Here is a 115,343-nt window from a genome sequence, read left to right on the forward strand (position 1 = left end):
TCAGGGATTAGGACACTGTCGCGATGTCGTCGGGAAGAGACTTTCGCTTGTGTGGTGGTAGCCACGCTGGACTTGAACCAGCAACCTGCCATTCTGCAAATGACCGCTCTGCCAATTGAGCTAGTGTCGCGTTGACTGAGGATGTGCTCTTCCGTGCGGTTCCAAGCCTTTTGGGCCCAGAATGCCGCACACCCTCGACCTTTCGGATGTCGGTCCTACTCGATCTCTCCTGTCTCGGCGAAGCTGCCACGCCCCGCCTCCACAGTCATGGAACACGCCCTCGACTGAACCATCTCGGACTGACATTCCTTCCCTCACCGCAACATTCGTCGCTACTGACCACACCTGGCAGGTGTCGGGTCACCGATTGGCTCTCCCGGCTCTCACCGTCAGATCGCTTCGACGTTGCCTCCACCCTGGGGTGACGGTTCCGGCTCGGAGTGCATGGGGTACCGGAACTCCTCCCGGCGACGGATGTCACCCCGCCTTTCACCGGATCACTCCGGCTTATGCGCCATGCCGCATTCGTATGTCGATGTAGTTGTCAAACGTCCTGCACCGCTTCGGTTGTCGTCGGTCGTCGAGCAGTGCGAGTAGCGACTCTAAGCGGTCCCGCTACGACGCACAACAGATTTTTTGCCGGGTCCGAGGACACCGACGCTGAGCGGTACGCCTCAGTCCCGATCGGCGTCGCCCGAAAGATCGTCAAGACGCAGCTCATCGAGACGCTGCTGCGCGCGAGATCGCGCGTCGGATGCCGACTCCAGAGCGGTCGCGGCCTCGTCACGCCGTGACTGCGCCGTCTCCGCCGCTCGCTGGGCGAAGCGCTGCTCCTGTTCGGCACGAGCGAGTTCCGCGCGCATCCGTGCGACTCGGTCCTCGAGATCGGCAGCGGTGCGCTCGGCATCGTCGACGCTGCGTTGCGTGCTATCGAGTTCGACGGTCGCCGAGCGAACTTCGGCGCTGTATCGATCGAGAAGTGCTCTGGCAGCGTCGATCTCCGATTCGCGGGCAGCCGTCGAATTCTCGTCGTCTCCGGCGTCGGAGGAGCCCTCTGCTGTCACGCGTTCGACGGGCGGCGCCGAATCTGCCAGTGCCACCAGCCCGGCCGGACCGAAGCCGCTGTACTCCATCGCGGTGACCAGCCGACCGCGACGCAACAATTCGGCCACCTGTTCGTCGCCGATCGCCGCGCGCAGTGTCTGAACAGCCTCTCGCTCGACCGTCGCGGTCATGCCCGTACCGATCTCAGTGGCGAACGACCGTAGGTGATCGAGTGCAGTCTGCACGACCTCGCGGCGTCGTATCGACAGTTCACGCAGCAGTTCGGCCGACGAGCGACGCTGCGCCTCACGGAGTTCGTCGGCAACGGTGAACAGCGGGTCGAGGTCGGTGGGCGAACGGCGAATCCACTGGTTGAGCAGCCACGCGACTTGTGTCGGCTTGCGTGCACGTGAGATGTCGACGGCGAGCTCGGGACTGCCGGCCGCTCGTGCCGAACGCATCAATTCACGCCTTCGAGAGACGAATTCGCTTGGCGCGCAGCCATACAGCTCATCGAGAGCGTCGTCGAGATTCACGAGCGAATCCTCAGACACCGAACTCGATGATCGCTCGCTCGCCGAACTTCCGAAAGCCCATGCGCTGCAACAGCGGCGACGAGGTAGCGGTCTCGGCATGCACGAGCCCGAGCGAGGCTCCCCGACGTCGCGCATCGTGAAGTCGAGCGACGATCAACGCCCGATACACGCCGCGACCCCGATGAGCGGGAAGGACGGCGCCACCCCACATTCGAGCGACCTCACCCTCGAGCGTGTAGCCACCCGCACCGGCCGGTTCCAGGCTGCCGTGCGAATCGACGCCGGCCACGAACAGCCCGGGCGGCGTGGCGTCCCGCGCAGCAGCGTCGTCGAGAATGGGCGGCGGAAAACCCCACGCGTCGAGGGAGATTCGGGCGAACTCGGCGATTCCGGCATCGTCGTCGACGCGGCGCGCAACGACTCCGTCGGGTGTCGGTATCCGGTCGACGATCTCTGCCGCTGTCTTGAGCGCGACGATGTCGCGAACGGCGATCGTCGTGGCATCACGTCGCTCTAGTTCGGCGTCATCGATACCCCCGAACAGTCCCGGCGCACGCGTGAAGCGCACACGCCGGGCGTCGAGTCGCCTCGCGTGGGCGGCGGCCTCATCGAGCACGACGATCGGATCACGTTGCGTCCCGTGGTAGTTCAGCAACGTGGCGGTTCCGTCGAGCACATAGAACTCGTAGCCGTCGATGTCGAGATGGCGCGAGCCGACCGGATGCCAAGAAGACGTCCACCGTATAGATTCAGCGCGCACGCGCTCCGGTGTCCACATCACCAGACAAGCGTGCCACAGCGGAGACGTGCCGATCACGGCGTCTCAGTTTGAGAGAAATCCTGAATCATTCCAGAATGCGTTGCATACTGACGAGGTGTCCCCCACGCCGGAGTACGCAGACCAACTGCGTGCAGCCGAACTTCGAGTGACCCGTCCGCGGGTCGCGGTGCTGCAGGCCGTCAATACGCACGCGCACGCCGACACGGAGACCATTTTTCTCGCCACACGCACGATGTTGCCCGACGTCTCACGCCAGGCGGTCTACGACGTACTCGGTGCGCTGACCGACGCCGGACTCGTCCGACGCATCCAGCCCTCCGGCCTCGTCGCCCGCTACGAGGCGCGAGTCGGCGACAACCATCACCACACCGTGTGCCGTTCGTGCGGCGCAATCGGCGACGTCGATTGCGCTGCAGGAACAACGCCGTGCCTCACGGCATCCGACGACAACGGCTTTGTGCTCGACGAGGCCGAGGTCATCTATTGGGGCGTATGCCCCGACTGCAACACAACGTCCACACCGGGGTCACATTCGTGATCACAGCCCGAATCACCACTTACCGGAAGGAAGACAGTGTCTGAAGAGAAGTCAGCCCCCGAAGCTCCCCCCATCGGCGAGGCACAGACCGAACCTGCCGAATCAGGTTGTCCGATGCACATCCGCCCACCGGTCGAAGGCGGCGGCAATCAGCAATGGTGGCCGGACAAGCTGAATCTGCGTGTGCTCGCGCACAATCCGCAGGTCATTCGTCCCCGCGAACCCGACTTCGACTACGACGCCGCGCTCGCCGACCTCGACGTCGAGGCGCTCGTCGGTGACCTCAAAGACGTCATGAAGGACTCGAAGTCGTGGTGGCCCGCCGACTTCGGTCACTACGGCCCCTTCTTCATCCGGATGTCATGGCACGCCGCGGGCACCTACCGCGTCGAGGACGGCCGTGGCGGAGCCGGAACCGGAATGCAGCGTTTCGCTCCTCTGAACAGCTGGCCCGACAACGTGAGCCTCGACAAGGCACGACGACTCCTGTGGCCGGTGAAGAAGAAGTACGGCAAGGCACTGTCGTGGGCCGATCTCCTGGTCCTGGCCGGAAACGTCGCGATCGAGGACATGGGTCTGCCGACCAAGGGATTCGCCTTCGGGCGTCCCGACGAGTGGGAAGCGGACGAGGTCTACTGGGGTGCCGAGTCGGTGTGGTTGGGCACCAACCTGCGCTACCAGGGCGGCAAGCGCGAGCTCGAAGAGCCGCTGGGCGCAACCACCATGGGTCTCATCTACGTGAATCCCGAAGGCCCGGAGGGTGTTCCGGACTACCTCGCGGCCGCAGCCGATATTCGCGAGACGTTCGGCCGCATGGCCATGAACGACGTCGAGACCGCAGCCCTGATCGTCGGCGGTCACACCTTCGGCAAGACGCACGGCAACGGCGACGCCGAACTCCTCGGCCCCGAACCCGAAGCCTCACCGATCGAGCAGATGGGTCTCGGTTGGAAGAATCCCCAGGGCACCGGGGTCGGCAACGACACGGTCACCAGTGGCCTCGAGGTGACATGGACCCACACGCCGACCAAGTGGGACAACAGCTTCCTCGAGATCCTGTACGGCAATGAGTGGGAACTCTTCAAGAGCCCCGCGGGCGCCAACCAGTGGCGACCGAAGGACGGCGGCTGGGCCAATTCGGTGCCCGTGGCCCAGGGCGACGGCAAGACCCACCCGTCGATGCTGACCACCGACCTGACGATGCGATTCGACCCGATCTACGGGGAGATCACCCGGCGTTGGCTCGACCATCCAGAAGAACTCGCCGACGAGTTCGCGAAAGCGTGGTTCAAGCTCCTCCACCGCGACATGGGACCTGCCATTCGCTACCGCGGCCCGCTCGTGCCGTCGGAAACCTACATCTGGCAGGACAACGTCCCCGCTGCCGAGGGACCGCTGCTCTCCGACGCCGACGCCGACAGCCTGAAGTCCGCGATCCTCGAGACCGGTCTCACCGTGCCACAGCTCGTGTCCACGGCGTGGAAGGCGGCGTCGACGTTCCGTGGCAGCGACTACCGCGGCGGCGCGAACGGCGGACGGCTGCGCTTGCAGCCACAGCTCGGCTGGGAATCCAGTGAGCCCGACGAGCTCGCACAGGTCATCAGCAAACTCGAACTCGTCGCCGAGCAGTTCAACTCCGAGCCCGGCACCAAGGTGTCGTTCGCCGATCTCGTGGTGCTCGGCGGAGCAGCGGCGATCGAGAAGGCGGCGAAGGATGCCGGCGTCACGGTGACGGTCCCGTTCACCCCAGGCCGCACCGACGCGACGCAGGAGCAGACCGACCAGGAGTCGTTCGCCTACCTCGAGCCCCGCTACGACGGGTTCCGAAATTACGAGGGCAAGGGCAACGAGCTGCCCGCGGAGTACAACCTCGTCGACAAGGCCAACCTCCTGACCCTGTCGCCGCCGGAGATGACGGTGCTCGTCGGTGGTCTGCGCGTACTCGGCGCCAACCACAAGAGCTCCTCGCTCGGAGTGCTGACGACCAAGCCGGGCACGTTGACGAACGACTTCTTCGTCAACATCACCGACATGGACGTCGAATGGTCGGCATCGCCGGCAGACGACGGCACCTACGTCGCGGTCGATCGTGAGTCGGGCGAGCAGAAGTGGACGGGTTCGCGGGTCGATCTGGCCTTCGGTTCGAACTCCGATCTGCGTGCGCTCGCCGAGGTCTACGCCGAGGATGACTCGAAGCAGAAATTCGTCGACGACTTCGTCGCCGCGTGGGCCAAGGTCATGGAACTCGACCGCTACGACCTGCACTGATTCGACCTATCACCACCGATGCACCTCGTGGACACAATCCACGGGGTGCATCGGTGTGTGTGGCAGCCCACGTAGTCTTACGCCAGTGCCCGACACGTCGAGTCACTCCCCCGTACTCGCGCGTAGCGCAACGATTCGACACAATCGTCCGAGGCCGCACGTTTGCAGTCACTGTGCGGTCCGCCCGGGCATGACGCAAATGTGGCCCATATCGCGGAGCCTCGTGCTCCGCACCCAGTGAAGTTTCGTGCTTCGCACGGCGAGCGGGGGCGCTGCCGACGAGCAGTTCCAGAAGAGAAGGGAGTCGGTGATGTTCACGCGCATTGCCATCGTGAACCGAGGTGAGGCCGCGATGCGGCTCATCCACGCCGTCCGCGGATTGTCTGCCGAGACCGGTCAGCCCATCGAAGTCGTCGCCCTGCACACCGACGTCGACCGCAACGCCACATTCGTCCGCGAAGCCGACATCGCGTACAACCTGGGAGCGGCAGCCGACCGCCCCTACCTGAACCTCAAGGTCCTCGAGCACGCCTTGCTCGAGACCGGCGCCGACGCCGCATGGGTCGGCTGGGGATTCGTCGCAGAGGATCCACTCTTCGCCGAACTGTGCGACCGCATCGGCGTCACCTTCATCGGCCCGTCCGCCGAGGCGATGCGCAAACTCGGCGACAAGATCGGCGCAAAGCTGATCGCCGAAGAAGTCGGAGTTCCGGTCGCCCCGTGGAGCCGCGGGTCCGTGGACACCATCGACGACGCGCTTGAGGCAGCAGCGTCGATCGGGTACCCGCTGATGCTCAAGGCGACCGCTGGCGGTGGAGGCCGCGGTATCCGCGTCATCACCAGCGACGACGAACTCCGCGACGCCTTCGACCGCACCCGCGACGAAGCCGCCCGCGCCTTCGGCAGCGGCGTCGTCTTCCTCGAACGACTCGTGACCGGAGCCCGCCACGTCGAGGTCCAGGTCATCGCCGACGGCCAGGGCACCGCGTGGGCGCTCGGCGTCCGCGACTGCTCGGTGCAGCGCCGCAATCAGAAGATCATCGAAGAGTCGGCATCGCCGGTTCTCGCACCAGAGCAGGTCGCCGATCTCAAGGCATCCGCTGAGCGTCTCGCCGTCGCTGTCGGATACCGGGGCGCCGCAACCGTCGAATTCCTGTACCACCCAGGCGAGCAGCTCTTCGCCTTCCTCGAAGTCAATACCCGCCTGCAGGTCGAGCACCCGATCACCGAGTGCACGACGGGAATCGATCTGGTCCGCGCACAACTTCACGTCGCGTCGGGCGGCCGACTCGAAGGCGAGCCTCCGGCCGAGCGCGGCCACGCGATCGAGGCGCGCCTCAATGCCGAGGACCCCGACCGTGATTTCGCGCCGGCCCCCGGCCGCATCTCACGACTCGAACTCCCCGCAGGGCCCGGCATCCGCGTCGACACCGGCGTCAGTGAGGGCGATACGATCCCCGCCGACTTCGACTCGATGATCGCCAAGATCATCGCCTACGGCGCCAACCGCAACGAGGCCCTCGGCCGTCTGCGCCGCGCGATGAGCGAGACGCGCGTCGTCATCGAGGGTGGTGCGACCAACAAGAGTTTCGTCCTCGAGCTACTCGGGCAGCCCGCGGTCATCGACGGAAGCGCCGACACCGGCTGGATCGACCGTGTCCGCGCCGAGAACGGACTCGTCGTCAACCGCCACTCGGCGATCGCGCTGATCGCCGCCGCGATCGACAGCTACGAGGAGGAAGAAGCCGTCGAGCGTCAGCGCCTGCTGTCGACGGCGTCGGGCGGACGCCCACAGGTGCAGCACGAGAGCGGTCGCCCGCTCGACTTGAAACTGCGCGGCGTCGGATACCGGGTACGTGTCGCCCGGATCGGCGCGAGCCGCTTCCGTGTGTCGATCGAATCGGGTACCGACACCTACACCGCGGACGTCGACATCGAGCGCTTCGACGAGCACACGGCACAGATGGTGCTCAACGGGGTCCGCTACCGCCTCGTCACGGACACGCACGGGCCGACTCACCTCATCGACGTCGACGGCGTCGCCCACCGCGTCAGCCGCGACGAGGGCGGCGTTGTGCGCTCCCCTGCTCCTGCACTCGTCGTCGCCACTCCGTTGGCCGTCGGCGACGAGGTCGAGGCCGGCGCACCTGTGCTCGTTCTCGAGAGCATGAAGATGGAGACCGTGCTGCGCGCACCCGTGCGCTCGCGTCTCAAGGAGTGCACCGTGTCGGTCGGCTCCCAGGTCGAGACCGGCGCGACGTTGATGCGCCTCGAACCGATCGTCGACGCCGAGGACGACGCCGATGCCGCCCAAGAGCCCGCCGAGAGCGTCGAACTCGAGCTACCCGCGGCTCTCGACAACGTCGACCCGGACGTCAGGACCACTCGCACCCAGGAAGATCTGCGCAGTCAGCTCCTCGGCTACGACGTCGACCCGCACGACCGATCGCGACTCCTCGACGACTACCTCAGCGTGCGGCGTGAAGTCCGTGCTTCTGGTCGACGCCCCATCGGGGATGAACTCGAACTGCTCACGGTCTTCGCCGATCTCGCCGAACTGAGCCAGAAGCGTCCGCCGTTGGGCCTGAATCCTGGGTTCGAGCATGTGCACAGCTCACGCGAAAACTTCCACACCTATCTGCAGAGCCTCGACGTGGAGCGTGACGGTCTCCCCGAAGCGTTCCACGACCAGCTACGGCTGGCGCTGCGCCACTACGGGGTCACCGAACTCGACCGCTCACCGGAACTCGAAGCCGCGGTCTTCCGCATCTTCCTGACGCTGCAGAATCCTGGTGCATCGGTCACCGTCATCACCACGCTGTTGCGTGAGTGGCTCAACGAGCCGACGCCGCGCGACGAGTTGCGCGAGGACATCGGTTTCGCGCTGGATCGGATCGTGGCCGCGACACAGGTGCGCTTCCCCGCGATTGCCGACCTCGCACGCGGTGTGATCTACGCCTGGTACGGCCAGGCGATGCTCCTGCGCGACCGTGCACGCGTCTACACGAACGTGCGCAAGCACCTCAAGTACCTCGACGAGAACCCCGATGCCGCCGACCGCAGTGAGCGCATCGCCGACATGGTGCGAAGCACCGAGCCTCTGGTTCGCCTTCTGGGACAACGCATTCAGCGCAGCGGCACCGACAACACCGTCATGCTCGAAGTACTCACCCGCCGTTACTACGGCAACAAGGGTGTCGACGTCATCACCACGCAGACCGCACGCGGCACAACGTTCGTCGTCGCCGCACGCGACGGCGCCAGCGTCGTCTCGGCAGCGGTGCCGTTCGACGAATTGGCTTCTGCGGCAAGCGGACTCATCGAGTTGGCGCGTACCAGTGCGTCGATCGCAGCCGACATCTACGTCAGCTGGGAAGACCAGCCGGACGACTTCGACACCATGGCCGCGGCGTTGCACGAGATCGTCGCGGCGGCACCGATGCCCGGCCAGGTGCAACGCGTCACGTTCACCGTCGCCGGACGCGGCACCGCTGTGATGCATCACCACTTCACGTTCCGGCCGTCGGCAACCGGCATGGTCGAGGAACGACTGATCCGTGGTCTGCATCCCTACATCGCGCAGCGGATGCGTATGGAGCGGCTCCGCAAGTTCGACCTGACCAGGCTGCCCTCGGCAGACGACGAGGAGATCTACCTGTTCCGCGCCGTCGCGAAGGAAAACCCAGCCGACGACAGGCTGGTCGCCTTCGCGCAGGTACGCGACCTGAGTTCGCTGCGCGAAAACGACGGTCGATTGCTGTCGCTGCCCACGGCCGAGACTGTGCTTGCCTCCTGCGCCGACTCGATTCGTCGCGCCAAGCGTGGCCAGAAGCGTGCGGTCAACACCAACCGAATCGTCATGTACGTGTGGCCACCTGTCGACGCTTCCGCGGACGATCTGGCCACGATCGCCGACCACATCCGCGGTACGACCGCCGACGTCGGGCTCGAAGAAGTGCAGCTGATCGCCCGACGCCGCGACCGCGACACCGGCGAACTGCGCAAGGTCTCCATTCGCTTCTCCGTCAACGCGACAGGTGGATTCGACGTCTCGGTGGGAGAACCATCTGCCGAGCCGATCGAGCCCGTCGACGAATACCGTCAAAAGGTCCTCAGCGCCGCTCGACGCAACACGGTCTACCCGTACGAGTTGACCGGCCTGCTCGGCGACTTCCGGGAGTACGACCTCGACGCCGAGCAGCGACTCGTACCGGTAGCGCGCCCCAAGGGACGCAACACCGCGGCGATCGTCGCGGGCGTCGTGACGACGCCGACCGAGAAGTATCCGCAGGGCATCACCCGCGTCGTGTTGCTCGGCGACCCGACGAAATCGCTTGGTGCACTGTCGGAACCCGAGTGTGCGCGGGTGATCGCGGCGCTCGACCTCGCCGAGGAGATGAAGGTCCCGCTCGAGTGGTACGCCCTCTCATCCGGCGCGCGCATCTCGATGGATTCGGGTACCGAGAACATGGACTGGGTGGCGCGCGCACTGAAGCGGGTCGTCGAGTTCACCCAGGATGGCGGTGAGATCAACATCGTCGTCGCAGGCATCAACGTCGGAGCCCAGCCGTACTGGAACGCAGAGGCGACCATGCTGATGCACACCAAGGGCATCCTCGTGATGACCCCGGAGTCGGCCATGGTGCTGACCGGTAAGCAGTCGCTGGACTTCTCGGGCGGTGTCTCCGCGGAAGACAACTTCGGCATCGGCGGCTACGACCGGGTCATGGGTCCCAACGGCCAGGCTCAGTACTGGGCCCCGAACCTCGGGGCCGCACGCGACGTGCTGATGGCGCACTACGACCACACCTACGTGATGCCCGGTGAACTGACTCCTCGACGCCTCATCACGACCGACCCGGTCGACCGCGACGTCTCCGACTACCCGCACGTTCTTGCGGGCAGCGACTTCACCACCGTCGGACAGATCTTCTCCAAGGAGATGAATCCCGACCGCAAGAAGCCGTTCGACATCCGGACGGTCATCCGCGCCGTCGCCGACCAGGATCACCAGGTCCTTGAACGGTGGGCCGGAATGGCCGACGCCGAGACCGCCGTGGTTTCCGACGTGCATCTCGGCGGTATCCCGGTGTGCCTGCTCGGGATCGAATCACGCGAGGTATCGCGCCGTGGCTACACCCCGACCGACGGGCCGGACACCTACACGGCGGGGACGTTGTTCCCACAGTCGTCGAAAAAGGCTGCGCGAGCAATCAATTCGGCGAGCGGCAATCGTCCGCTCGTGGTGCTCGCCAACCTGTCCGGATTCGACGGTTCGCCGGAGTCGATGCGCAAACTTCAGCTCGAGTACGGAGCTGAGATCGGACGCGCGATCGTCAACTTCCGCGGCCCGATCGTCTTCTGCGTCATCTCGCGGTATCACGGCGGAGCGTTCGTCGTGTTCTCCAAGGCGCTGAATCCGAACATGACGGTGTTGGCGATCGACGGCTCATTCGCCTCCGTGCTCGGTGGTGCCCCCGCCGCGGCCGTGGTGTTCGCGGGCGACGTCAACAAGAGGGTCGACGCCGACCCGCGTGTGCGCGACATCGAGGCACGGTTGGCGGAGGCTTCCGGCTCGGACCGTTCGGCGCTGAGCGCAGAGCTGGCCGATGTGCGTCAGTCCGTGCGGGCCGAGACGATCAATGCTGTCGCCGCCGAGTTCGACGCCGTGCACAGCATCCGACGCGCTGTCGAGGTCGGTTCTGTGGACGCCGTCATCGACGCCGCCGAACTGCGTCCGCGGATCATCGCCGCGATCGAGGCGAATTCGACATGGTCGCACCGTCGTCATGAGGCCGCCGAGCCCCAGCAGGTCGGCACTGAGCAGGTCGGCACGAGTTCGGAGTCATAGCACCGACTCGGGATACATCGATAACCGACGGCGCGGGGCCGGGATCAGAGAAACACTCTCCGATCCCGGCCCCGCGCTCTGTTTCGCCGCGCCCGCGCGCTAGGCGATCTCGTCGGCTCCGGCACGCACGACGAAGCGTCGAACGCGGTCGCGTAGATTGTCGATCCTGTTGAGCCGCACAGCTTCCCGATCCTGACCGGCCATCGCCGAGGACGGCAGCCGGTGGACGTTGCGGGAACACTCGAAGTGCGAGCAGATCAGTGTGCCGATCGTGTCGCCGCGGCGACCGGCTTTGCCCACGCGCCGCGCCGTGAACAGCAGGACCTCGTTCGGGATCGAGACGTCTTCACACAGAGCGCACAACACACGTGTGCGTGGCGGCACCACGCCCGCCCGCAGGCGCAGGCCGACGAGACCGGCCGCGGAATCGGAGTCGGATACATCGGAAGCTTCAGATACATCGGAAGCGTCAGAGACGCTGGAGAGATCGACGACCAGGTAGCCGATGGTCGGCGTCTTGGGATCACGCCAACCGAGGTATTCGACCCGATCCCAGTCGAGCGTGTCGAACTCGGCGGGTAGATGGAGTTCCTTACGTTCCCGTACCGAGGCATTGACGAGGGAAGCGCGCAGTTGTTTTTCGGAGAGTTGTCGCATGGTGAATTCACCTGTTTCGTGAGTGGCGTGCCGCCCTTGGAAACCTGAGAACCTTGGAAACCTGAGAACCTCGGAATCTTGGAAACCGCGGAGTCTTGGAACCGTGGAGCGTCGGTGACGGCACGAAGTAAAGAGGACAGCCGGATTGGCGTATGAACGATCACGCCCTCACCGATCACGGCGAGCGCGCGGTCAGCGCAGACGGCTATCTGTTGTCGGCGTGCACGCCGACAACCTCCTCACGCCGCACGAGGCGGACAGATGGTGCAGACACGCACTCGAGTCTGCCGTCGACCGCGTCTCGTCGTCAACGCGGTAAGCGAATCGAACGGTCATCGCTCGCCCGGCGGCAGCCTCTGGTTGTGGCTATGCTGGCGGTTTCCCGACGCGCCGGCGCGACCTCACGGTGGCTCCGACCCGCGACGCCGGGGCCATCCGCGGAAGGAGCGCACCGTGTCAACCGACTCCGGCGCACACGCCAGACCGACTTCCGGGCAACGTCTGCCCGGTCACATCAGATTGACGTCACACAGCGGCGGAGTCGACGCGCCGTCGATCACCTGGGGCGCACCGACCGCGGCAGCGCGTGGCCCCGTCATCGCGACCACCACGACGCGTGGACACCGCAACGTCGTCGGCACTCATTCGGGCTCGTACAGCGTGTATCGGGCATTGGCGGTGGCAAGCGGGGCACTCTCGCGCGAGCACCGCGCCGACCTCACCAACACCTCGCCCACCGACGTGGTTGGTCCCTACCCGCAGTGGAGCGACCCCGAAGCCATCGTCAGCATCGACCCCTGGGGCGCGACGATCGCCGACTCGTTTCCCGATCAGCTTGCCGCCGGATACGACGTCCGGCCGACCATCGCCATCACCAAGGCTCACGTCATCCTCCCCGAGATCGCCGACGCGATCGCGAAGGGACGCTTGGTACCCGACAACGAGACGTTGCTCCCCAACGGTGCCGCACTTGTGACGAAGGCCGCAGTCGAACCGGTGTGGTACCTGCCCGGCGTCGCCAAGCGATTCGGTTGTAGTGAAACGGAATTGCGTCGTGTTCTGTTCGAGGAAACCGGTGGCATGTACCCCGAGTTGGTCACGCGTTCCGACCTCGACGTGTTCCTTCCGCCCATCGGCGGCCAGACCGTGTACATCTTCGGCAACCCACGCGATCTCGCCGACCCGACCGTCGAACTCACCGCACGCGTGCACGACGAATGCAATGGGTCGGATGTGTTCGGCTCCGACATCTGCACCTGCCGCCCCTACCTCACCCATGCGATCGAGGAGTGCATCCTCGGAGCACAGAACGGCGGCGTCGGTCTGGTTGCGTACTCGCGCAAGGAAGGTCGGGCGTTGGGCGAGGTGACGAAGTTCCTCGTCTACAACGCGCGCAAGCGACAGGTGGGCGGCGACACCGCCGACCAGTACTTCGCACGCACGGAATGCGTTGCGGGAGTGCAGGACATGCGCTTCCAGGAGCTGATGCCCGACGTCTTGCACTGGTTCGGCATCACCAAGATCGACCGGCTCGTCTCGATGAGCAATATGAAGTACGACGCGATCACCGGGTCCGGGATCGCCGTCGGAGAACGTGTCGACCTCCCCGACTACTTGATTCCCGACGACGCGCGCGTGGAGATCGACGCGAAGACCGCCGCCGGCTACTTCACGAGTGGCGTGATCCCGGACGCCGACGAACTGCGTAAGGCGAAAGGTCGGGGTCTGACCACATGAGGGCGACGGACACGGTCGTCGATCCCCTCGCGACCCTGCACAGCACCGACACCATCCGCGACCGAGCGACAACACTTCTCACCCGCGCACGCGAGGGCCATTCGCACTGGTTCACCGTCGACGACGATGCCATCGGGACGACTGTCGGCCTCGTCGCCGATGTCACACGCGCCCGCTACCCCGACCTCGACGTTCCGTTCCACAGCCGATGGCGCCACTTCGAGGCCGCGGGAGTCGACAGGGTCGCCGGGCTGGCGCAGCGGATGAGCGCTTTGACTGTGGCTGAACGGATCAGCACGCGCATCGACCTCGCCGTCGTGAGCGTGTTGCTCGACGCGGGCGCGGGTCCGCACTGGCACTTCGACGAGCCCGGCACCGGCATCCGCCTCACGCGGTCGGAGGGACTCGGCGTCGCGAGTTTCCACGCGTTCACCAATGGTGTGTTCTCCGGCACCGACGAGGATCCACTGCGCGTCGACGCGGCAGGTCTGCGTGCGCTGACCGCTGACCGGCTCGCGCAGGCGTTCCAGGTGAGCGCCGACAATCCGCTCGTCGGCGTCGAGGGACGCCTCGGGCTGCTCCACGAACTCGCCGACGTGCTGGAGGCGACGCCGAGCGTCTTCGGCGAGGACGGCCGCCCCGGCGGACTGGGGACTGTGCTGACAAGCGACTCCGATGGTGTCCGCGCAGCAGGCATTCTCGAACTACTGCTCACGTACTTCGCGCCGATCTGGCCCTCTGCCAATCGAATCGACGATCGCCCACTCGGAGACTGCTGGCGGCACAGCGACGTCGGCGGCGACGGCGTCACCGCCGGATGGATGCCGTTCCACAAGCTGTCGCAGTGGCTTTCGTACTCGTTGCTCGAACCGTTCGGTGACGAGGGAATCAACGTCACGGGACTCGGGTATCTGACCGCGCTGCCCGAATACCGCAACGGGGGTCTGCTTCTCGACACCGGCGTCCTCGTCCCGATTCCGGCCGACTGGTCGACTCGCGAATGGCGGGTCGACGACGAGTTCATCGTCGAGTGGCGCGCGCTGACCGTGGCGCTGCTCGATGAACTGGCGCCACTCGTCTGCACCGAACTCGGACTCGACCCTGCCACCACTCCCCTCGCGTGCATTCTCGAAGGCGGGACCTGGGCTGCGGGCCGTGAGGCCGCCGCACAACGGCGACAAGGACTTCCACCCCTGACCATCATCAGCGACGGCACGGTCTTCTGACCGTCCGAAGAACGAGAAGAGCACACATGGGCGGCACGGTTCACGTCATCGATCACCCGCTGGTCGAGCACAAACTCACCTTGATGCGTCAGAAAGAGACCTCTACCAACGATTTTCGACGCCTCCTCGACGAGATCTCGACTCTGATGGCCTACGACGTCCTCGCCGACATCCCGATGCACGAGATCAAGGTCGAGACGCCGATGGAGGTGACGACCGGCCGGGTGATCGACGGCAAGAAGCTCGTCTTCGCCTCGATCCTGCGGGCAGGGACGTCGATCGCGGACGGCATGTTGAGCGTGGTGCCCGGCGCACGTATCGGTCACATCGGGCTGTATCGAGATCCGAAGACGCACATCGCCGTCGAGTACTACTTCAAGATGCCCAAGGAACTCGCCGAACGCGACGTCGTCATCGTCGACCCCCTCCTCGCGACAGGCCACTCGGCGGTCGCGGCGGTCGACCGGCTGAAGGAGTATCAGCCGCGCTCGATCCGATTCGTGTGCCTCCTCACCTGTCCAGAGGGACTCGCCGCGCTCCACGACGCACACCCCGACGTCCCCGTGTACACGGCTGCCGTCGACCGTGAGCTCAACGACGACGGCTACATCCTTCCCGGGCTCGGCGACGCCGGCGACCGGATCTTCGGAACCCAGTAGGCACAACCCACCCGCCGTAGGGTGCCCGCCGGGCGGCGCACTGCGTTGGGGAGAATAACCGCATGCAGGCTTCCGCGATAGGTGCGTCGCTCGAGCGCCACCAGGTCGCTGTGTACCTGTGCGCGTTCGCCCTCGGTGGCCTAGTTGGGCTGGCGTTGCCGGAGACCAGCGGTGCCGCAGAGTATTTGGTGACGCCGGCGCTGGCGGCGCTGTTGTTCCTCACGTTTCTTCAGGTACCGGTGTCGGGATTGGCTACGGCGTGGCGGGACTGGCGCTTTCTTCTCGCGCTCGTCGCCGTGAACTTCGTGGCCGTCCCCGCGGTGGTCGCGCTGTTGACTCTGGTCATGCCCGACTCCGATCCCGTTCGCCTCGGGATGCTGATCGTGTTGCTCTGTCCGTGTGTCGACTACGTCATCGTGTTCAGCGGACTCGCGGGAGCGCGCAGCGACCGACTGCTGGCAGCGACCCCGCTGCTGCTGATCGCCCAATTCCTGTTGTTACCGGCCTATCTCGCGATTCTCGGCGGCGGCGCCTCCCTCGGCGCAATCGACCCGGCACCGTTCGTGTCAGCGTTCATGTTCCTGATCGTCATTCCGCTGCTGTGCGCCTGGGGCGTTCAGTTGTGGACACGCAACAGTCCGACACGCGAATCGCTGGTCCGTCGACTCGATGTGGCCATGGTCCCGATGATGGCGTTAGTTCTGGCGCTCGTCGCCGCGTCGCAGGTGGCGCGCCTGGGTTCAGACTTCTCGACGGTGGCAGGCGCGCTGTGGATCTACGTCGTGTTCCTCATGGTGACGCCGTTGATCGGATGGGCGGTGGGACGACTCCTCGGCCTCGACACCGGATCGACGCGCGCCGTCGCATTCTCCGGCGCGACACGAAACTCGTTGGTGGTCTTACCCCTTGCCCTGTCGCTGAACGAGGGGGCCGACCTCGCGGCCACAGCGGTGGTGGCGCAAACGGCCGTCGAACTGGTCGGGATGGTGGTGTTCGTGCAACTCATCCCGCGGATGATCCGCGACCGCTGACCCGCCCCCGCTACTTGTGCGGCACGTCGGCGGAAAGCCCGCCGTCCATGACGAACTCGGCGCCCGTCGCATACGACGACTCGTCACTCGCGAGAAAGACCACAAAGGTCGACACCTCGCTCGAATCCGCTGCACGGCCGAGAGGCACCTTGACCATGTCCTCGGGCAGACCCTCCGTCATCGGCGTCCTGATGAGGCCGGGGTGAATCGAGTTGACCCGCACGTTGTGTGGCGCGAGTTCGAGAGCGGCCGACTTCGCCAGGCCACGAACACCCCACTTCGACGCGACGTAACCGTGCGCCCACGGACTTCCACGGAGCCCCTCCACGGACGACACGTTGATGATCGACCCGCCGCCGGCAGCGATCATCGGATCCGCCACCGACTGGATTCCGAGGAAGGTGCCCGTCAGGTTGACATCGATGATCTGCTTCCACTTGTCGAGGCGAAACTTCTGGACCGTCGACCCGTTGACGATGCCCGCGTTGTTCACCAGAACGTTGACCTTGCCGAAGTCGTCGACCGCCGCGGCGACCGCCGCCTGCCAGTCCTCCGGTGACGTGACGTCGAGGTGCACGTAGCGTGCCGAGTCTCCGATCGCGGCGGCGAGCGCTTTGCCCTCGTCGTCGAGAATGTCGCCGATCACGACCTTCCCGCCCTCTGCGACGAGTGCCCTCGCGTGCTCCGCGCCCATGCCGCGGGCACCGCCGGTAATGATCGCAACCTTGCCGTCAACACGTCCCATGGCGACACACGGTACCTGCTCGGAGGCCAAATGAGAACACGTTCTACCCATCTGCGTCGTTCCGTGTTCTACTCATATGGACATCAGTCCGGACAGATGTTCACCCCTGCCTGGCTTTCACCACTGACAGAGGTTCACACAGCGAGGAGGCATTGGCACATGACGATCAGGGTGGCTCTCGTCGGCACCGGAAACGCGGGCAGACTCGCGCTGACCCAACTCATCGACGACGACCGGTTCGATCTCGTCGGCGTCTGCGTGAACAACCCGGACAAGGTAGGCGTCGACGCCGGAATCCTGGCCGGAGGTGACAGCGCCACCGGCGTCGTGGCTGTCGGCGATCTGCGGTCGATCATCGAAGGTTCACCGGACGTCGTCGTCTACTGCGCCATGGGCGACACGCGCCCGATCGAAGCGTTCAACGACATTCTCGCGATCGTCTCGGCGGGCATCGACGTCGTCGGCTCGGCGCCCGGTGGACTGCAGTATCCCTGGGGCGTCATGCCGGACAGAGCGATCGCCAAACTCGAGGAAGCCGCCCGCGACAACGACGCGAGCGTGTTCATCACCGGCGTCGATCCCGGATTCGCCAACGACCTCATCCCGTTCGTCTTCGCAGGTACCTGTCAGCGGATCGAGCAGGTCCGGTGCATGGAGATCGCCGACTACGCGACCTACGACGGCGCCGAGGTCATGTTCGACGTGATGGGTTTCGGCAAGCCGCTCGACGAGACGCCCATGCTTTTCCTCCCCGGAATCCTCGGGCTCGCGTGGGGCACGACGATGCAGATCCTCGCCGCCGGACTCGGCATCACCATCGACGAGGTCGTCGAGCACCACGAAAGTGAGCCCGCACCAGAGGAATTCGAGATCGCGGCGGGGGTGGTGGAGAAAGGTACCCGAGCCGCAGTGCGTTTCGAGATCATCGGGATGTCCGCTGGACGCGAAGCCGTCGTGATCGAACACGTCACGCGGCTACGCGACGATCTGCGACCCGACTGGGCGCGGCCGTCACAACCGGGCGGGTGCTATCGCGTCGAGATCGTCGGCGAACCGTCGTACCGCGTCGACATCATGCCGACGAGCGCGAAGGGCGACCACAACCACGCCGCGATCGTGGCCGCCATGGGACGGATCGTGAACGCGATCCCGGCCGTCCACGACGCCCCCGCAGGTATCCGCACAACACTCGATCTCCCACTGGTGACCGGTAACGGCGTGTTCGCCACAGGCGCCCCGACCGGCGAGGATGGCCTCCGGTAAGTTGACCCCCATGAGCGAGCAGACCGTCAGTGACCGTGAATGGAAGGCCTTCGAGGTCGATGTGGCCGACCAGGTCGCCGAAGTCCGTCTCACCGGCCCCGGCAAGGGCAATGCGATGGGACCCGACTTCTGGCGCGAACTTCCCGACATCATCGAAGGGCTCGATGCCGACGATGAGGTTCGCGCAATCATCATCACCGGGTCGGGAAAGAACTTTTCCTACGGACTCGACATTCCCGCGATGTCAGGATCACTTGGCCCGGTTTTGGCCGACAACGCAAAAGCCAAGCCGCGCATGGACTTTCATGACACGATCATCTACATGCAGCGTGCGATCAACGCCGTTGCCGACTCTCGCACTCCGGTCATCGCGTCGATCAGCGGTTGGTGCATCGGCGGTGGTGTCGACCTGATCACCGCGGCAGACATCCGCTATGCGAGTGCCGATGCCAAGTTCAGCGTCCGCGAGGTGCGCGTCGGCATGGTCGCCGACATGGGCAGCCTCGCCCGACTCCCCGCGATCATCGGCGACGGCCACATGCGTGAGCTGGCTCTGACCGGCAAGGATATCGACGCGCAGCGGGCCGCCGCGATCGGCCTGATCAACGAGGTCACAGAAACCCCCGAAGAGTCTCTCGCTCTCGCACGCACGACGGCCGCGCAGATCGCCGCTAATCCTCCGCTCGTCGTCAAGGGCGTCAAAGCCGTTCTCGATCACACGCGTTCAGCGGCGGTTGCCGACAACCTCCGCTACGTTGCCGTGTGGAATGCGGCGTTCCTGCCCAGTAACGACCTCACCGAGGCGGTCGCGTCGATCTTCGAGAAGCGCGACCCGAACTTCACCGGCTCCTGACGTCGCACCTCACCGGTCACTGACTCGTGGTCCGGTCTTCTCGTTCGTCGGTGACGAGCGAGAAGACCGGAATCTTTCTGTCCGTGCGCTTTTCATACAGATCGAAGTTCGGCCAAGTCGCACGCAGCACCTGCCAGGCCTGTGCGCGCTCGTCGCCGTCGAGCTCGCGCACCGTCGCCTCCGATGTCAGACCCGCGTGACGCACCTTGACCGTGTCCGTCGCGCGCAGGTTGAAGACCCACTGCGGCATATCGGGCCCGCCGAAATACGAACCCGCGATCAACCAGCCCGCATCGGTGGGGGCCGCGAGCAGCGCGGTGGCGCGCTCGACACCGCTACGGCGTCCGCGCACGATCAGCGTGATGTGCGGAAGGCCCGCGATATCGAGTAAGCCGTAGCGCTGACGCGTGAGCACCGCAATCGCCTTGTCGCACTTCACGATCTGCGGAAGATACTTCGGCATCCATGGGATGGAACCGACCTTGATCGCCAGCGGAGTCAACAGGCCCATGTGGTCAGTGTTCCATGCGACCATTTCGCGGCCCGATTCCGCCACACCGAATGCCTCCTACGCACCGTGCCAACGTCGCACCGTGTCAAGGCGGATGTGCACAGCTGTGGAAGCGGCTCTGATCGTCTCGTCCGATCGGGACGACGATGACACGCATGAACCACGACAACGCTTCTGACCGCATCTCCGACGCACCCGACAGTGAGCCCATTCCCGACATCAAGACCGCGAAGCTGCCGTTCGACAGCACCGAGGCGCTGCGCCAGCGGTGGCGTGCCCTCATGGGACCGCTCGGCTTCAGCGAACCCTGTCTCTGGATCGCCTTCATCGACGATGCTCGCCTGGCCCCCGGGGCTCTGCCGCGCATGACATTGCCGACCGTGCCCGACGCGCATCTGATCGACACCCTGGTCACCCAGCTCCGCACGGTGACCGATGACGGGCATCTGTCGCTGGCGTTCCTGCTCACACGACCTGGCAGGGACGGGATCACCGCGCGCGATCTCGGATGGTGCCGTCTCCTCGTGAGTGCCGCGCAACGCTTCGGCGTGCCCATTCTTCCGATCCACCGAGCCAACGACGTTGCACTCCTGACCATCCCGATCCCCGTCGAACGCGCGGCATGAGCGGGTAGTTTCGGACCGGGAGGTGCCATGACAACCGGACCGGACACACGTCGAGTCAGCATCGACGGAGGGCAGAGCGGCTCACGCGTCCGCGTCGCCATCGACGGTACGACGACGGACCGCGACGACGGGCCGATCTTCACGTCGCGACCGGTCGTCGAGCAAGTCGCCGAGATCGCACGGCGAGCGCTCGCCGACGCGCCGGTTCGAGCGACGACCCTCACCGCGGGAGTGTCCGGCCTGACGCCCGATCAGTCACGTCCCGAGCGACTGCTGGCGCTGACCGCCGATCTCGGCGTCGATTCGGTGTTCCTGGTTCATGATTCGGTGTCTGCGTATCTCGGCGCCAACGGATTCGACCATGGAGTCGTCACCGCAGTCGGGACCGGGGTGGTGACGTTGGGCGTCGGAGACCTCGGTACGGCGCGGATCGACGGGTGGGGTCACCTTCTCGGTGACGCGGGCAGCGCCTACTGGATCGGGCGCGCCGGACTCGACGCGGCGCTGCGTTCGTTCGACAGACGAAGCGGTCCCACCTCGCTGGAACGCGCGGCGGTCGACGAGTTCGGTGAGCTACCTGAGCTGTACATGCGACTGCAGGGTGCGCCGGACCATGTCGCGTCGATCGCGGGATTTGCCCGGATCGTCGGGCGGGAAGCCGACAGCGGCGACGGAATCGCCGTGGGCATTCTTCGCGACGCAGCCACAGAGCTGGCCACGTCGGTGATCGCGGCGCTACGCCGCACCGGATGGCACGAGGGCGATGCATCTCGCGTGAGCTGGATGGGGGCGGTCCTCACCCGCAACGACATGCTGCGAGAGCATCTGCGCGACGAGATCAGCACGCGCGCACAGGGAGCCGTCGTCCAGGCGCCGCTGGGCACGTCGCTCGACGGCGTCGAAAGAGTCGCCGATACGCCGCCGGGGCACCCACTCGACATCGAGATCTACCGAGCAGGCTGATGGCTGGGCGCGACGTTCCCATCGCGCCCAGCCATCAGGTGGTCGCCTGCACCTCGTCAGCGAGACGCGGTGAAGGTGGGCTGGGCAGCCGCGAGGTCGACAGAGCCACTGAGGTAGTCGCTGTCGGTGTAGCTTCCCGGGCCGGACGAGGTCGACATGTACGTAGCGGGCCACTCCACACTGCCGTATACCTTCACGCTTGTGGGAGTCTCGTAATCCGGGCTGAGCCTCAGTTCATTGATGTCGGTCGGCTTGGTCCAGCGGACACTGCCCGGGACGACCGACTGGTACAGCGACTGCGAACATCCCGGCTTGTCCTTCGACGCGTCGGCCTGCGTGGAACCCGCGCAGTTCGTGAAGTACGTGTCGAGGGCGGTCGCCACGGCCTTGGTGCCCTGATCGCTCAACTCGACTTTGAGGGAGTTGTACGACGCGTATGTCGGCCCCAGCGGGAAGTCGCCGGAGTTATCGGCCTTGACCGAGAAGTTTGGGTTGGCCGAACCCCACTCGACCGGCCCCGGGAACACGTAGACCTTGCTGTCCTTGCTGACGTCGACACCGAACGCGGTCAGTTGCGGCACGCGGGTGTCATCGACGTCGATCGGGATGGTCCCATTGTCGACGGTCCACTTGCCGTCGGACTTCTTGAGCATGAAATCGATGTCGGCGTTGCGATCTCCGAATTTGTACGTGGCTTTCACCGTGGCCATCGACGACAACGACGTCGACGGTTCGCGCACGTTGATGTCCGAGATCTTGGCGGTCGCCTGTTGCTTTTTCAGCACCTCGTCGGTGAGCAGTTTTTCCGACGGCGGAGTTCTGACGACGCTCAGCGCCTTCTTGGCGTCGCCGCTGGAGAGACCTTCGAGATAGGTCTGGACCGCGGCCTTCGGCGAACCGCCGGGACCCGAGTCGCCGGTGAACACGACGATCAGCGTCACCACGAGGGCAACGATCAGGACCAGGGCGCCGCCGCCGATGCCCAGAAGCAGAAAGAGCCGCTTGTTCTTCTGCTTCGGACGTTGCGGCGGCACTCCGCCGCCGCCCATCGCCGGCTGCGCACCCCACCCCGCACCGGGTTGCTGACCATATCCCTGAGGTTGGCCGGCCTGACCGTACTGGGGCTGACCGTATTGAGGCGGCTGGCCCGGGTTCGCGTCGTAACCCTGGTGCGGCTGACCGACATTCGCCGCCGGTTCGGCGGTGCCGGCCGGCGCCGACTGCCACTGCTCGTACCCGCTCTTGCCATACGCCGGCTGGCCGGTGTCGGCCTGGCCATACGTCGACTGGCCATAGTGCGACTCGCCATACGCCGACTGTCCGTACACCGGTTGCGCGGGACTCTGCTGCCCGTATGGCGCGTACCCGCCCGCCGACTTGCCGTCACTCGAGGTCGCATCACTCGCGCCGGGAGCACCCTGGGGCGTCGCTTTCTGGGGCGTCGGTTTCTGGGGCGTCGCGCCCTGGGGCGTCGAATCGCCCGGCTGAAACGGATCGTGCGGATAACTCACGGCGGCATCTCCCCCTGTCGTCGCCGACGCGGCCAGCCTCTGTGGCTCGTTGCACTCGCTGTCGGACTCGTCGGAATCGGACCAACCTTAAACGAACGTGAACGACCTATGGCAGTCGGGTCAGACGGGTGAATGAACGTCAGTCGCTACCACCTGCAGGGGCTACGGAGGCGGTGAGCGTTCCCGTCAGCAGGCGTGCGAAATCGGCGGGGTCGTCGAGCTCCCCGCCCTCGGCGATCAACGCCATCCCGTAGATGAGCTTGGCGGTAGGGGTCAGCCGCGAATGGTCGGTGTCGGCCTTGAATGCCGCGTTGAGACCGACGACCAGCGGATGATCGGCGTTGAGTTCGAGGGCACGCTTGGTCTTGGGCAGTTCCTGACCCGAGGCACGATAGAGGCGTTCGAGTTGCGGCGACATCGAGTAGGTGTCTCCGACGAGACACGCGGCCGACTCGGTGAGACGGTGCGAGAGTCGGGCTTCACTGATGTCGGCGTCAAGCGCCTCACCGAGCCAGGTGAGCAGTTCCTCGAACTCGGCATTGCGCGCATCGGTCGACTCGTCGGAAGTGCTTGCGTCACCGTCGAGTTCGTCGAGATCGACTTCGCCCTTGGCGATCGACCGGAACGGCTTTCCGTCGAATTCGACGCCGCTCGATACCCACATCTCGTCGACGGGGTCGTGCAGGAAGAGCACCTCGATGCCCTTGGCCCGGAACGCCTCCATGTGCGGCGAGTTCTCGATCTGCTGACGGGATTCGCCGGTGAGGTAGTAGATCGACTTCTGCGCGTCGGACATCCGACCGACGTAATCGGCCAGCGATGTCAATTCGTCTGCGGCATGGCTGGTTTCGAATGCCGATGCCTTGAGAAGCGCATCACGATTGTCGGCGTCGTTGACCAGACCTTCTTTGAAGACGCGGCCGAAGTTGTCCCAGAACGTCCGGTAGTCGTCGGGACGGGCGGCGCGCATCTCGTCGACGGTCGAGATCACCTTCTTGGTGAGTCGACGACGGATTGCTCTGATCTGTCGATCCTGCTGGAGGATCTCGCGGGACACGTTGAGCGAGAGGTCCGCAGCGTCGACAACGCCCTTGACGAAGCGGAGATACTCGGGCATCAGCTCGTCGCAGTCGTCCATGATGAACACTCGTTTGACGTACAACTGCACTCCGCCGGTGCGTTCACGCATGAACAGATCGAACGGCGCCTGCGACGGGATAAACAGCAGCGCTTGATATTCGAACGTTCCCTCGGCCTTGAGGGTGATGATCTCGAGCGGATCGTCCCAGGCGTGCGCGACGTGGCGGTAGAACTCCTTGTACTCCTCGTCGGAGACCTCGTCGCGCGAACGCGACCACAGCGCCTTCATCGAATTGATGGTTTCGGTTTCCGTGGTGGTCGTGGTGACCGGTTCGTCGCCGTCGTTCTCCGCGGGAGTGGTGGTCGTCTTCTCGACGTCCATCCGGATCGGCCACGCGATGAAATCGGAGTAACGCTTGACGAGTGCGCGAAGCTTCGTCTGGTCGGTGTAGTCGTAGAGGTGGTTCTCGGTGTCGGCCGGCTTGAGCGTCAGCGTCACCGACGTTCCCTGCGGTGCGTCGTCGACATCTGTGATGGTGTAGGTGCCGTCACCCGTTGACTCCCAACGGGTTCCGGTCTGCTCGCCTGCCTTGCGGGTGACGAGGGTGACCTTGTCGGCGACCATGAACGTCGAATAGAAGCCGATGCCGAACTGTCCGATCAGCTCTTCGGTTGCCGCGGAATCCGACGCCTGCGCGAGCTTGGCACGCAATTCAGCGGTGCCCGAGCGCGCGAGGGTGCCGATCAGTTCGACGACCTCGTCGCGTGACATTCCGATGCCGTTGTCGCGAATGGTGAGGGTGCGCTCGGCGCTGTCGTTCGAGCTCGGCTCGAGCGTGATGTGCAGATCGGAGGTGTCGACGTCGAGGTCCTTGTCGACGAGCGACTCCAGTCTGAGCTTGTCGAGCGCGTCGGATGCGTTCGAGATCAGCTCCCGAAGAAAGCTGTCCTTGTCGGAGTACACGGAGTGCACCATCAGGTCCAGTAGCTGACGGGTCTCTGCCTGGAATTCGCGGGTTTCCGACTGGGTGCTCATCATGTGCCTCCGGATCAGTACGACTGGGCGCGTTGTCTGCCGATTCGATGCCATCGCGACCTCACGGGGTGCGACGTGCGCGACGTAAGAATTTTACCGACGCCGCGCGCAGTACCCTGAGGAGGGTCGGAGCACGGCGAACCTCACCGCGTTCGGACACAATCGACCCCAGTACCAACGACCGCAGCACCACCGAGCCTTGGAAAGCGAAGGATGTCGACGCCGCGCATCATGCTCGTTCACGCACACCCCGACGACGAGTCGCTGTGGACCGGCGGCCTGATCGCCCGCGCGATCGCCGCAGGTGGCGAGGTCTCCGTGGTGATGTGCACGTGGATGTCGGGCACTCCACGGCATCGCGAGTTGCTCGACGCACTCGGCGAACTAGGCGTTCACGACGAACCGATACTGCTCGACTACGCCGACCTGAAGGTGCCGGAATCCGCGCCCGGGCATCAACGGTTGACCGATGCGTCGTTCGACAGCGAGGTCGCCGAGTTGGCCGGCCACATCCGCCGTCTACAACCCGACGTTCTCGTCACCTATGACGCGTATGGGATCTACGGACACCCCGACCACATCAGGGCACACAGAATCACCTGTGCTGCCGCCGATGCTGCCGCCACCCCAACCATGTACCGCGATGGCTTACCGGCCTGGCAGGTACGTTCGCTGTACTTCGCGACCATCGCCGACTGGATGGTCGCCGAACTGGCGGACACGCTCTTTCCGCTACTGCAGCCCGGTGACTTTCCCGGCGCGCCCACACATACTCTCGGGCTTCAACTCGATGTATCCGAGTGGATCGAACACAAGGTTCGCGCGATCGAGTCCCACAAGACAGAACTGGCACGACGATCCACCGTCTCTGCGCTGATGAGTCTGCCGCGCGCGCAACGTGATCTGGCCCTCGGCACCGAGTGCTTCCTGCGGCGCGACCTCACCGCAGACGGCTGCGACATCTGAACCGGGCCGAGGACATCCGAATCAGGCCAGGTCCCGGACCGACGACCGCAACCCACTTGCCCGATGAACACGGCGAGTAACGGCCTCGGCCAACACTTCTCGCGTTCCGACGATCCGCACACGAGTACGTGCCCTCGTGATCGCGGTGTAGAGGAGTTCACGGGTCAGCAGCTCTGAGCCCGACGGCGGCAGCACGATGGTAACACCTCCGAACTGGCTTCCCTGACTGCGGTGAATCGTCATCGCGTACGCGGGTGCGACGTCTGGCAGTTGCACCGGGGCGATCAGGCGCTCCTGCGCGCCGCGGCGGAACGCGACCTGCACCCGGTCGGGATCGGTCTCGTCACCGGTACGGACAACCACTCCGCAGTCGCCGTTGAACGTCCCGGTCTGTCGGTCGTTCGACGTCACGAGCAGCGGCTCACCCACTGACCACACCATCGTGTCGAGCTCGATCCGCGGAAGGCCCGGCGACTCCGACAGCCAGTCGGCAACGCGTCGTTGCCAACCGCGAACGCCCCAGAGCCCCTCACGATGCGCGCACAGAACCCGGTGCGAGTCGAGCGCGGCCAACGCGGCGTCGACGTGTCCGGTGTGCGCCGCGCGGTGCAGCGCCCTGCCCCAGGCGACGATGTCGTCGCGTACGGAGTCGAGGTTGTCGGGGGCGACGAGCTGTACGTCGGCGATCTCAGGCGAGGTGACCAGGTCGACGACGGCATCCGCGTCGCCACGATTGACCGCATCGGCCACGCGGGAGATCTCACCGCCGAATCGAAACCCGCGACGCAGCGTGACGACTCCGTCACTCAGACGTGCCGATTCGTCGGCATCCAATTCGATCGACGAGTCGAGCGGCATCGTCGGGTACGCCGACGGGGTTGGGGGGCCGGGCGCACGCTCGACGAGGTCGGCAAGGACTGCACCCGCTTCCACCGAGGCCAGCTGGTGGGGATCGCCCACGAGAATCAGCCGAGCGTCTGAGCGGACGGCGTCGAGCAGTCTGCTCATCGCGGTCATCGACAGCATCGACGTCTCGTCGACGACGATCACGTCGTGCGGCAGCTTGTTGGCCCGTCCGTAGCGGGGCGTCGAGCCCGGGCGCCAGCCGAGGAGGCTGTGCACGGTCACCGCCCGCACCGAGGTGGGCAACGTCCCGTCAAGGTCGACCGACGCCTGCAACTGGGCTGCCGCTCGACCGGTCGGCGCGCACATGCCGATGCGCAGGCCACCTCCGGCGACGTTGTCGAGAACAGCGAGGTTGTCGAGAACGGCAAGAATCCGCGCGACCGTGTACGTCTTTCCCGTGCCCGGCCCACCGGCGAGAATCGACGTCCAGTGCGAGGCGGCAACCTCAGCCGCGAGGCGCTGTCGCGGCTCTGCGGTGCTGTCGGCGAACACCTGCTCGACCTGCGCCCGCACCGCGGCCGCATCGACATCGGGCGCACTGGTCGCGCGGTTGGCGAGCGTCTCACGGATCGACTGTTCCTGGCGGAAGTACTTCTGGAGATAGATCAACGGACCGTCGTCTGAATCCATCAGCACGACGGGCTGCAGTGTGGACCCGCGGGCGCCGACGATCAGCGGAGAATCGCGCAGTTCGGCGAGCATCTCGGCGGCACTCGGAAGCGCGAGCGATCCCACGCCCGGGAGATCGTCGACGGAGGCAAGCGCGAAACACGTCGACCCGAGACGCACCGAGCGCACGGCGAATGCGGTGGCAACCTGAGCCGCGACCGACACCGGCTCGCCGCACATGCGGACCACGCGCGAGGTGATGTGCAGATCCGATGCCACGAAAAGGCCCGCGGCGTTCGCTTCGGCAAGGATGCCGTTGGCGTCGCGGACTCGCCGCGCATCGTTCACCGCCAGTGACTGAGGGGTCTCGGTGGTCATCGGTCGTCGCCCCCTTCGATTCCTGCGAGCAGGTCTGACAACGCGGTGACCAACCCGGTGGGGATGTCCCACTCGTAGACCCCACAACCCGGCGGGGTATCGGCGCCAACCATCCCCCGCACGAAGTGATACTGCACCGGACCGAGGTGCTCGCCGGGTGTGTACCCGGGTAGTCGCCAACGTAGATACCGGTGCAACGCAACGGAATAGAGCAGAGCCTGCAGCGGATAGTGTGCACCGATCATCTCCGCGGCCATCGCATCGGCGGTGAAGTCGTCCGCGTTCAGCTCGCCCGGACGCAACCGATTGGTCTTGTAGTCGACGACGACGTACCGGCCGTCGGATGTACGTAGCACCGAGTCGATACTTCCGGTGAGATAGCCGCGCAGCGCGCGCGGCGGTATCTCGGCGAGCAACTCGGCGTAGGCACGAAGCCGATCATCTTCGGGCAGATGGTGATTCATCAAAGCCGCGACGTCGGACAGGACTGCCGCGGCGGCCGAGGTTGACACCGCGTTGCCGAGTGGGAACTCGAAGTCCAATTCGGCCAGTCGATCTCGCGGCTTGATCGACCACAGGGTGGCCTCGAGCGACCCCAGCGGAGTCGTCAGCACGGCACGTAGCGCGGCGGCGAGGTCGGCGACGTCGACGTCGAGCGCATGCCTGGACGCCGACGTCATGCACAGTTCACGAACGTGGTCGTCGATGTCGGGCGCCGCGGTGTCGACGTACTCGAGCACCTCGTGGACGAGGGTTCCGAAGGCCGCTCCGAACGGCATTCCGTTCATCAGCGACGGCGTCCCGTCGGGGAGCTCCGAAACCTGTCCGGCTGCCGGAACCGTTGCCGCGTAAGGATCGTCGGGGTCGACGGGGTCGGCGGGCTCGTCGGTGATCAACTCACCGTCGGCAGCGGAGCCGACGTCGGGTTCGCTACCGGTCGTCAGGGTCGGATGCCGGTGCGCGGCACCGGCGATCAGCGCTGAGTACGAGGTGCGACGCCACTGCTGGTCGATCGTGCGGGTGAACCGCGCGACGTCGAGTTCGTCATGGCGATCCGCGTGGTCGGGAGGTGTCCACACCGGTGCCTGCGAGCCGTCGGCGTGCTCGACACTGATCGAGACCGGCGGGTCGGCCGCAAGCGCACGCAGCGTCGACACGCACGTGTGGTCGTCCGGCACGTTCACCGAGGTCGGCACCGTCCCGTCGCTGGCGCCACCCCCCGCCTGGTGCCGTCCGAACAACAATCGGTGCAGTGGGCCCTTCGACGTATTGAAGGACGGCGCCCAGTGCACGACCACCTGAGATGCGGCGCGCGTCAATGCAACATAGAGCAGGCGCAGGTCCTCCCCCGCTTCTTCGTCGTTACGACGGGCGATCCGCTCGCCCCAGCCGCGGGTGCCCTCGCCACCGACGTCGAGATGACGACGACCGGCGTCGTCGTGGTAGCGAAAGGTTTTCGGCTTCGAGACCCGCGCGGCGTCCCACCCGAACGGTACGTACACAATCGGGAACTGCAGTCCCTTGCTCGCGTGCACGGTCATGATCTGCACGACGTGCGTGTCGCGGTCGAGACGTCGGGTCTGATCTTCATGGCGCCGCCACTGTGACTCATCGGCGATGCGATCGGCGAGCCACTCCACGACGCCTGCCAAACCGCACTCCGTCTCTACGACGTGCTTGTTCACCAGTGACGCCACCTGCAGCAGGTCGGTCAGTGCGCGTTCGCCGTCGTCGATGCCGAGCACGCGCGCAGCGACGTTCTCGGCCGCGAGGAGACGTTGGGACAGCGCGGCGAATCCGCCGTCGGCGAAGACTCGACCGAGTTCGGCGAACGTCGACGATAGCTCCGCCAGCCGTGTGTCCGACGCTGCCGCGAGTTCGCTTGCCTCCCAACCGATCAGGGGCGTCAGGGCGGCCAGCCGGACCCGGTCGGCACGCGCGGGTTGCTCTATCGCTCGGATCACCCACAGCCAGTGCAGCGCGCCGATCGTACGGAAAACACTTGTCCCGGTGCCCACGACCGATGCGACGCCGAGCTCAGCAAGCGCTCGCTGCAGCGGCTCGATCGTGCCGTTGGTGCGAACCAGAATCGCGATGTCGCCCGGTGTGACAGCGCGTGGTCCGTCGCCGGTGTCGAGCAGTGTGTCGGAGGCGAGTAACCGCGCGATGTCGTTCGCGACGTCGGCAGTGATCGCGGCCCGGACATCGGCGACCGACGGGTACCCACTCTTTCCACGGACGGTGAAATCACTTCGCGACAGGGCACGTACCCGCAGCGCCGGTGCACCCGAGAGTCGACTCCCCGACCGCGCGGCCCGAACGGGATGCACCGTGATCGATCGATCGCCGAGGCTGGCGCCGCCGTAGATCCGATCCAGCGCGGTCACGAGGTCGGCGTCGGAACGGTGGTTCGTGTCGAGCGCACGGAGCGAATCGGCGACGTCGACAGCCGTCAGATAGCTGCGGACCTCCGCGCCGCGGAACGCATAGATCGACTGTTTCGGATCACCGACGAGGACCAATTGTCGATGGCCGTGGAAGCACCGCCGCAGGATCTCCCACTGGAACGGGTCGGTGTCCTGGAACTCGTCGACGAGAATCAGCGTGAACGACTCCCTGATTCGCTTGCACGCCGCCTCACCGAACTCCGGGTCGGTGACGACGCGGTAGAGGATCATCTGAAGATCGTCGTAGGTTCGCAGGCGCGCGAGACGCTTTCGACGCTCGACACGGTTTCGCACGCGCTCGCAGAAACGCACCCGCTGGGTTGCGGCCGACGGTCGGGCGTCTGCTGCGTCGTCGGGTTGCGGAGCCAGCGGAACCCCTGCGCTGCGGACGGCTTCACGGGCGATCGCCATCGCCTCCCCGACGGAGAAGGGTGGGCGGTCGGAATCACCCGCGTACGACGACAGGTACAGATCGAGCGCCGTTTGTTCGACGATGTCGTCGGTGTCTTCGACGACGTCGTAGATCAATTCGCGTTCGCCGAGGAAGCCGAGCGCTTCGAGCATCCGGTTACAGAACGTGTGTGTCGTCGCGATCGTCGACGCGTCGAAATCGGAGAGCGCCTGCATGAGTCGCCCACGGCGCGTGGCGATCTCGTCGGGGCCTCCGGTCAGCACGGCACGCAGAACAGGGTCGTCGTCGCCGTCACGATCAGAGTGCACGCGGGACGGGTCGAGCGCGACGACGAGTTCGGCGAGGCGAGCACGCATACGCTCGCGCAGCTCGGCGGTCGCCGATCGACTGAACGTGACCAGCAGCAGTTTGTCGATCGGGAGACCGTCGGCGATCTGTCGGGCCGCGACGCCGACGATCGCGTACGTCTTGCCCGTACCCGCGCTCGCCTCGAGGACGGTCGTGCCCCCTGGCAGGGGTGCCACGACGTCGAAAGGCTGCGGCGCAGCGACATCCAATGGCTGCTGCGCAGCGGCGTTTGCCGGTTGCGGGCTTTCCGTGTCGGGGGCTGTGTGCGCGCCGGTCATGACATCGTCTCGTGGTCGAGGAGCGGATTCCAGAGCGCGCGGGCAAGCCTGGTGAACAGAGGCGCGTCGGGCTCTCCCGGCACGTCGACGTCCGCCCATCGGGAGTCGTCGGAGGTCGACATCCGCAGGATCTCGTCGAATGCGACCGACGACGTGACGTCGGCCCCGAACACGAAGCGCAGGTAGGTGTCGGTGCCCGCGCCGAACATCCCGTCGAAGCTGCGTCGTGCGATCTCCACCGCCGCGTCGGACCGCACACCCGCACGCACCTTGCTTGCGTACTCCTCAGCAGGTTCGAGTGGTAGCGGAAGCGGCGAGCGTAACCCGAGATCGCGCAGACGCACGAGATCGTTGAGCACGCCGCGTGCGTCGTCGGGGGCAGTCAGCATGGACTGTGCAACCGCCCCCGCCCCACCGCGACCGACGACGAGCGCCGACGGTGGTGGCGCGTCGGTGGCCGACGCCGCGAGAAGCAGCAACCCCAACCACGCGGTCATGCGTTGCTTGGCCCGCACACGCGAGTACGTCGCGGTGACGATCGTCGTACCGAACGGCGAGTTCTCGACGATGTCGGCGATGCTGCCGTGGACACGACGACCGTCGGGCAACGCGACGACGACGTCGCGGGTGACCGGCGGCTGCGTGCGTACCGAAGCGGCAGCGTCGTACACACGCGAGACGGTCTCGGAGATCTCGGCCAGTTCGCGGCGCCCGAATTCGTACGGGGGCAGATTGCCACGCCGCAACTCGGCGGCCTGACAGGTGACGAGGTCGTCGCCGGCGAGCATGTGTCGAAGGAATCGGTCGCCGACGCCCCACCTGTCGAGGGCGTCGAGTTCCACGTCGAGTTCGTCGGAGTGTGCCCGATCGTCGTCTGGCATACGCGCGCCGAGTCGCTGGCGCACGAAGCCCTCGATCGGGTTCGTGAGGAACGCGACGAGGTCGCGCAGTTCGATGTCGGCGGATTCCGCTGCGCCGACTTCGACATCGGACAGTCGCGTGGACGGCACCGCATCGGCGTCGAGAGCCCGTGCGCCCGCCAGCAATTCGGCGTCGAAGCTGAACGGCGCGGGTATCGAGCACAGTGCGCCGGGCGTGAAGTTGAGCCGATCGAATCCGTGCAGAGTGTGGCTGATGACAACGTCGGACGGATCGTCGAGTCCTCGCAGGGTGGCGACACTCTCGGCGAGTTCGCTGACGACCACCGCCGGCGGGATGCGGCTTCCGCTCACCGGGTCGGCCCCGTTGTAGAACACGAGGAGCGAATCACGTGCGGCACCGATCGCATCCAGGAATAGCTGACGATCCTCGTCGCGCGGATTTCGTTCTCCGACAAGCGGATCACGGCCGAGGACGTCGTCGCCGTCGGTGCGCTGGGCACGTGGGAAGGTATCGGCGTCGACCCCGAGGAGCACGATCACCCGGTGAGGGACCGAACGCATCGGCACCATGGTGCAGACGGTCAGTTCGCCGGTCCGGAAGTTGGCGCGCGTCGGCCGTCCCGCGACCACCCCGGCCATGAGGTCACGGACGTCGGCCAACAGCAATTCCTGCGAATCCGAGTCATCGGCGTCGAGCGCATCCGTGATCACCCGAACCGCCTGTGCCCGTTGCCATTCTTCGCCGGGAGCGGACAGGGTGAGCTGGTCGACGACGTCGATCAGTGTCTGCAGCCACGTGGCACGGGAGGAGCGCCCGCCCATGCGGTCGAAGAGGTCTGACAGCCGGTCGACGAACTCGGTAAACGTGCCAACCAGGTCGATCTCGGTGCTTTCCACACCTGCCAGCGGGAGCGCTGTTCCCAACCACTCGCCGTCGGCCTCCTCGGCGACCGCTCCGAGGGCGATGCGATCAACACCGCTGGCAAAGGTGCCCTGTCGAAACCCGGACAGACCGAATCGGGCGCGTTCATTCTCTCCGAGACCCCAGCGAATGTTGCTGTGCGCCAACCACTCCCGAATCATGTCGAGATCGTCGTCGTCGATCGCGAATCGCGAACGAACCGGCGAACGACTCAACAGGTCGACGACGTCGCCTGCCGCTGCTCGGGTCGCGGCGAGTTCGACGATCGAGGCGACGACGTCGAGGACGGGGTTCATCTGGCGCGGACCGCGGTCGGCAAGGCGCACCCTGAGTTCGAATGCCGGGTGGTTGAGTCCGGATTGACCGAATGCACCACGGATCAGTGGTGCGAACGACTCGACGTCGGGACACATGATGAGGACGTCGCGCGGTTCGAGAGTCGGATCGTCGACGAACAAGTGCAGCAGCCTGTCGCGCATGACCTCGACCTGTCGCTCGGGACCGTGGCACGCGTGTATCTCCAGCGACGAGTCGGCCGACGCTGTGGCCGGGCGCACCGTGTCGTCGCGTAGGTCGGCCTGAAGGCGCGGCAGCAGACGTGCCGGATGGTCGCCCGCCTCGACTTGCGGCTCGTGATGGATATCCCTGTCGACGATCGGAGCTATGCGTTGCTGGAGTTCCTGCACATCGCGCGACAGCCCGGCGAGCAGCGGATGATCGATCGCGGGGATCGGCCGGTCGGCGCGGCGCGGCACCTGATCGACGGTCTCCGATGCCACAGCGCCTGTCTGTTTATTGGCGCCCGTCTGTGTAGTGGCGCGCGCCACCGATGACCAGAGTGCAGGCGAGGGGTGCGGGAGGAAGAGGTGCACATCGCGGTGCGGCGCGAGCGCCGACAGTACTTGTCGGAATGATTCGGTGACACGAGTCGTACCGAAGACACTCAGGCGTTCGGGAAGGTCCACCGAATCCGGATCGGTGCGCACGCGTGCGCACACGTCGTCGAGGAGAAGCGCGGGATGGTCGACGCCGATCCGCGCGTGCACCGCCCGCCAGAAACGTGCTTGCCACACCATGTCCGATGCGAGTTCGGTACCGGTTCCGTCGGTGTCGTGGCCGGTGGCCCATTCGACCAGCATCGCTGGACGCTGGCGCCCGTATCGATCGAAGAGGTCGGCGAGATGACGGGCGGTGGCAAAGCGTCGGCCGACCCGCAGGTCGTTGTCGGCGCCCGTCGCGGCGCGACCCGAGCCGCCCGTCGCGGCGCGACCCGAACCGATATGTCGCGCAATGATGTCGAGTGCCGGGTCGTCGATGTTCTCGTCGAGAACGGCGAGGACCTGCCACACCATTCGCCCTGGCTCCCATGGATCGTGACGGCCGTACGGTCCCGCATGCGACCGCGGTGTTGTACGCACGGCATCCACCACGGCCTCGCTCAGTGCCGCAGGTGACGAGAAGTCGATGTTCGCGGCGATCCCGTCGGTACCGCCGGCGCCTGCGCCCAGTGTGGTCGCGAGGTGTTGGGTCAGCCATCGTTCGACGCCGCGCGCAGGCACTGAGATGACCTCGGTTGCCATCGGATCGGCAAGCGGAACCCGCAGTACGTCGGCGAGTGCGTCGGCGAGGGTATCGCTGCGCTCTGCGCGGTGAAGGGTCAACACGGGTGATTCCGACCGCGGTCAGTTCGTGTGCATCGGCTGCGGCTCGATGCGATGCGATTCGAGAATGGCGCGGGCATCGTCGGAGAGGGGTCGCGGGCGAGAAGTGCTCGGGTCGATGGCGACGAGCGTGGTCTCGGCAACGGCGCACACGAGACCGGACGGATCGGTCAGGACGGCTGACATCGTGTACGACGTCCGCCCGATTCGCGAGACGCCGGTGGTGATGGTGACAGGGTCGAACGAGTACTCGAGCACTGCGCGGAACTCGATGATCTGACGCGCGACCAGTATCGGTAGCACGACCGATACCCCCTCGAACCACTCTGCGAACGTGCGCACACGACTTTCTTCGAGCAGCCGAGCGAACTGCACGTTGTTGACATGTTTGTTGACATCCATGTCGCCCCAGCGCAACTGTAGGGAGACCGTGGTTGCACCCGACGGCGACACCGTGCCGGGGCTGGCGTCGGCGGCTGGTTCGCTACCGACGATCGGAATAGTGGTATCTGACACGCTCCGCAGCCTATCCGGCGGAACCGACATCGGCGGCGGGGAGTCTTCGACAGGCGCCGCGTCGGAGACGCGCACGACACACCGCGTCGGAGACGCCCCTGGCACACCGCGTCGGAGACGCGCGCGACACACCGCGATGATCTGACCCGGCTCGGCCTGATACTACGTAGACTCCCTGACCGGGGAGAGACTTGCAGGGGGCCACGAACCGCCCGGCACGCTCGGTTTTCTTGGGGGATGTGTGAACGTTGAGACTCGCCGTCTACGGCTGCGACCGGTCGACTCGACCGACGTCGATGCGCTCGTGTTTCTCGACTCCGATCCCGAGGTCATGCGATTTGTCTCAGACGGGCGCCCGACGCCGCGTGCCGAGATCTCCGACTGGGTCATTCCCCGCGCCCGAGCGGAACTGAGCACCGGTCGGGGTGGGATGTGGATCGCCATCGACCAGCGCTATCAGGCATTTCTCGGCTGGGTGCTCCTGCGGGCGCCGCGTCACAGTCAGCGCTCGGAGATGGAGCTGAGCTATCGGCTGCGCCGCGACACGTGGGGCCGTGGCCTCGCCACCGAGGCTGCCCGCGCCGTCGTCGGACTCGCATTCGACGAGTTGCATACCGAGCGTGTCTTCGCGAGCACCACTCTGCGCAATTCCTCGTCGCGACGTGTGATGGAAAAGCTCGGTATGCGGGTGTCGGGCGTACGCGCGGGCGGCGACCACCTCGGCAGGCGGTACGAGCATGCTCACGGGAATCGCGACAACCTCGGAGAACTCGAGTACGAGCTGCTCAGACACCATTGGGAAGCGCTGGTCATGGGCGCCGACGCACGTCGACACCAGGTGATGAACCTTCCAGCGTGACGTCGGGGTGACGTGCCACATCAGACATACGTGACGCCGTCCGCAGCACGGCCGCGCGAGCAGTTCGGCGTCAACCCAAGGCTCACCGCGACCTACGACTGATCATTGACTACCGTTGAGATGTACGCGCGCCCTGCGCGTCGTTCCTGCAATGCGCGAAGGAGATGTTCTCGATCATGAGCAGCCCCGCTCCGACAGCCCCCGCTCGTCCCCGTGTCGTCATCATCGGCTCGGGATTCGGCGGATTGTTCGCCGCGCAGCGACTCCGCAAGGCCGACGTCGACGTCACGTTGGTTGCCAAGACCACGCACCATCTGTTCCAGCCCATGCTCTATCAGGTTGCGACCGGAATCGTCGCCGAGGGTGAAATCGCTCCGGCAACCCGCGTCGTACTGCGGAAGCAGAACAACACCGCCGTCATCATGGGTGACGTCTTCGAGATCGATCTGAAGAACAAGGTCGTCAAGTCGCGTCTGCTCGAGAGAGTGACCGAGACACCCTTCGACAAACTGATCATCGCTGCAGGCGCCGATCAGTCCTACTTCGGCAACGACCAGTTCGCCGAGTTCGCCCCCGGCATGAAGACGATCGACGACGCGCTCGAACTGCGAGGTCGGATTCTCGGTGCATTCGAGCAGGCAGAACTGTCCGACGATCCGGCCGAGCGCGACAAGCTGCTCACGTTCGTCGTCGTGGGAGCCGGACCGACGGGTGTCGAACTCGCAGGGCAGATCGCCGAGATGAGCGACAAGACCCTCAAGGGCGCATTCCGCAACATCGATCCCACCCAGGCGAGAGTGATCCTGCTCGACGCCGCGCCCGCTGTCCTTCCGCCGATGGGTCCGAAGCTCGGCTCCAAGGCCGCCAAGCGCCTCGAGAAGCTCGGCGTCGAGATCCAGCTCAACGCAATGGTCGTCGACGTCGACTACGACGGTCTCGTGGTGAAGGAGAAGGACGGCACGACCCGTCGAATCGAGTCGCAGTGCAAGGTGTGGTCGGCCGGTGTTCAGGCCAGCCCACTCGGCAAGCAACTCGCAGAGCAGTCGGGCGTCGAACTCGATCGCGCGGGCCGCGTCAAGGTGCTCGCCGACCTGTCGATCCCCGGCTACCCCGACGTCTTCGTCGTCGGCGACATGATGTCCGTCGAGGGTGTGCCGGGGATGGCGCAGGGCGCGATCCAGGGTGGTCGGTACGCGGCCGATTGCATCAAGAACGAGCTCAAGGGTCAGACCCCGCAACAGCGCAAGCCGTTCTCGTACCACGACAAGGGTTCGATGGCGACGGTCTCGCGCTTCTCCGCGGTGATGTCGGTTCCGATTCCGGGTACCGACAAGCGGTTCGAGACCGAAGGCTACTTCGCATGGGTCGGCTGGTTGGCGCTGCACCTGGTCTATCTGGTCGGCTTCCGTAACCGCCTCAACACGCTGATCAACTGGTTCTTCGCGTTCAGCACCCGCGGTCGCACCCAGCTCGCGGTGACCGAGCAGCAGGTCTACGCCCGCACCGCCATCGGGCATCTCTCCGAACTCGAGAACAAGCCCATCTACGAGGTCGAGGGCGAATCGGTCGGGGCCGACGCGAAGAAATCGGAGGCCGACGCCGAGGTCGCGAAGAAAACCGATACCAAGGCGAGCTGACCGCCTGCTCGACTTATAGTTCAGGTCACGGCGCCATCGTCGCGAGTTCCATCTCGTCGACGAGGCGCCGTGTCTGTGTGACGTTCTCTCCGAGTGCGGTAGCGAGCGATCCGCCCGACGCCAAGCTCAGGCGGGCGGCGAAAGCCTCTCCGTCGACCTGATCATCGCGCGTATCCGGGTAACGGAAGACGCTGCTGGCCGCGCGAAGGCCGGTCCGATGGGCGGTGGAGCCGACACCTAGCGCGACCCGGTGTCGCAGCGCGGGGGCGTCACCGACATCGACGTGCAGTCCGCCCTCCCAGCGCCCGGCGGCGTCCTTGTCGCCGAATTCCGCGGAACGCCCGATCTGCACATCCTCGGCGAGGGTGAGGATCGCGTCATCGGCCATTCCGACCACGATCTCCGACCGATGATCAGCACCGGCCGCGACGACGGTCGGCTCTGGATGCAGGTGTAACCGGGCACCTGGCCCGAGTTCGATGTGCCACGACATCGTCGAATCGACACGCCGCGTCGACGGCAGCGCGATGGTCGCGGCAACACTGCCGAGGTCGAGGTGGGCGCCCGCTTCGACGATGACGCGCACCTCGATGTCGTCACCGCCGAGCGGAGTTGCCGCCGTTCCGATGAGATGCGCTGCCTGCGAACCCGTTTGGCGCACGGCCAGTCCACCGGATGCCCGGTGTCGGAAGCGCCGACCGGGCTCGACGACGATCTCGACTCTGGTACGCATTACCCCGTCGCCACGGGGGCCGCGAGTTGCGTGCGAACCCACGCCAACACATCGGTGGCCGCCGGGTCGTCGGTCAACGAGATCATCGCGGTCGGTCGGTCGTCGCGAACCTTGGCGGCGTCGCGACGCATGACGTCGAGATCGGCATTGACCCGCTCGGCGAGGTCGGTCTTATTGATCACCAGCAGATCCGAGAAAGTGACGCCCGGTCCGCCCTTGCGGGGGACCTTGTCGCCACCGGCGACGTCGATCACGAAGATCTGCACGTCGATCAGACCGGTCGAGAAGGTTGCGGTGAGATTGTCGCCACCGGATTCGACGAGAATCAGATCGAGCGGTGGATTCGCTGCGACCAGGTCGTCGATCGCGTCGAGATTCGCCGTGATGTCGTCGCGGATCGCGGTGTGCGGACAACCACCCGTCTGCACAGCGGTGATGCGCTCGTCGGGCAGAACCGCGTTGCGCCGCAAGAAGTCTGCGTCCTCGGTGGTGTAGATGTCGTTGGTCAGGACCGCGACGGAGAGTTCCTCACGAAGCTGACGGCACAACGCGGCAACCAGAGCCGTCTTGCCCGAGCCGACCGGCCCGCCGACACCGATCCGCAACGCCTCGCCCGGCTCGCGGTGACGTCGCGGACGATCGTGATCGTGGCTGTGCGGCTCTCCGTCGATGAGATGCGGTGGCATGGTGATCCTTTCGGTGACTGTGGACGGTGCGGGTTGGACTACGTGAGTTGAGGGATTTGAAAGACAACGTCAGGACATGAAGAGTGGCATCGGTTGTCGCTCATGGCGTTCGGCGAACACGTCGAGAACCGGATCGGACAGATCGGCGAGACCCACCGCCGCCGACGCCGCGACACGTTCACACTCGGGACCGAGGTCGGCGATCATGAGCGCCACGTCGGCGGGGTCGAGTGCGAGGAGTCGCTGGCCCGCGGTCGCCGAACCGCTCATCGTCGTGTACACGAGCACGAGGGCGGTGTGAAATCCCGACAAGGCACTTGCCGCACCCACCGCGCCACTGATGACCGGCAGATGCGTCGTCGGCGTGTGCGAGGACCAATCCCGTTCCGGCCACATGCGTTTGGCCAATCGGAGCATTCCTCGGCCCTGAGCAATCGACGCTTTGCGTGCGGCCGCCGACGGCGTGCGTGCGTCCGTTTCCAGCAGCGCACGCTCGACGTCGAGGCCGCCGTCGGCGACGGCCGCCGCGATGGACGCAGCAACCAGACCGCTCGTGGTGACACGGCGATGGAGGAAGGACGCGAGATCGCTGACCCCACGGATAAAGCCGTCGGCGATGGCCTGTTCGACGCCGCCCGAATGCACGTGCCCGCCGACGGGCAGCCGAGAATCTGCCAGCGACAACATCATTGCCAGCGGCGCGCCCGCGTAGCGCGATGGTTGGTCAGGTGGGGTCATGGTGTGGTTTTCGAGATCGGAGCGGGAGCATGAACAACTCAGAACAGGAAATAGCGTTGTGCCATGGGCAGTTCGGTGACGGGCGGCGCGTCCCACACCTCGCCGTCGACGGTGACTGTGAACGTGTCCGGATCGACGGTGATCTCCGGCCGCGCGTCGTTGTTGGTCATGTCGGCTTTTCCGATTCCGCGCGTGTCGGTGACCGGAACGAGTTTGCGTCGCACACCGATTCGCTCGGCGAGGTCGGGATCGCAGCCCGGTGCGACGAAACTGATCGACGTCGCGGCAGCCAACGGTGCGCTCGCCCCGAACATCGGACGCGGTAGTACCGGCTGCGGCGTGGGGATGGACGCGTTCGCGTCGCCCATCTGTGCCCACGCGATCGCGCCACCCTTGATGACGAGATCCGGTCGGACACCGAAGAATGCGGGATCCCAGAGCACGAGGTCGGCGAGCTTACCCGTCTCCACCGACCCGATCTCGGAATCGAATCCGTGCGCGACGGCCGGGCAGATCGTGTACTTGGCGATGTAGCGCTGCGCGCGATTGTTGTCGGCTGCGCCGTCGCCCGGCAGTGATCCGCGTTTGCGTTTCATCACATGCGCGGTCTGCCAGGTACGCAACACCACCTCACCGATGCGACCCATCGCCTGCGAATCCGAACCGATCATCGAGATCGCACCCAAATCGTGGAGCAGGTCCTCCGCGGCGATCGTCGACGGTCGGATACGACTCTCGGCGAACGCGAGATCCTCGGGCACCGTCGGATTGAGGTGGTGGCAGACCATCAACATGTCGAGGTGCTCGTCGAGTGTGTTGACGGTGTGCGGGCGCGTCGGATTCGTCGAACTCGGAAGCACATTCGGAACCGATGCGACAGTGATGATGTCGGGTGCGTGCCCGCCTCCGGCGCCTTCGGTGTGATACGCGTGAATGCTGCGTCCGGCGATCGCACCGAGCGTCGACTCGACGAAGCCCGCCTCGTTGAGGGTGTCCGAGTGCAGGGCGACCTGCACCCCGGTCTCGTCGGCGACGCGCAGGCACGCGTCGATCGCGGCGGGGGTACTCCCCCAGTCCTCGTGCAGTTTGAAGCCTGACGCACCCGCCCGGATCTGTTCGTGCATCGCCTCGGCACTCACGGTGTTGCCCTTGCCGAGCAGCGCGATGTTCATCGGCCAGCCGTCGGTGGCGGCGAGCATCGACGCGAGGTGCCACGAACCGGGCGACACCGTGGTCGCCTTACTCCCCTCCGCCGGACCGGTGCCGCCGCCGATCAGCGTGGTGATGCCGTTGCCGAGCGCCTCGTCCATGATCTGCGGGCAGATGAAGTGGACGTGGCAGTCGATGGCGCCCGCGGTGAGGATCTTGCCGTTGCCCGCGATGATCTCGGTGGAGGCGCCGATCACCAGATCGGGATGGACACCGTCCATGGTGTCGGGGTTACCCGCCTTGCCCAGCGCGACGATCCGGCCGTCGCGAATACCGACGTCCGCCTTGATGATTCCCCAGTGATCGAGGACGACCACACCGGTGATGACGGTGTCGGGGGCGCCGTCGGCGCGGGTGGCGCGACTCTGTCCCATCGACTCACGAATCACCTTGCCACCGCCGAATACCGCTTCGTCGCCCGCGAGACCCGGTCCGCCGGAACGATCTTCGGTCACCTCGATGAGCAAGTCGGTGTCGGCGAGGCGAATTCGATCGCCGGTCGTCGGACCGAACAGCTGTGCGTAACGGTCGCGTCCCAGAATTGCCATGTCAGTCAACCTTTCCAGGCGCGTCCAGCGAAATCCCGTACACCTCACGGGTTCCGCCGAGCGGTACGAGCGTCACGGTCATCTCGATGCCGGGTTCGAATCGCACCGCGGTGCCGGCGGCGATGTCGAGTCGACGGCCACGCGCGGCTGCTCTGTCGAAATCGAGCGCCGAATTGGCTTGGGGGAAGTGCACGTGACTCCCGACCTGGACGGGTCGATCACCCGAGTTCACGACGGTCAAGGTCACGGGGTCGGCTCCTGCGTTGAGCTCGATGGTTCCCGGTGCGGCGATCACCTCGCCGGGGATCACCGCGGGATTGTTGTCGGACATGGCACCTCTCGTTCTGGCAGCCGCGCGGGTGTCGCCGACACGCCGAGACACGGCATCACGAACTCGGAAAACGTTGTAGCCGTGCGCTTCTGCGATGCGCTGCGCTGTCGCATCGCCGTGCTCTTCAGCGTCGCGTGCGCGCGGTGGTTCATCAGGATCACCCGATCGGATGATGCACGGTGACGAGCTTCGTCCCGTCCGGGAAAGTCGCCTCCACCTGAACGTCGTGCAGCATCTCGGGCACACCGTCCATCACGTCGTCGCGAGCGAGTACCTCACGCCCCGATGCCATGAGTTCGGCGACGCTGCGTCCGTCCCGTGCACCCTCGAGCACGTGATCGGTGATCAACGCGACGGCCTCGGGGTGATTCAGCTTCACGCCCCTGCCCTGCCTGCGCCGGGCCAGTTCCGCTGCGTAGGAGATGAGCAACCGTTCTTGTTCATGTGGCGACAGCCGCACCTGAACCCCTCTTCACGACGATGCGGGGTCGACACACCCCACTGCTGGTGTGGTCATACTGCCACGCGCGCTGCGCGGCGGCGCGTCGAAGCGCCGTCACTCGTCGACTAGTGCACCGCCGGTGGCGCGCAACTGCGCGAGGCGGGTCAGGGTGCACTGCGGAGCGATCGCCGTGACCTCGTCCTCGGTGAACGCGCCTGCCGCCAACCCCCGGCCGACGACCAGCGCCAACGACATTGCGGTGGCCGGCTCGTCGACGACGTCGCCGCCACGTCGCTCGAAATAGCTCTGCAATCGCGCCACCGCCGTCGGCATCGCCGACCGGTAGAACCCGGTCACCGCGGCCCAGCGAGTGATCAGATGCCCCGGATGCATATCCCATCCCTGGTAGTAGCCCCGCTCGAGCGAACGCAGCACCAGCGAATGGTGGCGCCGCAACGCGGCCGCGACCTGGGCGTCGTTGCCGGTCGGCATGACCTGCGTCGAGCCGTCACTGAGCCAGACGCCGGTCTGCGCGGCCGCGGCCTGCATGACGTTCTTGGCGTGATCTGCGACCGGGTGCGCGAGGGATTGCTGAGCCGAGACGACTCCGCATGCTGCGCTGTAGTCGTAGGTGCCGTAGTGCAGCGCGCTCAGCCGCGGGGCGCCTCGATGCACCGCCTCGGCAACCGTTGCACGACCGTCCTGGCCGAGGATCGCCTGCGGAATCTCGATCTGCAGTTCGTACCGCAACGACCCGACCGGAACCCCGTGTACGCGCTCGAACTCGGCACACAGCAGGTTCACGGCATCGACCTGCCGCACGTCGCGCAGCTTCGGCACGGTGAACACGAAACCGTCGGGAATCCCACCCGCGGCGTCGAGGACCAGTTCGAGCGTGCGCAGACCGCGGTTGCGCTCGACGACCCCGAGCCCCTTGGCCCGCACACCCGCGGACCGAGGTGCGTGGGGGCGTTGCTGAGTCCAGGCGGCGAGCACCTCACCGGCCCGACGCGCGTCGGCATCTTCGGTGGCGTCCGGACGCCACCCGTAACCGTCTTCGAGGTCGATCCGGAGGTCCTCGATCGGGTTGGTGCGTAACCGCTCGAGCACGATCGCGACCACGTCGTCGTCGGCGAGTTCACCTAGGACACCCGACGAGGCGTCGGCGATCCGAAGCGCCTCGTCGCCCCACGACCGCGGCGTCTGTTCGTCTACATCCGCAGCGCTCACGTACACCGTGTGCACCGGCTGCGGCTCGGCCCGGTCGCCGGGGTATTGGGCCGCGAGGTCGTCGTCGACGGGCGCGAGGATCTCTTCGACCGAGCGCCGGACGTCGGCGCCCAACGTATGCCGCGACGTCACGCGCCCGCGGGCAGGTCGATGTTCTGCAGACGTACCTGCGACGTGGCCAGGAGGCGACCCGCGTCGTCGGACATCTCGACACGCCATAGCTGCTGCCGGCGTCCACGATGAATCGGCGACGACGTGGCGGTGACGACGCCACTGCTGACAGAACGGAGGAAGTCGGTGTTGTTGTTGACGCCGACCGCGGTCTGACCCGGCCCCTGCTTGGACAGCCACACGAAGCCACTGGTGCTGGCAACGCTTTCGGCGACTGCGCAGTAGATGCCGCCGTGCACGATGCCGAACGGCTGGTGATGTCGAGAATCGATCTCCAAAGTCGCGGTGACCGCGCCGTCGTCGTCGATGTCGGTGATCTGCAGGCCGAGCAGGGCGTCGAGACCCTTACCCGCGAACTTCGTGAAATCGTCCGTGTCGTCAACAGTCATGCGAACAAGAGTGTCACGACTCACGCGGCCGAGCATCGCTGGCCCTGTGCCGCTCCCCGGGAACCAGTAAGCCCCACATCCCGTTGGGGATGTGGGGCTTACCGCGACGTGGACCGGGGGTCTCTGCAGCCCTCAGGACTCTCGCGCGGTCCGACGTTGTGATTAACGTAGGCTAGCCTTACCAACATTGTCAAGGCACCCCGCGGGACGAGTTGGCCCCGGCGTCGAGCATGAAGAGGAAACGGCAGTAAAATGCGAAAGATGAACGGATTGGGCGACTTGGAGCGTGCGGTGATGGACTCCCTCTGGGAGAGTCCGACACCCCAGACTGTTCGCCAGGTCCACGCGGACCTGTCCCGGGATCGCTCCCTCGCCTACACCACGGTGATGACCGTGCTGCAGCGTCTGGCGAAGAAGAACCTGGTCACGCAGATCCGCGAGGACCGAGCCCACAAGTACGTCCCCACCCATCCACGCGAAGACCTCGTGGCGTCGCTGATGGTCGATGCGCTCAGCGAAGCGCACGCCCCCGGCTCTCGGCACGCGGCCCTCGTGAGCTTCGTCGGTCGAGTAGGCGCCGACGAAGCCGCAGCGCTTCGTCGTGCGCTCGATGAACTCGAAGCAGCCCGCGGAGCTCAAGAGACCGGCTAGATTCGCTTCAGTACCGTTGATTTACTCGCGTTCGTTCTATGTATTTACCTGCACGACTGATTCACCCTGCTACTGATTTACCCCGCGACTGATTCTCCTGCTACTGCTTGACCTGCAACTGCTCCACCCTGTTACTGATCGACCCTGTTACTGATCGACCCAGCACCACAGCCCACCGCTAGGACAGCACTCGATGACCGCACTGCTCTTCGGCATCATGACGCTGGTTTTCGTCGGCCCTGCCCCTGAGGCGTTGTCGCGAGCCCAGTGGCCGATCCGTGCACCCCGAGCAGCTATGACGCTCTGGCAAGCGATCGCACTCGCTGCCGTGCTGTCGGCGTTCAGTTGCGGTCTGGCAATCGCGGCCAATCTGCTCTCCCCCGGCCCAGACGGCACGCCGACGACGCACCCGCTGCGAGAGATCGAACGGGTCGGACTTCCGCTGTGGATTGCCTACGTCGGAGTCTTCGCGCTGACACTGCTCATCGGCGCCCGTTTGATCTTCACCATCGTTCGCGTCGGCGTACGCACCCGTGCGCGACGGGCGACACATCGCCAACTCATCGACATCCTCGACCGCTGCGACCGTTCCGATCAGTCGCATCCGCTGTTCGGTCGCGATATCCGAATGATCGATGTCGAGCAGCCGCTCGCGTACTGCCTGCCCGGTATTCGCCAGCGCGTCGTGCTCAGCGAGGGCGTCGTGGCGCGACTTTCCCGGGACGAACTCATCGCCGTCATCGCGCACGAACGTGCGCACCTCCGAGCGCGCCACGACCTCGTCCTCGAGGCGTTCATTGCGCTTCATGAAGCGTTCCCTCGCTTCGTGCGCAGTTCCTCGGCGCTCGGGTCCGTCGAGCTTCTCGTCGAGGCCCTCGCCGACGACCAGGCCGTTCGGGCGACCGCGCCGACGACACTCGGGCGTGCGCTGGTGGCCTGCGCCGACGCCGTCGCTCCACGCGGCGCGATGGCCGTCGGCGGCCCGACAACCCTGACCCGCGTTCATCGACTCCGCCACGATCGCGCGCCGATCTGGTTGGTCACAGTGGCATATTCAGGGGCGATCGCGATCTTGGTGGTACCGACGCTCGCCGTCGCGATCCCGTGGCTGACCGAACTGAGCAGGCTCGTCTCGGCTCACTGATGCTCTCGCCGGCCGCGCCCACGTGGGACACAGTCGACCTCTGCGGTTGCGACACTTCGGACGCCACAGAACACAGGACGCCTTCGAGGCAATAGGCTATTGGCATGACCAACTCCGCCACATCGTCCGCGTCGTCGAAGGCCCAGATCGGAGTCACCGGGCTAGCAGTCATGGGCTCCAACATCGCCCGCAATTTCGCCCACCACGGATACACGGTGGCACTCCACAATCGCTCGATCGCCAAGACCGACGCTCTCCTCGATGAACACGGCAGCGAGGGCAACTTCATCCGTACCGAGACGATGCAGGAGTTCGTCGACGCGTTGGAGAAGCCACGTCGCGTGCTGATCATGGTCAAGGCCGGCGACCCCACCGATGCGGTCATCGGTGAGCTGGCCGACGTGATGGAGAAGGGCGACATCATCATCGATGGCGGCAACTCCCTCTACACCGACACAATCCGTCGCGAAGCGGCGATGGCCGAACGCGGCCTGAACTTCATCGGCGCGGGCATCTCCGGCGGCGAGGAAGGTGCACTCAACGGTCCGTCGATCATGCCCGGCGGCCCCGCGGTGTCCTACGAATCGGTCGGCCCGATGCTGGAGAAGATCTCCGCGCACGTCGACGGTGAGCCCTGTTGCACTCACATCGGCCCCGACGGCAGCGGCCACTTCGTGAAGATGGTCCACAACGGCATCGAGTACGCCGACATGCAGCTCATCGGCGAGGCGTACGACCTGATGCGCCGAGGCCTCGGCATGGAGCCCGCCGAGATCGCCGACGTCTTCGCTGAGTGGAACAAGGGTGAGCTCGAGAGCTACCTGGTCGAGATCACCGCGCAGGTGCTGGCCCAGGTCGACGCGGAGACCGGGAAACCACTGGTCGACGTCGTCGTCGACCAGGCAGGCCAGAAGGGTACGGGCCGATGGACGGTGAAGGCCGCACTCGATCTCGGCATCCCGGTGACCGGAATCGCCGAGGCGGTGTTCGCCCGAGCGCTGTCGAGCGCCTCCGACCAGCGCTCTGCGGCAACGTCGCTGGCGTCGGGAACACTGGCAGAACCGCCCAAGGACAAAGATCAGTTCATCGAGGACATCCGCCGCGCGCTCTATGCATCCAAGATGGTCGCGTACGCGCAGGGGTTCGACGAGATCAGCGCGGGCAGCCAGGAGTACGACTGGAACGTCAACCCCGGCGCGCTTGCCACGATTTGGCGCGGGGGCTGCATCATCCGCGCCAAGTTCCTGAACCGAATCCGCGACGCATACGCCGACAACAAAGATCTGCCGAGCCTGCTGCTCGCGCCCTACTTCACCGACGCCGTGGAGTCGTCACTCGACAGTTGGCGCCGAGTCGTGTCGTCGGCGACGCTGATGGGAGTGCCCGTACCGGCATTCGCCTCGTCGATCTCCTACTACGACGGATTGCGTAGCGAGCGGCTGCCTGCCGCCCTGACGCAGGGCCTGCGCGACTACTTCGGCGCCCACACCTACAAGCGCATCGACAAGCCCGGAACGTTCCACACACTCTGGGGCCAGGATCGCACCGAGGTGCAGACAGACTGAACGCAGCGGAGCTGTCGCGGGTTCTGGTCATCTCTCCGCATCTCGACGATGCGGTGTATTCGGCCGGCGCAGCGCTGTCGGCGATGGACGACGTCGTTGTCGTGACCATGTTGGCCGGGCGGCCCGATCCGCCTCAGCACACGGAATGGGATCGCTCGACCGGCTTCGCGTCTTCGACCGAAGCACTCGACATCCGCCGAGCAGAGGACGAGAAGGCCGTCGCGACGATCGGTGGTCGCGCGGTACATCTCGATTTCCTCGACCAGCAGTACGGTGGCGCCGACCTCGAGGCGCTGAGCGGTGCGGTATCCGAACTGGTGGAAACCCACCGACCACAGGTGGTTATCGGACCGCTCGGTGTCAGGCATGCCGATCACTTGCTCGTACGTAACGCGGTTCTTGCGGCACGGGTGCCGGTTCCCCTGTGGATGTACGCGGATCTGCCGTACTGCAATTACAGCCGCAGCGACGAGATGGCCAGTCGCGACGTGTTGCGTTGGCGGGGATGCGTGCTCGACGAGGTGCATCCGGCCGCCGGGTCGATGGATCTCAAACGCGCGGCCGTCGAGTGCTACCCCACCCAGAACACGCAGTTCGACATGAACAAAATCGTTGCACCCGAACGTTTTTGGGCTGTCACCCGCGACCTCTGACAGTCACCGGAAGCGCACCAGGCACGTCCACCGCCGGGGCGGACGCCGGATGCGGCAGAGTCCGGCGACGACCATGCCGTCGGCGACTGACCTGGTCCCGATCTCACTGAATGCTGGACTCGGGCACGGCGGCCGGCGTCGCTGCGTACACAACTGCGACGCCAGCGGGACGCCGCGACAATTATTGTCGCGGCCTCGCGCTGACGACCAGATTGTGTACGTACCCCCGCCGTGCTCCCACGAGGGCTACCCCACCCGAGAACACGCAGTTCGACATCGACAAAATCGTTGCGTCCGAACGTTTTTGGGCTGTCACCCGCGACCTCTGACAGTCACCGGAAGCGCACCAGACACGTCCACCGCCGTGGCGGACGCCGGATACGGCACAGTCCGGCGCCGAACATGCCGTCGACGACTGAGCCCGACCCGATCTCACTGAATGCTCAACCAGGTCACGGCCGCACCAAGCCGATGCGTACACACAAGCCGATGCGTACTCAACTGCGACGTCAGCGGGACGCCGCGACAATAATTGTCGCGGCCTCGCGCTGACGACCGGATTGTGTACGTACCCCCGGCAGCGCTCCTACAAGTGCGCGCGTTCTTGGCGGTCACCGGGTGCGCAGCACTCGCGCGTACGCCGATGGCGACGCCGCCATGCCGACCGCGAACGCCGCGGAGCGCAACTGGCCGCTGGCGACCAGCGGGACCACGTCGGCAAGCGACGACCGCCGGCGCGACTCCGCGATCAGAGAACGGACTACCTCGGGGTCGCCGGAGTTGGCCTGCGCGGCGCGCATCGCCATGTGCGCGGCGGGTATGAGCACCTCCCGATATCGAAACGCGCGGGCGAGCGAGCGGTTCCGACTCCCCTCCAGCCAGCTCGATCCCCACCCCGATGGCGTGTTGCGCTCGCGAAGCTCCGGAGCAAGTCGGGCCACTTCGTCGCCCATCGCGAAGACATCGGCCGTGTGCGTGCACGTGACCTGAGACGTCGACTCGGGATGCTGCCGATACCAGAGCAGCGGCTCGTCGACGAGGGCGACGCGGTCGGCGCGCAGAGCGATGCGCAACGTTGCGGCCATGTCCTCGTAGGCCCTGCGTTCGTCCCAGGGCGCGTCGCCGAGCACCGCACGCCGGAACAAACGTGCGGGTGGATAGGCCTTCACCTTGCCCCGCATGAGCATGCGAGCGAATTCGTTGCCGCCGACAGCCCCCTGACGTGGTTGTCGCGGTTCGGCAACTCCGAGAGCAGCGCCGACCGGATCGACGAACACCGTTCGGCACGAGGCGAAGTCGGCATCTTCGCGGACCAGCGCGTCGAGCATGCGGGCGGCGAACGTGGGGTCGGCGAGGTCGTCGCTGTCGAAGAACCAGATCACGTCACCGGTTGCGGCACGCAGGCCCGCGTTTCGCGCATAGCCCGCTCCGTGATTGCGGTCGAGTTCGACGACACGGTGTTCGACATCAGCGGACGTGAGGATGCGTGTCGCCATCCCGATCGATCCGTCGTCGCCGCGGTCGTCGACCAGGACCACTTCGTCGACGGGCCGGGTTTGGCTCAAGATCGCGCGCAGGCACGGCTCGATGTACTGCGCACTTCGATACACGGGAATGACGACCGACAGGCGCGTCGGTTCGGGCGTCGGCGCCACCTTGCCCACGTCACTCCTCGTACTCAGTCACTTCACAGCGGTTTGCCAGCAAAGTTAGCCTAGCCTTGCCCGCAAGAAAAGACTCCGATCGTCCGACGCGCCGAATGGCAACAACCGGCGATCGCAGTCGAGTCCTCGCCGGGTACAGTGTGCGTACGTGCGCTTTCTCTCGGGACACTCGCCCGCTTACGACCTCACCTACGACGATGTCTTCGTCGTTCCGTCACGCAGTGACGTGATCTCCCGCTTCGACGTCGACCTCGCGTCTTCTGACGGCTCCGGCACGACCATCCCCGTCGTCGTCGCGAACATGACCGCTGTCGCCGGAAAGCGGATGGCCGAGACCGTCGCCCGCCGCGGCGGGTTGGTCGTGTTGCCGCAGGACCTGCCGATTCCGGCCGTGGAGTCGAGCATCGCGTTCGTGAAGTCGCGCGACCTGGTCGCCGACACACCGGTCACGCTCGAACTCGACGATTCGGTCAGCGACGCGCTCGCACTGATCACCAAGCGTGCGCACGGCATCGTCGTGGTCGTCGACGGTGACGGACGACCCGTGGGCACCGTGGACGAGGCGGCATGCACCGACGTCGACCGCTTCACCCGCCTCGGCGACGTCCTCGACCGCGGGTTCGTGTCGGTGGCCGCCGGAACGGACGTCCGGGAGGTGTTCGAGATCCTCGACGCCGCGCACCAGCACGCCGCGATCATGCTCGATGACGACGGACGTCTCACCGGCGTGGTCACCCGAACGGGCGCGCTGCGCAGCGGCATCTACCGTCCCGCCGTCGACAACGAGAACCGCCTCCGCATCGCGACGGCCGTCGGCATCAACGGTGACGTCGTCGGCAAGGCAAAGGCACTTGTGGCCGCGGGTTCGGACCTGCTGGTCATCGACACGGCACACGGCCACCAGGAGAAGATGCTCTCGGCGCTCGAAGCCGTCGCAACAGCCGACCTCGGCGTCCCGTTGGCCGCCGGAAACGTCGTGTCGGCCGCGGGCACGCGCGACCTGATCAACGCCGGTGCCGACATCGTGAAGGTCGGCGTCGGGCCGGGCGCGATGTGCACGACTCGGATGATGACGGGAGTCGGACGGCCGCAGTTCTCCGCGGTCGCCGAATGTTCAACCACCGCAGCAGAACTCGGCAAGCATGTGTGGGCCGACGGAGGTGTCCGCCATCCGCGCGACGTCGCGCTGGCGATTGCCGCGGGCGCGTCGAACGTCATGATCGGGTCGTGGTTCGCGGGAACCTACGAGTCGCCCGGCGACCTCAAGCGCGACGCGTCGGGCGCGCTCTACAAGGAGAGCTTCGGGATGGCGTCCAAGCGCGCTGTGGCAGCACGCACCTCTGCCGATAGTGCTTTCGACCAGGCCCGCAAGGCGCTGTTCGAGGAGGGCATCTCCAGTTCACGGATCAAACTCGACGCCGAGCGCCCGAGCGTCGAAGACCTCATCGACCACATCTGTTCCGGTGTGCGCAGCACGGCCACCTACACCGGCGCGCGATCGCTCGGCGAACTACGCGAGCGCGTGGTTCTCGGAGTGCAGTCGCCCGCAGGCTTCGCCGAGGGCAAACCGCTACCGACAGGTTGGTGAGCCCTCGCCACCGACGCCGCACCTAGAATGGTCTGCGTTGCCCACGGAGTGCACCGACTCCGTGGCGCTGTTCCCAGCCACTCGGTGCGTCATGGAGGGATCGCCTGTGCCACAGGCACCGGACGCTCTGTCTCGCCACGAAGGTGACACGTGCAGGCGCTGATCATCGTCGCCAGCCTGATCGGCTTCATAGCGCTGACACTTGGTACCGCGATCTTCGTCGCAGCCGAGTTCTCCCTCACGGCGCTCGAACGGTCAGCTGTCGAATCCGAGGTCGCCACGCGTGGCGACCGTCGTTCACGCATTGTGCAACGCGCGCACAAGACGCTGTCGTTCCAGCTCTCCGGCGCACAGCTCGGTATCACGATCACCACGCTGATCACCGGTTACATCGCCGAACCGGTGCTCGCGCAGATCCTCGGTCCCGCGTTCCGCGCGATGGGAGTGAGCGAATCGGTCGCGTCGGTCCTCTCACTCGTATTCGCGCTGCTCATCGCGACGTCACTGTCGATGGTGCTCGGCGAGCTGGTACCCAAGAACATCGCGATCGCACGCCCGATGGCGGTGGCACGTGCCACCGCCGCACCTCTCGCCTACTTTTCGCTGGCGTTCCGCTGGGTCATCCGCGGTCTCAACGGTGCCGCGAACTGGATCGTGCGTCGGATGGGTATCGAGCCTGCCGAGGAACTGCGGTCGGCACGATCGCCGTCGGAGTTCGGTTCGCTCGTGCGCAACTCGGCCAAGCAGGGGTCGATCGACCCGGAGACGGCGATGCTGGTCGATCGCTCACTCAAGTTCGGTGAACTCACCGCCGAGGATCTGATGACGCCGCGGGTCACGGTCGAATATCTCGACCGCGACGACACGATTCGTGACCTCGTGATGGCGACGTCGCGCACCGGACACTCGCGCTTCCCGATCGTCAACGACGGCGATCTCGACGACATGATCGGGGTCGTCCACATCAAACAGGCGTTCACCGTCGCACCGGAAGAACAACTCTCGACGACCCTCTCGTCGATTGCGCGCTCGGTGCCCACCGTCCCGACCACCCTCGACGGCGACGCGTTGATGGAGCAGATCCGTGCCGACGGCATGGAGGTCTGCGTCGTGATCGACGAGTACGGCGGCACGGCCGGCATCGTGACCACCGAGGACCTGATCGAAGAGATCCTCGGCGACGTCACCGACGAGCACGACGACGAGCGCGCCGACGTCCAGGTCGACGCGAACGGATACCTGCTCTCAGGGCTGCTCCGCACCGACGAGGTCGCCGACGCCACCGGCTACCGCGCTCCCGATGGTCCCTACGACACGCTCGGCGGGCTGGTGATGAACGAACTCGGTCGCATCCCGGCAGCAGGCGATTCCGTCGACCTCCCGGTGGTGGTGACCCTGCGCGACGATGACGAAGACGAATCCGACGAGGAGTTCGACACGACCCCGTGGAACGCGACTGTCGTCGCGATGGATGGCCGACGCGTCGACGTCGTACGGCTGACCCCGATCACACCAGACGACGCAACGTCCGACAGTCCGGGAGCTCGCGATGAGTGACGCATGGGCAATCGTCCTCACCGTCGTGTTGCTCGCGGGCAACGCGTTCTTCGTCGGCGCCGAATTCTCCCTCATATCGGCACGTCGCGACCGACTTGAAGCGCTCGCCGAGAGTGGAAAATCGCGGGCCCGCACCGTGATCCGAGCAGGCGAGCATCTCTCACTCATGCTCGCGGGCGCCCAGCTGGGCATCACGATCTGTTCGATCCTGCTCGGTCGGGTCGGCGAGCCTGCGGTCGCACATATCCTCGAGCGTCCCCTCGACGCCGCTCACGTCCCCGAATCGCTGCTGCACCCGATCTCGTTCGCCGTGGCCCTCGGACTCGTCGCGGTGCTCCACATCCTGCTCGGCGAGATGGTGCCCAAGAACATCGCTCTCGCCGGTCCGGAACGCTCAGCCATGCTGCTCGTCCCCGTTCACCTCGGCTTCATCAAGATCGTCCGCCCGCTCATCGCGTTCTACAACTGGTTGGCGAACATCACGCTTCGCGCATTGCGTATCGAACCCAAGGACGAACTCGACTCGACGGTCTCCCCCGTCGAACTCGCCCAGATGCTCGGTGAGTCCCGCGAGGAAGGCCTGATCGACGCCGAGGAACACGAGCGCCTGACCCGCGCACTGCGCTCGGTCGCACGCACGGTGTCGGAGGTGATGATCCCGCTCGATCGCATGCGCAGCGTCGACGTCGAGGTCGATCCGGTGACCGGTGGCGTCGGACCGACCCTCGGGTCGGTCGAGCGGGCCGTCAGCGACACCGGTTTCTCCCGATTCCCGGTGCGCGGCCTCGACGGCACCTTCACGGGCTACCTGCACCTGAAGGACGTGCTCGACGACATCCTCGACGACAACGTCGGCCAGGAGACGATCATCGGCGTCGACAAGATCCGTCCACTTCCGGTGATCGGCATCGACACCCCACTCGACGACGCGACGCGTGCCCTACGCCGCACCAGCTCGCACCTCGGTGCGGTGGTCAACGACTCGGGACGCACCGTCGGCATCGTGGCGCTCGCCGACCTCGTGGAGGAATTCGTCGGCACCGTCCGCGACGAAACGCATCGGGTGTGACGATGCCGTCCGCAGCACCCGGCCAACCCATCGAGCTCTCAAACGCTGTCCTATCCCCCGCCACCTGGCAGGCGCGCCGCGCCGAGCACGAGTCGCGCGTCGAAGATCTCGTCGGGCCATACCTGCGTTCGAGGGCGCAGGGCGAGAAGCACCCCGTCCTCGACTTCTTGTTCACCTACTACTCGGCACGCCCGTCGCACATACGCCGATGGCACCCGGGGTACGGCGTCCTGCTGGCGGCGCCGGGGACAGCGGGCGGCCGCGACCTCGCGCGTGTCCTCGACGAACTGTCGACGCTGCGGGGCTACGCCCGAACCCGCGACGGAGGCGTGACCGTCGACCCCGCGTTCCTGGATGAACGTCGCGGTGCGCTTCTCGCCACCTGCGCACTGCTCGACGCCACTGCATCCCGCCCCGCACGCCTGGGATGCTTCGGTCTGCACGAGTGGGCGATGGTCTATCGCACCGACGCTCCCCGACATTCCGTCCCGCTGCGGCTCGGACCCGCGGCCACCGAAACCGTCGTCGAATCGATGCCGTTGCGGTGCACACACTTCGACGCCTTTCGTTTCTTCACCGACGCTGCTCGTCCACGCAATGAGTCGACGTTGACGCGGCGCACACAGATCGACCACGAACAACCCGGCTGTCTGCACGCGACCATGGATCTGTATCGCGCATGCATCACTCTGGCGCCACTCATTCCCGCGGAGTTGACGCTGGACGCGTTCGAGCTCGCTCTCACCGCCCGTGAGCTCGACATGCGGGCGAGTCCCTACGATCTGCGCGACCTCGGATATCTGCCCGTCGAGATCGAGACGGCTGCGGGACGCGCCGAGTATGTCCGCGAGCAGTCGGCCATCGCCGATCGCGGCGTCGAGCTGCGCGGCACGCTGCGTTCTTACCTGGGCGCGCTGCTCGACGCCTGCTGACGACGCCATTTACCCCGCGGGTAACATGGAGCGCGTTCACGATCGCCCCTGTTGTCCCGATGAGGGCTGATGACGTGCGCGGATTCGACATCGAAAGCCGCAGCGCCACCGGCTTCCGGGCCACCGGAGAAGGAAGGCTCTTATGTCGGACCAGACCCCTGCCGTTGACTCCACCGCCCGCACGAATGTGGAGGGCCTTCAGGTCGCCACCGTCCTCTACGACTTCATCAACAACGAGGCGCTTCCGGGCACCGGTGTCGACAAGGACACCTTCTGGAAGGGCGCCGCCGCCGTCATCAACGATCTCGCGCCTCGCAACCGTGAGCTGCTCGCAGTGCGTGACGACCTCCAGAGCAAGATCGACGCGTGGCACCGCGACCACAAGGGCGTCGACTTCTCCGATCCCGCGGTGTTCGGCGAGTACAAACAGTTCCTCACCGACATCGGCTACCTCGCCGAGGTGCCCGAAGACTTCCAGATCGGCACCACCAACGTCGACCGCGAGATCTCCGACACCGCCGGACCTCAGCTCGTCGTGCCGATCCTGAACGCGCGATTCGCACTCAACGCGTCGAACGCGCGCTGGGGCTCCCTCTACGACGCCCTCTACGGCACCGACGTCATCAGCGACGAGGGCGGCGCCGAGAAGGGCAAGGGCTACAACAAGGTTCGCGGCGACAAGGTCATCGCGTACGCAAAGGGCTTCCTAGACAAGGCTGTTCCGCTCGAGCAGTGCAGCTACACCGACGTCACCAAGATCGCCGTCGTCGACGGTGCGGTGCAGGTGACGCTCGCCGACGGCACGACGTCGACCCTGGCCGACCCCTCCGCGTTCGCGGGCTACACCGGCGATGCCGCCTCCCCCGCTTCGGTCCTGTTGCGCCACAACGGCTTGTACCTCGACATCGAGATCGACCCGACGTCGCCGATCGGGCAGACCGATCCGGCAGGCATCAAGGATGTCGTGATGGAGTCGGCGATCACCACGATCATGGACTTCGAGGACTCGGTCGCCGCGGTCGACGCCGACGACAAGGTGCTCGGCTACCGCAACTGGCTCGGACTCAACAAGGGCGACCTGTCCGAAGAGGTCAGCAAGGGCGGCAAGACGTTCACCCGCGTGCTCAACCCCAACCGGACCTACACCGCACCCGACGGCACGAGCTTCGACCTGCACGGTCGTTCGCTGCTGTTCGTGCGCAACGTCGGTCACCTCATGACCAACCCCGCCGTTCTCGACGCCGAGGGCAACGAGGTTCCCGAGGGCATCCTCGACGCTCTGGTCACCTCGCTCGCGGGCATCCACGGATTGAGCGACGACGGCCTGCAGAACTCGCGCACGGGATCGATCTACATCGTCAAGCCCAAGATGCACGGACCCGTCGAGGCCGCATTCACCGTCGAGCTGTTCGGCCGTGTGGAGAAGGTCCTCGGCCTGCCGGAGAACACCCTCAAGGTGGGCATCATGGACGAGGAGCGACGCACCTCGGTGAACCTCAAGGCGTCGATCAAGGCAGCAGAAGACCGAGTGGTGTTCATCAACACCGGCTTCCTCGACCGCACCGGCGACGAGATCCACACCTCCATGGAGGCGGGTGCGATGATCCGCAAGGGCGAGATGAAGAAGGCCAAGTGGATGGTCACCTACGAGGACTCCAACGTCGATACCGGCCTGCACGCCGGACTTCAGCACAAGGCGCAGATCGGTAAGGGCATGTGGGCCATGACCGATCTGATGGCCGACATGGTCGAGCAGAAGATCGCACAGCCCGAGGCAGGCGCGAGCACCGCATGGGTGCCCTCGCCCACCGGCGCAACGCTGCACGCGATGCACTACCACCTTGTCGATGTGTTCGAGCGCCAGGACGAGATCGCCAAGCGCGACCCGGCATCGGTCGATGACATCCTGACCATTCCGCTCGCACCGAAGACCGACTGGTCCGACGCGGAGAAGAAGGAAGAGCTCGACAACAACTGCCAGTCGATCCTCGGTTACGTGGTGCGCTGGATCGACCATGGCGTCGGCTGTTCCAAGGTTCCCGACATCCACGACGTCGCGCTCATGGAGGACCGCGCAACGCTGCGCATCTCCAGCCAGCTCCTCGCCAACTGGATTCATCACGGGATCGTCACCGCCGACGACGTCGTCGCTGCGCTCGAGCGGATGGCCCCGGTGGTCGACCGACAGAACGCAGACGATCTGACCTACTCGCCGATGGCTCCGGATTTCGACACGAATATCGCATTCCAGGCCGCCAAGGAACTTATCCTCGAGGGGGCGAAGCAGCCGAGCGGCTACACCGAGCCGATCCTGCATCGCAAGCGCCGCGAGTACAAGGCTGCCGCGGCCAAGGCGTGAGCACGCGTGAGGTCCCGGACGGGCGCCCTGTCCGTCCGGGACCTCGCACGCGATAACGGAGGCGGTAGTGGCGCATCATCGGGTGACCGGTGGCGGAAATGGAATCAGACAGCGGGGGGTCAGCCGCGGGCTGGTGTTCGTGTTACTCGCTCTCGTGCTGATCGCCGCCGTGATCGTGGCATGGCAGCAACTCGGCGACCATCTGGACAAGCAGGCTGATTCTGCCGCCGCCTCATGCATCGAGGGGCCTGCGACCGTCGACGTCGTGGCCGACGCCGACGTTGCTCCGGCACTGATTGCGATCGCCCGCGAGTTCGGTGCGAGCAAACCCGTCGTTCGCGACCACTGCATCACCGTCGCCGTGCGTGCGGGCGACGCGAAGACCACCCTGGACGGGCTGGCAGGAAACTGGGACGCCGCGTCGATGGGAGCGTATCCCGCCGCGTGGATTCCGCAGTCGTCGGTGTGGGCTGCCGAGTTGGCGCAGGCGAAGCCGTCGGCACTCGAGGGAACACCGACATCGTTGGTGACCTCGCCTGTCGTGCTCGCGACGTCTGCTGAGCTGGGCAGCAAGATCGACGGCAAGATCGATTGGGGCCAGGTCCCCACGCTGCAGCAACGTGACGGCAGCCTCCGCGACTTCGACATGACCGGCTGGGGTTCGCTGCGCATGGCGATGCCGCTCGGCGCGCAGTCCGATGCCTCCTCGCTTGCCGCGCAGGCGGTAGCCATGCGTGTCATGCGTACCACCGGACCGCTCACCAACGACGACGCCTCATCTGACCGCGTCGCGTCGAGCGTCGGCGCAATGCTCGACGGCGCGCCGCAATCACCCGACGGCAGCCCTGTCGGCGCGGCGACGGTCATGCGCGACGCGACCGACGCGAAAACCTCGCCCATCCACGCTGTTCCGATCACCGAGCAGCAGCTCTACAAACTCACCCGCGAGGATTCGACGGCCCGTCTCGCCGAGATCGTGCCGAGCGGCCCGACACCGTTTGCCGACTTCCCGATCGTCCGGCTCGCCGGTGATCAGGTCTCGCCCGTGGCGAGCGCCGCGATCGCCGACTTCTTCCGCTTCGCCCAGGACCAGAAGCACCTGTCATTACTGACATCGCAGGGATTCCGCGGCAACGCACCGCTACCGCCCGCGACGAAAACCGTCGGATTTCCGATCACCAAGGAGCCGATGCCGCAGCCCGAAAACTCGGCCATCGTGACGATCAACAAACTCGTCTACGGACGCGACTTCGGCCCCTCCTCCTGAACCGGGACGCTCAGTCCGCGAACGCCTCGATCGGCGGGCACGAGCAGACGAGGTTGCGGTCTCCGTAGGTGCCGTCGATACGACGCACCGCCGGGAAGACCTTGGCCCGCGCACCTGCGGACGGCAATCCCTGGGGATAGACCGCTTCTTCACGCGAGTAGGCGTGATCCCATTCGGCGACAAGGCATTCCGCGGTGTGCGGTGCTCCGCGCAGCGGGTTGTCGTCGACGGTCCAGGTGCCGTCACCCACCTTGTCGATCTCGGCACGAATGGCGATCATCGCGTCGCAGAAGGCGTCGATCTCGTCGAGATTCTCGCTCTCGGTCGGCTCGACCATCAGGGTTCCCGCCACCGGGAAGCTCATCGTAGGCGCGTGGAAACCGTAATCGGCCAACCGCTTTGCGACATCGTCGACGGTCACTCCGGTTTCCTTCGTCAGCCCGCGAAGATCCAGGATGCACTCGTGCGCGACCCATCCACCGTCGCCGGTGTAGAGCACCGGGTAGTGATCGCCGAGGCGTCGTGCGATGTAGTTGGCCGACGCGATCGCGGTCAGGGTGGCGCGACGCAGCCCGTCGGCACCCATCATGGCGATATACGCGTAGGTGATCGGCAGGATTGACGCCGAGCCGTACGGCGCCGCCGAAATCGTTGCCGCGCCGGGCAGTTCGTCGGCGAGCGGATGTCCGGGCAGGAACGGTGCCAGGTGTGAGCGCACCGCGATCGGCCCGACGCCGGGACCACCACCGCCGTGCGGAATGCAGAAGGTCTTGTGCAGATTCAGGTGACTGACATCGCCGCCGAACCGGCCGGGGCGCGCAACGCCGACCAGCGCGTTGAGGTTTGCGCCGTCGATGTAGACCTGACCGCCGGCATCGTGGACCGCTGCGCAGATGTCGCGGATGTCGTGCTCGAACACACCGTGCGTCGACGGGTAGGTGATCATGATCGCGGCCAGCGACTTGCCATGTGCGTCGATCTTGGCGCGCAGGTCATCGACGTCGACATCACCGTTCTCGCGGCACGCGACGACCACGACGCGCATGCCCGCCATGACCGCGGACGCGGCGTTGGTGCCGTGCGCGCTCGACGGGATCAAGCAGATGTCACGAGCGGCGTCGTCCCGGCTGAGGTGATACTGGCGGATCGCGAGCAGACCGGCGAACTCACCCTGCGAGCCCGCGTTCGGCTGAAGGCTGACCCTGTCATATCCGGTGATCGTCACCAGCCACTGCTCGAGGTCGGCGATCAATTCGCGAATGCCCGCGCCGTCGCTGTCCGGCGCGAACGGGTGCAGCCGGGTGAATTCGGGCCAGGTGATGGGCTCCATCTCGGTGGTGGCATTGAGCTTCATGGTGCACGACCCGAGTGGAATCATGCTGCGGTCGAGCGCGATGTCTTTGTCCGACAGGGCGCGAAGGTAACGCAACATCGACGTCTCGGTGCGGAACCGGTTGAATGCCGGATGAGTGAGGAACTCGCTCGTCCGCGTCTCGACCGACTGCGCGAAGCTGCGCGGCGTCACGCCTGCCACCTCGAACACCTCGAGGACCCGGTCGATGTCTGCGGCCGAGGTGGTCTCGTCGCACGCGACGGACACCGTGTCGGCATCGACCCTGCGCAGGTTGATTCCCGCGCGGTGAGCATCGGCGACGATCGCGTCAGCGCGGCCATCCACGCGGACCTGCACCGTGTCGAAGAAGTTCGCGTGCTCGACGCTGAATCCGGCAGCGGTCAGACTGTCGGCGAGCGTCACGGCATGTGCGTGTACCCGACGCGCGATGGCGCGCAGGCCATCTGGCCCGTGGTAGGCGGCATACATCGCGGCCACGATCGCCAGCAGCACCTGTGCGGTGCAGATGTTGCTTGTCGCCTTCTCGCGTCGGATGTGCTGCTCTCGTGTCTGCAGCGCCAACCGGTAGGCGAGGTTGTCGTCGGCGTCCTTGGACACACCGACGAGTCGCCCGGGCAGTTGACGAGAGTGCTTGGCGCGCACCGACAAGTAGCCTGCATGCGGTCCGCCGAAGCCCATCGGCACGCCGAAACGCTGGGTGGTACCGAAGCACACATCAGCACCCTGCTCGCCGGGCGGCGTGATGAGGGTCAGCGCGAGGAGATCGGCCCCGACCGTGACCAGCGCACCGGCCTCGTGCGCGGCGTCGACGATGGGCGCGACGTCGAGGATTCGACCCGACGCTCCCGGCGTCTGCAGGATGACACCGAAATAGTCGCCGTCTGGCAGCCCACACCCCGGCAGCCCCGGATTCAGCGTCGCCTCGACAACCTCGATACCGAGCGGCAGTGCGCGAGTGTCGATGACGGCCCTGGTCTGCGGGAAGAGATCGGAGTCGACGACGAGCCGATTCGACTTCGACTTTCCGGCACGCCGCATGAGCGTCATGGCTTCGGCGGCGGCGGTGGCCTCGTCGAGCATCGACGCGTTCGCCACCTCCATGGCCGTGAGGTCGGAGACCATCGTCTGGAAGTTCAGCAGTGCCTCGAGCCTGCCCTGGCTGATTTCCGGCTGGTAGGGCGTGTACGCGGTGTACCAGGCCGGATTCTCGACGACGTTGCGCAGGATGACGCCGGGAGTGATCGTGTCGTAGTAGCCGAGACCGATCATCGACCGGTTCACGGTGTTCTTCGATGCCAGCGCCGACAGACGCTCGAGCGCCTCCTGCTCGGTCAGTGGGGCGTCGAGTGCCGACAGCCCGTTGTCCGACGGATCGTCGAGGATCAGTGAGGGCACGACCTGCTGAGCGAGGTCGTCGAGTGACTCGACGCCGAGGAGCGCGAGGATTCTGGCGGTCTCGTCTGCGTCCGGCCCGACGTGGCGGTCGACGAAGGCGGCGGATGTGAACTCGGAGCCGCGGATCTCGGGGGTCGAGGCATCGACGGATGTCATGGGGGTGGAACCTCTCGCGCGCACCGGTCGTACCGGCGGGTCGGCCCTCCCCCTCTGTCATGCCGCGGGGCGGCGCCTGAGAGATTCAGTCATCGTGTCGGCGATGACACGAAAACCTTTCACCGTGGGCGGGTAACGGCTTGGCCGTCACCACTTTCCAGAGACGCCGTCGACAGTACGGTCCGGGTGCCTGAGAGTTTGACGAGGAGGTGTTGCTCCTTCGGCGGCCATTCGAGATGACGCTCTCCCGTACTGCAGCGACGCGTTGTTCAGTCTACCCGTACGCTCATCCGGTTCGGCGGGTGCGGTTCTTCCGACGCGCTGCGAGTTCGTCCTCGGGGGCCGACTCGGTGACTCCACCGTCGGCTCGCTCGCCGGGGAAATCGGCGATAGCACCGGTGAGCTCGCGCATGGCACCGTTCACCGCGATACCGAACACTCCCTGTCCGCCCTGAAGGAGGTCGACGACCTCCTCGGCCGACGTGCACTCATAGACGGTGGTGCCGTCGGAGAACAACGTGATCCCGGCGAGGTCCTCGACGCCGCGCTGGCGCAGGTGATCGACGGCGACGCGAATGTTCTGCAGCGAGATCCCGGTGTCGAGCAGACGCTTGACGATCTTGAGGACCAGGATGTCCTTGAAGGAGTACAAACGCTGACTACCCGAACCTGCCGCACCGCGGATGGACGGCACGACGAGTGATGTGCGTGCCCAGTAGTCGAGTTGTCGGTAGGTGATTCCTGCGATCTGGCATGCGCTCGGAACCCGGTAGCCGACGAGTTCGTCGGGGACGGTGTCATTGGGGAAGAGTCCCGGCGCGATGTCGTCGAGGCTGCCCTGCGTTGCCCGACGACGTGGGGTCGGGTCGTCCGCCGGATGCTCGGCTTCCACGCCGACGTTGCCGTCGGTCGTCGTCTCGCTGTCTGACGGCTGACCTTCGTCACCGTCGAACGGCACATCGCCCACTGCAGACTCCCTCGCCACGCTCGGATCGGACCGGTGCGGACCTGCAACCACGATACGCCGCCGAACCCGATCTGCTCTCTCTCGTCGGGTGTGTCCCCGACGATCACGTGCGTGACGGTATGTCGCGGCCGTGCGTCGAATCAATGCGACGCGCCCTAAGACTCAACCTCAACTTGAGATTGAGATGAACGGTGATCTACGGGATACGCAACCGTGACGTGTCGCTGCGGGAGAGTCAGGCTCCGCCGCTGGCCTTGAAGTCGTCGGGCGAGACGTTGTCGAGAAATTCGCGGAACTTCTCCACCTCGTCCTCTTTCGCCTCGGGACCGTCTTCGGAGTCTTCGTCGGGGATCAGCAGCCCCGCCTCGGCGAGGACTTCCTCGTCGGCGATGATCGGCACCTCTGCGCGCATCGCGACCGCGATCGAATCCGACGGTCGGGCCGATACCCGCACATCGCCCGAGAAGACCATCTCGGCGTAGAAGGTGCCCTCTTGCATGTCGACGATGCGCACCTCGACGAGTGTCTGACCGAACTCTTCGATGAGATTCACGATGAGGTCATGGGTGAGCGGCCGCGGCGGCTCGATCCCTTTTTGGCGCAAGGCGATCGACGCCGCCTCGCTCTGCCCGATCCAGATGGGCAGGTAGCGCTCGCCGTCGACTTCGCGCAGCAGCAGAACCGGCTGACTCTGCGGCGGCTCGACCCGAATGCCCACCACACGCATCTCGCTCATCTCGCACCTCCCGCGCCGTCAATAATTGCCATCGACGCTACACCGACTGGACCCGCTGCGGCGTCGTGGCGAGATTCACGGCTCCGGCGAGCCGTGCCGCTTTCGTCGAGAAGAACGTCAATCAAGGACGCCACGCACGGCCTGCTTGACCAGTTGCGTGTGCAGGGTCACCGACAACGCGGCGATTTCGCGAATGAGTTCTTCGGCGCGGTCGCGGGCGCCGGTGCCTTTGCCCTTCGCGATCGGGTTGGCAATCTGCGCGACGAGTCCGGCCTCACGATCCGCGGAGACCTTGAACGCGCGCAGATGCCTGGTTTCCACGCCGTAATTGGCGAGGGCCGCAGCGGCTTCGACGAGCCGTACCGCGTCCTCGTCGAAGAATCCCGCGGGCCCGGATGTCAGTAGACCGTTGCGCTGGAGTTCGGTCACGAACGCCGAATCGACTCCGGTTCGCTCGATGAGGGTCTCGCGGGAGACCCGACCACCACGCGCCGAGAAGTCGGTGGCCGGTGCGACGACGCTGCGCGCCGTCGACAACACCGGTGTGCCACCTGCGCCGAATCCCCCGTCGCCGTGGTCGATGGCGTCGAGTTGCTCTTTGATGACCTTGAGCGGCAGGTAGCGATCGCGCTGTGCCGTGAGCACGAAACGCAGGCGCTCACAGTCGGACTGACTGAATCGCCGGTAGCCCGACGGGGCGCGTTCTGGCGTGACAAGCCCTTCGGCTTCGAGGAAACGGATCTTTGAGATCGTCACATCGGGAAAATCCTCGCGCAGCAGCGCGAGGACCGACCCGATGGACATCGATCCTCCGCCGCGCGCGTCCGCAGTCGAGGCCGGCACGGTGTCAGGCGCCGGAACCGTCGCGCGGACCACTCAGGAAGACCAACCGGAACTTTCCGATCTGGACTTCGTCACCGTTGCTGAGAGTTGCGCTGTCGACAGGCTCGCGATTGACGTAGGTGCCGTTGAGGCTGCCGACGTCGACAACCTGGAACTCGTTGTCCCCCAACCGGAATTCAGCGTGTCGTCGGCTCACTGTGACGTCGTCGAGGAAGATGTCGCTGTCGGGGTGCCGACCTGCCGATGTCGTCGGCTGATCGAGCAGGAAGCGCGAACCGGCGTTCGGGCCACGCTTCACGACGAGCAATGCGGTACCGGGCGACAGCCGCTCGACCCCTGTGTCGGCCGGCTCGCTCGAGGTCGCCGCGCCCGCGTCGAGTTCGTTGATGAACTCTTCACGGAACACCGATGTGGTTTCCACCGGCGCCTCGTAGCCGTTGTCGTTATCGCTCACCGCTTCTCCTTCGTCCTCATCCGTTCGTCACCTTGAGTGCACTCACCGTCGGCGTCTGCGCTAACGCGCTGCGAGGTCTCGCACCAGGCCACCCGACGCCGCGGATGCGACGTCGATTTCCGTTGGCTAAACGGTACCGCCTGTGCCGAACGCAACCACGTGCGACTCGGCCACGACAACGACGATCATACTTTCCCGTGCCCTGGGAATGGTCAGCCTTCGATCACGGCCCGGTAGCCATCTGCATCGAGCATGTCGGCCAGTTGAGCGTCGAGGACCGATGCATCGTCGAGGCTGATCTCGACGAGCCAGCCCGAGTCGTACGGCTCCGAGTTGACGAGGTCGGGCGACGAATCGAGCTCGTCGTTGACCTGTGAGATCGTCCCGTTGAGCGGTCCGAAGATGTCGGAGACACTCTTGGTCGATTCGACCTCGGCAAACGACTCGCCCACCTCGACCTCGCTGTCGATCTCCGGCAGCTGCACGAAGACGACGTCGCCGAGCTGTCCCTGCGCGTAGTCGGTGATCCCCACTCGGACCGTGGTCGGACCGACCTTGCGAACCCACTCGTGTTCGGGGGTGTAGCTCAGTTCAGCCGGCACATTGGTATCGGTCACGTCGACCCCTTTCTAGTCCTCCGAGACTTTAGGCCATGTCCCTGCCGGTCGGCACGCCAGCACGCGGCATCTTCGTGACCACCGCAATCGTCTGCGCCCAGTACAGCAGAAATGACCACACATACAGCGCGACGCCCCATATCAGGAACGCCCAACCGATTGGGTAACAGATCGTGCCGATCACCGAATCCAATTGTCCCGCAAGCAACCACGGGAACGCACTCATGAGTGCGAATGTCGCTGCCTTGCCGATGTAGAGCACCGGTAAAGCCAGCAGTCCCCTGCTCCGCAACAGCGGACCGGACGCGAACAGCAGCACGTCACGCGCCACGATGATGCCGATGATCCACCACGGGATGATCCCCCTGATCGCGAAGGCGACCGGAATGATCACGATGTAGAGCCGGTCGGCCAGCGGATCGAGCAGTTCACCGAGCCGCGACGACTGGTTGAGCAGGCGAGCCAGCTTGCCGTCGGCCCAGTCGGTGAACCCCGACAACATGAGTACCCAGAACGCCCAGGCATCGGCCTTGACGTCGAGCAGCAGCCACAGGAACACCGGGATCAGTGCCAGACGCAGCACGCTCAGCGCATTGGGCACCGTGACGATCCGCGACGTCGAGCTCACGGACTCGGGGTGGTCGTCCACGTCAGCGGAAGATGCCGATGACGCCCTGCAGGGTCTTGGCCCCGCCCGACGCGAACAGGTTGTCGTGCACCATGTAGGTCCACGTCGTCGTCGATCGGTGGAGGTCGGCGGAACCGAGGTCGACGCCGTCCGCGGTGATCGCGACATCGCGGAACGTTGCACGCGCATTCTCGACGGCCTCGTTCGGCAGTTCGCCGAACTCGGCGAGGATCAGCCGATGGAACTCGTCGAGCGGACTCTCCTTGCCGATCGCCCGCAGGTGGATGCTCGCGCGGACATCCGAGACGAATGCGAGGTGATCTGCCCAGGCACGGTCGAGGTGGTAGAGCATGATCTCGCGGGCCGCCTGGACGAGAACATCGCGGGAAACGGGCTCGGTGGGTGTCGCAGGGGTTGACTCAGCCGCGTCGTCGGCCGTGTCGGCTGTCGTGTCACCGGCCTCTTTGTCACCGGTCTCCCCGTCGGCCGTCGCCTTGTCCGCCTCGTCTGCCTTGTCCGCCTTGTCTCCTCGGTCTGCCGACGGGCTCGCGGTCCCGGTCAGCGCGGCATAGCGCTCCGGCTCGAGCTCGGCGAGTTCCTCGAGCGCGGTGTCGGTCGTGAGCAGCTTCATTCGACGTGCGACGACGATCTCACGCTGCTGATTGACCAGCTTGTTGTATCGCCACGTGTTGGCGTGGAGCTCGAGCATCACGCCCTCGGCGACGCGCTGAGCCTGCTCGATCAGGTCGATGCCCTTCTGCCCCATCGATCCGTCGGGCTCCGAGGAGACCGGGTCGCGCTTGAACGCGAGGTTCTTGGTGACGACCGGGTCCTCGAGGCTGCTGAAGAACACCGCGGAACCCGGATCTCCCTGACGGCCCGCGCGGCCGCGGAGCTGATTGTCGAGTCGTTCGGTGTCGTGACGACCGGTTCCCACCACGCACAGGCCACCGAGCTCGACGACCTCCTCGCGCGCCGCCGGGTCGTCGTCGGAACCGCCGAGTCGGATATCGGTGCCTCGCCCGGCCATCTGGGTCGACACGGTGACGGCACCCTTCACGCCCGCCTCGGCGATGATCTTCGCCTCCTCGACGTCGTTCTTCGCGTTGAGGACGACGCTCGGGACGCCCGCCTTCTCGAGGAAGTAGGCGAGCTCCTCCGATTCGGCGACGTCGTGGGTTCCGATGAGCACCGGCTGCCCGGTCTCGTGGATCTCCTTGACGTAGTCGACCACTGCCTCGACCTTGTTGGCCTTCGTGTCGTACACACGGTCGGGAAGGTCGGTGCGGACGTTGGCGGTGTTCGGCGGGATCTGCGAGACGCGCAATTCGTAGAACTGGCGCAACTGCTCGCCCGCGGCGAGTGCTGTACCGGTCATGCCGCACACTCGCGGGTAGCGACCGATGAGTGCCTGCACGGTGAGCGTGTCGATGACCTCGCCCGAATCCGTCTGTGCGAGTCCTTCTTTGATCTCCACGGCGGCCTGCACGCCGTCGGGCCAGCGCTGCAACTGCGCGACGCGACCACGCGAGGCGTTGATGAGATGGACGCCGCCGTCGCGGACGATGTAGTGGACGTCGCGCTCGAGCAGGTAGTGCGCGTGCATCGCGATGTTCACGTGGACGAGTGTGGTGCCCACATGTTCTTCGTCGTAGAGGTTGATGCTGCCCAGTTCCTCTTCGACGAAGGCGGCGCCCTCGTCGGTGAGGGTCACGTTTCGGCCTTCGGCGTCGATGTCGTAGTGCTTGTTCTTCAACCGGCCGACGACCTCGTGGATCGCCTGGTCGGGAACCTCGGCCTCGGTCGAGCCTGCGAGCACCAGCGGGATCAACGCCTCGTCGACCAGCACGGAGTCTGCCTCGTCGATGATCGCGACGTCGGGCGTCGGCGAAACCAGATCATCCTCCGACTGTGCGAGCTGGTCGCGCAGCACGTCGAACCCGATCTCGTTGACCGATCCGTAGGTGATGTCGCCCGCGTAGGCCCGCTTGCGTTCTTCGCGGGTCGAGTTCTCCGACACCGCGCCCGCGACGATCCCGAACGAATCGAAGAGCGGCTTCATCCACTCCGCGTCACGGGTGGCCAGGTAGTCATTGACAGAGATGACGTGCACCTGATGGCCGTCGAGGACATAACCGACGGCAGCGATCGCGCCCGCGAGGGTCTTGCCCTCGCCGGTACCCATCTCGATGACATCGCCCTCGAGCAGGCGAAGCGCGCCCTGGAGCTGGACGTCGAACGGCCTCAGACCCAGCGTGCGGTCGGCGGCCTCCCGGGCCAGCGCGAGAAACTTGGCTCGGTCTTTCTCGTCGGCGCTGATCTCGAGTTTCTCGGCCTCGTCACGGAAGTGCTCGGTGTCCAAGCCCGCGGCCCAGTCGGTGTAGTTGTCCGCCTCTTTGATCAACCCGACCGATTTGGACTGGTTACGTGAGGACTGGGCTCCCAGCAGCCGCCACATGCTGTTCGTCAGCTTTCCCACCGAACGATTCTCCTACCTCGTCGTTTCATCCGAACTCCGACGTCACGGCCCGGATCGACAACCACGGTACGCGGCCACGCAGCCGACAATTACGACGCGTCCACCAGACGCTTTCGGCTACCGTGAATCCCGTGAGCATCCGACGCCGGGGTTCGACGTGTCAGTACCGCCCAGCTCGATCTCGTTCGCCGGTGCGACTGCTCGTCGCCTCCTTGGGCGCTGCGTGTGTCGTCATCCTCGCCGCCTGTGGTGCGAGCACAGACTCATCATCGCGGGAGGTCGACCCGGGCGTGCTGGTCGGCAAGAACTACTCGTCGACGTCGGTGACCGGTACACCGATTCCCGGCGGCGGGCCGATGCAGGTCTCGTTCCCCGAAACCGGGCGAATCTCGGCAACGGCCGGCTGCAATCGCCACAACGGTGCACTGACGTTCGTCGACAACACGTTCCGCACCGACAAGCTGGCCACCACGATGATGGCGTGTCCCCCGCCGCGTGACGGTGCAGACAAGTGGCTGAGTGATTTTCTCTCCGATTCGGTGACCTGGGATCTGGAGGGAACCACGTTGACGCTCACGCACGGCTCGACGAAAGTCGTTCTGACCGAGAGTTCTTCACAGAGCTGACGTGTGCGGCACGTCAGGCACAAGTCGACACGTCACCCACAACGAGACAGGAAACCGAAGATGACAGACACCACTCCAGTGGTCGTCACCGTGACCGGCGCCGCAGGCAGCATCGGGTACGCCGCCGTGTTCCGCATCGCCGCGGGCGACATGCTCGGGCCCGACCGCCCGATCAAACTCCGCCTCCTCGAACTCCCCCAGGCGGTCTCCGCGGCGCATGGCACGGCGATGGAGTTGCAGGACGGCGCTTTTCCGCTGCTGACCTCCGTCGACATCTTCGACGATGCGCGTGCGGCATTCGACGGCACGGACTTCGGGCTCCTCATCGGCGCGAAACCGCGCTCCAAAGGCATGGAACGAGCAGATCTACTGTCGGCGAACTCGGCCATCTTCGCCGAGCAGGGCGCTGTCATCAACGACGTCGCGGCCGACGACATCCGCGTCATCGTCGTCGGCAATCCGGCGAACACCAATGCGGCGGTCGCGGCGGCGAGCGCTCCCGACGTCCCTGCCGAGCGATTCACAGCACTGACACGTCTCGACCACAACAGGGCAATCGCGCAACTCGCGGCACACACCGGAGCCCCGGTGCGCGACATCAGCAGGGTGAGCATCTGGGGTAACCACTCGGCAACGCAGTACCCCGACATCTTCCACGCGCGCATCGGTGATCGAAGTGGCGCCGACGTCGCCGCGGATACCGACTGGCTCGTCGGCGACTTCATCCCGACCGTCGCCGCCCGAGGCACCGCCATCATCGAGGCACGCGGCGCGTCCTCGGCGGCGTCGGCAGCCAATGCGGCAATCGATCATGTGCGCGACTGGGTACTGGGTACCCCCGCCGACGACTGGACGTCAGCCGCGGTCAGTTCTCCCGGTGCATACGGAGTTCCCGAAGGCCTGATGTGCTCGTTCCCCGTCCGATCGGTCGACGGCGCGTGGCAGATCGTCGACGGCCTCGAGATCAACGAGTTCTCGCGCGCCCGAATCGACGCCTCGGTTGCCGAATTGCAGTCAGAACTCGACGCGGTCGCCGCACGGCGCTGACGCAGGGACCCCAATACGTCTCCTGTTGGTCACTCTTGCCCGCCCAATCGTTCACGGCAGCTTAAACTTCCGACATGTCAAAGAAGTCGACGTCGAAGAAATCGAAGTCCGCCGAGCCCAAGCAGAAGAAAATCCCCAACAAGGTGTACGAGGCGGAACTCTTCCGACTGCAGACCGAAATGGTCAAACTGCAGGAGTGGGTACGCGAAACGGGTGCGCGCGTGGTCGTGATCTTCGAGGGGCGCGACGCCGCCGGTAAGGGCGGCACCATCAAGCGCATCACCGAGTACCTCAGCCCTCGGATCGCGCGCGTGGCCGCGTTGCCCGCCCCCACCGATCGTGAACGCGGCCAGTGGTACTACCAGCGCTACGTGGCGCAACTGCCTGCTCCCGGCGAAATCGTCCTGTTCGACAGATCCTGGTACAACCGTGCCGGAGTCGAAAAGGTGATGGGCTTCTGCACACCCGAAGAACACACCCGCTTTCTCCGACAGACCCCGATCTTCGAGCAGATGCTGATCGACGACGGAATCATCCTGCGCAAGTACTGGTTCTCGGTATCCGACGACGAGCAGCTGCGCCGGTTCCGCTCGCGAATGAATGACCCTGTGCGGCAGTGGAAGCTGAGCCCGATGGACCTGGAGTCCGTCTACCGGTGGGAGGACTACTCGCGCGCGAAGGACGAGATGATGGTGCACACCGACACCGCTCTGAGCCCCTGGTTCGTCGTCGAATCCGACATCAAAAAGCATGCGAGGCTCAACATGATGTCGCACCTCCTCTCCACCATCGACTATCACGAGGTTCCGCGCCCGCAGGTCTCGCTACCGAAGAAGCCGATAGAGAGCGGGAACTATCATCGCCCGCCGCGCTCGTTGTCGAAGTACGTGCCCGATCACGTCGCAGAACTCATCGGACCCAGTGACTGATCAAGACCGGCGACTGAGCAAGACCGCCGACTGATCAAAAACACCGGTGACTGACCCGATCGCGCCTGCGTAGCATGAGTCGCGATGTGGATTGGTATCGCTGAATTCGACTTCCTGCTCGGTGACGTGCACTCGCTCAAGACGAAACGTTCGCTTGTCCGCCCGTTGATCGCCGAGTGCAAACGACGTTTCTCGGTGTCGGTCGCAGAGGTCGACCATCTCGACGCCCATCGTCGCACCACGATCGGGGTGTCGCTCGTCGCCGCCGATCGGGGGCATGTCGTCGACATCCTCGATTCGGTGGAGCGTTTCGCGGCGGCGCGCCCCGAGGTCGAGTTGCTGTCGGTGCGCAGACGCGAACTGTCGTCTACCGACATCTGACAGGTGCGCCGACCGCACCGACTCAGCTGTCAGGCACTCCCTCCTTCACCACTCCAGCCTCGACAGCGACGACGCGATACGCGGCCGCGAGGGTGTCGACGGTTTCGTGTGCGTTGAGTCCGCTCGGGTTGGGCACCACCCACACCCGGGCGGTGCCCCATCGTTCGGCCTGCTCGCCCGGGTGTGCGTGGCGATCGCCGAATGCGGCTCGGTAGGCGGTGATACCGGCAACGGCCACGACCGCAGGACCGATGTGTTCGACCCGCGCGCGCAGGCGTTCGCCGCCCGCGACGAGTTCTGCCTTGTCGAGTTCTGCCGCTGCCGCCGTTGCCCTTTCGACGACGTTGGTGATCCCGACGCCGGCGCCGATGACCTGCTCGCGATCGGCATCACTCATCCCGGCCGACGCGTCGACAACGTGGTCTGTGATGCCCGCTCGGTACAGCGCGGGCCAGAATCTGTTGCCGGGTCGGGCGAAATGCGCGCCGGTTGCCGCGCTCCACAGACCGGGATTGATACCGACGAACAGCAACCGGCACCCCGGCCCGATGAGGTCGGGAACCAGCCGATCGCTACACGCTGCCAGTTCGGCTTTGGTGAAGCCCATCTGCCAGACGCTACGCGCGTCGTCTCCCGTCGCGCTTGACCTGATGCCCGCGGGCGCATTCGATGAGTAGATGAGCACTGACGACGCGCCAGCTCCCTCACTTCCCCTCCTTGTCGTCGACGCCGCCAATGTCGTCGGTTCGGTTCCCGACGGTTGGTGGCGGGACCGTCGAGCAGCGACCGAACGTCTCCTCGACTCGGTGGCACCGCTCGCCCCCACCGGCGTGCCGGGTTTGCCCGGTCCCATCGACATCACGGTGGTCGTCGAGGGACGTGCCCGCGGAGCCGCAGGTCGGCCGGGAGTGGAAGTCGTCGAGGCGCCGGGATCGGGCGACGACGCGATCGTCGACGTGGTGTCGGAAAACCGTGACAGACGGGTCGCGGTGGTTACCGCTGATCGCGGATTGCGTTCTCGGGTAGAGGCTTTGGGTGCCGAGACCATCGGCCCGCGGGTGATCCGAGAGGGTGCCTGACCAACACCGACGCAGCGGGTATCGCCCGCGCCGTGCCTACGATGGGATCCGAGCACGCCGAACTGAACGCCCGTCCCCGATCAAGGAGTGTGCACGTGGCACGAACCGTGGCCGACAACATCATCGAGACGCTCGACCGATCCGGAGTACGGAGGGTCTACGGAATCCCCGGCGACTCGTTGAACGGATTCACCGACGCATTGCGCAAGGATCAGCGGCTCGAATGGGTCCACGCGCGCCACGAGGAAGGTGCCGCATTCGCCGCGTCGGCGGAGGCGACACTGACCGGCGAACTCGCGGTGTGCGTCGGTAGCTGCGGGCCGGGCAACCTGCACCTGATCAACGGTCTGTTCGACGCTCAGCGCAGTCGTGTTCCGGTGCTCGCGATCGCTGCACACATCCCCGCCGCGGAGATCGGCAGCGGGTACTTCCAGGAGACCCACCCCGAGCAGTTGTTCGTCGAGTGCAGCGACTTCTGTGAAATGGTCAGCACCCCAGCACAATTGCCACGGTTGCTCGACATCGCGATCCGCACCGCCGTCGAACGACGAGGTGTCGCCGTTCTGGTGATCCCGGGCGAGATCTTCCTCGAGAAAGAGCATCACCGTCAGGGCGGCGCGCCGATCCGCGCCATCGACAGGATCGTCCGCCCCACCGACGCCCAGTTGCAGGATGTCGCGGCAGCGCTGAATGCTGCCGAAAAGGTCACCATCCTGGGTGGCGCGGGTGTTGCCGGTGCGCATGACGCCGTCGTCGAATTGGCGGGGGCTCTGCAAGCCCCGGTTGTTCACGCGCTGCGCGGCAAGGAGTTTCTGGAGTACGACAACCCGTACGACGTCGGGATGACCGGACTGCTCGGCTTCAGCTCGGGGTATCGCGCCATCGAGAAATGCGACACCTTGTTGATGCTGGGCACCGACTTTCCGTATCAGCAGTTCTTTCCCTCCAAGGCGACGATCATCCAACTCGATATCCGCGGCGAGCAGATCGGTCGACGCACACCGGTCGACGTCGGGCTTGTCGGATCCGTCGCCGACACGATCCCGGCCCTGTTGCCACTCATCGACCGAAACCGCAGCTCGGAGCATCTGACTTCGTCGCGTGAGCATTACGTCAAGGCACGCGGGTCACTGAACGATCTCGCCGTGAACGACGGCAAGACACCGATCCACCCGCAGTATCTGGCAAAGCTGCTCTCCGACCACGCCACCGACGACGCCGTGTTCATCCCGGACGTCGGCTCACCGGTCGTCTGGGCGGCGCGATACCTCGAGATGAACGGGAAGCGGCGGCTGATCGGCTCCTTCACGCACGGGTCGATGGCAAACGCCGTCTCGCAGGGAGTCGGCGCGCAGGCGAGTTTCCCCGGACGGCAGGTCATCGCGATGGCGGGCGACGGCGGCCTCGCCATGCTGCTCGGCGAGTTGCTGACGCTCACGCAGAACGCGCTGCCGGTCAAGATCGTCGTCTTCAACAACTCGTCGCTGAACTTCGTCGAGTTGGAGATGAAGGCTGCAGGGTTCGTGAGCTTCGGAACCGACCTGGAGAACCCCGACTTCGCCGCGTTGGCTCGTGCGATCGGCATCAAGGGTGACCGCGTCGAGAATCCAGGCGACCTCGACTCCGCGGTGCGCGAGTTCCTCGCTCACGACGGACCGGCACTGCTCGACGTCGTCACCGCACGTCAGGAGTTGTCGATTCCGCCAACGGTGTCGGCGGCGCAGGCGAAGGGATTCACGCTATATGCGATCCGAACCGTTCTCTCCGGGCGCGGCGACGAACTGATGGACCTCGCCGAAACCAACGTCTTCCGCAGGCTCTTCGACTGACATCCGCGGCAGACACCGCCCTCAGTGCGGCACCTTGCTGAGGTCGGCGCGCACGAGCATCACGTTGTAGTCGCTCCAGCGCGAGGCGTTGAAGAACAATTCCGGCGATGACCCGACGACTGCGGGCGAGTGCGGTTGGATCATGGGTCCGTACAGGACGACGGCGCCCGGCTCCACGAGGTAGGTCGGGGCGCTCCACGGACCTTCTGGTCGATCCGCTGTGCGGATGCGAATTCCGTTGTCTCCGTCGAGCATCATGTACTTGTTCAGGTACGGACTCCACGCCACCGACAGCTCCGTGACGGGCGCGGGAACGACGATCGCCGATCCGTCGTCGGGAATGTCAGCGATGTGGTCGACCCACTGGCGATCGCGACCTGCCCAGTACTTGTACTTGGTCACGTCGAGGATCTCGGTCGGCTTGAACCGTGCGAGGAAGCCTGCGCCGAATCGTCCGTTGGGCGTGCCGAATTGGTACACGTACTCGTCCTGCGCGCCGTGCCCGCGCACGTAGGCGTTCTGCTGGAACTTTCCATTGTTGGGCACCGCGGGCGGCAGGTCGAACGGAAGTGCCGCGGCCACTGGCGAATTCACGAGGATGGTGTCGCGATCGACCGTCCAGTTCTGTCCGTTGTCGTCAGAGTGGGCGACGGCCGAGTAGTTGGTCACCCAGTGCCCCGCTGAACCCCACGATCGCACCGACATGAAGTTGATGTACTGCCGATACCCCGAGCCCCATGGCAGCGACATCGCAGCGGTGGGGATGGTCGTCGTCTCGATGGGACTGACACCGAGTGCTGAAATCAGTTCGCGGGCATAGGTGGGGCGTGCAGCGTCGACGGGACTCCCGGACTGCACATCTCCGGGGATACCGGGCGGGACGCTCACGCCGTCGTCGAACTTGGTGTCGCGGGTCCGCATCAGCGTGTTGTGTCGCCACTCCTGACCGACTACGTTGCAGTCGCCGAAGGTGTCGCCGAACGCCATCAGCGTCTGCCCGGAGCCGTTGTCCCAGGAGATTCCGAGATCGGTGCCGCTGATCGTGAACCGGTTGAAGGTGCTGTTGATGCTGCGCGGCCCGGTCACCCACGACACCGTGCGGGCGCGTGGCGTGACGTAGATGGGCAGTGGCCCCTGGGTTCCGAGGCCCGGTCGCGCGCCGGACGAGCCAGAACCCGAACCCGAGCCCAGCGAGCCGGTCCCGAGGGAGCCCGTTCCGCCCAGAGACCCGGATGCGCTGCCGAGATCGGGAAGCGAGCCGTTGCCCACATTTGCGCACGGCGCCGCGGTCGCACGTCCCTCGCCGGAGACGAGAAAAGCGCCTACGGAAGTCGCCACAAGCGCCGCGGTGACGAGTCTGCGTGCACCCGCTCGGGTTCGGAGCATGGTCGACGGTCCTCTCGATGAACGGTCCGACTGTGAGTCGGTGGCACCACGTCCGTCACCCTGTGTGACAGATGTGATTCAAGAGGCCAGTGTGACGTACGAGTATTACCGTTCACTCGCAGGCATGGTCACGATCACGTTTCGGCGCGCGAGAACTCCGACGCTCGGGTGACCTGTTCTGCGGTCAGCACCCGGCCGGTGTACTTCTCGAACTGCGCCGCCGCCTGTAGTGCGATGACCTGCGCTCCGGTGATCACCGGGGTCCCTGATGCCGACGCCGCGCGGATCAGCGGTGTCTGGTCGGGCAACGCGACGACGTCGAACACGAGATCAGCAGCGGCGATCGCGTCGTCGTCGAACGACTGCACGTCCTCGTCGGCACCTCGCATGCCGAGCGGAGTCACGTTGACCAGGATCTGCGGTCCCGGGGCATGCTCGGTATCCGCCGCACGGTAGCCGTACTTCGCTGCCAACTCCTGACCGGCCGCAGCGTTGCGAGCCCACACCGTCAGATCGTCGAAGCCTGCGCCACGAAACGCCGCAACCACGGCTTTCGCCATTCCGCCAGATCCCCGCACCACCACCGACGACGCAGGATCGATGTCCGCGATGAGTGTGGCCACCGCCTCGTAGTCGGTGTTCGACGCCCTGAGGTGGCCGTCGTCGTTGACGATCGTGTTCACGGAGTCGATCGCTGCCGCAGACTCCTCCACCTCGTCGACAAGCTCGATCACGGCTTCTTTGAACGGCATCGATACCGAACACCCGCGAATGCCGAGCGCACGAACACCACCAATCGCGCCGTCGATATCGGTGGTGGTGAATGCCTTGTAGATGTAGTTCAGGCCGAGTTCGTCGTAGAGATAATTGTGAAACCGCGTGCCGATGTTCGACGGCCGCGCGGCGAGCGAGATGCACAGGGTCATGTCCTTGTTGAGAATCGGCATGCGTGCCACGCTACGGCCCACGGCGCCACTCAGACCGACCGAACGACGATGTGACAGCACTACGAGTCGCGTCGTAGCCTCGTCGTTAGTCGCACTGGGACATCATGGAGGTCGATTCTGTGGGCTGGAACACATATGTGGCACTTGGTGATTCGTTCACGGAGGGGGTCGGCGATCCGGATCCCACCCGCCCCAACGGGTTACGCGGATGGGCCGATCGTGTCGCAGAACAACTCGCCGTCGACAACCCGTCGCTGCGCTACGCCAACCTCGCGATCCGTGGCCGCCTGCTCGATCAGGTGCTCGACGAGCAGATCGACCGCGCCATATCGCTGCAGCCGGATCTGATCACGATCTACGCGGGCGGGAATGATCTGATGCGTGGTTCGGTCGACCTCGACGCGATGATGTCCCGCTACGAGGCAGCGCTGGCCCGACTGCTCTCGACAGGTGCAACTGTCGTCGTGTTCACCGCGTACGACGCAGGCTGGGCTCCCATCTTCCGGCTCACGCGCGGCCGGAGCGCGATCTACAACGAGCTGCTGCGGGCGATCGCTGAGCGCCAGGGTGCGCGCATCCTCGATTTCTGGCGGCTGGCGGGATACGACGACTATCGGATGTGGGACTCCGACCGACTGCACATGTCGTCGCTCGGACACACACGCATGGCAGCCGAGGTGCTCGAGTTGATCGGCGCACCGCACAGCATCGACGTGCCCCCGTTGGCGCCACTCCCCGTGCCGACACGTGAGCAACGGCGGCGTGACAACGCCGAGTGGGCGCGCACTTTTCTCTATCCCTGGCTCATGCGTCGCGTTCGTGGGGTGTCGTCGGGCGACAGCATCAGCCCGCGGTGGCCGGAGCCGGTCGTCGCTGCCGAAGCGCTCGGTGATGTCAGCGCCGAGCCAGCAACAACGGGATGATGTGGTCGGCGAGCAGCGGTGCCAACGGGACATTCGCCGACGCGATGTCGATCCACTGAAGTTCTGCGATCTCGGCGGCAGGCGCGTCGACGCGGACGTACGGGTGCTCGAACACCGTGGCTTCGACGAGATGACCGACCTCGTTGGCTGCGTCGGCGCGAAACACACCCAGTTCGACGAGGTCGTCGGGGCGTAGCGCAACCGACAACTCCTCCAGGGATTCGCGCAGCGCGGTGCGTCGACGATCCTCCCCCGGCTCGGGCTTACCGCCGGGCAGCATGAATCTGACGGCTCCCTTTTTCCGGACCGTCAACAACCGACCGTCGTCGTCGCGGATGACGACCGCAGCAACCGTGATGACCGGAGAGGAAGCGCCTCGCGACGTCATCGGCTCGTCGGGCTCACTCACGCTGTGACGTGAGCCGCGTCATTTCCCGAAGCCCGCGTCGCGCAGCGCCTGTGCCATCGATCCGTTGATCGGCTGGGATTCCCGCCGATCTCGCCCCTTGCCGTCACGTCCCTTACCCCCGCGCGGTTGACCGCCACGGGCCTGCCCGTTTCCTGCACGACCTCGATCGGAGCGGCCGTCGTTTCCGCCGCGTCCGTTCGCCGCCCCTCCACGAGGGGCTTGGCGCGAATCCTGACCGGTGCGGGCGTCGTTGCGGCGCGCGCCGCGATCGCCGCCCGGTGTGCGCACCTCGTCGTCGAGTCGAAGACTCAGGCCGATGCGCTGTCGATCGACGTCGACCTCCACGACCTTGACCTTGACCACCTGGCCGGACTTGACCACCTCGTGCGGGTCGGAGACGAACCGATTCGCCATGGCCGACACGTGGACCAGCCCGTCCTGGTGCACGCCCACATCGACGAATGCGCCGAACGCAGCGACGTTGGTGACGACACCCTCGAGGACCATGCCGAGCTGGAGGTCGGAGACCTTCTCGACGCCCGCGGCGAAGGTCGCGGTGGTGAAGGCCGGGCGCGGATCGCGTCCCGGCTTCTCGAGCTCGCCGAGGATGTCGGTGACCGTCGGCACGCCGAACCGCTCGTCGGCGAACTCCGCGGGCTTCAACGACTTCAGTGAGCGCTCGTCGCCGATGAGTTCTGCGAGTTCGAGGCCTGTGCGGTCGAGGATGCGACGCACCACGGGATACGCCTCGGGATGCACGCCGGACGCGTCGAGCGGGTCGTCGCCGTCGGTGATCCGCAAGAATCCCGCGCACTGCTCAAATGCCTTGGGCCCCAATCGAGGAACCTCGAGCAGTGCCCCGCGACTGCGGAAGCGACCCGCGGCATCCCGATGTCCGACAATGGCTTCGGCGAGTGCCGGGGTAACACCGGACACTCGGGCCAACAGCGGCACCGACGCCGTGTTGAGGTCGACACCGACTGCGTTTACCGCGTCCTCGACCACCGCGTCGAGGCTGCGCGCGAGCGTGCCCGGCGTGACGTCGTGCTGATACTGGCCGACGCCGATCGACTTCGGGTCGATCTTCACCAGCTCCGCAAGCGGATCCTGCAGGCGGCGCGCGATCGACACCGCACCTCGGATCGAGACGTCGAGGTCGGGTAGCTCACCCGACGCATACTCCGACGCCGAGTAGACCGACGCTCCCGCTTCGCTCACCGTTGCCTTGATCGGCGGCCGCGTACCCGAGGCCGAGATGTCCGAGATCAGCTCGGCGGCAAGTGAATCCGTCTCCCTCGACGCCGTGCCGTTTCCGATCGCGATCAGTTCGACGCCGTGACGTGCTACCAACGTGGCCAACGTCGCTTTCGCGGTGTCCCACTGCTTCTGCGGCTGATGCGGATAGATGGCGCACGAATCGAGCACCTTTCCGGTGCCGTCGACCACGGCGACCTTCACGCCGGTACGGAACCCCGGGTCGAGCCCGAGAGTGGTGCGGTTACCCGCGGGTGCCGCCAGGAGCAGATCCTTCAGGTTCTTCGCGAACACCGCGACAGCGTCGTCCTCGGCACGCTGACGCAGACGGACCCGAGCGTCGACGGCGGTAGAGATCATGAGTTTGGTACGCCATGCCCACCGCACGGTGGTGGCCAGCCAGGTCGACGCGGCGCCGGTCCCGGACAGGTCGACGCCGAGACTCGCCGCGACCATCGCCTGATAACCCTCGTCGTCGCCCCCGGTGAAGTCGACGGCGAGCACGCCCTCCTTCTCACCGCGCAACACGGCGAGCACCCGGTGCGACGGCATGTCCTCGAGCGGCTCCGCGAAATCGAAGTAGTCGCGGAATTTCTGTCCCGCAGCGCTTTTCGCGATCTCCTCCGAGCGTGGGGCGCTGGCGCACGATCCCTGTCGCCAGAACGTCTCGCGCACCTCGCCGACGAGCTGAGCATCTTCACTGGCCCGCTCGATGAGGATGTGTCGGGCACCCTCGAGCGCCGCAGCGGAGTCGGTCACCGCGTCGGACACGAATTCGGCTCCGGCGACGGCGGGGTCGAGTGATGGATCGGCGAGCAATCGGTCGGCGAGCGGTTCGAGACCTGCCTCGCGGGCGATCTGCGCCTTGGTCCGGCGCTTGGGCTTGTACGGCAGGTAGATGTCCTCGACGCGCGACTTGGTCTCCGCGGCCAACAGAGCGTTCCGCAACTCGTCGGTGAGTTTGCCCTGCTCCTCGATCGAGGCGAGCACGGCGGCTCGTCGTTCGTCGAGTTCACGCAGGTAACGCAGCCGTTCGTCGAGCAGGCGCAGTTGCGCGTCGTCGAGCGAGCCGGTCACCTCCTTGCGGTAGCGCGCGATGAACGGGACGGTCGACCCCTCGTCGAGGAGTCTGACCGCCGCCGCTACCTGATGCTCGCCGACCTGGAGTTCGTCCGCCAGGCGCGCGTTGACCGACTTGATTCCGGAAACCGTCTCGGATGCACTCGAAGTCACTCGGAGCACCCTACCGAAGCGCGCTGACAACGATCTGTGCGGTGGATGTGCGTGTCGTCGACCGCATCGCCGCGGATGCGGTGCGCGTTTCGGTCCCGCACCGCCGGGACCAGCCGTAAGATCGGCCGGTGGGGATCGCCGCCGGCCGGTCCGTTACCGAGAATCGAGTGCCTCATGGGATTCCTGATCGGCTTCTCCCCCTGGATCATCTACTGGATTCTGGTCGGCAACACCTCGTTTCGCGTCGCCGTGATCGTCGCCCTCTGCCTGGCCGTGCTTGCTGTCGCGGTGCAGCGGCTGCGTAAACAGCCCTGGCACACACTCGAGGCCGGTGCCGTCTTGGTTTTCGCGATGTTCACCGTCCTCGCATTCACCGTCAGCGACTCGTTTCTGGAGCGCTGGCTACAACCACTGGGCAACGCCGCGATCTTCCTCATCGCCCTCGTCGGCATGGTGATCGGTCGACCCTTCGTCCGGGAGTACGCGCGTGCGTCGGTCACCGACGACGTCGCGCGGAGCGACGGGTTCCGCGTGATCACCTCTGCGATGACGTGGATGTGGATCGCGGTCTTCGGAGTGATGACCGTGGTGTCGCTGATCCCACCTCTCGTACAGGGCGACGCGACGATCCGCGACGGCGCGTCGACGTTGTCGATCGTCTGCTACTGGGTGGTGCCCTTCACGCTGCTGGGTGTCGCCGGCACCGTGTCCGGGGTCTTCCCCGCGTGGTTCTCCTCGCATACCGACGCGATCGGCAAGCGACAGGTCGCGGCGCGTCCGGGTGATCCGGTCGCCCAGCCCGACGCTCCCGCTGACGTGCAGGATCCTCGCGTCGTCGTGCGCGCGCCGTCGACCAGCCGTCACGACGAACCGTTCTCCATCGGCGTCGACGCCGCCGGCATACCCGACCTCACGGTGTCGGTGTCCGGCCAGGATCTCTTCGGCAGACTCTGGCGCTGGCAGGGCCGCCTGGCAGGGACAGGACAATCCGTCGACGACATCCTCTGGGCCATGGCATTCACCGGCGAACCCGACCGCGCCGACCTGTTCGTTCCTCCCGCAGAACCATGGCAGCTCCGCATCGAGGCGAGCGGAGGTCAGCATCGCTCCGTCGTAACGCGACTCCGGTACGCGACAGCTCCCGGCGTCAGCGTCAGCGAGGTCGACGTCGACGGCAGACCGGGCCTTCTCGCACTGCCCGCCGATGGCCACGCACGACGCGCCGTGGTCTGTTTCGGTGGTTCGGAGGGCGGGTACGACTCGCAGCGGGCGACGATCTGCGCACTGGCGTCGCGGGGTTTCGTCGCGCTTGCCTACAACTGGCTCGACGCCGACCCGGAAGCAGTTCCGGTGTCGGGCATTCCGCTCGAACGCTTCGCCACCGCGATCTCGTGGCTGTCGCGGCGGCCCGAGGTCGATTCGAGCGACGTTGCCGCACTGGGCATTTCCCGCGGGGCCGAAGGGGTTGCGGCCACCCTCGCACGCGAACCCGACCTTCCCGTCGGCGCCCTGGTCCTGTTGAGCCCGAGTTCGGTGACCTGGCAGGCGATCGGCGACGGCGGCGAGATACCCGACACGTCGTCGTGGAGCTACCGCGGCCAACCGTGCCCATACGCGCCACTGCCGAGCGGGGTCCTCATGCCCCAATTGGTCAGCAACGCATGGCATCTCTCGCGAGATGTCGCCCGCAGCAAGCCGACGTTGCTGCGGTTGGCCCCCGCATACAGTGCGGGGCTCGACACCATGTCACGCAAACGCCCACATACCGATGCGCTCATCGCGTCGGAGAACATCGCCTGCCCGATCCTGTGCGTGAGCGGCTCCGACGATCACCTCTGGCCGTCGGAACAGATGGCTGATGCACTGCTCGGCAGGCGTCAGTCCCAGTCCGACACGCACATCCGCTACGACGGGGCGGGGCACCTGCTGCGTCCGGGTCTCTACCCTTCGCAGGTTCAGGTGGTCGGCGGCATCGACCTCGGTGGCCGGCCCCGCGAACACGGCATGGCCTGCCTCGCGCTGACGGACGAGATCACCGAATTCCTCGACGCCGCCTCGGCGTGACCCCTACTGCCGATGTCCCGACTGCCTATGACTCGGTGGTCTTGGGTGTCCAGCCAAGCGCTGGTCCGAGATGGTGCGCCATGTCGGTGATGATCTGCTCGTAGTCTGCGGCGTCGAAGGTAAAGGGCAACGCGAATGCCACCTCGGTCGCTCTCTGAAAACCCTGGTGCGAGAACAGCTTCTCGGCCAGATCGGCAGACTTTCCGACGTAGTCCGGCGAGAACATCATGCCGCGCGGACCCTGCGGGCTCAGCGTCCGCTCGAAGCGCGACTGTGCGTACGCCTCGTACTTGCGTACCTGCTCGGGTGTCGCGGAGTCCGTCGGTATCACCACGAGCCCCTGCGACACGCGCGCCGACGACGGATCGGGATGGTTTGCCCGGTAGGCGTCGATGTGTTCGGCCTGAATTGTCGCAAAGTCGCGAGACGTCGTGCCCTCGATGCTGACCACCGAGGAGGTCAGGTAGTTCAGTCCGTGCTGCGCGGCCCACTTCGCCGATTCGAGTCCGCCGCCATACCAGACGCGCCCGGCCAGACCCGGTGACTGCGGCTGGACGCTTCGGGAGAAGGTCTCGATCCCGACGGTGCCCTCGAACTCACTGACCGGTTCACCCCGCAGATGCGAGAGCAGCCGAAGCACCCGGTTCTTGGAGAAGTCCTCACGGTCGTAGGTGTCCGGATAGAGCGCAGTCTTGAAATCGTCGTATCTCATCGGAGTACCCACGGACACACCCGGATTGATACGACCACCGGACAGAAGATCGACCGTGGCGAGGTCTTCGGCGAGGCGGAACGGATTCTCGAGTCCGAGCGGTATCACCGCCGTACCGAGTTCGATCCGCGTCGTCCGCATCGATGCAGCCGCGAGCATCGCGACCGGCGACGAGATACCGTGCTGCAGATGCCGGTCGCGCAGCCACACGCTGTCGAAGCCGAGCTCTTCGGCCGCCTCTATCGTGCGAAGCGTCTCGAGGTGCCCCTGCCTCGGGTCGGCTTCGTCGAACCGACCAATGGTGAGGAACCCCATCTTCTGTAGCGATTGACCCTCGCGCGGCATCACATCTCCCGTCGTGATTCTGCTCTCGTGTCAGTGATACTCCGTCCGTGCCCGCTGCGCGTCGCGGAGCGTCGTCGCAGGAAATGCACGTCGATGCGACGACGTGACCACGTTCGACTTTCGCTCACGGGTATCGAAAAGTCTGCGCGTACAAGCGCCCTCGGTTACCGTGCCGGGAATGACCAGAACGGCGACGCATCGCCGACGCAACCGGGTTCGCGTCGCACCGACCGCCATGCTCCTCGCGTGCTGCCTCGCCGTCGGCGTCGTCACAATCCTTCTCCCTGCACCTGCGGGAGCGGTCACGGGCGACGTCTACGCTCTGGCGAACACCTGCGTTCAGATCGCCGATCGAGGCGGCAAGAATGTGGGCGGGCAGTCGGGGCCGTTCACCGCCAAGGCCGCGGGCCTCGGCAGCTATCTCTTCTCCGGCAGGGACGGACGTCTCCTCACCGCGACTTCCGGAGCGCCGACACTCACGCCCGCCGTCAGTCCTCGCGCCCAGTGGAATGTGACAGGCAGCGGTCGCGACTTCACGCTGACACCCGCCGTCGCAGGAAGTGGCCGACCTCGAGAAGTGCGCCTCACCCCGGCAACTGGATGTCGACCGTTTCCCGAACCCGAGATCGATGTGGCAGGCCCAGTCATGCGTGGCACGGATGCCCAAGGCAATCTTCGCGGCTTCGTCGACTCGCACGCGCATCTGCTCTCCGAGCAGTTTCTCGGCGGAGAACTGCACTGCGGCAAGCCTTTTGATCCGCTGGGTGTGACGGTTGCGTTGCGCGACTGCCCCGACCACGAGCCCGAGGGTATTCCCGCGGTGTCCGAGCAGGTGCTGTCGCGCCCCGGCCCGCACGCCACCGACGGCTGGCCGACGTTCTCTGGTTGGCCGAGGTGGGATTCGCTGACGCACGAGCAGACCTACTACCGCTGGATAGAACGTTCCTGGCGGTCGGGACTGCGCATGATCCAGAACTATTACGTGCAGAACCGCGTGCTGTGCGAGAAGTACTGGCGTGGTGATCAGCCGTGCAACGAAATGGAATCGGTGCGCATCCAGCACAGGCTGCTGCGCCAGCTCGTCGACTACGTCGACGCCCAAAACGGCGGCCCCGGAAAGGGATTCCTGCGCATCGTGTCCTCGGCGGCAGACGCCCGTCGAGTCATCGCGGACGGCAAGGTGGCCGTGACGCTCGGCATCGAGATCTCCGAGCCGTTCGGCTGTCGCGAGGTCTCCGGTCGTTCACTGTGCTCGCGCACCGATATCGACGCGGGACTCGACGAGCTGAAGTCGATGGGCATCCGCCAGGTGATCCTCACGCACAAGTTCGACAACGCGCTCGGCGGAACACGATTCGACCAGGGCGTCACCGGAACCGCGGTCAACACCGGCGAGCAGTTGTCCAACGGGCATCCGTGGCAGGTCGAGAAGTGCCAGACGGCCGAGAAGGACAACCCGGTTCTCGGCTACCCGCGCGGGCAGCAGTGCAACGTTCGCGGACTGACGGCGCTGGGCGCGTACGCGGTCAACGGGCTCGTCGACCGCAACATGGCCATCGACATCGACCACTTCAGTGCCAAATCGGCCGAAGCCGTCCTCGACATCATCTCCAGACGCCACTATCCAGGAGTGATCTCGTCGCACACGTGGACCGATCCGCGCAACTATGGCCGCATTCTCTCCGCCGGCGGCATCGTCGGATTGTTTGCGACACCTGCCGAGGGCAAACCGGGTGAGAAGGGGCGACACGGCGATCTACCGCCCGACTACCTCTCCGCGTGGCGGGTGCTGCGCGAACAGCGCAGTCCCGACTACTTCTTCGGCGTCGGCTTCGGCCCTGACATGGGTGGTCTCGGCGCCCAGGCACACCCGCGACCGTCAGCAAGTCGCAACCCCGTGCGGTATCCGTTCCGCGGAGCCGACGGGGTCACCGAGATCAGCAGGCAGGTCTCAGGAAAACGCGTCTTCGACGTGAACGTCGACGGCACAGCGCATTACGGACTCCTGCCGGACTGGATCGAGAGCCTTCGCGTGCAGGCGGGACCGGTCGAGGGTCCGCGCGTCGTCGGCGACCTGTTCGCCGCCGCCGAGGCGTACACGCGGATGTGGGAACGGGTCGAGGCATACCGTGGCTGACCGGACAGCGGCACCCGCAGACGTGCTCGGACGTCGGACACTGCTGTCGTACGCCGCGGGCAGTGTCGGCACGGGCGGTTTCGGCACGCTTCCCGGATTGGTACTGGCGTACTACCTGACCGACACCCTTGCGGTGGCGGCGACGGTTGCCTCGGTGGTCGTGGTCGCACCGAAGATCATCGACGTCGTCGTGAACCCGATCATCGGTGCCCGCTCGGACGCACGTGCCGCCCGCACCGGAAGCCGACGCTCCTTCATGCTGTTCGGGGCGCTGGCGCTCGTCCCGCTGTTCGTGCTCACGTTCCTCGTCCCACCGAGCGCGTCCCCCGCGCTGGCCGCGGCCTGGGTGTTCGTATTCTTCACGTTGACGGCTATCGCCTACGGCTTCTTCCAGGTGCCCTACGTCGCGTTACCCGCAGAGATCACGCACGACTACCACCAACGAACGCGCCTGATCACCACACGAATCGCGGTACTCGCGCTCGCCGTCTTGCTGGTCGGCGCGGGCGGTCCGGCCATCCGCGACGCTGCGGGCGGCGGCCATGTGGGCTACGCGGTCATGGCCGTCGTGGCAGCCCTGGTCCTCTGCGCCGGCATGCTCATTGCGACGTTCGGCGCAGCACCCCGATCCACTCCAGCGCCACTAGCGGCCGAACCTCCCAGAACCCGCCTGCGCGACGGAGTCGCCGCACTGGCCCAGGTGCGCAGCTTCCGACTTCTCGTCGCGCTCTTCGTGATTCAGGCACTGGCGAGCGCCGTCATGCTCGGTGGCGCGCAGTACGTAGCGACGTACCTCCTCGGCGACAAGTCCGCCCTGACGTACATGTTCGTCGCGCTGGTCGGACCCGCACTGATCGTGATGCCACTCTGGTATCGACTCGGACACCGATTCGGGAAGGTGGCCGGAGTAGTCCTGGCGTCCGCGCTGTTCATCGCGGCAACGGCTTCGTTGGTGGTCGCAGCGTGGGCACCTGGTTGGTGGATGCTGGCGTCCGTGGCGGTCGCAGGCGTCGGATATGCGGGGATGCAGGCATTCCCGCTCGCGATGCTGCCCGACATCATCGAATCGGATCGCCGCACCACCGGCCATGACAGGGGTGGCGCCATGTCCGGAGTGTGGACCGCCTGTGAGACGGTTGGCCTTGCTCTGGGACCTGGCGTGTTCCTTCTGATTCTCGCGATCGGAGGGTTCGTGTCGTCGAGCGGCGATACCACAGTCGGACAACCGGATTCGGCGCTCACAGCGATCGCGCTCGCCTTCTCACTGGTCCCCGCGTTACTCGTCGCGTTCAGCCTCCTTTTCCTCCGCGGATACCGCGACGACGGCGGCGTCGACTCTCCATCCGCGCGCCCCGGCACGACAAGGCACCCCGCGCAGTGACCCGAAAGGACCGATGTCGATGACCTCTCCCGGCCCCGACGCAGCCGACCCGACACAACCACTAGCTCATGAACCAGACCTGAAGGAGCGAGCCGACGCGGCTCTGCGGGAGCTGGCTGGGTATCGGTCGACGGACGCGCCGACGCATGGCGGACGCGTGCTGTCGTACGTCTACGATTCCGGGCTCGAGGTGCTCGACGAAGTCGCGGCGTCGGCAGCACGACTGGTGCAGTCGGTCAACGGACTCGACCCGACCGTCTTCGGTTCCGTGGCAGCAATGGAACGCGATCTGATCGAGTTCGGCCGCACAACTTTTCATGGTCCGGACGCCGTCGGGTCGGTCACCTCTGGTGGCACCGAGAGCTGCCTGCTCGCCGTGAAGGCTGCCCGCGATCGCGCAGGCGCCGGACCCGGGCAGTCGTCGATGGTCCTACCGACGACCGCACACGCGGCGTTCCTCAAGGCCGCTGAATTGTTCGGTGTCGAGGCGATCCGGGTACCCGTGCCGACGGCATCGACCGCGGTGCGCGCCAACGACATCGCCGATGCCATTCGAGACGACACGATCCTCGTCGTGGCCTCGGCACCCAACTACCCGACGGGAGTGCTCGATCCGATTGCCGAGATCGCCGAGATCACCCGGTCGCGCGACCTCGCCTTCCACGTCGACGCCTGCCTCGGCGGTTTCGCATTGGCGTGGTGGGATGGCCTGCCTCCCTGGGATTTTCGAGTAGACGGCGTCACCAGCCTCTCCGCCGACCTGCACAAGTACGGCTACGCACCAAAGGGCTCGTCGCTCCTGCTGCACCGCGACCGCGACCGACACCGCGCCCAGTTCTTCTCCATCACCGACTGGCCCGGCTACCCGATCGTCAATCCGACGCTGCTCGGCTCCCGCTCCGCTGCGGGACTCGCGTCGGCATGGGCGGTCAGCCGAACGCTGGGTGCCGACGGGTACGCCGCATTGACGGGACGAATCCGACACGCCTTCGATGCCGTTGTCACAGCCATCGACGGGATCGACGGGCTACGCGTCGTCGGCGCGCCGTCGGGACCGGTGCTCGCCGTACGCACCGACCCCGAGGCGTCCGAACCCGTCGACACCCACCTGTGGGGCTCTGCGGTGTCTGCCCGCGGATTCGCATTGCAGGCTCAGCCCGCGTTCACGCAGCCGGACGGCACAGTGCTGCCTGCCACCACACACCTGACGATCACACCGGTCACCGATTCGGTCGTCGACGAACTCGTCGAGGTTCTCTCGCTCGCGGCCGAGGAGGTCCGCGGCGCCCCCTCTCGGCTGGCACCCGAGGCCCTACGTGAACTGGCCGGAGCATTCGACAGTGGAGCCGTCACTCTCGACCAGGCGCTCGCGTTGCCCAGTGCTGCAGCGGAGGAGGTTCTGATTGCCGCCGGGATCGACCCACATCGGCATGGTGGGGCGTCGGACCTGGACATGCCTGCGATCATCGCCGCCGTCGAATCGTTGCCACGCCCCGTCACCGCCCGCCTGCTCGCCGAGTTCCTCGCCGCCTACTGCAGCCCGTAGATTGAGTCGGCTCGCCGACGGGACAACATTGAGTCGGCTCGCCGACAGTGACAACGTGGACAGCGTGACCATCTCCTCGCTCCACGACGACAACCACCGCTCCTTCGCCAGCGACAACTACGCGGGAATCCATCCCGACGTGTTCGCAGCGCTCGCAGCCGCCAACGGCGGACACCAGTCTCCGTATGGCGCAGACGAGTACACGCGCAGACTGCGCGACGTCGTTCGTGGTCACTTCGGCGATCGTGCCGAGGTCTACCCGCTCTTCAATGGCACGGGCGCGAACGTCGTCGCATTGTCGGCGCTTCTCCCGCGTTGGGGTGCTGTCATCGCACCTTCCAGCGCACACATCAACACCTCTGAAGGCGCTGCGCCCGAGCGCCTTTCGGGCATCAAGGTGATCGGCATGAGCACCGACGACGGCAAGCTCACACCCTCGCAGATCGAGGCAGGGGCGGCCGCGCTGGGCGACGAACAGCTCGCACAGCCCTTGGCGGTCAGCATCACACAGGTGACCGAACTCGGAACCCTGTACACGGCAGCAGAAATCGCCGACCTCAGTGAGACGGCACACCGATTCGGAATGGCAGTACATGTCGACGGGTCGCGGCTCTGGAACGCCGCCGCCGCTCTGCGACAACCGTTTCGGGAGTTCCTCACCGACGCCGGCGTCGACATCGTCAGCCTCGGCGGGACGAAGAACGGAACCATGGCGGCCGAGGCAGTCGTCGTGATCGAACCCGACCGCGCACCCGGCGTCGGATTCCTCCGAAAGTCGACCACCCAACTGTCGAGCAAGATGCGGTTCACCTCCGCACAGTTACTCGCGCTGTTCGACGACGATCTCGGTCTCCGAAACGCCGCGCACGCCAACGCCCTGGCGACCCGGCTACGCGCCGAGCTGGAGAAGGGCATCGACGACGGCTCCCTGCCCGGGCTCACGTTGACCCAGAAGACGGAGTCCAACACCGTCTTCGCCCGACTGCCCGTCGAGATCGCCGACCGCATCCGCGAACGCGTGCACTTCTACGACTGGGACCGAAGCGTCGGCGAGGTGCGCTGGATGACCGCGTGGGACACGACCACCGACGACGTCGACCGTTTCGTCGACGCCATCCGTTGGGGATTCGCGACGAAGTAGTCGCGCTCGCCGCAGCCCTGTCACACCTGAGTGCCGTCACATCTGTGCGCTGTCACTCGTCAACAAGGCGTGAGTCAACAACAAGACACTGCGGACCGGGACACAACGGACTGGGACAAGCCAACCGAAGACGAGGTGGTGACATGGTTCTGAACTCGGCTGATCGCGCCCGCGAATTCGAGGCGGAGCGCCCGCGCCTGATCCGCGTGGCCGGCCGCATCCTGGGCGACGACGCCGAAGCCCAGGATGTGGTGCAGCAGGCATGGCTGCGAATGAACTCGACCGAGACCGACATCGACAATCTGCCGGCATGGCTGACGACCGTCACCAGCAGGCTGTGTCTCGACCGGCTGCGAGCGCGAATCCCCCAGGCCGCAGAACCCGCGATCGACGAGCACTCCGAAGATCCCGATCCCGCTGACGTGATCGCGCTGTCGGATTCAGTGGGGATCGCGCTCACCGTGGTTCTCGACCGCCTGTCACCGGCCGAACGCGTCGCGTTCGTCATGCACGACACGTTTGGTTTCGAATTCGCGACCATCGCGTCAGCACTCGACATCACGCCGACCGCCGCACGCAAACTCGCCTCGAGAGCCAGGGCGAAAGTACGCCAACCCGCGGCCGACGACGCCCTCGCCGACTGGGAGGTCGTCGACGCGTTCATGACAGCGGCCCGCGAAGGCGACTTCGAGCGTCTTCTCGAACTCCTGGCCCCCGAGGCCCAGGTCAGAGCCGACGAGGTTGCCATAGCCGCCGGCACGCCCGCGCAGATCGACGGCCGACGCAGCATCGCCGACTTCTTCAACGGGAGCGCCAAGGCCGCGCTGGCGGTCTTCGTCGACGATCGCCCGGCGTCGGCGTGGTTCCATCGCGGCACGGCGATGGTTCTGTTCGACTTCGACGTGGTCGACGGCACGGTCTCCCGGATCACGTTCCGCGCCGACCAGGACGTTCTCGACCGCGTTGTCCGGCGCGAGAAGAACGAGCACCGCCCCTGACCTCGTTCGGTCACATTCGAGGCCGCCGATTCGTCATCCCTATGCAGCACCACAACCGGCCGCATGACAAAGAACCGGCCATGTCACTGAGGAGATCCAATGAAGACCATGACCTGCACGCAGCTCGGAGGTCCGTGCGGACTGGCGCACCACGGCGCGACCGCTGACGACATCATCAAAGCGCAAGACCAGCACCTCAAAGATGCCGAAAAGGCCGGCGACGCAACGCATCAGGATGCCCGCGACGCGATGAAAGGTCGCTGGCGCCACCCTCGCCAGTCGATGGGTTGGTACAAGGGCGTCAAGCAGACGTTCGCCGGGCTGCCCGAGGACTGATCAGGTCAGCGTGTGAAAAGCGCGGTCGCGGTAGACCATCGGCGGTTGCGTCGACGAACCGAGCCGCGTCTCGAGCACTTCGGCCACGACGAGGGTCGACGACCCCACCGCGATCGTCTCGACGATGACACAACACAACGCCGCGTGTGCATCGCGCAGGATCGGCTCGCCCGACTCGAAGCTGGTCCAGCCCTGGTTCGTCGTGAATCGGGGTGCGCCCGGACGCGCAAAGGCGTCGGCAACGTCGACGTGTCGGGCGTCGAGCAGACTGATTCCGATGGTGTCAGCGCCGAGCACCGCGCCGGCACTCCCCCGCGAACTGGTCACGGAAAACGACACGGCGAACGGGTCGACCGACACCGACGCCAAACTCGACACCGTCAGGCCCGCGAGACCCTCAGAAGTCTCGGCGGCGACAATGGCAACCCCCGCGGGGTGGAGACGAAACGCGGTAGTGAAGGCAATGCGCGCATCCACCGCGTCAGACAGTGACTGCATACCGTCGACAATAAAACCTCAAGGGCACTTCAAGTCCATGAGATGGGATGCAAATCACCCCGCGGGAGCTGCCGATATCGTCACTCGAGCACGAACACCGGGATCTGACGATCGGTCTTGGTCTGGTACTCGGCGTAGGGCGGGAAGGCGGCCACCGCGAGTTCCCACCAATGCGCACGCTCGTCGCCCTCGACCTCGCGGGCGGTGAGCTCGTACACCTTGTCACCGTCTTGGGCTGTGACCTGTGGGTGCGCCTTGACGTTGAAGTACCACGCCGGATGCTCGGGAGCGCCACCCTTGGACGCGACCATGGCGTACTTGCCGTTCTCCTCGACGCGCATCAGGGGTGTGTAGCGCTTCTTCCCCGACTTGGCACCCGTAGTGGTGAACAGCACGACGGGACGATCGGCGACCTGCACGCCGTCGGTTGTCCCCTGCTCGAGAATCTTCTTGGTCTGATCGCGTACCCAGTCGCTCGGGCTCAATTCCGGTTGTTCGCTCATGGCTCGCACAACACTCGCCGTACCGCGCTGATTCCGCATCGGCGCAACGTTTCGATCACGAGTGGTAGGCATGAAAGGGGACCCGACGCGGAAGGACCAGCGACATGGCCATTGCCACCATCAATCCGGCGACCGGAGAAACTGTCCGGGAGTTCGATTCCCTGACAGAAGCGCAAGTCGACGAGGCGCTCGACCGCGCGGTCAGTGGATTCGCCAGCTATCGCACGACGTCGTTCGAGCAGCGGGCGACCTGGCTGCGTGCCACCGCCGACCTGCTCGAAGCCGAAGCGGACGGTGTCGCAGCCATGATGACCGAGGAGATGGGCAAGACCCTTGCCTCCGCCAAGGCAGAAACACTGAAGTGCGCGAAGGCTTTTCGCTACTACGCCGACCACGGTGCCGCCATGCTTGCCGACGAGCCCGCCGACGCCGAGGCCGTTGGCGCCAGTCGCGCATACATGCGCTACCAACCACTCGGCGTCGTACTGGCGATCATGCCGTGGAACTTCCCGCTCTGGCAGGCGGTACGCTTCGCGGCACCCGCGTTGATGGCAGGCAACGTCGGCATCCTCAAGCACGCCTCCAACGTTCCGCAGTCCGCGTTGTATCTCGAAGACGTCCTGCGTCGAGCCGGTTTTCCGGAGGGCTGCTTCCAGACACTCCTGATCGGTTCGGGAATGATCGAGTCGATCCTGCGCGACCCACGGGTCGCCGCAGCGACACTGACCGGAAGCGAGCCAGCGGGTCGATCAGTGGCCGCGATCGCGGGTGACGAGGTCAAGCACACCGTGCTCGAACTCGGAGGAAGCGACCCCTACATCGTCATGCCCAGCGCCGACATCGCGGCCGCAGCGAAGACCGCCGTCACGGCACGAGTGCAGAACAACGGCCAATCCTGTATCGCCGCAAAACGATTCATCGTCCACGCCGATGTGTACGACCAATTCGTCGACGCGTTCACCGACGGCTTCCGCGGGCTCGTCATCGGAGATCCCACAGACGAGGCCACCGACGTCGGACCGCTCGCCACCGAACAGGGACGCACCGATCTCGAAGAACTCGTCGACGACGCGGTGGGCAAGGGCGCGAAGGTACTCATCGGGGGCAACCGAGTCGAGCGACCCGGCTGGTTCTACGAGCCGACGATCCTCGCCGACATCACCGACGACATGCAGATCTACTCCGCCGAAGCGTTCGGACCGGTCGCAGCGCTTTATCGAGTCGAGAACATCGACGAGGCGATTGCGATCGCCAACGACACCACCTTCGGCCTCGGCGGAAACGCCTGGACCACCGACACCGCCGAACAGGATCAATTCATCGACCGGATCGAATCGGGCCAGGTGTTCATCAACGGCATGACCACCTCGTATCCCGAACTGGGATTCGGTGGAATCAAGCGGTCGGGCAACGGCCGCGAACTGACCTCCCACGGCATGCACGAGTTCTGCAACATCAAGACGGTCTGGATTGCCTGATCAGGCGGCTTGATCGTCAGATCGTCTGGTGAGGGGTCACACGCCCGCACCGGTCGCGCCCGCCTCGGCTTGCGGCAGACATCGTCGCCCTCGTGAAAGGCGAATTCAGGCCGCAAGTTGCGGAGTCGTAGGCTTGATGAGTGGTTGATTTTGCATATGTCATCGCCGGTTCGGAAGCGACTGGCGGCGCCGGGATCCAAGTCGATCTGAAGACTTTCCAGGAGCTGGGTGTCTACGGAGTCGGCACCATCACCTGCATCGTCTCGTTCGATCCGAAGAACAGGTGGGCGCACCGGTTCGTCCCTGTCGAACCGCAGGTCATCGCCGACCAGATCGAAGCGGCCACCGCCACCCACGATCTCGACGTGGTGAAGGTGGGCATGCTCGGTACGCCTGCGACCATCGACGTCGTCGCCGACGCCCTCGCCGCTCGGGAGTGGCGTCACGTCGTCGTCGATCCCGTCCTCATCTGCAAGGGGCAGGAGCCTGGAGCTGCCCTCGACACCGATACCGCGTTGCGGGAGAAGATCATTCCGCTCGCGACGGTGGTCACCCCGAATCTCTTCGAGGCGCAGATCCTCTCCGGGATGGACGAGATCACCAGCGTCGAGGATCTCGCTGAGGCCGCGCGCCGGATCGCCGATCTCGGGCCGAAGTACGTCATCGCGAAGGGCGGCGTCGAGCTCCCCGGCGACGACGCCGTCGACGTGCTGTTCGACGGCACGGACGTGACCGTGCTGGCTGCGCCGAAAGTCGGGTCGGAGCGTGTCTCCGGCGCCGGCTGCACGCTCGCTGCCGCCATAACCGCCGAGTTGGCAAAGGGCGCCGAGGTCGGAGACGCTGTCGCGTTCGCCAAGGAGTTCACCACAGCGGGAATCAACGGCCGCGTGTCGGCGCACACGCCGTTCGACACCGTGTGGCAGGGCGCTTTCGTGGACGCGCTCGAGGGCTGAGCTGCACACTTTCAACGTGAGTCAGGGCAATCTGCCTCGACGTCAAGGGTTGCGCCCAGCGGACGCGAATGGCCATGGGTGCGACGTCGTCGACGTTGCAGAAAGAGTCACATCCGCGACGACTCAGGGAGCATCGAATGACCGGAGCACTGTCCACCCCGACGACACCAGCCGACGGCGACTTCGCCGACGAATGGCAGCAGTGGCACACCATTCGCGAGCGTGACCTCGCTGCTCCGCTTGGATGGCTGTCGATCAACCGCCTCGAATGGCTCGACACCCAACCGTCGCGTTTCGAGGGACTACCGGGAACCTGGTGGTTCGACGGCCCGACCGCCCACCTTCGACCAGGCGACGGCGAGTCCTTCGACGCCCGCGATTTCGACCTCGAACCGACCGGCCCGGGCGAGGTTGTGGACATCGACAATGTGCACATCGAGGTCGCACGTCGCGGCGACGGCTATCTGATCCGCGTGCACAACGAGAACGCGCCCACGGTGCGCAATTTTCGCGGCGTGCCAGCGTATGACGCCGATCCCGCGTGGGTCGTCGAAGCGCGGTTCGAGCCATACGAACAGCCGCGGCCGGTCACCGTCGGCGCAGTCGCGGAGGGCCTGGCCCACGTGTACGTCTCCCCCGGTGACCTGGTCTTTGACCACGACGGGCAGCAGCGTCGACTCATCGCCTTCAACGGCAAGCAGGGCGGGCTGAGCGTCCTGTTCACAGACGCCACCTCGGGAATCACCACGTACGCGGCGAATCGAAGCCTGGCCGTCGAGGCTGCCGACGAGGTTCTGCGCAACGGCGGACGTGTGGTGCTCGACTTCAATCGCGCGACCAATCTGCCGTGCGCGTTCATCGACTTCGCCACGTGCCCGCTACCGCCCGCGGGCAACCACCTCGATGTCGAAGTCACCGCCGGCGAGAAGACGCCGTACGAGCGCTCAGCTCAGTAAAGCCACGGTCGGTACGCTTCGTCTCCGAACTCCTCGTCCGGAATGTCGTCGAGGCCCGCCATCACCTGTTTGGCGAGCTTCGCGGTGCTCGGCACTCTGGTGGGTTCCCACGTCTCGGGCTTCCAGAGTTCGGATCGCATAAACGCTTTGGAGCAGTGGAAAAACACCTCCTCGACGTCGACTTCGACGGCGAGGATGGGTCGCTTGCCACGGACCGCGAGCTGATCGAAGTACGGACCGTCGTCGACGATGCGTGCCGATCCGTTGACCCGCAAGGTATCGCCGCGCCCAGGAATCACCGCGATCGCGCCGATGTGCGGATTGCTGAGAAGGTTTTCGTAGCCGTCCACCCGCCGATTGCCGGGGCGCTCCGGGATCGCGATGGTGCGTTCGTCGATGACGTGCACCACCTTGCCCGCAGGGTCGCCCTTGGGTGACACATCGACACGCCCCGACGCGTCGGATGTGGCCAGGAAGATCATCGGTGTCGCAGCGAGCCACTCGATGTGCGCCGACAGCAGCTGCGACATGGCTTTGTTCGCGATGATCTCTGCCGGATGTCCGACGATCTCCCGCAACTGTGCCTGCGTGGTGATCTGCATACCCTCCATGATGCCCAGGCGACTCGATGCCCAGTCAACTCGATACGCGGTCACCCGGCTGCGGCGGTCGGCAGTTCCAGATCCAGTTGAAAGCCGGCGGCCGTGCGCTGCGCCCGAATGGTGCCACCGTGCGCTTCGACGATGCCCCGCACGATCGCGAGGCCCAGACCTGCGCCAGTCGTCGCGGAGTCATCGCGGTCAGACGTGCGCGCGGTGTCCGCGCGGCTGCTGTCAGCGTTTCAGCTCTGCAACTATTGGTCGGCGGATCAGCTCGTCACGCAATACCCGATCATGCTTGCGCTCTCTGTAGCCGTCGCGGCATTCGCGTCGTCGGCGTCACGAGTAAACCTGCGCACCACACTGGCGGCCGTCAACCCGCATCACAAATCGCCGCTACCGATAGGTCACCACGAGCGGCGCGTGGTCTGATAATCGCTGCGCCGGTGACGGTTCTTTGTCCACTGTCACCGACACCGCGCGGCGAGCCAGACCTGGCGTGGCGAGCTGATGGTCGACGCGCCAGCCGACGTCCTTGGCGAACGACTCCCCCGCCCAACTCCACCAGGTCAGCGGTCCGGGTCGGTCGCCATAGACCTGCCGGACCACGTCGACGAGTCGACGCGACCCCAGGACCGCGTCGAACCAGGCGCGGTCTTCGGGCAGAAAGCCGTCCATCGACCGGGCCGCACGCCAGTTGGTCACGTCGTATTCGGTGTGGGCGATGTTGAGATCCCCGACGAGCAGAAATTCCCGACCGTCGCGTTGGACCGACAGGCGATTTCGGTTCAGCTCGCGACCAAAAGCACTCAGGAATCGTTGCTTACGTTCGTACTTCACTCCACCGTCGGGTGCGTCGCGCATGGCTCCTGCTCGTTGACGATGCGCGGGCAGTCCGCCCTTCGGTAGGTAGATGCATCCGACGGTGACCGGTCGGTCGGCGAGGTCGACCTCGATGTACCTTCCGTGCGTGGCGAACTCGCTGAGGCCGCGTGCTTTCGGCGGATCGGTCAGCCAGGTCCGCACTGCGGTCGGTGGTGTCTTCGTCAGAATCGCCACGCCGTTGCGTCCGGCGATCGACCCGACGTCGAGCGCCACCGAGTAGCCGGGGAAACTTCCGACTTCCGTTGCCGGAGAGCGCAGTTCCTGAAGCGCCACGACGTCGGGATTTCGTTCTGCCAACCACCCGTCGAATCCCCGACGTCGCGCTGCTCGAATCCCGTTGACGTTGAACGACACCACGGTGAACGGGTCAGTCCGGTCGTCGGACGTGGACCCGGCGTCGTTCATCGCGTGTGAGTGCCGACGTTGATCACTCGACCGTCGGACGCCCGGTAGAAGAATCGTGTGACGCCCCACGGTTCGTCGGTCAGCGGGTGCACGATCTCCACTCCTGCGTCACGAGCCCGGGCGAGCGCTTCTCGGACGTCGTCGACGAAGATCGAGACGTCGGGGTTGACCGGCGCGGATGCGTCGGCGGTCATGATGCTGAGCTGGTGCCCGTCGTCGTCTCCCAGAGTCACGATCCACCCGTGATCCATGAGGACGCGCACCCCGAGAATCGCAGAATGCTCGGCAACGGCCTGGTGGAGGTCCGAGACGGTGAGATTGGGAACCACTCGATCAACGTGCATGCTCCCACTCTCTCACCGACTGCCTGGCCCGACGGCCAGGGCTGCCGTCAGCGGCGGTCGTAGGTGAGCACCCGTACACCGCCGGGCAGATGTGTCTCGTTGACCGGGGTGAACAGGGTCGGCGCGAATGGCCCGTTGAACAGGGGCACGCCACTGCCGATGATCGACGGATTCACTTTGAGCACCAGCCTATCGATCTCGGGAAGCAACGCATGTGCCAGCGTTCCGCCGCCGACGAGCCAAATGTCGAGTCCCTCTTCGCGTTTGAGTTCGCGCACTATCTCGGCGGGTTCTTCTCGCACGATCTCCACCGCACCAGAGTTGTTGTCGGGAAGCGTCGTGGAGAACACCAGGTGGCGAAGATGCGGATATGCGTCGTCGATACCCGCGGCAAGACCGAGCTCGTACGATGCACGCCCCTCGACGACGGTGTCGAAAACTGTTCCTGCACCGTCGATTCCGAGTGCTTCGCGCGCAGGCCCCGGTAGCGTCTCGGGATAATTCTCGACGATGAACTGCACAACGTCGTCGGTGACCGGGAAGAAGTCGGCGCCGGAGGGGTCGCCACCGTCGGGTCCTGCGATGAATCCGTCGAGCGTCGTTGCCACGTAGTAGACGAGTCTGCGCATCGGTTGATTCTCGCAGAACAGACGTCGATCGACTGCGCCTCCCCACGCGCGCGTCGTCGTGGGGCGGCGTGCGCTTCACTCACACGTTGACATCAAAACCCAAGTCCACATCACAGGCGGCCTGTCCGCCTCGAATACCCCAATTTGTGGTCTCGATGTCGCGAACGATGACGGTGATGTGATCAGCCGGAATGCCGAGCACGCCCAGTCGTCGTGAAACCTCTCGGTAGAGAGCACGTTTGGCGTCGACGCTCCGGCCGGCAAAGCAGTCGACGACGACAAGGGTGTACGCCTCCGGCGAGGACAGCGTCGGCGGTACCGCGAAGCGATGAGGCTCGTGCACAACAAGTCTCACGTGTTTGTCTTCGACAGGGATCGCGAACGCTGCGACCAAGGATTCGTGAACCGCGTCCAGAATCGCCGCCTCGGTCTCTGGGGCGTACGTCCGACGAACTTCGACCTGGGTGCTTGGCATCAAGAAACGATACCTTCTGCCCACCACGGGCGGACTCGGCGAGCATGCCGCAACGATGTGAGTGCGACGATGTACCAATGACCGCATCACTCGTCGCCAAGGACATCGCCGGCGGCTACGCCCATCGTGTGCTGTTCGATCACCTCGATCTGACAGTCGCGCCGGGCGACGTTGTCGGGGTCGTTGGCGCCAACGGCGCGGGCAAATCGACGTTGCTGGCGGTCCTGTCGGGCAGCCTCGCTCCGCTCGAAGGCACTGTCAGCCGTGCGCCGGCAGACGCCTTCGTCGGATGGCTGCCGCAGGAGCACGAGCGCGTGCCCGGTGAGACTGTCGCACAGTACGTCGCTCGACGAACAGGATGCGCCGCGGCCAGCGAGGCCATGGAGCTAGCAGCGGCAGCACTGGCCGACGATACGCCGGCGTCTGGCGCAGAGGATCCGGCCGATGTGTATTCGGCTGCACTCGACCACTGGCTGGCGACCGGCGCCGCCGATCTCGACGAGCGACTGCCTGCCGTACTCGCCGACGTCGGCCTTCAAACCGGCGACACTCCTCCCGAAGACGCACTCATGACCGGACTGTCGGGAGGCCAGGCCGCTCGCGTGGGGTTGGCCGCGCTGCTGTGTTCACGTTTCGACGTCGTGCTCCTCGACGAACCCACGAACGACCTCGATCTCGACGGCCTAGCACGACTCGAAGACGTCGTCAGCGGCATGCGCGGTGGCATTGTGCTGGTGAGTCACGACCGAGAGTTCATGGCGCGCTGCGTGACTCGCGTGATCGAACTCGACCTCGCCCAGCACACCAACACCGTCTACAACGGCGGCTACGAGAGCTTCCTGGAGGAGCGAGAGGTCGCGCGGCGCCACCGCCGCGAGGAGTACGAGGAGTTCGCCGAGAAGAAGGCCGACCTCGTGGCTCGGGCGCGCACTCAACGAGAGTGGTCGAGTCAGGGCGTGCGCAACGCCATGCGCAAGGCTCCCGACAACGACAAGATTCGACGCCGCGCGGCCAGCGAGTCCAGCGAGAAGCAAGCACAGAAGGTGCGGCAGATGGAGAGTCGCATCGCTCGGCTCGACGAAGTCGCCGAGCCCCGCAAAGAGTGGGTGCTCGAATTCACCATCGGATCGGCGCCGCGATCGAGCTCGGTCGTCGCCACGGCCGCCAACGCCGTTGTACGCCAGGGAGACTTCACCCTCGGTCCGGTGTCGCTGCAGGTCAACGCCGGCGAGCGGATCGGCATCACCGGACCCAACGGAGCCGGAAAGTCGACACTCCTGCGCCTACTCACCGGGTCCGTGACGCCCGACGAGGGCACGGCAAGTCTCGGCGCGAGTGTGGCGATCGGCCAAATCGACCAGGCGCGTGGACAATTCACCGGTCCACAACCGCTCGCCGACCGGTTCGAGGAACTCGTCCCCGACTACTCGACCGAACAGGTACGCACACTACTGGCGAAGTTCGGCCTCCGCGCCGACCACGTCGACCGCGCCGTCGGCGACCTGTCACCAGGCGAGCGCACCCGCGCGGCATTGGCACTACTTCAGGCGCGCGGAGTCAACGTACTCGTGCTCGACGAACCGACCAACCATCTCGATCTGCCCGCGATCGAACAGCTCGAAGCGGCACTCGAGTCGTTCGACGGCGCGCTGCTACTGGTCACCCACGACCGTCGGATGCTCGAGAAGGTGCGCATCGATACCCGATGGCACGTCGACGGCGGGCACGTGACGGTCGAGTGATCCGGGCGGCGACCGCGATAGGTTGCGCGCCGGTTTGGCGGCAGGCTTCCCGGCAATCTACCCAAATGGGAACAATGCGACGTCCGGTGGTGCTGAATGGTGGACATCACGGTGAAGGGTGGACGCAAAATGCACGCATCGCTCGAGGCACGGTTACAGCGCGGTAGTGATCGCACGGAAGAGGTGCGCCGATGACGAGCAGCGAACCCGACTGGCCCCCCATCGTCGACCGCGCTACCTGGGACGACGCCAGGAGTGTTCTGCTGCAGCAGGAGAAGGCGCTCACCCGAATGAAGGACGCCGTCAGCGCGGCACGACGCCGCATGCCGATGGTCGAAGTGCGCTCGGACTATGCCTTCGAAGGCCCGAATGGCCGCGTGACACTGCTTGACCTGTTCGACGAACGGCCTCAACTCATCGTGCAGCACTTCATGTTTGGTCCTGACTGGGAGGAAGGCTGTGACGGCTGTTCGATGATGGCCGACCATATCGGTCCGCTCTCCCACCTCCACGCTCGACGGACGTCGTTCGTCCTGACCTCCCGTGCACCACTGGATCGGCTGAGTGCCTTCAGGGATCGCATGGGCTGGCAGCTGCCGTGGTACTCGACCGTCGGCGACACATTCAACACCGACTTCGGTGCGACCGTCGACGGCGAGGAGCGCCAGGCGATCAGCGTCTTCCTTCGCCGGGGTGACCGTGTATTTCACACGTGGTCGACGTTCGGTCGAGGCGAGGAGACATTCATGCTCGTGTTCGACCTTCTCGACCTCACGCCGTTTGGTCGTCAAGAGGACTGGGAGAACTCGCCACCCGGTGTCCCGCAGGAACCGACGTACTCGTGGATGCGCCTCAGCGACCGGTACGAGAACGACTAGCGCACCTGCCGAGGGGCGGGACCTCCCACAGCGCGCCGCTCCCTGGCGGTGTCCGCTTGCGGTTGCCCACGCGCGGAATCCGCGCTTATGGGCAACCGGAACTCGACTGGCCGCTACCAGCGGAATCCCGGAGACGAGAAAACCCCTTCCGATGCTTCCCCGAAGGGATTTCGCTGCGTCGGACTACCTCGGCGATCGTCCACGACTTGGCCGTGGCCTCGACATCGGACTTAGTGGGCTCGATTGCGTCATTTGGGCGCTCGACGAGCTTAATCACGTTATCCGCGATCACGACTCTGATCGACGAACGACTGCCCACGCTGGTAAGAGCTGTGAGCGTCGACCGGGTGTGATCCATGCCTCTGCTGCGGTCGCATCGGTTGCGGCACAAGCGCACCTGATCATGACCAGCGGTAGCGCTGGCTCGAACTCCGCTCGGCCAGCCGTGGGTGTTCGGCGGCGGCTAAATCGAGGGTCTAGGTAAGGCGCTGGTCGCCACCTCTCCGACGACGACTAGCGCAACACCGTGGCAATCCGGGACACCGTCGCGCCCACTGAGAACGAAGACTTGGCCATCGCCGAGCGGTCGATGGGTGTCAGATACGAGCCGGGCCGTCGCGACCACTTGGCTAGAGTAGTCGCCGTCAGCCACCGAACGGAGGTGGGTTAATTACGCCGCCGTCTTCCCATTCGAGCTGGTGGTCATCCAGAACGACTGGACTAGAAATGCCCGCCCATCGATCTCCGTTGGAAAAGTGCCCCCAACCCCCGTCGTATCCGTGCGTTTCGGCCTTGTCACACAGCTCTTGGGCATACCGTCCAAGTTCTGAATGATTGCAACGCGCTCGCTGGTCAACGTACAACTGCCGACTGCCGTCGCCTTGGATTACCAGCAGTCCGCAGAACAACGGCTGTGCTCGAAGCTGATCAGCCGGACACTCATCCCACGGCAGCACTTCCCCGATGAACGGAGGCAATGGTGGCAGTGATTCGACCTCGTCGCGAGCAAGCTCCAGAGCCAAAGGCGCACCACCGCCCGCAGTCGCACCAAACCAAAGGTCGAAAGGCTCAGGGTTGACAATTCCCGGAATCACCAACGGGATCGACGTGGAGAGTTCAGAGCGAAGTTCGTGGTGTTTCGGCTGGTTAGGATCGACCGGCCAGTGCATTGCGCCGACGGCAACCGTGCGACGACCGACCTCGCGATCCAACATCGCGATCGCTCCAAAGTCTGGTTCATCGACTGACGACTCGGTGGTAAGCACTAGGACGCTGTCTGCTGACCGTCCGGTGCTGCCGGGATTCGAGTCACCTTCGAGCCGACCTCACCGGGACTCGTCCGCAACTCGCTGTCCGCAAACGACAGCATGAGCGCGATGTCCCAGTGCCCAAGCTGTGTGCCCTCAACTCGTTGCCAGCGCGCAATCGCTGCGCGATCGCCAGCCCGCATCGCACCGCGAGTTGGTCCGGTATGCCCAAATTGCCTGTACCCGCTGCTGTGAAGGCTGAACTTCACCTCGGATGCCCGCAGTCGAGGCGCGGCGTAGACCTCATCCGTGGGGCGCTTGTCGCCGGTCCACACGCGCCACACTGCGGAGCGCCGCCCGTCCTCGGCCACAACCACAAAACGGCAGGTCGTCACAGGTTTATCAGCCATGGTCGCAACTTAGTCGACGAGACCCACCTTGCCGCGTGTCCTGCGTGCGGCAGGGGTGGATTTCGGTGCCGATCGCGATCGCGTCACGCGGAGGCGCCAGACGGACGCCGCAACTAGGTTGGGACGTCGCCGGGAGCACCGTCCAGCGTCAAAATCTCTCCGAGGGCGACGTACGTCTGCAAAAAAACGAATCGAGCCTCATCGACAGTCACCTCTGCGTGCGTCCCCGCTGAGCACCGGCCGTAGAGATCGCTCAACGTTCGTCTGAGCCGGTCGCGCCGGCTCTTCGGGATCTGAAGCTGATGCATGTACGCCTGTAGTCGATTCAGAACGTTCTGCTGTCCGACGGTTAACTTGGCCTCACCATCCATTTCATACGGCTCTGCCCGCGCAGGAAAAACGTGATCAGCACACGAGTCAATCAGCCGCCGACACGTCGTGAGCGCCTGACTGATGGATTCAGAATCTCCATCGCGCAGGCGATCCGAAACGCGTTCGATCTTGTTAAGGGCAGACCCACTCGCGACCGACAGCAGCCCATCCACCCGTGTTTGAGTGTCGCCGAAAAGCGTGGCTTGCAACTCGCTGAAAAGCAGTTCGTGGTAAATCTCGACGATCAAGTCGTAGATCGTGGAAACGACCTGCCCGGCAATACCGGACATTATCGCGATTTGCCTTGAAGCGGTGGTGATTCGCTTGTCGTGCTCTCGTGAGGCGATCGCAATGTAGTCACCAGAGTAGTTTCCACCACCTCGCAGAGCCGCCAGTGCTTCGTGGGCGCTGCCAAGGCCCGCGTCGACCTTGGCAAGTGGCATCGGGTAGAACTTGCCATCATTGTCGGGTCCCCATCGGCCCGCCCGACCAATCCACTTCTTAGCCGAGCCGTCTAGCGGGTAGCCGTTTCGCTCGTGTTCAAGAAACTCAGTCAGATCGCGGTGCCCAACGAGTCTGGCTACTCTGTTCGCCTTCAACGCGATCTCTGATGCTTGCAGGCGCTTGAGCTCGATGTCGGCTAACAGTTCCTCGGCAACGCGTAGCGCGTCCTCTTGCCTGCCCATGCTTCGCTCCGCCCTCGATCACTCCGTCGAACACGCCACTCCGTCGTTGCCCCCTGGCAGGTTCTTGGCAGGATGGGCCTGAAATACAAGTCAGGGACCGTTCTCGGATCTATCCGAAAATGGCCCCTGACCTGCTAATTCAATTGTCGGGCTGACAGGATTTGAACCTGTGGAGAATCTGGGCATCAAAACCGTCTCTGACCTGCCGATTGTTGCTCAATTGTGCCCTCCACCAGGCGAACACCGATCGGACATAAGCGCACGTGAGCGGCACCGATGTAAGCTCATTGGGCACGTAGTGGGCACGAATCGGAGGCATGGGCATGGCAGGACAACGGTCGTTCGGGAGCATCCGCAAGCTGCCGAGCAAGAAGTTTCAAGCCCGCTACGTCGGCCCGGACCTCGCGCGCCATGCGGCACCGACCACTTTCACCGCGAAGATCGACGCCGAGGCGTGGCTCGCCGCCGAGAGGCGTCTCATAGAGCGCGACGAGTGGACCCCACCGACGACACGCGCCGAGGAGAAGGTCACCGGCGGACTCACCCTCAAGGTGTACGCAGACCGTTGGCATGACGAGACGGTCAACCGGCACAAGCCCCGCACCCGAGCCCTCAATCGCGGGTATCTCGACAACGTCATCCTCCCCGGCCTGGGAGACCACCGGCTCAAGGCCCTCAAGGTCTCCGACATCCGCGAGTGGTTCGCGGGTCTGGAGGACTACCCGACGCGGAATGCCAACGCCTACAGCTTGTTACGGACAATCCTCAATCAGGCCGTCGATGACGAGATTCTCGATGCCAACCCGGCGCGGATCAAGCGCGCGGCCGTGAAGCACCGCAAGTCCGAGCCCATCGCACTCACTCCCGACGAGATCCGCGCGTTGGCCGAGAAGATCACTCCGAGATACAAGGCCCTGATCCTGCTCGGTGGTTTCAGCGGGCTGCGCTTCGGCGAACTCACCGCGCTCCGACGATCGGACATCGACATGTCCAAGGACTCGCTGGCCGTCACGGTCCGGCGCGCGGTGGTCCGCGTCGATGGGAAGTTCGTCACCGATCGGCCGAAGTCGCGCGCCGCGTTGCGGACCGTCCCGCTACCCGAGGGACTGCGGCCTGCTCTGGAGGAACACCTCAAGACATACGTCACCGGCCGCGACGGTCTGGTGTTCACCACCACCAGCGGGGCCATAGTGTTCGCCGCGACGTTCCGTTACAGCTTCCAGCGCGCCGCCGAGGCGATCGGCAAGCCGGACCTCACCCCGCACCATCTGCGACACTCTGCGGCCACCCTGTTCGCGCAGGCCGGTGCGACGCTGGCCGACCACATGGTGCTGATGGGCCACACCTCGGCGTCGATGTCAGCGCGGTACACGCACAGCACCGAGAGCCGGACCCGCGGCCTGGTCCAGGGCCTCTGGAGTTAACCCTCCCCGTTAGCGTGTTGACGCGTGAAGTCAACACGGGCGCAACGGATCTCGACAAGTCATGTTTGACTCGATCGGACGCGTCGGCTACCGTCGTGCTCATCGCTTTCCGCGATCGGGCTGGAAGACTCGGAGAAGAAGAGGTTCACCGCAGCGCAGCGCCGTAAAATGGGCCAGGGCAAACCCTGGGACCACGGAGTGATTTCTACCTTCGTGATCTCAGGAGTTCTCACCGTGGCCTCTCGCAACTTCACCCCCGCGACCAAGCGGCGCAATTTCTCTACCCCGACCACGCTCGCCGAGGAACTCGGCGTGTCCGATCGCACTGTCCGGCGGTGGATCGCCGAGGGTCGACTCAAGGCAATCCGGCTCTCCGAGCGCGTCATCCGCATCGAGCCCGCCGAAGTCGAGCGGTTCCTCGCCGCTGCACAGACATCAGGGGACATCAGCCCCGACGCCGCGTGACGCGGACACGAAATACCAACCCGAACAAGGTTTTTCGTCGTCCTACTCACAAAGGCATAACCGTGACAATCTCAGCTCTACTCATCATCGTGGCCGCGCTGGCCTACCCGGCCGGTTACGGCGTCGGCGTCCTGCTCCCCCACCGTCTGGCGGGTGGTCGCCGATGAGTGAAACCATCACCCTCAGCACCGGCGAGGTGACGACCGTCCAGGGCGTCATCGCCACAGAGATCACCGAACTCAAGGCAGCGGTCAAGCGGGCGGAGAACAAGGCGGCCAGGCTCAAGTCTGACGAACTCGACAAGGAGCGCAGGCGTCGAGCCAACAAGAAGATCATCGACGCCGAGGAACGCGCCGAAGCTGCGGCGATCAACGGCACGCTCACCGATCGTCTGCTCGACGTTGACGGGTTCCTGGACGCAGAGCCACCCATGGCTCTGGTCAAGGACGTGCTCGACGGTGGCGGTACTTCCATGCTCATCGGGCACCGAGGCAGTTATAAGACCGCGATCGCCCTGGCCATTGCGCTCTGTATCGCGTGTGGGAAGTGGTGGGGACGCCACCAGACCACACGCGGACGGGTCCTCTACCTCGTTGGTGAAGGTGGCGGGCGCGCGTTCGGCATCCGGCTGGAGGCGTGGCTCAAGCATCACGGGGTCTCGCGCGACGAGATCCGGCCGTGGTTCCGCGGCGTCGATGGAGCGGTTCCGTTCATGTCTGACGCATGGGATGAGCTGGTCGAGGTCGCCAAGGACTACAAGCCCGCACTGATCGTCGTGGACACACTCGCACGTCATCAAGTCGGGCTAGAGGAGAACAGCAACAGCGACGCATCCGATGCCGTCGATAAGGCCGACCACCTCCGGGCGCAGACCGGCGCGGCCGTCATGGTGCTGCACCACCCGCCGAAGGGTGGCACCAGCGGACGCGGCGCATCGGCCTGGGAAGGCGCGGCCGATTCCGTGTTCCTCCTGACCAAGGATGAGCCGGTTCCCGGACAGGTCGAGATGACCACGACGAAACAGAAGCACCGACCGGAGACCGGCCGATGGGCATTCCGCATCGAGCAGGTGGAAGTCTCCGACAACGGCATCTGGCCCACCTCCATGGTCCCGGTTCACGCCGACCCGCTCGTTGTGGACAAGGCCGCGCTAGAGGCCAAGGCCGCCAAGGACGCCGCGCTCCAGGCCGAAGTGCTGGAGTACATCCGAGGCCGCGAGTCCGCCGACATGGCTCCGAACAAGTCAGAGTTTCGTGACCACTTCCAGGAGACCAAGCGACGCGAGTCAGCGCTCGACGCACTCGCCGAACTCCGCCGACGCGGAGAGGTCGAGGAGATCCCCGGCAAGGGCCGAGCAAGGGTGCTGCACGTCGTCGCCGATGCCAAGATCCTGCCGTTCTCAGCACGGAATGAGGGCACCGATGCCTGATCTATCCGCGCTCTATCCGCGCAAACATCCGCGCAACAGCCGTCCACCGTAGCGCGGATAGCCGATGCCGCTTGACCTGCAAGAACAGACCTATCCGCGCATCCGCGCTTATCCGCGTTCTATCCGCGCAACTATCCGCGCTATCCGCGCTGGGCCTGTAAGGCCCGGAGTGGTGGATAACAGCGGCGGTGGAAGACAACCAAGGAGAACAACCTCGTGAGTGACCACATCGACAACCCCATTCTGACCATCATGCTGAGGGCATTGGCCCGCGAGGCAGCTCGACAGCATCCCATCCAGATTGTGCAGACGGCATCGGGTGGGTTCGACGTGATGCTGCGCCTTGACGGCACCTACACCTACCGCGAGCACGCCGAAGGCGTCGCCGAGTTCCTCACTGACGCACTGCACGACGCCGCTCGACCTCCAGGCATCCTGTCGGCCGCCGACGCCGACGTAACACCCGGCTCAGGCATCGGAGATCTGCTCATCGCCATGGGCGAGCACCGGCAGGACTGCGACCAGTGACAACAGCACGCATCCCCGGCGTCGATATGCGTCTGCGGCATCGGGGAGATCCAGCAGCCGAGGAGGTGCTCACCCTTCGGGAGTGGTGCCTGGAGCTGGCCGACATGTTGGACGACTGGCTCGACGGCCGCGAGCGCTTGCGACAGCAGCAGGCCGGGCAACGAGAAGCAGCAGAACACCGAGCACAGACCGAACACCTACGACACCGGAGGCAACACCCGTGACCACACAACAACCCCGACGACTCGACACCGACGACATGAGGGACGCACTCGCGTACATGCGCGCCACCGTGCTCGGTGACACCGCCGGCCGAATGGCGATCGCCACCAACTGCGACCCCGCGCACATGCTCGACTGCCTAACCGCGTACGCGCTCGGGCTCGCCGAGCAGGCCGTCGAGGGCGGACCACTCGCCTGGCTCGACATGCTCACCCAGAACGTCGGCGCGCTCGACCGACTGATCGACGCTGCACGCGAGCACCGGCTCGATGAGGACGGTGACTGATGCCTCCCCGACCCTGCACCGTCTGCGGTGAGCCCCACCATGGAGCGGGCAGGTGCCCCGACTGCGCACGTGCAGCAGACGCGCGACGACCGAGGGCATCGGCGACCTCGCGCGGGTACAACGCACGCTGGGAACGTCTCAGCGCCAAGGCACGTCGGCTCCAGCCATTCTGCTCGGACTGCGGCACCCGCGAGGACCTCACGTGTGACCACTCGCCGGAGGCATGGGACCGGACCGCCCGCGGGCTGGCTGTCAGGCTCCGCGATGTCGATGTTGTGTGCCGAGGGTGCAACGCGCGACGTGGGGCCGCGAGAGGACCTCTCAGCCCCCAGGGGAGGCACCCGCTCGCCGACCCCTCCCGGACTCCGCCGGTTAGGCAAGAACGCGATCTCACACCGCTGACCTGCGGTGACCCGCGACAGTCTCAATATGTGGGACACTTGGACCGGGAGGTGAGACGGTGAAGGCAGGACCGAAGGGCTCACGCGATGAGTCGCCGCTGGCGTGGAAGACCCGCGCGAAGGGTGCTCGCCAGTTCGAGTTGTTCGCGGCGCGCTACCTCATCACGCCGAAGGGCACAGGTGCCCGGACGCCGGTGAAGGTCCGGCCGTGGCAGCGGCAACTTGTCTCGACGTTGCTCGATGACCGCGTGCCGCTGAACGTGTGGGTACTGCCACGTGGACAGGGAAAGTCAACTCTCACAGCAGGTTTGGCGTTGCATCACGTGTTCATGTCCGGCGTGGAAGGTGCCCGCGCGGTCATCGTCGCCCAGGATGAACGGTCGGCGATGAGGTTGTTGGCGACCGCTGCCCGCATGGTGAGCCTCAATCCCGAGCTGGAATCACGCGCGATGACCTACAAAGACCGCATCGTGATACCCGGATCGGACTCGCAGATCATCGCACTACCCGGTGAGGCTCACCGTGTGGAAGGCGAGGACGCATCGCTGGCGATCGTTGACGAGATCGGGTTCGTCCGACGCGACGCGTACGAGGCGACGCTCCACTCGACGGGTAAACGGGAGGGCTCGCAGCTCCTCGCGATCGGTACACCGTCACCACCATCCTGGCGCGACGTGAGTCCGCTCATGGACCTGGTACTCGACGGCCGCGCCAACCCCGACAGTGAATCGTTGCGACTGGTCGAGTTCGCCGCGCCGATCGGCTGCGACGTAGACGACGAGGAGGCATGGGCGGCGGCCAATCCTGGCCTGGATGACCTTGTGCAGCGCTCGACGTTGCGCGCGTCCCTGCCACCCAGGAGCCGCGAGAGCGAGTTCCGACGCGCTCGGTTGGGCCAGTGGGTCGAGCACGATGACTCATCGTTCCTGCCTCAAGGCCAGTGGGCATCGCTGGCCACCGGGGAGGGCATCGGCAAGGGTGCCCGCGTCGTGCTCGCGCTCGACGGCAGCCACTCGCAGGACGCGACCGCGATCGTTGTGGCGACCGTGAGCGATCGGCCTCACTTCGATGTCGGTGGGCTCTGGGAGCCGCCGGAGGGCAACGCCGACTGGCGCGTCCCGATTCTCGATGTCGAGAACCGCATCCGCGAACTCTGCCGTGAGTACCAGGTGGTCGAGATCGTCGCCGATCCGTTCCGGTGGGCTCGCACACTGCAAGTCCTGGAGGGTGAAGGGCTCCCGGTTACCGAGTTCCCCCAGAACGGACCCCGGCTCACACCGGCCACCACCGAGCTGATCCAGGCCTGCGGCAACGGTCTGGTGACACACTCAGGCAACAAGGATCTCGCGCGCCATGTGTCGAACGCGATCGTCACCGAGGACGCGCGGGGAATCCGGCTCGACAAGTCGAAACGAGGCAGCAACCGCCGCATCGACCTGGCGGCCTGTCTGGTGATGGGCCACTCACGCGCCACCTGGCGAGCACACAAGAAACCGAAACGACGCCGCGTCAGATCCTTTGCGGCATAGGAGATCACAGTGACCGAAGTAAGCAACATCGAACTCGACCGCGCGCTCGACGTACGCGCCGCGCGGCTACACCTGCTCTCGCAGTATTACGCGGGCGAGCAGCCGCTCGCGTTTCTGTCCCCCGACGCCAAGAAGGCGATCGGGCAGCGGTTCGACCGCATCGCCACCAACCTCCCCCGGCTGGCCGTGTCGGCGATCGCCGAGCGGCTGCGGGTCACCGGGTTCATCGACGCCGAGGGGAAGCGGGACACCGCGCTCTGGGAGGCGTGGACGCGCTCGGATCTCGACCAGGCCTCACCAGCAGGGCACCGGGAGGCCCTGGCGATCGGTGAGGCGGCCGTCATCGTCTGGGCCAACACCGCGGGCAAGGCGGTGGCAACCGTCGAGAGCGGCCGCCAGGTCGCCGTATACCGCGATGCTGGCAGCGGGGAAACCCTTGCAGCAGTGAAGCGTTGGACAGACCTCGCACCGGACGGCACCAAGGGAGCCACCCGATGGGTCATCTACCGGCCGGATCGGATTGAGCATCTGATCGGGGACGGTGCCCAGATCACCGGCGCGAAGATCACCAAGGTGATCGACAATCCGCTCCTCGCGGTCCCCGTCGTCGCGCTGACGAATACCGATCGCCCGCTCGACGTGTTCGGCGTCTCCGAGTTCACTGACCTCATCCCCATCGTGGACGCACTGAACAAGATCTCGGCCGACATGTTGACGGCATCGGAGTACGGCGCACGTCCCCGCCGATGGGCGACGGGGCTGGAGCTGGAGGAGCAGCCGAAGATCGGCGACAACGGGGAGCCCGTGCTCGATGACGACGGTGACCCCGTGATGGAGGTGGTCAATCCGATCTCGGAGACCTCCCGGCTCATGGTCAACGAGGCCGCTGACGGCAAGTTCGGGCAACTTCCCGGCGCGGATCTGTCGGGATATGACACCGCGGTCCGGGTCCTACTCCAGCAGGCGAGCGCAGTCTCGGGCCTGCCAGGGCACTACCTCGGGATCAACTCGACGGTCCCGGCGTCTGCGGACGCGATCCGGGCCGCCGAGGCAGCTCTCACGGCACGCGCGGAGGCACGGCAAGCGGTGTTCGGCCGCGCGTGGGAGCAGGTCGCTCGACTGATCCTCGCCGTCGAGCGCGGTGGCGAAGTCGCCGACTACTCGCCGCGCGTGCAGTGGGCGGACCCATCGACGCGCTCGGCAGCCGCCGAAGCGGACGCGGTGGTCAAGCTCCATGGAGCGGGAATCATCACGACGACCGAAGCGCGCACGCGATTGGGCATCGACAACCCCGAGCAGGGACCGGCAGATGACACCACCAGCTCGACCCCGGAGGCAGCAGCGTGACCGACGACGACAAGAAGACCCAGCAGGACCCCACCGACGAGGCTCCCGAGGCAACGGAGACCACCGGCAGCGAGAGCCCCGCCAACGCCGAAACCGGCTCGCAGAACACGGAATCCGGGGACCAATCACCCCAGGGTGACTCCGAAACTCCGGCAGCGGGCGACTCAGCGGCCAACAATTCCGAGGCATCGGCGGACACTGACGGCGCAACGGACACAACGGAATCCGGCGACACCGACACGTTCTCACGCGAGTACGTGCAGGAACTCCGACAGGAGTCGGCCGGATACCGGACCCGCGTCCGCGATCTGGAACAGCAGCTCCACCGGCTCCAGGTCGAGCAGACCGGCGCGCTCGCCGATCCGGCCGACCTGCCGTTCGACGCTGCACACCTGGAGTCCCCCGAAGCGCTCCAGGCCGCGATCGACGCGTTGCTCGCCGACAAGCCGCACCTGAAAGCACGTCGGTTTGTCGGTGACGTAGGGCAAGGTAGTCGTGGCTCCGCACCCGCGGAGGTCAACCTACTCGGCATGTTGCAGGGCCGGGTCTGACAGATGGAGAAAACCGTGGCAGACGAAGACAGCATCAGGGCGAAGTGGGAGGCAGCGGTCAAGCACGTGCTCGACAAGGCAGCCAGCGACACCGCTGGGAGCCGCGTCAAGGAGTGGGCAGAGGCATACGCGTTTCTCGCCGCCAACCCCGCGCGTTACGACGACTGACAGGACAACGGACGTGTCGAACGACAACATCAACCCGGACTACGAGGAAGTCAGCAACTCGCAGATCCTGGATGAACTGCGACAGATCAACGAGAACCTCAACGGGCTCTACGAACTCCTGCACGACGGGCTGATCCTCCCTTTCAAGGACGACCACGCCAAGGCGCTCAAGGCGCTCGGCGCGATCAAGGATCACACTGACGGCATCGAGGCGAACACCTCGCGCATCGAGTGACCTCATCGTTGCCGACACCGGGCCTCATCTCATATAGTGGGATGAGGCCCGGTGCCGTTTCTGCTCGACCGCTGAGTGAGCCAGGTGCTCCAATCGCGTGAATCCTGTTCCATCACTTCACCATTGGAGAATCCCGTGGCAACCGAAACCACCACCACCAATCCGACTCTGCTCCAGGAGCAGGTCGCCAGCCTCCTGGTCCAGCCCTTGGAGGCCCAGTCCGTCGTCCTGGCCAGCTCGCCGAAGATCTTCGACACCTCCAGCCCGCTGCGCATCCCGCGACTCACCTCCGGCGCATCGGTCGGATTCGTCGCCGAGGGTGCCCAGATCCCCGAGGGCGACGTGTCGTTCGATGAGGTCAAGCTCCTGCCGTCCGATCTCAAGTCGCTCAAGGTCATCGTCCGGTTCACCAACGAACTGATCCGGCAGAGCGTGATCGGCCTGGACGCGGTGCTCAAGACCCGTCTGGTGACCGATGTCGCCAACGCGCTCGACACCGCGCTCCTGTCGGGTACCGGGGCCACCAAGACCATCAAGGGCATCGTCAATCAGGCGGGAGTCCAGACCGGCGTGCTCGACGCCGACAACCCGGACAGCTACCTGGACGCGATCGCCAAGGCGCACGCGGCCGAGGTGACCCCCAACCGATGGTTCATCAACTCGCAGGACTTCATCGCGCTGCGCAAGGCCAAGGACTCGCAGGGCCGCTACCTCCTGGAGACCGACCTCACCGCCGATGCCGTCTATCGACTGTTCGGCATCCAGGTGACGCCGACCAACAAGCTGGCCACCGGCAAGGCGATCCTGCTCGACACCAACCAGGTGGCGATCGCCCGCGATCTCGCACCCTCGGTCACCCTGCTCCCCGAGCTGTACGCGGCGACCGACGAGACCGCGATCCGCGTCGTCGCGCGGTTCGATCTCGGGCTCCTGCACCCCGAAGGTGTCGTCGTCCTCACTGCGGCCTGACGGTCCCACAATCGTGGTCCGGGGCTTGGGTTTCGTCACGGTTTCCCAAGTCTCGGGCCGCTTCACCAGGAGGCCGACATGGCAGTAACACCAACGGATCTCGTTAAGTGGCTCGGGGAGCCGACCACCGACACCGACCTCATGGCCCAGGCTGGCCAGGCGATCACCATGGCGTCGGCCATGTGCGACGCCTACACCCGCGGGCAGCACGTCAAGGCCGATGGGATCACCACCCGTCCCGGCGTCGATGCCGTGGTTCAAATGGCAGCAGCGCGAATGCTCGCCAACCCCGAAGGTCTGCGGTACTCGACCGGCGTCGTGACGTTCAATCAGGCATTCGAGGGCTTCACCCTCGCCGAGCGCATCGTCCTGGACCGCTACCGACGCAAGGCGGCCTGACCGTGCCCAGGTTGCCACTCAAGGACTCAGTGACGCTCAAGATCGGTGGCGGACGCGATGAGAACGATGATCCCATCCCGGTGCAGAACATCCCGATCCGCGCATCGGTCACGCCGATCTCCGGGGACCAGCAAGCCCAGCGCGGCCGATCGACCACGCTCACGACGTACCGGCTCACCGTGACAGATCCGCGCATCGAGCAGGTGACCACCGTCATCTGGCGAGCGCAGACGTACACGCTGGAAGGGCGAGCGATGCCCTACCGCATCGGCAGCGGCAACACCCCGCACCACTACGAGGTGATGATGTCGCTCGGGTCCGGCTGAGATACTGGTCCCACAATCGAATACGCGGAGGCCGGAAGGTTCCCGCACCACGCTGACAGAGGCCCCAGATCCGAAGATCCGGGGCCTCTGTCATGTGCTGATTGGGCACGTAGTGGGCACGGTGACCCTGATTCAGCGTGTTTACGCTGGTCAATCTGTCGGGCTGACAGGATTTGAACCTGCGACCACTTGACCCCCAGTCAAGTGCGCTACCAAACTGCGCCACAGCCCGTTGCCCTCTCGCGAGGGCCTCGACAACATTAGCCGACGGCGGCCGTTCGAGGCTAATCGCCTGGTCACGGCCGCGCCGACGGTTCTGCTAGGAGACCGTGGAGCGCTTCCGGTACCAGATCCAGCCACCGGTCACGATGAGTGCGCCGACCAACGATCCGATGATTCCACTCGGACGCAACGACAGTCCGTCACCCGAGAGCAGGCTGATCAACAGTCCGCCGACGAACGAGCCGACCAGGCCCGCGACGATGGCCAAGGTCCAGTCGATGTTCCACATGTTCTTGCCACCGATGATCAGCTGCGCGAGGGCGCCGATAACCATCCCGAATACGATGATCGCCAAGATAAGCACGCATGGGAGTATGTCACGACTTCGGGCGGGACTCGCTGTCTGGGGCGGTCAACGCTTCCGGCGGTCTCGCTTGTCGCGCACGCGCACGTTGATCCGGACCGGCGAGCCGTCGAAGTTGAATTCCTCGCGGAGACGACGCTCCAGGAAGCGGCGGTAGCCCGCCTCCAGGAATCCGGTCGTGAACAGCACGAACGTCGGCGGTCGCACCGATGCCTGGGTCGCGAACATCACACGCGGCTGCCGTCCTCCGCGAAGAGGAGGCGGATTCGACGCGATGACGTCTTTGAGCCAGTTGTTGAGCTGGCCGGTGGAAATGCGCTTGTCCCACGACTCCAGCGCACCTTCGAGGGCAGGCACCAACTTCTGGACCGCACGTCCGGTCATCGCCGAGATGTTCACACGCCGTGCCCACGGCACGCGCGCG

Annotated in this window: 102 protein-coding genes, 2 tRNA genes, 1 pseudogene and 1 riboswitch (1 of these 106 running past the window's edge); of the genes and pseudogenes, 57 read left to right on the top strand and 48 right to left on the bottom strand. The window is 65.5% G+C overall.

The genetic code is table 11. The annotated features are described in order from the left end of the window. Positions 1-59: 59 nt before the first annotated feature. The 3 genes from ABW18_RS19465 to ABW18_RS19475 form a co-directional block, all read right to left on the bottom strand. Positions 60-130: transfer RNA gene (locus tag ABW18_RS19465), tRNA-Cys, on the bottom strand. A 544-nt stretch (positions 131-674) separates the two neighbouring features. Continuing rightward, a complete protein-coding gene (locus ABW18_RS19470) occupies positions 675-1,505 on the bottom strand; it encodes a hypothetical protein (protein WP_235434457.1) in 831 nt (276 codons plus the stop codon). 85 nt (positions 1,506-1,590) lie between these two features. Then, complete coding sequence (locus tag ABW18_RS19475) at positions 1,591-2,397, bottom strand: GNAT family N-acetyltransferase (RefSeq protein ID WP_235434458.1); 807 nt, start codon at positions 2,395-2,397, stop codon at positions 1,591-1,593. 58 nt (positions 2,398-2,455) lie between these two features. Here ABW18_RS19475 and ABW18_RS19480 point away from each other — a divergent pair, with 58 nt between their 5' ends. The 3 genes from ABW18_RS19480 to ABW18_RS19490 all read left to right on the top strand — a co-directional run bounded on the left by ABW18_RS19480 (position 2,456) and on the right by ABW18_RS19490 (position 11,018). Further along, positions 2,456-2,899 (top strand): Fur family transcriptional regulator, encoded by a 444-nt coding sequence (locus tag ABW18_RS19480; RefSeq protein WP_152930152.1) that lies wholly within the window; start codon positions 2,456-2,458, stop codon positions 2,897-2,899. A 36-nt stretch (positions 2,900-2,935) separates the two neighbouring features. Continuing rightward, positions 2,936-5,167 (top strand): catalase/peroxidase HPI, encoded by a 2,232-nt coding sequence (katG, locus tag ABW18_RS19485; RefSeq protein ID WP_049700661.1) that lies wholly within the window; start codon positions 2,936-2,938, stop codon positions 5,165-5,167. Positions 5,168-5,477: 310 nt separating this feature from the next. After that, complete coding sequence (locus ABW18_RS19490) at positions 5,478-11,018, top strand: ATP-binding protein (RefSeq protein ID WP_049700662.1); 5,541 nt, start codon at positions 5,478-5,480, stop codon at positions 11,016-11,018. Between the two features lie 99 nt (positions 11,019-11,117). On the opposite strand, the gene ABW18_RS19495 is transcribed toward ABW18_RS19490, so the two are convergent. Next, a complete protein-coding gene (locus ABW18_RS19495) occupies positions 11,118-11,675 on the bottom strand; it encodes an FBP domain-containing protein (RefSeq protein WP_049700663.1) in 558 nt (185 codons plus the stop codon). Positions 11,676-12,128: 453 nt separating this feature from the next. Here ABW18_RS19495 and ABW18_RS19500 point away from each other — a divergent pair, with 453 nt between their 5' ends. From ABW18_RS19500 to ABW18_RS19515, 4 genes are all read left to right on the top strand, one after another. Continuing rightward, positions 12,129-13,412, top strand: a complete 1,284-nt coding sequence (locus tag ABW18_RS19500) for a GTP cyclohydrolase II (RefSeq protein WP_049700751.1) — start codon at positions 12,129-12,131, stop codon at positions 13,410-13,412. Then, entirely contained in the window at positions 13,409-14,638 is a 1,230-nt protein-coding gene (locus tag ABW18_RS19505; RefSeq protein ID WP_049700664.1) for a URC4/urg3 family protein, read from the top strand. Before ABW18_RS19500 ends, ABW18_RS19505 begins: the two co-directional genes overlap by 4 nt. A gap of 26 nt (positions 14,639-14,664) precedes the next feature. Next, a complete protein-coding gene (gene upp / locus ABW18_RS19510) occupies positions 14,665-15,297 on the top strand; it encodes a uracil phosphoribosyltransferase (protein ID WP_049700665.1) in 633 nt (210 codons plus the stop codon). 62 nt (positions 15,298-15,359) lie between these two features. Then, positions 15,360-16,328, top strand: a complete 969-nt coding sequence (locus ABW18_RS19515) for an arsenic resistance protein (RefSeq protein WP_049700666.1) — start codon at positions 15,360-15,362, stop codon at positions 16,326-16,328. A 10-nt stretch (positions 16,329-16,338) separates the two neighbouring features. Here ABW18_RS19515 and ABW18_RS19520 read toward each other — a convergent pair whose 3' ends face one another. Next, complete coding sequence (locus ABW18_RS19520; RefSeq protein WP_049700667.1) at positions 16,339-17,073, bottom strand: glucose 1-dehydrogenase; 735 nt, start codon at positions 17,071-17,073, stop codon at positions 16,339-16,341. A gap of 159 nt (positions 17,074-17,232) precedes the next feature. Here ABW18_RS19520 and ABW18_RS19525 point away from each other — a divergent pair, with 159 nt between their 5' ends. Next, positions 17,233-18,336: an NAD(P)H-dependent amine dehydrogenase family protein gene (locus tag ABW18_RS19525; protein WP_049700668.1), complete on the top strand. Its 1,104-nt coding sequence runs from the start codon at positions 17,233-17,235 to the stop codon at positions 18,334-18,336. Between the two features lie 10 nt (positions 18,337-18,346). Next, positions 18,347-19,189, top strand: a complete 843-nt coding sequence (locus tag ABW18_RS19530; RefSeq protein ID WP_049700669.1) for a crotonase/enoyl-CoA hydratase family protein — start codon at positions 18,347-18,349, stop codon at positions 19,187-19,189. 16 nt (positions 19,190-19,205) lie between these two features. Here the strand turns inward: ABW18_RS19530 and ABW18_RS19535 are convergent, their stop codons facing one another. Further along, positions 19,206-19,700: a nitroreductase family deazaflavin-dependent oxidoreductase gene (locus ABW18_RS19535; RefSeq protein WP_049700752.1), complete on the bottom strand. Its 495-nt coding sequence runs from the start codon at positions 19,698-19,700 to the stop codon at positions 19,206-19,208. A 155-nt stretch (positions 19,701-19,855) separates the two neighbouring features. On the opposite strand from ABW18_RS19535, the gene ABW18_RS19540 reads away from it, so the two are divergent. Together ABW18_RS19540 and ABW18_RS19545 are read left to right on the top strand one after the other, a co-directional pair. Beyond that, on the top strand, positions 19,856-20,326 hold the full coding sequence (locus ABW18_RS19540) for a hypothetical protein (RefSeq protein ID WP_083444467.1): 471 nt from the start codon (positions 19,856-19,858) through the stop codon (positions 20,324-20,326). A gap of 27 nt (positions 20,327-20,353) precedes the next feature. Beyond that, positions 20,354-21,289, top strand: a complete 936-nt coding sequence (locus ABW18_RS19545) for an N-acetylglucosamine kinase (RefSeq protein ID WP_049700671.1) — start codon at positions 20,354-20,356, stop codon at positions 21,287-21,289. Between the two features lie 56 nt (positions 21,290-21,345). Here ABW18_RS19545 and ABW18_RS19550 read toward each other — a convergent pair whose 3' ends face one another. Continuing rightward, positions 21,346-22,800 (bottom strand): mediator complex subunit 15 domain-containing protein, encoded by a 1,455-nt coding sequence (locus ABW18_RS19550; protein ID WP_049700672.1) that lies wholly within the window; start codon positions 22,798-22,800, stop codon positions 21,346-21,348. A 139-nt stretch (positions 22,801-22,939) separates the two neighbouring features. Beyond that, a complete protein-coding gene (gene htpG, locus ABW18_RS19555; protein WP_049700753.1) occupies positions 22,940-24,916 on the bottom strand; it encodes a molecular chaperone HtpG in 1,977 nt (658 codons plus the stop codon). A 213-nt stretch (positions 24,917-25,129) separates the two neighbouring features. Between htpG and ABW18_RS19560 the strand changes: the two genes are divergently transcribed. After that, a complete protein-coding gene (locus ABW18_RS19560; RefSeq protein ID WP_049700673.1) occupies positions 25,130-25,882 on the top strand; it encodes a PIG-L family deacetylase in 753 nt (250 codons plus the stop codon). A 21-nt stretch (positions 25,883-25,903) separates the two neighbouring features. Here ABW18_RS19560 and recD read toward each other — a convergent pair whose 3' ends face one another. The 4 genes from recD to ABW18_RS19580 are packed head-to-tail and all read right to left on the bottom strand — an operon-like array spanning position 25,904 to position 35,240. Next, positions 25,904-27,775 (bottom strand): exodeoxyribonuclease V subunit alpha, encoded by a 1,872-nt coding sequence (gene recD / locus ABW18_RS19565; protein ID WP_200903290.1) that lies wholly within the window; start codon positions 27,773-27,775, stop codon positions 25,904-25,906. Further along, positions 27,772-31,260 carry a UvrD-helicase domain-containing protein gene (locus ABW18_RS19570; RefSeq protein ID WP_200903291.1) on the bottom strand — a complete coding sequence of 1,163 codons (3,489 nt, stop codon included), beginning with the start codon at positions 31,258-31,260 and terminating at the stop codon, positions 27,772-27,774. Before ABW18_RS19570 ends, recD begins: the two co-directional genes overlap by 4 nt. Next, on the bottom strand, positions 31,257-34,727 hold the full coding sequence (gene recC, locus ABW18_RS19575) for an exodeoxyribonuclease V subunit gamma (protein WP_049700674.1): 3,471 nt from the start codon (positions 34,725-34,727) through the stop codon (positions 31,257-31,259). The genes ABW18_RS19570 and recC overlap by 4 nt, the downstream gene beginning before the upstream one ends. A gap of 18 nt (positions 34,728-34,745) precedes the next feature. After that, positions 34,746-35,240, bottom strand: coding sequence for an acyl-CoA thioesterase (locus ABW18_RS19580; protein ID WP_235434459.1), 495 nt, complete (start codon positions 35,238-35,240; stop codon positions 34,746-34,748). A 241-nt stretch (positions 35,241-35,481) separates the two neighbouring features. Between ABW18_RS19580 and ABW18_RS19585 the strand changes: the two genes are divergently transcribed. Continuing rightward, positions 35,482-36,099, top strand: a complete 618-nt coding sequence (locus tag ABW18_RS19585; RefSeq protein ID WP_005206823.1) for a GNAT family N-acetyltransferase — start codon at positions 35,482-35,484, stop codon at positions 36,097-36,099. Between the two features lie 176 nt (positions 36,100-36,275). Beyond that, a complete protein-coding gene (locus tag ABW18_RS19590) occupies positions 36,276-37,736 on the top strand; it encodes an NAD(P)/FAD-dependent oxidoreductase (protein ID WP_005206826.1) in 1,461 nt (486 codons plus the stop codon). 25 nt (positions 37,737-37,761) lie between these two features. On the opposite strand, the gene ABW18_RS19595 is transcribed toward ABW18_RS19590, so the two are convergent. The 8 genes from ABW18_RS19595 to ABW18_RS19630 all read right to left on the bottom strand — a co-directional run bounded on the left by ABW18_RS19595 (position 37,762) and on the right by ABW18_RS19630 (position 44,213). After that, a complete protein-coding gene (locus ABW18_RS19595; protein WP_049700675.1) occupies positions 37,762-38,469 on the bottom strand; it encodes an urease accessory protein UreD in 708 nt (235 codons plus the stop codon). Continuing rightward, positions 38,469-39,155, bottom strand: coding sequence for an urease accessory protein UreG (gene ureG, locus ABW18_RS19600; protein WP_005206829.1), 687 nt, complete (start codon positions 39,153-39,155; stop codon positions 38,469-38,471). Before ureG ends, ABW18_RS19595 begins: the two co-directional genes overlap by 1 nt. A 69-nt stretch (positions 39,156-39,224) precedes the next feature. Then, positions 39,225-39,893: an urease accessory protein UreF gene (locus tag ABW18_RS19605; protein ID WP_049700676.1), complete on the bottom strand. Its 669-nt coding sequence runs from the start codon at positions 39,891-39,893 to the stop codon at positions 39,225-39,227. 38 nt (positions 39,894-39,931) lie between these two features. Then, positions 39,932-41,650 (bottom strand): urease subunit alpha, encoded by a 1,719-nt coding sequence (locus tag ABW18_RS19610; RefSeq protein ID WP_049700677.1) that lies wholly within the window; start codon positions 41,648-41,650, stop codon positions 39,932-39,934. Position 41,651: 1 nt separating this feature from the next. Continuing rightward, entirely contained in the window at positions 41,652-41,981 is a 330-nt protein-coding gene (locus ABW18_RS19615) for an urease subunit beta (protein WP_005206832.1), read from the bottom strand. 157 nt (positions 41,982-42,138) lie between these two features. Further along, positions 42,139-42,441 (bottom strand): urease subunit gamma, encoded by a 303-nt coding sequence (locus ABW18_RS19620; protein WP_005206833.1) that lies wholly within the window; start codon positions 42,439-42,441, stop codon positions 42,139-42,141. Between the two features lie 96 nt (positions 42,442-42,537). Next, the gene (locus tag ABW18_RS19625; RefSeq protein WP_049700678.1) at positions 42,538-43,785 is read right to left on the bottom strand and encodes a DUF6986 family protein; all 1,248 of its coding nucleotides are present in this window, start codon (positions 43,783-43,785) and stop codon (positions 42,538-42,540) included. Next, positions 43,782-44,213 (bottom strand): PaaI family thioesterase, encoded by a 432-nt coding sequence (locus tag ABW18_RS19630; RefSeq protein ID WP_049700679.1) that lies wholly within the window; start codon positions 44,211-44,213, stop codon positions 43,782-43,784. The genes ABW18_RS19625 and ABW18_RS19630 overlap by 4 nt, the downstream gene beginning before the upstream one ends. 252 nt (positions 44,214-44,465) lie before the next feature. Between ABW18_RS19630 and ABW18_RS19635 the strand changes: the two genes are divergently transcribed. The 4 genes from ABW18_RS19635 to ABW18_RS19650 all read left to right on the top strand — a co-directional run bounded on the left by ABW18_RS19635 (position 44,466) and on the right by ABW18_RS19650 (position 48,226). Then, a complete protein-coding gene (locus ABW18_RS19635) occupies positions 44,466-44,864 on the top strand; it encodes a BlaI/MecI/CopY family transcriptional regulator (protein ID WP_049700680.1) in 399 nt (132 codons plus the stop codon). Between the two features lie 193 nt (positions 44,865-45,057). Further along, entirely contained in the window at positions 45,058-46,008 is a 951-nt protein-coding gene (locus ABW18_RS19640) for a M56 family metallopeptidase (RefSeq protein WP_049700681.1), read from the top strand. Between the two features lie 104 nt (positions 46,009-46,112). Then, positions 46,113-47,573, top strand: a complete 1,461-nt coding sequence (gene gndA / locus ABW18_RS19645; protein ID WP_049700682.1) for an NADP-dependent phosphogluconate dehydrogenase — start codon at positions 46,113-46,115, stop codon at positions 47,571-47,573. A 29-nt stretch (positions 47,574-47,602) separates the two neighbouring features. Then, a complete protein-coding gene (locus ABW18_RS19650; protein WP_268760691.1) occupies positions 47,603-48,226 on the top strand; it encodes a PIG-L deacetylase family protein in 624 nt (207 codons plus the stop codon). Between the two features lie 611 nt (positions 48,227-48,837). On the opposite strand, the gene ABW18_RS19655 is transcribed toward ABW18_RS19650, so the two are convergent. Further along, positions 48,838-49,890 carry a glycosyltransferase family 2 protein gene (locus ABW18_RS19655; RefSeq protein ID WP_049700684.1) on the bottom strand — a complete coding sequence of 351 codons (1,053 nt, stop codon included), beginning with the start codon at positions 49,888-49,890 and terminating at the stop codon, positions 48,838-48,840. Between the two features lie 148 nt (positions 49,891-50,038). Here ABW18_RS19655 and guaB1 point away from each other — a divergent pair, with 148 nt between their 5' ends. From guaB1 to ABW18_RS19685, 6 genes are all read left to right on the top strand, one after another. Then, entirely contained in the window at positions 50,039-51,478 is a 1,440-nt protein-coding gene (guaB1, locus tag ABW18_RS19660; RefSeq protein WP_049700685.1) for a GMP reductase, read from the top strand. A gap of 150 nt (positions 51,479-51,628) precedes the next feature. Further along, a complete protein-coding gene (locus tag ABW18_RS19665) occupies positions 51,629-53,035 on the top strand; it encodes a hemolysin family protein (protein WP_049700686.1) in 1,407 nt (468 codons plus the stop codon). Beyond that, a complete protein-coding gene (locus ABW18_RS19670; protein ID WP_049700687.1) occupies positions 53,028-54,104 on the top strand; it encodes a hemolysin family protein in 1,077 nt (358 codons plus the stop codon). Before ABW18_RS19665 ends, ABW18_RS19670 begins: the two co-directional genes overlap by 8 nt. A gap of 2 nt (positions 54,105-54,106) precedes the next feature. Further along, entirely contained in the window at positions 54,107-55,036 is a 930-nt protein-coding gene (locus ABW18_RS19675; RefSeq protein ID WP_049700688.1) for a hypothetical protein, read from the top strand. A gap of 142 nt (positions 55,037-55,178) precedes the next feature. Continuing rightward, positions 55,179-57,395: a malate synthase G gene (locus ABW18_RS19680; protein ID WP_049700689.1), complete on the top strand. Its 2,217-nt coding sequence runs from the start codon at positions 55,179-55,181 to the stop codon at positions 57,393-57,395. A gap of 67 nt (positions 57,396-57,462) precedes the next feature. Further along, positions 57,463-58,662 carry a substrate-binding domain-containing protein gene (locus ABW18_RS19685; RefSeq protein ID WP_049700690.1) on the top strand — a complete coding sequence of 400 codons (1,200 nt, stop codon included), beginning with the start codon at positions 57,463-57,465 and terminating at the stop codon, positions 58,660-58,662. A gap of 10 nt (positions 58,663-58,672) precedes the next feature. Here ABW18_RS19685 and gcvP read toward each other — a convergent pair whose 3' ends face one another. The 8 genes from gcvP to secA2 all read right to left on the bottom strand — a co-directional run bounded on the left by gcvP (position 58,673) and on the right by secA2 (position 68,291). After that, positions 58,673-61,567, bottom strand: a complete 2,895-nt coding sequence (gene gcvP, locus ABW18_RS19690) for an aminomethyl-transferring glycine dehydrogenase (RefSeq protein ID WP_049700691.1) — start codon at positions 61,565-61,567, stop codon at positions 58,673-58,675. A gap of 168 nt (positions 61,568-61,735) precedes the next feature. Then, positions 61,736-61,827, bottom strand: a riboswitch (glycine riboswitch). A gap of 26 nt (positions 61,828-61,853) precedes the next feature. Beyond that, positions 61,854-62,459, bottom strand: coding sequence for a MerR family transcriptional regulator (locus tag ABW18_RS19695; RefSeq protein WP_049700756.1), 606 nt, complete (start codon positions 62,457-62,459; stop codon positions 61,854-61,856). Positions 62,460-62,769: 310 nt separating this feature from the next. Further along, positions 62,770-63,270 (bottom strand): bifunctional nuclease family protein, encoded by a 501-nt coding sequence (locus tag ABW18_RS19700; protein ID WP_049700692.1) that lies wholly within the window; start codon positions 63,268-63,270, stop codon positions 62,770-62,772. A gap of 117 nt (positions 63,271-63,387) precedes the next feature. Further along, entirely contained in the window at positions 63,388-64,074 is a 687-nt protein-coding gene (ftsR, locus tag ABW18_RS19705) for a transcriptional regulator FtsR (protein ID WP_005206868.1), read from the bottom strand. A 43-nt stretch (positions 64,075-64,117) separates the two neighbouring features. After that, entirely contained in the window at positions 64,118-64,567 is a 450-nt protein-coding gene (garA, locus tag ABW18_RS19710) for a glycogen accumulation regulator GarA (protein ID WP_049700693.1), read from the bottom strand. Positions 64,568-64,779: 212 nt separating this feature from the next. Beyond that, a complete protein-coding gene (gene gcvH / locus ABW18_RS19715) occupies positions 64,780-65,184 on the bottom strand; it encodes a glycine cleavage system protein GcvH (RefSeq protein ID WP_049700694.1) in 405 nt (134 codons plus the stop codon). Positions 65,185-65,212: 28 nt separating this feature from the next. After that, positions 65,213-65,833: a CDP-alcohol phosphatidyltransferase family protein gene (locus ABW18_RS19720; protein ID WP_049700695.1), complete on the bottom strand. Its 621-nt coding sequence runs from the start codon at positions 65,831-65,833 to the stop codon at positions 65,213-65,215. 1 nt (position 65,834) lies between these two features. Continuing rightward, positions 65,835-68,291, bottom strand: coding sequence for an accessory Sec system translocase SecA2 (gene secA2, locus ABW18_RS19725; RefSeq protein WP_049700696.1), 2,457 nt, complete (start codon positions 68,289-68,291; stop codon positions 65,835-65,837). A 131-nt stretch (positions 68,292-68,422) separates the two neighbouring features. Between secA2 and ABW18_RS19730 the strand changes: the two genes are divergently transcribed. The 4 genes from ABW18_RS19730 to ABW18_RS19745 all read left to right on the top strand — a co-directional run bounded on the left by ABW18_RS19730 (position 68,423) and on the right by ABW18_RS19745 (position 71,274). Then, a complete protein-coding gene (locus ABW18_RS19730) occupies positions 68,423-68,917 on the top strand; it encodes an META domain-containing protein (RefSeq protein WP_231894216.1) in 495 nt (164 codons plus the stop codon). A gap of 60 nt (positions 68,918-68,977) precedes the next feature. Then, complete coding sequence (locus tag ABW18_RS19735; RefSeq protein WP_049700698.1) at positions 68,978-69,964, top strand: malate dehydrogenase; 987 nt, start codon at positions 68,978-68,980, stop codon at positions 69,962-69,964. A gap of 74 nt (positions 69,965-70,038) precedes the next feature. Beyond that, positions 70,039-70,893, top strand: coding sequence for a polyphosphate kinase 2 (ppk2, locus tag ABW18_RS19740; RefSeq protein WP_049700699.1), 855 nt, complete (start codon positions 70,039-70,041; stop codon positions 70,891-70,893). Between the two features lie 84 nt (positions 70,894-70,977). Continuing rightward, positions 70,978-71,274, top strand: coding sequence for a DUF503 domain-containing protein (locus ABW18_RS19745; protein ID WP_049700700.1), 297 nt, complete (start codon positions 70,978-70,980; stop codon positions 71,272-71,274). A gap of 22 nt (positions 71,275-71,296) precedes the next feature. Here the strand turns inward: ABW18_RS19745 and mug are convergent, their stop codons facing one another. Beyond that, entirely contained in the window at positions 71,297-71,881 is a 585-nt protein-coding gene (gene mug / locus ABW18_RS19750) for a G/U mismatch-specific DNA glycosylase (RefSeq protein WP_049700757.1), read from the bottom strand. Positions 71,882-71,951: 70 nt separating this feature from the next. Here mug and ABW18_RS19755 point away from each other — a divergent pair, with 70 nt between their 5' ends. Continuing rightward, positions 71,952-72,353, top strand: a complete 402-nt coding sequence (locus ABW18_RS19755) for a PIN domain-containing protein (protein ID WP_049700701.1) — start codon at positions 71,952-71,954, stop codon at positions 72,351-72,353. Positions 72,354-72,448: 95 nt separating this feature from the next. Further along, positions 72,449-74,182 (top strand): ubiquinone-dependent pyruvate dehydrogenase, encoded by a 1,734-nt coding sequence (poxB, locus tag ABW18_RS19760; protein WP_049700758.1) that lies wholly within the window; start codon positions 72,449-72,451, stop codon positions 74,180-74,182. Between the two features lie 21 nt (positions 74,183-74,203). Here poxB and ABW18_RS19765 read toward each other — a convergent pair whose 3' ends face one another. Both ABW18_RS19765 and ABW18_RS19770 read right to left on the bottom strand, forming a co-directional pair. After that, positions 74,204-75,568 carry a DUF4185 domain-containing protein gene (locus tag ABW18_RS19765; RefSeq protein ID WP_049700702.1) on the bottom strand — a complete coding sequence of 455 codons (1,365 nt, stop codon included), beginning with the start codon at positions 75,566-75,568 and terminating at the stop codon, positions 74,204-74,206. Positions 75,569-75,702: 134 nt separating this feature from the next. Next, positions 75,703-76,515: a shikimate 5-dehydrogenase gene (locus ABW18_RS19770; RefSeq protein WP_049700759.1), complete on the bottom strand. Its 813-nt coding sequence runs from the start codon at positions 76,513-76,515 to the stop codon at positions 75,703-75,705. A gap of 119 nt (positions 76,516-76,634) precedes the next feature. On the opposite strand from ABW18_RS19770, the gene ABW18_RS19775 reads away from it, so the two are divergent. Next, complete coding sequence (locus tag ABW18_RS19775; RefSeq protein WP_200903292.1) at positions 76,635-77,438, top strand: SGNH/GDSL hydrolase family protein; 804 nt, start codon at positions 76,635-76,637, stop codon at positions 77,436-77,438. Here ABW18_RS19775 and ABW18_RS19780 read toward each other — a convergent pair. After that, a complete protein-coding gene (locus tag ABW18_RS19780) occupies positions 77,410-77,826 on the bottom strand; it encodes an NUDIX hydrolase (protein WP_083444473.1) in 417 nt (138 codons plus the stop codon). The two genes, ABW18_RS19775 and ABW18_RS19780, sit on opposite strands and share 29 nt — an antisense overlap. A 39-nt stretch (positions 77,827-77,865) precedes the next feature. Further along, positions 77,866-80,334, bottom strand: coding sequence for a Tex family protein (locus ABW18_RS19785; protein WP_049700705.1), 2,469 nt, complete (start codon positions 80,332-80,334; stop codon positions 77,866-77,868). Between the two features lie 174 nt (positions 80,335-80,508). Between ABW18_RS19785 and ABW18_RS19790 the strand changes: the two genes are divergently transcribed. Further along, complete coding sequence (locus ABW18_RS19790) at positions 80,509-82,398, top strand: acyl-CoA thioester hydrolase/BAAT C-terminal domain-containing protein (RefSeq protein ID WP_049700706.1); 1,890 nt, start codon at positions 80,509-80,511, stop codon at positions 82,396-82,398. Positions 82,399-82,423: 25 nt separating this feature from the next. Here ABW18_RS19790 and ABW18_RS19795 read toward each other — a convergent pair whose 3' ends face one another. Next, positions 82,424-83,455: an LLM class flavin-dependent oxidoreductase gene (locus ABW18_RS19795; RefSeq protein WP_049700707.1), complete on the bottom strand. Its 1,032-nt coding sequence runs from the start codon at positions 83,453-83,455 to the stop codon at positions 82,424-82,426. Between the two features lie 178 nt (positions 83,456-83,633). On the opposite strand from ABW18_RS19795, the gene ABW18_RS19800 reads away from it, so the two are divergent. The 6 genes from ABW18_RS19800 (at position 83,634) to ABW18_RS19825 (ending at position 90,994) form a co-directional block, all read left to right on the top strand. Next, a complete protein-coding gene (locus tag ABW18_RS19800; protein ID WP_049700760.1) occupies positions 83,634-85,592 on the top strand; it encodes a sphingolipid ceramide N-deacylase in 1,959 nt (652 codons plus the stop codon). Then, entirely contained in the window at positions 85,585-86,973 is a 1,389-nt protein-coding gene (locus ABW18_RS19805) for an MFS transporter (protein ID WP_049700708.1), read from the top strand. The genes ABW18_RS19800 and ABW18_RS19805 overlap by 8 nt, the downstream gene beginning before the upstream one ends. Positions 86,974-86,992: 19 nt before the next feature. Beyond that, positions 86,993-88,519, top strand: a complete 1,527-nt coding sequence (locus ABW18_RS19810; RefSeq protein ID WP_049700761.1) for a pyridoxal phosphate-dependent decarboxylase family protein — start codon at positions 86,993-86,995, stop codon at positions 88,517-88,519. A 64-nt stretch (positions 88,520-88,583) separates the two neighbouring features. Next, positions 88,584-89,660: a threonine aldolase family protein gene (locus ABW18_RS19815; RefSeq protein ID WP_049700762.1), complete on the top strand. Its 1,077-nt coding sequence runs from the start codon at positions 88,584-88,586 to the stop codon at positions 89,658-89,660. A 143-nt stretch (positions 89,661-89,803) separates the two neighbouring features. Then, complete coding sequence (locus ABW18_RS19820; protein ID WP_049700709.1) at positions 89,804-90,658, top strand: sigma-70 family RNA polymerase sigma factor; 855 nt, start codon at positions 89,804-89,806, stop codon at positions 90,656-90,658. A 99-nt stretch (positions 90,659-90,757) separates the two neighbouring features. Continuing rightward, positions 90,758-90,994, top strand: coding sequence for a hypothetical protein (locus ABW18_RS19825; RefSeq protein WP_049700710.1), 237 nt, complete (start codon positions 90,758-90,760; stop codon positions 90,992-90,994). Here ABW18_RS19825 and ABW18_RS19830 read toward each other — a convergent pair whose 3' ends face one another. Together ABW18_RS19830 and ABW18_RS19835 are read right to left on the bottom strand one after the other, a co-directional pair. After that, on the bottom strand, positions 90,995-91,492 hold the full coding sequence (locus ABW18_RS19830; RefSeq protein ID WP_049700711.1) for a flavin reductase family protein: 498 nt from the start codon (positions 91,490-91,492) through the stop codon (positions 90,995-90,997). It lies immediately after the preceding gene. A gap of 80 nt (positions 91,493-91,572) precedes the next feature. Further along, a complete protein-coding gene (locus ABW18_RS19835) occupies positions 91,573-91,995 on the bottom strand; it encodes a nitroreductase family deazaflavin-dependent oxidoreductase (RefSeq protein WP_049700763.1) in 423 nt (140 codons plus the stop codon). Positions 91,996-92,099: 104 nt separating this feature from the next. On the opposite strand from ABW18_RS19835, the gene ABW18_RS19840 reads away from it, so the two are divergent. The 3 genes from ABW18_RS19840 (at position 92,100) to ABW18_RS19850 (ending at position 95,382) form a co-directional block, all read left to right on the top strand. Continuing rightward, positions 92,100-93,473: an NADP-dependent succinic semialdehyde dehydrogenase gene (locus tag ABW18_RS19840; protein ID WP_049700712.1), complete on the top strand. Its 1,374-nt coding sequence runs from the start codon at positions 92,100-92,102 to the stop codon at positions 93,471-93,473. 140 nt (positions 93,474-93,613) lie between these two features. Further along, positions 93,614-94,426, top strand: a complete 813-nt coding sequence (thiD, locus tag ABW18_RS19845; RefSeq protein ID WP_049700713.1) for a bifunctional hydroxymethylpyrimidine kinase/phosphomethylpyrimidine kinase — start codon at positions 93,614-93,616, stop codon at positions 94,424-94,426. Positions 94,427-94,563: 137 nt separating this feature from the next. Continuing rightward, positions 94,564-95,382 (top strand): DUF1684 domain-containing protein, encoded by an 819-nt coding sequence (locus ABW18_RS19850; protein WP_049700764.1) that lies wholly within the window; start codon positions 94,564-94,566, stop codon positions 95,380-95,382. Here the strand turns inward: ABW18_RS19850 and ABW18_RS19855 are convergent. From ABW18_RS19855 to ABW18_RS19880, 6 genes and pseudogenes are all read right to left on the bottom strand, one after another. Further along, the gene (locus ABW18_RS19855) at positions 95,376-95,984 is read right to left on the bottom strand and encodes an MSMEG_1061 family FMN-dependent PPOX-type flavoprotein (RefSeq protein ID WP_049700765.1); all 609 of its coding nucleotides are present in this window, start codon (positions 95,982-95,984) and stop codon (positions 95,376-95,378) included. The two genes, ABW18_RS19850 and ABW18_RS19855, sit on opposite strands and share 7 nt — an antisense overlap. 50 nt (positions 95,985-96,034) lie before the next feature. Further along, positions 96,035-96,208: pseudogene (locus ABW18_RS23525) on the bottom strand (ATP-binding protein); the annotation flags it as partial. Between the two features lie 169 nt (positions 96,209-96,377). After that, positions 96,378-97,271 carry an exodeoxyribonuclease III gene (locus ABW18_RS19865; protein WP_049700715.1) on the bottom strand — a complete coding sequence of 298 codons (894 nt, stop codon included), beginning with the start codon at positions 97,269-97,271 and terminating at the stop codon, positions 96,378-96,380. Beyond that, complete coding sequence (locus tag ABW18_RS19870; RefSeq protein ID WP_049700716.1) at positions 97,268-97,615, bottom strand: VOC family protein; 348 nt, start codon at positions 97,613-97,615, stop codon at positions 97,268-97,270. The genes ABW18_RS19865 and ABW18_RS19870 overlap by 4 nt, the downstream gene beginning before the upstream one ends. Positions 97,616-97,662: 47 nt before the next feature. Then, positions 97,663-98,244, bottom strand: coding sequence for a dihydrofolate reductase family protein (locus ABW18_RS19875; protein ID WP_049700717.1), 582 nt, complete (start codon positions 98,242-98,244; stop codon positions 97,663-97,665). 79 nt (positions 98,245-98,323) lie between these two features. After that, the gene (locus tag ABW18_RS19880) at positions 98,324-98,719 is read right to left on the bottom strand and encodes a tautomerase family protein (RefSeq protein WP_049700718.1); all 396 of its coding nucleotides are present in this window, start codon (positions 98,717-98,719) and stop codon (positions 98,324-98,326) included. A gap of 77 nt (positions 98,720-98,796) precedes the next feature. Here ABW18_RS19880 and ABW18_RS19885 point away from each other — a divergent pair, with 77 nt between their 5' ends. Continuing rightward, complete coding sequence (locus ABW18_RS19885) at positions 98,797-100,461, top strand: ABC-F family ATP-binding cassette domain-containing protein (protein ID WP_049700719.1); 1,665 nt, start codon at positions 98,797-98,799, stop codon at positions 100,459-100,461. Positions 100,462-100,652: 191 nt separating this feature from the next. Beyond that, positions 100,653-101,339 (top strand): DUF899 domain-containing protein, encoded by a 687-nt coding sequence (locus tag ABW18_RS19890; RefSeq protein WP_049700720.1) that lies wholly within the window; start codon positions 100,653-100,655, stop codon positions 101,337-101,339. Between the two features lie 644 nt (positions 101,340-101,983). Here the strand turns inward: ABW18_RS19890 and ABW18_RS22810 are convergent. After that, positions 101,984-102,553, bottom strand: coding sequence for a hypothetical protein (locus tag ABW18_RS22810; protein WP_152930153.1), 570 nt, complete (start codon positions 102,551-102,553; stop codon positions 101,984-101,986). A gap of 556 nt (positions 102,554-103,109) precedes the next feature. Further along, positions 103,110-104,054 carry an AbiTii domain-containing protein gene (locus tag ABW18_RS19905; RefSeq protein WP_049700723.1) on the bottom strand — a complete coding sequence of 315 codons (945 nt, stop codon included), beginning with the start codon at positions 104,052-104,054 and terminating at the stop codon, positions 103,110-103,112. A gap of 323 nt (positions 104,055-104,377) precedes the next feature. Between ABW18_RS19905 and ABW18_RS19910 the strand changes: the two genes are divergently transcribed. From ABW18_RS19910 to ABW18_RS19970, 14 genes are all read left to right on the top strand, one after another. After that, a complete protein-coding gene (locus ABW18_RS19910) occupies positions 104,378-105,478 on the top strand; it encodes a tyrosine-type recombinase/integrase (RefSeq protein WP_049700766.1) in 1,101 nt (366 codons plus the stop codon). A 234-nt stretch (positions 105,479-105,712) separates the two neighbouring features. Then, the gene (locus ABW18_RS19915) at positions 105,713-105,943 is read left to right on the top strand and encodes a helix-turn-helix domain-containing protein (RefSeq protein ID WP_049700724.1); all 231 of its coding nucleotides are present in this window, start codon (positions 105,713-105,715) and stop codon (positions 105,941-105,943) included. A gap of 163 nt (positions 105,944-106,106) precedes the next feature. Further along, positions 106,107-107,372: an AAA family ATPase gene (locus ABW18_RS19920; protein ID WP_049700725.1), complete on the top strand. Its 1,266-nt coding sequence runs from the start codon at positions 106,107-106,109 to the stop codon at positions 107,370-107,372. 216 nt (positions 107,373-107,588) lie between these two features. Next, positions 107,589-107,900 (top strand): hypothetical protein, encoded by a 312-nt coding sequence (locus tag ABW18_RS19925; protein WP_049700726.1) that lies wholly within the window; start codon positions 107,589-107,591, stop codon positions 107,898-107,900. Beyond that, complete coding sequence (locus tag ABW18_RS19930; RefSeq protein WP_049700727.1) at positions 107,897-108,124, top strand: hypothetical protein; 228 nt, start codon at positions 107,897-107,899, stop codon at positions 108,122-108,124. Before ABW18_RS19925 ends, ABW18_RS19930 begins: the two co-directional genes overlap by 4 nt. Beyond that, positions 108,121-108,408 (top strand): hypothetical protein, encoded by a 288-nt coding sequence (locus ABW18_RS19935; RefSeq protein WP_049700728.1) that lies wholly within the window; start codon positions 108,121-108,123, stop codon positions 108,406-108,408. Before ABW18_RS19930 ends, ABW18_RS19935 begins: the two co-directional genes overlap by 4 nt. A 460-nt stretch (positions 108,409-108,868) precedes the next feature. Next, positions 108,869-110,338 (top strand): terminase TerL endonuclease subunit, encoded by a 1,470-nt coding sequence (locus ABW18_RS19940; RefSeq protein ID WP_049700729.1) that lies wholly within the window; start codon positions 108,869-108,871, stop codon positions 110,336-110,338. Between the two features lie 9 nt (positions 110,339-110,347). Continuing rightward, on the top strand, positions 110,348-111,685 hold the full coding sequence (locus ABW18_RS19945; protein WP_049700730.1) for a phage portal protein: 1,338 nt from the start codon (positions 110,348-110,350) through the stop codon (positions 111,683-111,685). Beyond that, positions 111,682-112,236, top strand: coding sequence for a hypothetical protein (locus tag ABW18_RS19950; RefSeq protein ID WP_200903293.1), 555 nt, complete (start codon positions 111,682-111,684; stop codon positions 112,234-112,236). Before ABW18_RS19945 ends, ABW18_RS19950 begins: the two co-directional genes overlap by 4 nt. Before the next feature lie 15 nt (positions 112,237-112,251). Continuing rightward, positions 112,252-112,404 (top strand): hypothetical protein, encoded by a 153-nt coding sequence (locus ABW18_RS22930; RefSeq protein ID WP_160318058.1) that lies wholly within the window; start codon positions 112,252-112,254, stop codon positions 112,402-112,404. 13 nt (positions 112,405-112,417) lie between these two features. Further along, complete coding sequence (locus ABW18_RS19955; RefSeq protein WP_049700731.1) at positions 112,418-112,639, top strand: hypothetical protein; 222 nt, start codon at positions 112,418-112,420, stop codon at positions 112,637-112,639. Positions 112,640-112,774: 135 nt separating this feature from the next. Next, positions 112,775-113,608 carry a phage major capsid protein gene (locus ABW18_RS19960; protein ID WP_049700732.1) on the top strand — a complete coding sequence of 278 codons (834 nt, stop codon included), beginning with the start codon at positions 112,775-112,777 and terminating at the stop codon, positions 113,606-113,608. Positions 113,609-113,686: 78 nt separating this feature from the next. Continuing rightward, entirely contained in the window at positions 113,687-114,007 is a 321-nt protein-coding gene (locus tag ABW18_RS19965) for a hypothetical protein (protein ID WP_083444471.1), read from the top strand. A 2-nt stretch (positions 114,008-114,009) separates the two neighbouring features. Further along, on the top strand, positions 114,010-114,333 hold the full coding sequence (locus ABW18_RS19970; protein ID WP_049700734.1) for a hypothetical protein: 324 nt from the start codon (positions 114,010-114,012) through the stop codon (positions 114,331-114,333). Between the two features lie 158 nt (positions 114,334-114,491). On the opposite strand, the gene ABW18_RS19975 is transcribed toward ABW18_RS19970, so the two are convergent. The 3 genes from ABW18_RS19975 to der form a co-directional block, all read right to left on the bottom strand. Next, a tRNA-Pro gene (locus tag ABW18_RS19975) sits at positions 114,492-114,565 on the bottom strand. Between the two features lie 87 nt (positions 114,566-114,652). Beyond that, positions 114,653-114,919, bottom strand: a complete 267-nt coding sequence (locus tag ABW18_RS19980; RefSeq protein WP_049700735.1) for a GlsB/YeaQ/YmgE family stress response membrane protein — start codon at positions 114,917-114,919, stop codon at positions 114,653-114,655. Positions 114,920-114,967: 48 nt separating this feature from the next. After that, positions 114,968-115,343, bottom strand: the final stretch of a protein-coding gene (gene der, locus ABW18_RS19985; protein ID WP_005206958.1) for a ribosome biogenesis GTPase Der. The gene runs 1,073 nt beyond the window's last position; 376 of the gene's 1,449 nt are visible here — the last part of the coding sequence; the start codon falls outside the window, past its right edge — the gene reads right to left on this strand; it ends in the stop codon at positions 114,968-114,970.

It is taken from the genome of Gordonia jacobaea (genome assembly GCF_001186365.1).
GTDB lineage: Bacteria > Actinomycetota > Actinomycetes > Mycobacteriales > Mycobacteriaceae > Gordonia > Gordonia jacobaea.

Coding starts and splice junctions, on each gene's coding strand:
- ABW18_RS19470 (WP_235434457.1), bottom strand. CDS start 1,505: ATGCGTTCGGCACGAGCGGCCGGCAGTCCCGAGCTCGCCGTCGACATC.
- ABW18_RS19490 (WP_049700662.1), top strand. CDS start 5,478: ATGTTCACGCGCATTGCCATCGTGAACCGAGGTGAGGCCGCGATGCGG.
- ABW18_RS19495 (WP_049700663.1), bottom strand. CDS start 11,675: ATGCGACAACTCTCCGAAAAACAACTGCGCGCTTCCCTCGTCAATGCC.
- ABW18_RS19505 (WP_049700664.1), top strand. CDS start 13,409: ATGAGGGCGACGGACACGGTCGTCGATCCCCTCGCGACCCTGCACAGC.
- upp (WP_049700665.1), top strand. CDS start 14,665: ATGGGCGGCACGGTTCACGTCATCGATCACCCGCTGGTCGAGCACAAA.
- ABW18_RS19515 (WP_049700666.1), top strand. CDS start 15,360: ATGCAGGCTTCCGCGATAGGTGCGTCGCTCGAGCGCCACCAGGTCGCT.
- ABW18_RS19520 (WP_049700667.1), bottom strand. CDS start 17,073: ATGGGACGTGTTGACGGCAAGGTTGCGATCATTACCGGCGGTGCCCGC.
- ABW18_RS19525 (WP_049700668.1), top strand. CDS start 17,233: ATGACGATCAGGGTGGCTCTCGTCGGCACCGGAAACGCGGGCAGACTC.
- ABW18_RS19530 (WP_049700669.1), top strand. CDS start 18,347: ATGAGCGAGCAGACCGTCAGTGACCGTGAATGGAAGGCCTTCGAGGTC.
- ABW18_RS19535 (WP_049700752.1), bottom strand. CDS start 19,700: ATGGGCCTGTTGACTCCGCTGGCGATCAAGGTCGGTTCCATCCCATGG.
- ABW18_RS19540 (WP_083444467.1), top strand. CDS start 19,856: ATGAACCACGACAACGCTTCTGACCGCATCTCCGACGCACCCGACAGT.
- ABW18_RS19545 (WP_049700671.1), top strand. CDS start 20,354: ATGACAACCGGACCGGACACACGTCGAGTCAGCATCGACGGAGGGCAG.
- htpG (WP_049700753.1), bottom strand. CDS start 24,916: ATGAGCACCCAGTCGGAAACCCGCGAATTCCAGGCAGAGACCCGTCAG.
- ABW18_RS19560 (WP_049700673.1), top strand. CDS start 25,130: ATGTCGACGCCGCGCATCATGCTCGTTCACGCACACCCCGACGACGAG.
- recD (WP_200903290.1), bottom strand. CDS start 27,775: ATGACCACCGAGACCCCTCAGTCACTGGCGGTGAACGATGCGCGGCGA.
- ABW18_RS19570 (WP_200903291.1), bottom strand. CDS start 31,260: ATGACCGGCGCGCACACAGCCCCCGACACGGAAAGCCCGCAACCGGCA.
- ABW18_RS19590 (WP_005206826.1), top strand. CDS start 36,276: ATGAGCAGCCCCGCTCCGACAGCCCCCGCTCGTCCCCGTGTCGTCATC.
- ABW18_RS19595 (WP_049700675.1), bottom strand. CDS start 38,469: ATGCGTACCAGAGTCGAGATCGTCGTCGAGCCCGGTCGGCGCTTCCGA.
- ureG (WP_005206829.1), bottom strand. CDS start 39,155: ATGCCACCGCATCTCATCGACGGAGAGCCGCACAGCCACGATCACGAT.
- ABW18_RS19605 (WP_049700676.1), bottom strand. CDS start 39,893: ATGACCCCACCTGACCAACCATCGCGCTACGCGGGCGCGCCGCTGGCA.
- ABW18_RS19610 (WP_049700677.1), bottom strand. CDS start 41,650: ATGGCAATTCTGGGACGCGACCGTTACGCACAGCTGTTCGGTCCGACG.
- ABW18_RS19615 (WP_005206832.1), bottom strand. CDS start 41,981: ATGTCCGACAACAATCCCGCGGTGATCCCCGGCGAGGTGATCGCCGCA.
- ABW18_RS19630 (WP_049700679.1), bottom strand. CDS start 44,213: ATGACTGTTGACGACACGGACGATTTCACGAAGTTCGCGGGTAAGGGT.
- ABW18_RS19635 (WP_049700680.1), top strand. CDS start 44,466: ATGCGAAAGATGAACGGATTGGGCGACTTGGAGCGTGCGGTGATGGAC.
- ABW18_RS19640 (WP_049700681.1), top strand. CDS start 45,058: ATGACCGCACTGCTCTTCGGCATCATGACGCTGGTTTTCGTCGGCCCT.
- gndA (WP_049700682.1), top strand. CDS start 46,113: ATGACCAACTCCGCCACATCGTCCGCGTCGTCGAAGGCCCAGATCGGA.
- ABW18_RS19670 (WP_049700687.1), top strand. CDS start 53,028: ATGAGTGACGCATGGGCAATCGTCCTCACCGTCGTGTTGCTCGCGGGC.
- ABW18_RS19675 (WP_049700688.1), top strand. CDS start 54,107: ATGCCGTCCGCAGCACCCGGCCAACCCATCGAGCTCTCAAACGCTGTC.
- ABW18_RS19680 (WP_049700689.1), top strand. CDS start 55,179: ATGTCGGACCAGACCCCTGCCGTTGACTCCACCGCCCGCACGAATGTG.
- gcvP (WP_049700691.1), bottom strand. CDS start 61,567: ATGACATCCGTCGATGCCTCGACCCCCGAGATCCGCGGCTCCGAGTTC.
- ABW18_RS19700 (WP_049700692.1), bottom strand. CDS start 63,270: ATGAGCGAGATGCGTGTGGTGGGCATTCGGGTCGAGCCGCCGCAGAGT.
- ftsR (WP_005206868.1), bottom strand. CDS start 64,074: ATGTCCATCGGGTCGGTCCTCGCGCTGCTGCGCGAGGATTTTCCCGAT.
- ABW18_RS19735 (WP_049700698.1), top strand. CDS start 68,978: ATGACAGACACCACTCCAGTGGTCGTCACCGTGACCGGCGCCGCAGGC.
- ppk2 (WP_049700699.1), top strand. CDS start 70,039: ATGTCAAAGAAGTCGACGTCGAAGAAATCGAAGTCCGCCGAGCCCAAG.
- ABW18_RS19745 (WP_049700700.1), top strand. CDS start 70,978: ATGTGGATTGGTATCGCTGAATTCGACTTCCTGCTCGGTGACGTGCAC.
- mug (WP_049700757.1), bottom strand. CDS start 71,881: ATGGGCTTCACCAAAGCCGAACTGGCAGCGTGTAGCGATCGGCTGGTT.
- ABW18_RS19755 (WP_049700701.1), top strand. CDS start 71,952: ATGAGCACTGACGACGCGCCAGCTCCCTCACTTCCCCTCCTTGTCGTC.
- ABW18_RS19765 (WP_049700702.1), bottom strand. CDS start 75,568: ATGCTCCGAACCCGAGCGGGTGCACGCAGACTCGTCACCGCGGCGCTT.
- ABW18_RS19770 (WP_049700759.1), bottom strand. CDS start 76,515: ATGCCGATTCTCAACAAGGACATGACCCTGTGCATCTCGCTCGCCGCG.
- ABW18_RS19780 (WP_083444473.1), bottom strand. CDS start 77,826: ATGACGTCGCGAGGCGCTTCCTCTCCGGTCATCACGGTTGCTGCGGTC.
- ABW18_RS19790 (WP_049700706.1), top strand. CDS start 80,509: ATGGGATTCCTGATCGGCTTCTCCCCCTGGATCATCTACTGGATTCTG.
- ABW18_RS19795 (WP_049700707.1), bottom strand. CDS start 83,455: ATGCCGCGCGAGGGTCAATCGCTACAGAAGATGGGGTTCCTCACCATT.
- ABW18_RS19800 (WP_049700760.1), top strand. CDS start 83,634: ATGACCAGAACGGCGACGCATCGCCGACGCAACCGGGTTCGCGTCGCA.
- ABW18_RS19810 (WP_049700761.1), top strand. CDS start 86,993: ATGACCTCTCCCGGCCCCGACGCAGCCGACCCGACACAACCACTAGCT.
- ABW18_RS19820 (WP_049700709.1), top strand. CDS start 89,804: ATGGTTCTGAACTCGGCTGATCGCGCCCGCGAATTCGAGGCGGAGCGC.
- ABW18_RS19825 (WP_049700710.1), top strand. CDS start 90,758: ATGAAGACCATGACCTGCACGCAGCTCGGAGGTCCGTGCGGACTGGCG.
- ABW18_RS19830 (WP_049700711.1), bottom strand. CDS start 91,492: ATGCAGTCACTGTCTGACGCGGTGGATGCGCGCATTGCCTTCACTACC.
- ABW18_RS19835 (WP_049700763.1), bottom strand. CDS start 91,995: ATGAGCGAACAACCGGAATTGAGCCCGAGCGACTGGGTACGCGATCAG.
- ABW18_RS19840 (WP_049700712.1), top strand. CDS start 92,100: ATGGCCATTGCCACCATCAATCCGGCGACCGGAGAAACTGTCCGGGAG.
- ABW18_RS19850 (WP_049700764.1), top strand. CDS start 94,564: ATGACCGGAGCACTGTCCACCCCGACGACACCAGCCGACGGCGACTTC.
- ABW18_RS19855 (WP_049700765.1), bottom strand. CDS start 95,984: ATGCAGATCACCACGCAGGCACAGTTGCGGGAGATCGTCGGACATCCG.
- ABW18_RS19865 (WP_049700715.1), bottom strand. CDS start 97,271: ATGAACGACGCCGGGTCCACGTCCGACGACCGGACTGACCCGTTCACC.
- ABW18_RS19870 (WP_049700716.1), bottom strand. CDS start 97,615: ATGCACGTTGATCGAGTGGTTCCCAATCTCACCGTCTCGGACCTCCAC.
- ABW18_RS19875 (WP_049700717.1), bottom strand. CDS start 98,244: ATGCGCAGACTCGTCTACTACGTGGCAACGACGCTCGACGGATTCATC.
- ABW18_RS19880 (WP_049700718.1), bottom strand. CDS start 98,719: ATGCCAAGCACCCAGGTCGAAGTTCGTCGGACGTACGCCCCAGAGACC.
- ABW18_RS19885 (WP_049700719.1), top strand. CDS start 98,797: ATGACCGCATCACTCGTCGCCAAGGACATCGCCGGCGGCTACGCCCAT.
- ABW18_RS19890 (WP_049700720.1), top strand. CDS start 100,653: ATGACGAGCAGCGAACCCGACTGGCCCCCCATCGTCGACCGCGCTACC.
- ABW18_RS22810 (WP_152930153.1), bottom strand. CDS start 102,553: ATGTTGGATCGCGAGGTCGGTCGTCGCACGGTTGCCGTCGGCGCAATG.
- ABW18_RS19905 (WP_049700723.1), bottom strand. CDS start 104,054: ATGGGCAGGCAAGAGGACGCGCTACGCGTTGCCGAGGAACTGTTAGCC.
- ABW18_RS19910 (WP_049700766.1), top strand. CDS start 104,378: ATGGCAGGACAACGGTCGTTCGGGAGCATCCGCAAGCTGCCGAGCAAG.
- ABW18_RS19920 (WP_049700725.1), top strand. CDS start 106,107: ATGAGTGAAACCATCACCCTCAGCACCGGCGAGGTGACGACCGTCCAG.
- ABW18_RS19965 (WP_083444471.1), top strand. CDS start 113,687: ATGGCAGTAACACCAACGGATCTCGTTAAGTGGCTCGGGGAGCCGACC.